This window comes from Corynebacterium sp. sy039, from assembly GCF_007904105.1.
Classification (GTDB): Bacteria; Actinomycetota; Actinomycetes; order Mycobacteriales; family Mycobacteriaceae; genus Corynebacterium.
Window position 1 is genome coordinate 230,685 of sequence record NZ_CP042325.1, and the last position, 115,343, is coordinate 346,027.

Consider the following 115,343-nt stretch of genomic DNA (forward strand, 5'->3'; position numbering starts at 1 on the left):
CGTGCTCGACGACGCCCAGATGGCGGCCATCTCTGCACTTGACAGGGTAACGAGGGAAAACGGTGCTGGAGCTGCTGGCGCGACTGATGATTCGGCTATAGCGGGACGCATTGGCCCAGATCCAAAGGACTTTAACCGGGGTACGCCGGTGGAGTGATTCCGTATTGGTGCTTGTTTTGCTGTGTATGGGACTGCTTTAAGGTCGCTGACTAGGTAATTTGCCTATTTGCTGCCTATCGGTGTAACTTTATAACTCGTTGCACAGCAACAAGCAATGCAGTGTCTGCAATGCGCGCCCGTGGCTCAACGGATAGAGCATCTGACTACGGATCAGAAGGTTGGGGGTTCGAATCCCTCCGGGCGCACTTTTGTGAAGTCTCGAGACATCGTTCCTAAAACGGTGGTTCGGGATTTTCTTTTTTGGGGGGTGCTTAGCAAAACGTCGAAGGCATAAAACGCTAGATTGTTTAGCCTTCTGGTTTTAGACCTTTGTCGATGGCTATACCTAATATGAGGTATGCGGGAAGGAAAAACGCGCTTGCTCCCGCAAGCAGCATGATAAGCCCAGCGCTTGCACCTAGTAGTGTGAATTTCATTTAGTATCTCCTTTCGGTATTGTTAAGAGGGGTGTACCCAGCTAGTTGGTGTAGCTGGGGGCTTTTCTTTCACCTTTTGCGAGTGCTTAGCCAGATGATAATCATCAGTGCGTACAATTGGCAATAGCATTTTCCCTGCTACAGCGTCATGAACCATCATATTACTACTGTTAGAGCGCTATTTTAGCGTCTCTGCTTTGTTTGCGTAGTTCTCTCAGCTCTGGAAATTTGGTTTCGTAGAGTTCTCACAAAACAGGGGGTATCCTGATAGATCTCCATATTTTACGCAGTAAGGTGTGATTGAGGTATCTGAGATCCTCCACTTTAAGCGCTTCCCTTAGGACAGTGCGATACATGGTATCAATCATTTCTTCTTCATCTAGATCAAAACCATCATCGGTATGCCAATCCAAATAGTTAGGCAGCTTAACGACGCCGTTCGTTGGCCCGTCCATATCCTCTAAAGAATCGGGCAGAACATAAGAGCGACCACACACATGACCAGGGTTTAAGGTTTTCTTGCTCATGTTCGCGATGATAAAATATCACTAGCTAAATGTCGTCTAGTATCAGTTTGGGTAGCGGATTGCAGAGCGACGTTTCGCTCAACAGCATTCTGCTACGTGAAGTGATTCTCGACACTTCACATACTTTGGGGCTGAGTATCCCCACCTACCACGACCGGGGCGCTGGGTGAGCCAGTTTTTATTTCTTCCACACGCTACAAATGTTGGCGTAAAATGACTAGCAGACTCAGGGGTACGCCCCTGTGATGGTAGGTTATCCACGATTTTCGCGTAACCCCCACATACTCTGCACACTGAAGGGAGTTAAAGAATATCTCCCGGTGTCACGTCAGTTACTGCTAACATGGCGCTCTACTCGCTTTCGTGTGTCGTATCCCAGACCAAAACAGAGGGGGATAGTAATAAGAACTACCAACCAAGGACTGAGGTGTAGAGCAATGATTGCCAGTATGCAGATTATTTCTGCTGCATAGGTAAAGATTTTCATCGTATTCTCCTATAGAATGTGGGGGTGTAATCTCCCCGAATAATTGGCGTATTTAGGGAGATTACCTGCTATCATCTGCGCTTTTCTTCAATATACTTGTAGATATTCAAGATGGTTTTCACGTTTTGTATTTGATCAGATACTCATATTGCTCGACGTGGCAGCCTAACCCTGACTGCGCCTTACCCCACGTCCAGGACGGGAGGCGTGCCATTCTTTGACTGCCTCTGCGTCCCACAGTCGCTCACGGTTAAAATGCCCCACAGGCTCAGGGGCTATACTGCGTGACACGTATGAGCTAAAGGTGCCATTGGAGCAACCGCAGTGTTCTGCGCATTGCGACGTAACCCACAACAATTTTCCGGTATCGGTATCGATTATTTGCGGATTCATTTCGCCGCCTCACTCTGAAGCACTATACCTGCGTTAATGCCAACTGCCAGTGCAAGCGTGGCGGTTAAAGATGGGTTAATGCCTTTGACTATCCCGTAGATGACGGTGGACAATCCTGCAATGATGGATAGGTATCGCATGGTGATTCCTTTCTGTGATGGTGCTAGAATTCTGGGAGGGAACCCAGCCCTGAGTAATTGGTCTATTCAGGGCTGGGTTTCTGACTACTTCCGCTTGCTCAGAAAGTGAAGTGCAATCTGAACTACTTGAAGTGCCAGTGTTGCGATCATGTAGAACATCTCCACAATCTCACTAGAGTTGTAGCCAGGATAGGATTGATTTTTTGTATATGTATTAACAATCATACAGTATGAGGTTAACTGTGAGGTAGTGCTTACGTCACATGAGTTCACTGGTTTCTTGTGAGAGAAGTTTTTAAGAATGCTCTGTTGAGTATTGTACTATAGCCTTTTTGTTAGTTGATGCATTTCATTTCTGTTTAGCATGATCATAAAAACGGCTGGAGGTCTATTCCCATTCCAGCTGATATACTTCCACCATCGTGACTAGGCACCTCGCCTCAGCTGGGGATCTATTCTCATTCCAGCTGATATACTTCACGAGATAGCTCGAAATCTTGTTGAGGTGCTGGGGATCTATTCTCATTCCAGCTGATATACTTCTCTTAATCATTCTCGCTCTTGACTTTCTGCTGGGGATCTATTCTCATTCCAGCTGATATACTTCTTTGTTCAATGTGCTAGACAACACCATAGCTGGGGATCTATTCTCATTCCAGCTGATATACTTCTTACCATGCGTTCCCCCGCCATCGACTGGCTGGGGATCTATTCTCATTCCAGCTGATATACTTCCGAGGCGGGAAATGCCGTCGGGATGCTTGCTGGGGATCTATTCTCATTCCAGCTGATATACTTCTCAAAGCAATTACGATGATTGGGGCAACGCTGGGGATCTATTCTCATTCCAGCTGATATACTTCCCTTCTTCTGCACCGTTTTCAGCATCCAGCTGGGGATCTATTCTCATTCCAGCTGATATACTTCACGACGATGACAACGAAGAGTTCGATGAGCTGGGGATCTATTCTCATTCCAGCTGATATACTTCGCAAGATTGATTTTGCAACCTTTGAGCGGCTGGGGATCTATTCTCATTCCAGCTGATATACTTCAAAATTATCAATTCCATCTACAGCCCATGCTGGGGATCTATTCTCATTCCAGCTGATATACTTCTACTGAAAAGCAGCATTACTTGGAATGAGCTGGGGATCTATTCTCATTCCAGCTGATATACTTCTCAAACGCGCGATTATTGATTCTGCCAGCGCTGGGGATCTATTCTCATTCCAGCTGATATACTTCTCTTGGAGCTCAGGTATTTCATCTTCCCGCTGGGGATCTATTCTCATTCCAGCTGATATACTTCTCACCAAGTTTCCTACACGGTAGAAGGTGCTGGGGATCTATTCTCATTCCAGCTGATATACTTCTGCCCTCGTGTCCGTCCCATTTAACTTCGCTGGGGATCTATTCTCATTCCAGCTGATATACTTCTGAGGTAGATGAGGGAACGGGGAAGTAAGCTGGGGATCTATTCTCATTCCAGCTGATATACTTCCTAGAGGGCTGAAAATGCCTCTCTAGGAGGTATTTTCTTCTTTCTGTAAGCTAAAAAATCTGCAGTTGTTCTGGGGTTTCTTCTGATTTTTCGACAGTCCCGTTAGAAAAACGAAAAGCCTCACTCCACTGTTTATCAGTGAGCGGAACAATCCGTACCTCGCCATGTACCGGAAGGCGACTCTTGAGATTACGCGCAATTTTAGAGAGGTTCACCCCTAAAGGGAGGTACTGAACATACACACTGTACTGAACCATACTGAACCCATCATCCAACAAACTATTACGGAACCTAGTAGCCTCTCTGCGTTCAACTGCTGTCTTCACAGGAAGATCAAACATCACCAAACACCACATACCATCCTCCCGCCTTGGCCTACCCATGAGTGACACGCCCAATCCACTTAGGTACAGAAAGACTAGAAACATCACCTTCCACATAAAGACCAAAATTACGTGAAAGATCATTCAGACAAGTATCAACGGCCGAACCATCATCAGAAAATTGCTGCTTAATACTATGCGCCACTGTGCGTTTAATATCAGAACCTGAAAAGTCTTCTCCCAGATCTAAATTCTTCACCACCAGATCTACGACAGGTCTGAATGGTTCGATAAGATCATCCACCAAGTTGAAAGCATTTGAACGGCCATGATGAAACACACCTAAAGCTGGCCATAATCCTGCACTATATACTGCCCGTATCCCAACACCACGTAGAATAGTGTACCCGTAATTAAGGGCTGAATTATATGGATCACTAGAAAGCTGCTCCCGTATAAAACCAGCAGATAATTCCAAATGTCTCCAATAGAATCTCGCAGCCTGCCCCTCAATATTGTCAGGATCACCAGAACGAACTTTTTTAGCTAAAACATCAAGAAAATCTGCTTCTTTTATGGAACCAGTTGCCCGCAGCGCAAGAGCCTGGTTTTGCACCTTTGCTCGGATAAGAGCAGACCACGCACTCTTCTTCTTAGGTAACGAAAGACCTGCCTGAGCAATTTGTCTGGCGCCAACTCGTGTATGCGATGACCAGCCAAAAGCACCAGACTGAGGAATATGCCTCCAATCTAGAAACATGAGTGGAATACCCAGTTCACCCAGTTTTAGCATCAGCCCACCACTGACTGAACAATGGATACCACCAAGAACCATCTGAATTTCAGCTAGAGGAATAGCAGTAGGTTCGCGCTCATCTGGGCACACCATAAGCTGTCCCCGTCTATAACTCAGCTTTCCTTTCAACTGTGATGCATCGATCACACGCCAAGACATAACTACTCCATGGGGTAAGTATGACTACTTCATACGGTAAGTAACTGGAAGACCTCTAGAAGAAGACACACGAACCCTACCGTGAACATCTCTACGGATAATCACTGGATCAGCTTCGCCAAATATTTTATTAATTGCAGATCTCCAACCATGTGTTTTTCCCCCGTCAGGGGATCCAATAATTTCTTTCAAATCTGGAAGTGCATCTTTAGAAAGTCCCTCTGCGGAGAGCTGTGCAGGTCTAAGGCATAGTTGAGTAGCTGATTCAAAACCTCGAATACGCCATCGGCGTATATCGCCAAATTTATCCAAGAGCGTGATTACCTTTTCCGTAGCAATCTTAGCTGTATCGAGCATAAGTTCATCGTCAACAACAAACCATGTTAGGTATTCTGCTTTACCCTCACGAAGTGCTTTACGCAGTTTCGGTTCTGCTTGTCTTACAGAAATTGTTTGAGGAGGGAGCTCTACCTGGAAAAGATCCTGGTTTTTATAACGTGCCAGATCAACGGTATACACACGCAGCATGGCGTAGACATCTTTCTTGCCTCCTGTGATGCGGTACAGACGTGCATGATGGAAAGAAGAACCTAGCTCAACAAAACCACCATTAAGAGCGAGTGCCCCTGCTTTTTTACTGAAGAGTTTGATCTCATCTTGAGCGCTATAGTGTGTGCCATTTACTTGGATCTGACGTTCGAGATTCTCAGGAAGTCCTTCTTTCCAATCAAAATCAGGGCAACGCGTTAATGCAGTCCATAATGCAGGAGAGAAAGCACGGTCAATTTGATCCATCGAGATAGCTGAACCCAGGGTAACAGTATTCAGAGGTTGGATAGTTTCCTTGTGGGCCTGCCCATTACCTAAACGTAAACGCAAGTTTTCCGAAACAGGAATACGGTCTTCATCAAGAGCTATTTGGAGTTGAGGCACTAGTACGTTCATACGCTTCAACCAGGTTTTGAACACGGTTTTATCCGCGATGGTTTTACCGGTATATTCTCGCCAATCACCATAAGTAGTGTCTGGGCGTTTCGTGAGCTTTTGCTCCGACCTCAGACTATCTCGCTCCGTTAAAATTTGCGCAACCGTCGCCTGCATAAGGGCAATAACAGCAGCATCAATGGCATGGTGACGTCGATCCAATCGATTTTTCCCAGAACGTCCACCGATAAGACGAATTTTATCCTCAACGCCGGAAGCCCTACGCGCTGCAGCGGTAACAGAACCACGAAATACTCGTACAGTCACTTCTGATCCGAAATGATGAGATACACGGTGACGCAGTTCGTTGGCCATCCAAGAAACAGATTCTTTACTCCGTGCGTCAATCTCCTCATCCTCAGAGACACGCTTCAAACGGAAGATAACCTGTTGCTTAAAATCATTCATTTCGCGAGTATTGAGACCAGCGTCCGTAGGCCACTGCTTCACCCGATCAATGGCACTTTCTACGCTCACACCGGTTTTGTCAGTTTTCTTTGCCCACACGGCAAAAGGCAGTTTCCCTTTAGAACGGTTACAGTTAGCACACGCTGCAAGGAGGTTGATACGCGAGTTGGTGGAACCGACACCTGCCCGTGGAACAATATGATCTAATTCTGCGTTTTGCATGGTAATTGTGGAACCACAATAAGCACATTGCCCATTTTGACGCTGGATGGCCTGATATTTCATGACAGTATGACGATCAGGGCGTCCTTCTATATTCAGAGTAGTCATCATGGATTGGATGACATCTTTGTTCCTCTTTGCCCTATTTTCTTGACCACGGGATATCTCTCGAGCGGATTTCTCACTCTTGAACCCATCGCGCATACTTTCCACATTGATGGATACAGGGGTACCCCAACGATGTTCAGCCATCATCAGCCAACGGTTTGTTGCCTTGAGCACACGGTCAACTGCAGGGTTACCGGTTGGCTGCCCAATGGGGGCGGCAGCGGGCGCCCAGTCATCATCCACACCAAATTCTGCCCTACGCGCTGCATGAAGATCAGCGACATTATTAAGCATATAAGTACTAAGCCTCTGCAAGGTCTTTTCTGAATAAGCGGAACGTCCATCTGGAAGATGTAAACTTTCCAACTTTTCTAAAGATTCCGGTGGCATGGAACGAATTAGCGAGGAAGCTGCGATTGCTTCCGGACTATCTTCTGACGGAGCCTCTACATTAGAGAGTTCACGGATGAGTGCATCCTTAGAAGCATTATTAGCTGACTTCCAGAAAGTTTTAAATTCTTTAATGGAAGTATTGCTCATTGTTTGTTCAACATTATTGATCGGTGGAGCAGAAGTAACACGTTCACCGTCGTCGTTCGATGATGCTGTTCCACGGAGATCGCCACGATCAATTCCCAGTAATTCTGATACGTCAGCCCAGGTGGGAAAGTTTTGCTTTGTCCAGGTGTTAAGAAAATGAAAGGCTTTTTGGCGTTCTGCCACACTCAGAGGACGTTTTTCTCCTAGAGATGTGCCATTACGTTCTTGGATACGGATATTCGCTAGTAAGGAGATAATGCGATATTCCTGGAATGCTCGGGTAGCACGCCAGGCTTTGTATTGAGATGGATCCAGTTCGTCCTTGCCAACACGTCCTTCTGCGGATCCCTTGGGGCTTTTGGCGTAAAAAACTTTCTCGATCAGATCATTGAGGAAAGTCTTCTCAAGTTCCTGGGTACGGCCGATAAGTAGTAGTTCCTGAACAAAATCTTTCTGCTGCAGGCGTTCAGAAAATAAACCGTCTTCACCGCGAAGCTTAATTGTTCCTTGTGGCAATCCCATCACCATAAGAGCCAATGTTTCTGGAGTTTCTTGGTTTTCCTTTAGACCAACAATTTCTCTGAATTTCTTTTCAATGGCGGCATATCCATCGGAATGGGAGCTGGTTTCGCTCATCATGCTTTTCACGCTGGTGTATGGGTTTCGCCAACCACGGTGCCTTGCAATGTGGCGTGCCGCGTGGGATAAAGCAAGCTTTAGTTCATCTGTGTCGGTAATTTTTGCTTCTGCAAGTGCTGCACGTGCTTTCCAACCAATTTTTTCTGGCGATGAATCCAGATCTGGCACTGGGTAGCCATTCTGAAGTAAAAATTCGTCAAGTTCTTTGAGGCGGCGTTTACGTTGTCGGTAAAGTCTTCTCGTTCGGCGTGCAACACCAGATACCATTCGACGTGTTTGAGCTGTTTTCTGAGAATCAGGATCCAAGCCTGCGTCATGAATCAGAGACATGGCATTGAGGATGCTGATGGGCATATCATGCTCGTCAATTTCGATTGCTGCGAATCCAATGGAGTGTAGACCGACGTCGATTCCAACGCGGTAGCGTTTGTGGGATGGGGAAGGAAGTGTAGATAACATAGTGACTCCAAAATAAAATCGACCACCCATTGGATGGTCGAAAACTATGTTATATAAATCGCAAGTTGCGATGGAGCATTCCAATGATCGCTATCGAGGCGATCCTTACTGAGGATCTATTCTCACCTACACATTTTAGTAGAGATATTTTCCTTGTGCAACTTTTGATTTGTATAATCGTGTTTTAACCATCCTGCTGGGAAAACTCTTTAAGTATATAGCCTTCATCTGGGAAAATCTATCACATTAAAGATATCTATTTGGATTGAGGGTAAATTCTTTACTGAGAAAAAGCTAGGAGTGTTGATATATTGATTTCTATACATTAGCAGAATAGTTTTGAGGTGATTTCTCATGAAAATCGTTGGGAAATATAAAGCTTATCTTGAGGAAGTTCCATACACTGTTGAGGGTCTGCAATCTCTTAAGGATGGTACCTTACTGAAATCGAAATTATTTTCAGATTACCCCACCGTCTATATAATCTATCGAAATTTAGGAACAGAAGAGAAGCCAATGTATAAGGTGTACATTGGGGAAACGAACAGTATCTACGATAGGACAAAGCAACATATCAAAGATGACTCTCGTCTGCCACAACAGAGTAATGGTAAAGATATCGGTGAAGCTCTATTCTTCGTCGGCATCAAATCTGGATTGGGTTTCAAGACGGAGAAACTTTGATGTTGGTGATCGCACACGATCTATTCAATAAATCTTTAACTCTGGATATTGAAAATAAATTAATACACTACCTATCGAGTGTTGGTAAGGATAATTTTTCTATAGTTCAAAATGGCAGAGGAAACCCCCAGAAGCTTTACTTTACACAGTAGGAGTTTGATACGGTCTTTTCTCAAATTTGGGGAAAGCTGCGCGAACATAACAAAAGGCTGTTTCCTGATGAAGCAATTATTCGAGAATCTGCACTTTTAAAGCATCACCTTTTCATAAACTAACTGATGAGCAGATCGAAGCTAAAGAAAAATATATGATATCATTCGATCTGATGGTATGAATAAAGATGCTCAACAACTTATTCTGGTGCAAGGAGCTGCAGGAACAGGAAAAACTGTCCTCTTGAGTAGTCTCTTTTACGATCTTTTTCAAGGGGGCTCTGATAGGGAAACTGATGTGTTTGACTATCAGAATCTAAATTCATACTTGTTGGTTAACCATGATGAACAATTGCAGGTTTATCAGACCATTGCTCGTAGGCTCTTAATAGAAGATGCTAAGAACCCACGCGTAATGAAACCAACAAAATTCATTAATGAGCATGATCCACATGATGAACCCGTCGATGTCGTATTGATCGATGAAGCGCATCTCCTTTGGACTCAAGGAAAACAATCCTACCGTGGCGAAAACCAACTGAAGGATATTATGCAACGCGCCCGTATCGTCGTTGCGATTTTTGATCCAGCGCAAGCATTAGCTGGTAACCAGTATTGGGATGAACAGAATAAAGCTTGGCTTGATAAGCATGAGACTATTACACTTAAGGGGCAGATGCGCATTGACTCTGACGGTCCGGCTTGCCAATGGATAGAGGATTTCGGTCGTCGCGGTGTTATCGGGAATATTCCATCTGATGACAAATATCAAATTAAGATTTTCTCAAGTCCAAACGACTTGCACGAGGCGATTCGTTTAAAGGCTACCGATAACTCTGAAGTGGAAAATGGTATTTCTCGGCTTTTAGCAACCTACGATTGGCCATATAACGCAAATAAGAAAAAAGAAGACGATGGTTCAGGTTCGAAAACCTGGGACGTTGTTATCGGAGACTGGGCTATGCCATGGAACTACCAAGTTGAGTTTTCATATAAAGAGAAAGTTGAAAATAGAGGTCGTTCCTGGGCAGAAAAGAAGAAAACCATCAATGAAGTGGGATCAATCTTCACTATTCAGGGATTTGACCTGAACTACGCAGGCGTCATCATTGGACCCTCCGTGAAATTTCGAGATGGAAAAGTAGTTTTTGACAGGGACGCGAGCCATAACCAAAACGTTACGAAGAAACGTACTATTTCTGATGGTTCAAAGGTAGAGCTGCACGATGAACTGCTGCAAAACCAGCTCAACGTTCTTCTGACACGTGGCGTACATGGGTTGTACATATACGCGGTTGATGAGGAGTTACAAGCTGAACTGCTGCGCGCTCAAAACCGCCTCTTATAACCCCTCCACCCCACCCAAAACTCTGCGTTCTTGATCCCTAGTTTCTTGGGGTGGAATTGTGGGTCGAGTCCTTGGGCGCGTTGGAGTCGATAGTCTTTGAGGGCGGTGATAACTACCCTGTGTAGTGCAACAATGATGATGAGGTTGAACCAGGCGAGACTGCCCATGCCGATGTCGCCTAGTAGCCAGGCGGCGCCGGGTGTGCTGGTGGCTCCGATGAACATGGCGGCGATAATCGTGCCTTGGGCTATGCGTCGGGAGAACGATATGCGTTGGGAGAACGGGGCAGCGACCCGAGGAAGCTGAGTGCCATAACCTCGCCGCTTAACCCCACTTCGCAGCAAGAATGACAGGTTTGTTTCGGCAAGGTAGTAGCAGGCAACGGCACTGGTGAATCCGAAGAAACAGATGGCGATGGCGACGAATGCAGGTCCTGTGCCGGCGATGAAGGTGTCGAGCCCGGCTTGGACGTAGTTTGGTCCTGCGGGGGTGTTGTCGCCGAGTGCGCCGTGGTAGAGCAGTGGGGTGTTGCCGGATGCGTCGGTGGAGCTGTATACGTTGAACATATCGGTGGAGATGATGATGAAGGCTGTGGCGGAGCATACGAGTAGCGTGTCGACGTAAACTGATACGGCTTGGACAAAGCCTTGTTTGACGGGGTGGCTGACTTCGGCGGAGCCTGCGAACATGGCGCCGTTTCCTTGTCCGGCTTCGTTGGAATATACGCCGCGTCGGATTCCCCAGGCAAAGGCGGAGCCTGTGATGCCGGCGAAGATTTCTTCTTTGCCGAAGGCGGACTTGAAAATGAGCTCACATACTTCTGGTATGCGTGTGGCGTGGCTGAGCATGATGATGAGTGCGATGATGATGTAGGTGCTTGCCATGAAGGGGACGATGAAACTGGCGAATTGGGCGATGCGTTGTATACCGCCGACGACAATCACTGCCAGTAGTAGTGCGAGGATTAACCCGATCAGGCGGGCGTCGAGGTGCCAGACGGTGGTGACTGCATTGGCGATGCCATTGGCTTGCATGGATGGGAGGAAGAATATGGTGGCTATGGCGTGGATTGCTGCCACGACGAGGGCAAGGATCTTGAGGATGGGTGCGGCTTTGGTGTGGGCGTAGGCTTTTTCGATGTAGAAGGCAGGTCCGCCTCGGTATTGCCCTGTTTCGGGGTCGCGTTCTTTGTAGATTTGTGCGAGGGTGCATTCGATAAAGGAGGTGGCGGCGCCAAGGAATCCCATGACCCACATCCAGAATACTGCACCTGGTCCGCCGAAGGCGATGGCGGTGGCGACTCCGGCTATGTTGCCAATCCCGACGCGAGCTGCCATGGATACCATAAGTGTTTGGAATGGGGAGAGTCCGTCTTGTGATGCTTTTTCGCGTCGGATTTGTCGGAAGAAGTCGGGTAAGCCGAGTACCTGTATGAGTCCGGTTCTTAGGGTGAAGAATATCCCGGCGGCAAGGAAGAGCATAACGAGTGGGGTTGACCAGATGGTGTCGTTGATGGTGGTGAGTAGCTCGGCCATATGGGTTCCTTTTCTTGCAGGGTGTTTGCGCGGCTGTCTGTACTTGTTGGTATGTGCCAGCATTTGCTGTTTTAGTGCTGGTGGGTGTTGTAGTGTTGTGCTTGCTATAGTGTTTACATCATAACTATTTAATGACAGATATCTTAGTCTTGTTTTAGCTTTGGGAGTAAAAATGATCACAGTCATGCAACCGGATCCGAAAGTCACCCTCGACAGATTCCAGACTTGGTTGCAGGAGGCTGGGCAGGAAATACAACTCATTGCGCTCTATGAACAGCCAGTTCCACAATTAGGAGAATGTGGTGAGGCGCTCCTTATCCTTGGTGGCACTATGGATGCTCTCGACGCTCAGCAGTCCCCGTGGTTGCCTGATCTTCATCGCCTGCTGCGCCAGGCTTTGGCTCAGAATGTCCCGGTCATGGGCATTTGTTTAGGGCACCAAATCATTGCTGACTGCTTTGGTGGTGAAGTGGTGGTGAATAGTCGCACTCATGCCGAAGAGGGCGTGCGCGAAATTGTTTTGACCTCAGCTGGTCAGGCAGATCCTATTTTGGGTGCCCTCGACGCTAAAGCCCACCTGCCACTCTCGCACCACGATGCGGTAACTGTGTTGCCTGCAGGTGCCACGCTCTTAGCATCTAGTGCTGCTTGTCCGCTGCAAAGTTTCCGACTCGGTTCTATCACTGCAGTGCAATTCCACCCTGAGGCTTCACCACGTACTGCTGGTTATTGGGCATCGCTTTCCGGAGGTGATGAAACCTGGTATCGCGAGGAACAAGAAAAATATGACGCTGATATTCAGCGCAATGGCAAAGCTCTAGCAGCGGCCTTTGCTGCGAGTGTGACTGTAGCGGATAATAAAAATTCATGATTGCGCGCAATGTAAAAATATCGGGAAAAGCAATGGTCCTGGCTGTTGCTCTTTTATTGAGTAGCCTGGTGGATGAGATATTCGCTACTGCTGTGCTGCTAAAAATCTCTGCAATAGATGCCCGAATGTCGGTAACTCTATTTCTCGTAGTAACTATCGGCGCTCTCATGGCAGGTCCATTAAGTTCTCGACTCCTTGTTCGCATAGCACATCGTCGTGCAATTATTTTCGCAGTGTTTCTCTGTGAAGGCAGTGTCATGGCGTTATCAGCTACGCTTTTCGACGCTCCGCATATGCTCATTTTCAGCTCAGGATTAATGGGATTGTTGGGGGCACTCTTGTGGGCTGTCATTATGGTGATCATCGCGGATTCTTTCGAGGGAAAGCGTTTTGACCAGGTCAATAGTGTGATAACCACAATGAGAAATCTAGGCTTTGTGACCGGTCCCGCCTGTACTGGGTTCCTATTTCATGTGGGATTTTCCGCAGTGGTGGCATTGGTGGCTGCTATCGCTTTCCTTAGCGCTGCACTATGTGCAATACGCTGGTCGGATATTTTTCCTGGAGTGACGGCTAATAAAACTGAAACACAACAGCAGAAGAAGCATAATTTTCTTTCCGGTCTTGTGGAACTACTTGGTGACACACGCCTGAGGAATCGCCTGATAACACCATTGTGCACTGTATTTTTCGGTTCAGTCGTGAATGTGGGAGTAGTGCTTTATGTTCTCAATATGCGTGACATGGGGACAATGGTGTTTGGTGCAATTGGTACCGCAATAAGTACCGGACTGGTACTTGGACCACTTGCGCTTGAATTGTGCTCAATTAGACTACGAACCCAATCAGGTTTGGCTTTAGGTGCGCTACTGACTGCTTTAGGAATCGGCGGTATCTTTTTGCCCTGGTCGTGGCTCGGATTATGCCTTGGTGGATTATTGCTAGGCATTGGTAATGGGGTGCAGAATGTGTATTTCAATCGCTTCATGAAAATAACCACTACGGAAGATAACCGTGAAATACGCATTCCGGCATATATTTTCCTCATTTATTGTTTCTCATTGGCGTCTTATTTCTTCGGGTATGTTTTCGACGCTGAAAATGTGGTGTTCATTATGCACACAGGAAGTATCGTTACTGCCGTCCTGGCTGTTTTCGCTTTCCTGCTCAAGGATATACAGCCTGCACCAAAACCCACAGTAGCGTAATCGGCGTGTAATCAGCTATTGCGTGGCATCACCAGGAACGAATCTGCCTACTGTTTCTCCGCCGGGCTGCTGGACGACGCTATGCATAATGGTGTCGGGATAAACATGAACAAAATGCATTCCTTGTCCTGCATCTCGTCCACGCGTGCCACGCTTTGGCGTGAGTAAATCCTGGGTATAGCAGGTTCCCATAGAAACAGATACCGGAATATCGGCAAAAGTAGCAAAAGTTGAATAGTGGACATGACCAGCTAAAATACTGCGAATATCACTACCGTAAATCACTTCTTTCAGCCTATGCTGTCCTCGGAGTTCCACTGACCGAGCTTGTGCTTGGATACATGGAATTGGTGGGTGATGCATGGCCAAAATAGTGCCTTCTGGTGCTGTGCTACGAAGCTCGGTGGCTAACCACTCTAGTTGCGCGTCGCTAAGCTCGCCATAGTGCTGACCAGGGACTGAAGTGTCGAGTGCAATAATGCGTAACCCGCCAAGCCAGTGCACACTATCGCAGGGCGCTAGTGGATTGCTGGGTTGTTCGTCGAGAAGCATATGACGGAAGTTTGTCCGGTCATCATGATTGCCCATAATCCAAATAACGCGCGCGCCCATTCGTTGCGCCACAGGCTCGACCAGTGCACGCAGTGAGGCATAAGCATGCTCCTCGCCATGATCAGTCAAATCGCCAGAGAAAATGAGAGCCTCAGGCGCAATGGCATATTCCGCCACACTCTCCAACAGCTGTGCGAGGTGATCATAATAGCGTGCGACACCATGCAATGTTGTGGTGTGTGGTGCCAGAAAGTGAGTGTCACTGAAATGGACCAGGAAATGTTCTGGCGCTGGGTGTTCTGCAGAGGTAAAAGACATGAAAATCCTTAAGCGTGATTGGTCAGTAGTGGCTGTGCGACGGTATGCCCAGGTATGAGTGTGCCTGGTAGGGTTTCATTGATGATGGTGGCAGGTGGCGCCTGCGCTGAGATTAGGTTAGTAATGTGTTCGATTACTCTCGTGGCAACTCCTGCAACATCAATGCGGTAGGTGGAGATTCCTAACAAGTCAATCCCCGGCATAATACCATCGCAACCGGTTATGGAGAGGTCGTCGGGAATGGCGAAACCGCGTGCCTTGGCCCAACGGATGACCTCGAGTTGGCGGACATCAGAGGGACACATAATTGCAGTAATGGGTGTGTCATTGCGTGGAGTGTCAAGACATTGTGCCAGGTGATTATGCCCATTATCATCGTGATCGGCGTGGATTTGGGTGACCTGAACATTATGTTCCGCTAAGGCGGTTATCATGCTGCTGGCTCGTACCCACTCAGGATAAGACGCTGTTGGTGCTGTGCATATCACCGCAACATGACGATGTCCGTGGTGTGCAACATGATGTGCTAGGCGAGTACCAGCATCAACTTCATCATAGGAAACTGCGTGTATTTTTCCTGTCGGCTCTGGGCGACCAGCACGAATAATGGGGAGTCGATTATGAAACGGCACCAATTTCTCACTGGGAACACTACCTGTGGCAACAATAAGACCAGCGACTTGCATACCTAATAAATGATTCAGACTAGCAATATGCTGCTGCTCATGGCGATCAATAGAAATAGTCATCGAAACCACATTGATCCCTGCAGCTTGAGCTTGTCGCTGTAGTTCGGTAAAAAGCAGCCCATAGGCAGGATTGGCAGCATCGCGCAGGAGCAAACCGACGGTACGAGATTGATGAGAGGCTAATTCACTAGCAATAACATTAGGAACATAACCCAGGCGCTCGGCAACTTCCAGCACTTTCCGACGATTTTCTGCAGACACTTTTTTCTGTCCCAAAAACACACGCGAAACCGAAGAACGAGATACCCCTGCCTCACGAGCAACATCAGCCATAGTAATGCGATTATGTGGTGGAATCATCGTGTGTACCTTTCCGAATGTGCACGTCCATACACTACATACATGGTGACAGTAGAAATGATCATGAGCAAGACCGAGTAAACAAGAGTATTGGCATGAGCTTCAGGACCTACGGCACCAGTGGTATTGGCTTGGATGATAAGCCCTAAGGGCTGATAGCGTGGGTGAGCCAAAAAGACTGCCATATCGTAATCATCAAGCAAACTCGTGATATTTAATGCGGTAACAGCTGCAGTCGCCGGAAAGATTGCGGGCAATGTAATACGTCGGAATATATACAACGGATTCGCGCCCAGCAGAGTGGCAGCTTCTTCGCATGAGGAATTGAGCGAGCTGAATGCCGCCTTGAGCAGGCGTAGCGTGAATGGGATTTTCACGATTACATAGGCAATGAGCAATATGATTGGGGTTCCAGTAAGCACCATGCCACCTAATTGTGCAGTGGGGTGATCGTAACTCATAATCAAACCTAATGCGAGCATTGTCGCTGGTAATAGCCAAGGGATATGTAGTGCATACTCCAGTATTTTTGCAAGTGCGGTGTGATATTTGCTCACTATATGCGCAACAAAAAGCATGAGCACGGTAGCGATGAGGGCAGCCAATACACCATAGCCAACACTGACGACGAAAGGCCGTAGCGCATTGTCGTGAGTAAAGACGCGTATGTAATTCTCTAAGCTCAGGGCGCTGAAATTGAGTTTCCCGTCGGCAATGGCTGCTGGTGACATAAAGGAGAATATGACGATTAGCGCAATGGGAAGGATGTAGAGGAGCCACAGGAAGTAAGCGAGTAGATGAATTAAATTGTTTGCAATGGGATTGTCGATTTTCTGTTTTTGTAGTCGCATGGATACCTTAGAAACAGAGAAATACATTCCCGACTTTTCCAGGTGATTAAACACAACCAGGAGCCCAATGGTGATCAGTCCGAGACTCAATGCTAAAAGTGCAGCCAGTTGTCTAGAGGATTGACTCATGGAAAACGCGAGAACCAGGGGCGTTATCGTCTGAAATTCGCGTCCACCCAGGATTTGTGGCGCGGACAGTGCTCCAAGACCGGTGAGGAAAGTAAGGATAGTGACCGCAAAAAGGGTGGGGGCGAGCGTCGGTAAGACAATGCGACGCAGAATGAGCAAATGCGACGCTCCCATATTCCGAGCCGCCTCAATGGTTTGATTATCTATTTTTCTTAATGCTGCCGAGACAAAGAGGAGGTGATTGGTGGTAGTGGCGAGTGTCATCGTAAAAGCGACAGCCCAGAATCCTTGGAACCAATGCGGGTCTAGTCCCGGAATAAAACTGGATAAGAGTTGTGTGGCAATGCCCTTGGCGCCATAAATGAACTTGTATCCAGCAGCGAGCACTACACCGCCATAGATGAATGTCGTGGCGAAACCTAGCCATAATAATTGTGCACCATAGATACGAAAATACCTGGTGACAAGCACAATGAAAATACCTACGAGATTGTTGCTGACTGAAAGGAAGAGCGCAAGCAACACACTATTTATCAAGGATCTAGTAGCGCGTTGTGATTTTATGAGCTTTTCCACCGCGTCGAAAGAAAAATGCCCATCGGGGAAGAATATGGAAAACAGCAGATTAGCTTGCGGCCAGATAAGGAAAGTGAGAATTGCCCATGCCAAGACAAGGGCAATGAGGCACAGACTGAGTTTTTTCTTCATCTATGCCACCTCAGTATCTGTTTCCGCACTGGCGACGGAGTCAAATTGCAAAACATCAGCCGGATTGATGAACACCGTACATTCCTGACCAACCTGAGGGTAACTCTGCTGGTCATTAGCATAAATAACGCTGAGCTGGCATTGCGGATCCTCGTGCATACTAACAATGGCGGTAGAGGTTATCCCTTGATAGTGCTGTGCGACGACCCTCCCGCGCAAGGGGAGCGCGTGGTGGAAGGGAACAAATGCGATTTTCTCCCCTCTAATATAGCTGCTTGCTTGGGGGCGAAGTGCTGCTCCTTGGTTATTGAGGGCAGTCAGTATGACCTCTGTTAGGGCAGAAGACGCGCCAACAAAATTGCACACAAACTCGGTGGCTGAGCGTTCATAGATTTCTGTAGGGGTTCCGATCTGTTCTATTTTCCCATGATTAAACACCGCGATACGATCGGACATACTGAGTGCTTCTTCTTGGTCATGCGTGACATAAATAGTGGTAATGCCAAATTCGGCTTGTAGCTTTTTAAGTTCTAAGCGCAATTGTTGCCGTAGCGCTGCGTCGAGATTAGACAAAGGCTCGTCGAGGAGAAGAATCTTTGGGCGCATAACAAGGGCACGCGCAATAGCCACTCGTTGCTGCTGACCGCCGGATAGTTCATCGAGATTTTTATCGAGCTCTGTACTGTGCAGTTTCACTTTCTCCGCAATTTCATGTACCCGTTGCGCTATTTCCTTGCGTGGCAGTGAGGCAACTTTTAACCCGAAAGCAATGTTTTCCCGCACACTCATCGACGGAAAGAGTGCATAATTCTGGAAAACCATACCTATATTGCGCTTATTAGGCGCCAGATGCGTAACATCTGTGCCGTCGACGAGTATTTTTCCAGAACGTGGTTCCACAAAACCTGCCAAAGTACGTAGTGTGGTCGATTTACCGCACCCCGATGGACCGAGGAACGTGAAAAATTCACCCTCATTAATGTGTAGGTTGAGATCTTTCACTGCCGTAAAATCTTGAAAAGCGACGTCTATGTTTTGGTAAGTAATCACTGGGGCAATCTTTCCGCTCTGATCTATGCACGTTGATGCTATGCGACGTATGGGGCTGCTGGGTTGCTGCCCTTATAAGTATTCAAGCTCGATTTTTTCGATCCAGGAGTTTATGTTTTCGCGCACAAAATCCCAATCAATATCTTGTTGGGTTAATTCATTGTGAAAATTAACAATGGCTGGGTCAGCTTGCGCAATAGCATCTTTATTGGCGGGCATAGAGTTGAATTGTGCCGACCATGCTATCTGCGTTTGGGCGCTACCAAACCAGTCGATAAACTTTTGTGCTTGTTCTGTGCGGTCACTGCCATTGACAATCCCAATTTGTTCAACGGCATAAGGTACTCCTACCTTTGGTTTTACAATTCCAGTTGTGATTTTGTACTCTTGCTCAAAAGCTGGAATACCCGAAGACCACATTTGCCCCATATCGACCTCCCCGTCTTTCATTCGGGCGTAGAGGTCAGTATCTGGAACAGAAGGGGAGCCATTGGCAAAGAATGATTCAATCTGCTTCCATCCTTTGTCTGATACCCCAAGCTCACCACTATCATCTCTAAAACGTGACAGGATTCCGGCAACTACAAGTGCTGTGGTCGCACCCCCAAGACCCGACTCAGTTTGGTAGCGACCATGGAATTTTTCTTTTGTGCCTAGATCAGTCCAATCCTGTGGTGCTTCTTCTGGGCTGAGTTTATCGGCATTATAGGCTAACACGATACCTTGTTGAACCAGTGGCCAATATGAATGTTCGCTATCGTTATCGCCAAGTTTTTCATCAACCTTATCTGACCATTGCGGCGTGTAATCAAGCAAAATATCTTCGGATTCGAGCTGCTCAAAGTACATATTGTTAAGACCGAAAACAATATCTGCGACAGGATTTCCTTGCTCGGCAATGAGCTTATTTGTGGTATCGCTGCCTCCCTGACCAACAATCTGGATATCAAATCCAGCTTTTTTGGCTTCTTCGGTGAGCCACTGGGCACGACCATCGGCATTAGAATTGGTATATACCACGAGGGCATTATCGGATGAATGAGCAGTTTCAGTGTCAGATGATTGTGCACAAGCGGTGAGTGAGAACACTAACGTTGCAGCTGAAAACGTGGCGAGAACTTTCTTTTTCACAGTTATCCCTTAAATTCTTTGCATATTCCTTGAGTGATGTTGTGGCTGGTGCGTCATATATCGATACGACACACCAAGGGGGGAGCGCTCTCCCCAAGGTCCATCACTAAGGTTGATGGTCTGTGGTTTCTTGCGGGAAAAGTGATGGAAAATTTTGCGTGAACTTATTGCAGATAGTTTGCAGATAATAAAAAACCGCAGTGCAATGCTGCACTGCGGTGGTGAGATGATTAAAAATGTGATTATTGCATTATTGTTCTGCGGTATGCGCTACCTTAGGATCCTTGGACTTTGAGCGTCGGAAGATCTGGTCGATACCGAATGTGCCAGAACCAGCTGCTGCTAGTGCTAGCGCGGCTACACCAATTGCGCCAACAAGCTCCCAGCCGCCATCGGCTGCCATAATGCCATTTTCTAGGTGTACCAGGATGGCTGCGCCGAGCATAACCAGGAATACTAGGACGCCGGCAATTGGGGTAAGGAGTCCGAGGATAAGCAAAATTCCGCCGCCAAGTTCGATGCTAGCTGCAGCTAGTGCGCTCAGATTTGGCATTGGTGCGCCAACTTGGGTGAACATGGCTGTTACCCCATCAAGGTTTTGGAATTTATCCCAGCCGTGGGCAACGAGAATAACACCAAGGATGACACGAGAGATTAAAAGTGCAATATCTTTAATAATTGACATATCAACAAACTAACATTTTTGTGGAAGTAAAGCAACACTCACCTAATACTTGCCGAATGCTTACCGAAATATCCGCGCGGCTTGCAGGCTAAAAAACCTCTATCCGCGCACCTAAATTTTCCGCTTGAATCAATGTACCTACCCACCCCGGAGCCCCTGGATGCACCCGAAACACTGGCCGATGTGATATTTTCGCCGGGCTTACAGAGTCGGTATCCCTGGCACCAGAGCGCGCCTCATAGCGAATCCTAGACCGGTACCCGGCGTCGGCAAGCTCATGGATAGAGGGCGAATCCTTGAGTAGCTGCTGCCTGGTATCTGATAAAAGAGACAGGGCTTCGTCGAGCGCGGTTAAGAGGGCGGGGGCATTAGTTTCGCACATTGCCTGAACCAAAGAGGGTTCCGTGCCAGCAACCCGTGTGCCATCGCGGAAACTACCCGCAGCCAAGGAAAGGGACAACGCGCCGCCATTGTCGCCAATAATTGCCAGAGTTTCTGCAAGTAAATGCGGCAAATGCGAAATGCGCGCCACCGCAGCATCATGCTGGGCAACCCGAGCAGGAATCACCTCAGCCCCCACAGCAAGCGCCATTGCCGCAACATCATTCCATAGCGAAATCCACGCCTTGCTAGGTTTGTCCTGCGCATCGACAGCATGGTCAAAAGTAATAACCCATGCCGCACCGCGGAAGAGATCATCAACAGAAGCCGACCAACCGGAGTTGGCCGTTCCTGCCATAGGATGACCACCAACGTATTTATCTTGCATATTATGCTTGCACACGAGGTTATACACCTCAGTTTTCACGCTCACGACGTCGGTAAAGCCACAAGAAGGCGCATAAGTGGCAATATCAGCCAAGAGGGAATCAATCGCCGGCATGGGAGTCGCCAATACGATGAGCGCATTATCTTTTTCGGCACGCTCTAGTGTCTCAATGAGATGGGAACTAGCGTCGAACCCATCTTTGCGCGCAGCCTTTGCGCCTGAGGGGGAACGATTAAAGCCATAAGCTGGGATATTCTGCTGTGTTAAGGATCTGAGCAAGGAGCCACCAATAAGACCTAAACCAATAATGCACACTGGGCGAGAAATAATAAGAGAAGTCACCTGACAAGTGTGACACATTCCCACTATGGTTAGCTGTATGAAGCACGATTTTGCAGTGACAGTTGCACGAGTAGATGCGCAATGGCAGGTACGCACCTTTGCCGATGATTTCCGCAGCATTACTACCGCTATCCAGGCAGTACGCGATTTGCGGGCACAAGAAGCGGCATTTGCTCTGCTCAGCGTTGATGATGATTATTTCGTTATCGTGCGCCCCACACCAAAAGGGGTGCGGCTTTTGCTTTCCGACGCCACCGCAGCGATCGACGACGACTACGCAGCAGCCATACTCGAGGAGTTAGCCGTCGAGATGCCCGACATTGATTCGGCAGAACGCGACGCAATGGAACCGTGGGCAGAAGGCGACTTCGCAATCCTTGCTGACCTCGGTTTAAGCGAGCAAGTCATGAATGTGATCTGCGATGAAACTGACTGGTGGGCAAGCGAACAGCTCCAAAGAATCGCCGAAGAATTAGGTTTTGAGGAAGAGTTCAACAAAGTAGTGGGACTCTAGTGAGAATGGCAAAGCAGGAAGGATGCGTGCGCGCCGAGGAATATATGCGCAAAGCCTTAGCACTGGCACGCACCACCAACCCACGTGATGTCCCCGTCGGAGCACATATTTACGCTCCCGACGGCACTCTCATAGGACAAGGGGTCAATAGGCGCGAGATTGACTCCGACCCACTTGCTCACGCAGAAATGCTGGCTATCCGACAAGCCGTTGTAGCTCATAATGATGGTTGGCGTTTGAGTGACTGCACCTTAGTGGTGACCCTAGAGCCATGCACAATGTGTGCCGGCGCATTAGTCGGGGCAAGGATTGGCAGCATTATTTTTGGTGCTTATGAACCTAAAACGGGAGCCGTTGGATCTGTGTTCGACGTGGTGCGTGATAGGAAAGTGCTGCACCATACTCATGTGCGTGGCGGTGTGCTCGAGCAGGAATGCCAAGAGCTGCTACAGGAATTTTTCCGTGATAAGCGTGAAGTATAGTGGTGGAAACTGGCGTGGGGTATGGCTGTTTGAGGGATGAGAACGGGGCATAGCTGCGGGAACTAGCGTGGGGCATAAGGGGCATAAAGGTGGGAGAGTTTCGTCTTTGTTTCATGTTGGTTGCGATTTGGTTGCAATCTGGGGAATTCCTGGATTATCGCGGTATTGATGCGCAAAAGTGGCTACACTCGGGAGAGTACGTTATATCAACTAATTCTTTTAGGAGAACATTATGAGTGATTTCGAGAACAAAGTAGAGGATACTCTCGGTAAGGCAAAAGAAGGTCTTGGCGACGTTACTGGTAACGATGATCTTGCTAACGAAGGCAAGGCGGACCAGGTTAAGGCTGACGCTAAAGAAGCACTATCTAACGCCGGTGAAGCTGTAAAAGATGCAGCAAACAAGGTTCTTGGTGCTTTTAAGAAAGACTAATTTTTAGCCTTCGAGATACAACCTATGAATATGCCTCGCATTATGCGGGGCATATTCTTTTTCTTTTTGGTGGTTTGGTGGTGAAGGTTTTTGGTGGTGAGGGGTGGTTTGGGTAGGTTCTAGTGGTGGGTTTGATACGAGGGAATTTGGTGCTTAAGCATAGTTTTGGCTAGGCTGTTCTGCGGTAGCGTGTCCGAGCGGCCGAAGGTGCTCGCCTCGAAAGCGAGTGTTGGGTAACCCCCAACCGCGGGTTCAAATCCCGCCGTTACCGCCATTGTTCATAGTTGGAACATTGTTAGCATAACCACCGCAACAATAGAACGTGTCCTATTGTTGCGGTGGTTGATTTTTGTCTCCATCTTTGTTTCTGGGGGTTAGACGTGCTCTGTCTGCAAGTAGACGCCGATCGGCTTCTACTAAAGCCTCGTATAGATAAAGCCTCGTATAGATCCTGTTCTATTTGTTCATATTCTTTTTCTTTCTGCCTTGATTGAATAACTCATAGCGCTGGATTGCTAGTTCATTGGCAGCTCTACGACTAATACGTCCGTGGTCATGTAGTGTTCATAGGAGTTGAACTCGATGAATTGGTCAGCTTTGAGTATCCAATCGTTCATTTTGATGACAATCCTGCGTTCTGCTTGATCTTGGGCATAGTTCAAGAAACCAGTTACGAGGAAATTAAGTCTCCGCAGTTCGTCTTCGGTGAGATAGTTTTTGCTGTGATAACGTCGCCTTTTCTTACTTTTGTTCCTTTCCAGTTGGTAAGACCTAGATTATTGTCTTTTGGGTTGCAGCGAGTAGCGATGATTTCAGATGCAGTGAGCCCTGTGATTGCGTAGTGAAGTTTGTCTTGGATAGTGGCAAATAGTTGGTGGGTGTGGGAAGATTCCATATTGTAATCATCAGCAAGTCGATGATGTTTCTAAGTTCAAGGTAGAGTCGTGCTTCAGCGGATCGTATGTCGCGGATTCGTTCGAGTAGTTGGTCAAAATAGTTTATACCTCTTGGATCTTTGAGTTTGTTGTCATTGAGGGCGAATCCCTTGATGAGGACTTCTGTTGCCCACTTTCGGAATTTCCGAACAACTTCTTTGCGGGTCAGTTCATCACTGTTGAATATCGTTTTATGTGTTCGCTGACGCTTGATCGTGAGACGTTGAATAGTTCTGCTATTTCTTTTTGTGTCATCCAGACCGTATTGTCAACGAGACGGAGGTGTATTTCTGTTTTATTATCTTCGCTGGTGTAGATGATGAATTCACTGTTGTTTGTGATGATATGTGTTGGTTTGGAGCATAATGCCTTAGTTCCTTTCGGTTTATGCTTCATTATGCCAGTTACTATAACTTGGTTCTGTTGATGTGCTGAAGAATCAGTTACCATGCGACTGTACTCCGTAGGAGCGGCACTACCCCCACGGCAATAGAGGAAATATGGTAATGGTTATGCTGTTTATAGTTATAAAATATGCAACACATAGTCAATTACGGATATGTGCAGATAACGAGTGATGAGTCTCTGCGCTGCGCCTTCCTTGCTATTTCCGCAGCTTAAATACCGCTTTCCCCAGGCAATACTGCGCAGCAAAACCCAAGCCCACACCGAGTAGCACTGCAGTAGGAATAGCTCTTATCAGTCGTGCAGAGGTATCCGCAATCTCAACCCACGCTGGCATGGCTGCCATCCACAGAGCAGAGTGTGCCAAGACATCCCCACCAAGCGTGAGAGACACTATGGCTAACACCACCGTCAGTACCAACGCCGCAGCATATGACACAAACACCGCAATGAGCAGAGAAGCAACGCAGATGATGAAGCCAACAATGCTGGATAGTAGCCAACGCCGACATTCATCACCACGCGTTCCACCAGCGCATACACCAGCCAGTGATGCCACAGTGCTCATCACACCAATACATAGTCCAAGCCACATGAGCAGCGCGCTCGCGCACCGCGGGTTCTCCATATACATCAACGCCCAGGCTTTCGATAAGGACTGCCACGCTAACACCGGTAACACGCCGCAACCAATTGGCAGCAGCGTAAAAGTCCATAAGCCATGAACATAACTAGCGGGATAAACCACAGCAACAGTAGCCAGCAGCAGGATGCTTAACCCCAGGCAAGAGGCTATGGCTGGTTTGAATAACGCCCTGTTCAGTGCGATGACAGCTGCATGGAAATGGGCTGGGCGTCGGCGATTAAAAGATACGGGACGATACACACCAGCAGGAACTGTCGCACTCTCATCTATCGGAGAAAGAGCAGGTGGTGTGCCGTGTTTCGTGCGTCGGGCTGCTCGCCCGGGAGATTTCTCCGGCGTGATAATCGCCATAATGACCCCCAGAACAGCCAATACTATACACAGAGATACAGCAACCCAGGGGCTTTCTACCGTAAGCGGATCGTCAGGGCTTAACGCCACGCCATTGTAATGCACACCCAAAATCGGCAAGACTGCGCGCACAGACCACGCCATAGGCGAAAACACCCAACCATTGCCAAGCTGCTCAGCAGTGACAGTGCCAATAATCTGCCACGCAATAAACACCACCACAGTCATAACCAGATGGGTACGCCGCGCCACCGCCGACGCCACACCAAGCACCCCAAGCGATGCCAGAAAAGCCACACACCCAAGGAACGCAATCCGCTCTGCATGAGCACGCTGGGCAAAAACACAAATAAGGTAGCTGCCACCAAAATTAAAAACATGAAATGCGAATACGCTACTTGCCGCCACGCAGAACCGGGCGCAACGCTGTGCAGGTTGGCTGATAGGCAACCACGCGGTGCCGCCCTGGCGTGCGTGTGCCTCCCGTTGCTCTGCACTCAAGGCAAAAATCGCCATGAGTGGGGCTGCTATGCCGGTGAGGTACATTGTTTGCCACATCAGCACGCCAGTGGCATCGGTAGTGGGGGCAGTATAACCAGAAAGAAAATAGGTCAGCGTAACCAACGGGAAAGCGGCACATGGTAGCCACATCACAGCGCTGCCACGGGCGCGTAAAAACTCAGCCTGGATATAGCGAGGTTTGTGTGGCGCCGGAAATGATTTAGACATTCTGACCTCCGGAGCTGGTCAAACGGAAAAACTCTGCCTCAAGATCACGAAGATTGCCCTCAGGAACCAAACCATGCAGCGTTCCTGAATACATGACCTTGCCGTCGGCAAGCACTGTGACATCATCGGCTAGGTGTGCCACTTCACCTAACTGATGCGAACTAACCAGCACAGTGCCACCGCTAGCCGCCCATGCGCGCAACAATTCCCGAAGCTGCGCAATTGCCTGCGGATCAAGACCATTTTGTGGCTCATCCAAAACCAAAATTTCCGGGTCGCCAAGAATCGCCTGGGCTAAAGCCAAACGTGCTTTCATGCCAGTGGAAAAGGCAGCTGCTTTCTTCTTCCCAACTGACCCCAAGCCAACTGTTTCTAAAGCTCGGTCTGCTTCGCTGGGGTCTAAGCCCAGAAGGCTTGTGTGCACGCGTAGATTATTCCGCGCAGACAAATGACCATAAAACGCAGGACCGTTGATAGAGGCGCCAATGGTGCGCAGTTTTTCTCTGCTTAACTCCTCACCATGAATAGTGACACTGCCGGAATCTGCAGATAGTAGGCCTAACAGAATGGATAGCAATGTAGATTTTCCGGCACCATTGCGGCCAAGCAAGGCGTGGACGCGACCGGGGGTGATGTGGAAGTTTATGTCTTTCAGAACAGGGTTCTTACTGAATTGCTTAGAAATATGGGTGAATGTGATTGCGGGGGTAGGAATAGGAGAACTCATATGGGGTATTTTTGTCGGTGAGCTGGGAAAAGTACTCGGACGAAAGTAGGGTTTTAGTGAGAAGATTCTCATACCAGGGTATGAGCGTATGGAGTGGATAGTGGCAAACGGAAAGCTAGGGGGAGTTTTTGCTATGGGTAGCGTCGATAGCTATCGGGGGGATGATGGTGACAAGTGGAGCGGATGACAGATTATGATAAACGCTATGAATAAAGCACTGAAGCGTTCTGCATACGCTGCTGTTATATCTGCATCCTTGCTGTTGGCAGGCTGTGGAGCTGAGGATAAAAATGATAAGAATTCTGCATCCGAAGCTGGTGTAGTAAAGGTTAATAACTGTGGTTATGACATGGAGTTTCCACAGGCTCCAGAGAAAGTACTCATTATGAATGGTGCTTCCGTGGGGGAAGCGGAAAGCATGATTAGTTTGGGGTTGGGGGACAAAATTATTGCTAATGCCCAGGGGTGGAGCGTTTCAGATATTCCGGGGATGGCGGAAAAAGTAGCTGCGTTGCCGAAGGATAATCTGGAGATGAATGCGGCATTTGATATTCCTGCGGAGCAGGTGCTTAGCCGCAAACCAGATTTGGTGCTATCTACGTATTCTGGTGGCTTTAATGAACGTCAAGGTTTTGCTTCCCGTGAGACTTTGCAGCAAGTGGGTATAAAAAGCCTTGTCACCCCAGCTAACTGTGCTCTAGGGAAAACGGAAAAATGTGACAGACCAGGAACAAGAGCAATATCTTAAGGCTGGCGTGGAAGATTCTGCCCAATATCTAAAACTGTTGGGAAAGATTTTCCGGGTGGAAGATAGGGCAGAAGATCTGGTGACCCAGATGAATCAACGTATTGCTGCGGTGGAGGAAAAATTAGCGGCTACGTCCAGCAGCACCAGCCCAAAGAAAATGTTGATTGTTTTCCCAGAAATGGCGGCCATGAATGCCCAGGGATTACCTGCGGTGATGAGTGGTGGAATCTACGATAATGTGATTGAAAAAGCTGGTGGTAGCCCAACATTCGCGGGAAATCCTGACATCACCATGACACTCAGCCCAGAGCAATTAGCCTCAGCAGATGTAGATGTGTTGATTATTGGCACCACGGGGGCTCAGGGAACAACGGCGGAGGAAGAAGCCCAGAAACTATTTGAGGCATATCCACAGTGGAAAGCTTCCCGCACACATACTTTTGTGGGTGCTTCCGACGGCTTGTACTTGGGGCCTGCTCATGCTGATGCAATAGAAAAAATTGCCAAGGTTGCTTACCCAGAGGCTTTCTCTGAATGAGTGCTTGGATAAGCACTGAATGAGTGCTGAATCATTGAGCTGCACGGCTTGATGAGGAGGCGCATGGCTTAATTACAGGGCTTTGAGCACACAGCTTATGACCGAGGTTATGGTGGAAAGAAAAACTAGGGGCACTTGTGCATAAACGTGTTTTCCAAAGAGTGCCTTTTGCTTTGTTATGCGCGATAATCCTGTGCATCCTGCTGGTTTTTATGCTGGCTGGTGTGCTGTGGGGTTCTGTTGGACTGAGTGTAGATCAGGTAGTTCAAGCTCTAAGCCATCGTCTGTTGGGGCGCAGCGGAATACCTGAGGATCCTTTGGCCTATACCATCGTGTGGCAGCTGCGCTTGCCACGTGTGCTGGCTGCAGCACTGGTTGGGGCGGGTTTAGCAGTATCTGGTGCGGTTTTGCAGGCGATGGTGCGCAACCCCTTGGCAGACCCCTACACATTGGGTGTGTCTCACAGTGCCGCTCTTGCAGCGGTACTTACGATGACCTCCAGCAGTGCAGTGTGGTTACGTAATCTTGGTATGCCGCTGGCTGCTCTGTTAGGCGCGGGAGTTAGTTTATGCCTAGTTTTATATCTGGCGCAGCAGCATGGGAAATTCACCAGTGCCCGCATTGTTTTAGCCGGTGTAGGGGTGGGGCAGATTGCTCTGGCTGGAACCACGCTTGTTCAATTAACCGCGCAGCCGGGTGAAATTCATGGCATTTTATTTTGGCTACTCGGTAGCGTGGCGGGAGTACAAAAATTAAGCGCATTAACATTGCCTACGCTGTGCATGGGATTGTGCATTGCATATCTCTTTACCCAGGCAAAGAAAATCAATGTGCTGTCCATGGGTGATGAAGACGCTCATGCTTTAGGCATTAACATCCATGTTCTGCGAGTACAGCTGATTATTGTGGTGGCAATTCTCACGGGCATGGCAGTAACACTAGCTGGCTGTGTGGGGTTCATTGGGCTGATCGTGCCACATTGCGTGCGTTTTATTGTTGGTTCTGATTACCGCAAAGTTCTTCCACTATCCCTGCTGATAGGAGCGATAGTTTTAGTTCTTATTGATATTGTGGCTCGTCTGATTGATATTCCAAATGAATACCCACTGACCATTTTCAGCGCAGCGCTGGGCGGACCATTTTTCCTATGGCTACTGAAAAGAAGCAACGCAGGAGGAAATGTATGAGTGGGGAACAGGCTAACCACGCCGCACAGATGCGCGTCGATAAACTTACAATTACAGTCAATGACCACCGCATTATCGACAACATCAGTGCCTGCTTGAAACCTGGGAAAATTACCGCCATTATTGGCCCGAATGGGTGCGGTAAAACCACTTTTCTACGGGCGTTGTATCGCAGCCTGAAACCCACTACAGGGGCGGTGTATAGCGGTGATGTGAATATTTGGGATATCACTGCTGCGGAATCCGCGGCACAGCGCGCTGTTGTGACTCAATATCACGGTGAAGGGGTTGGTTTTAATGGTTATGAGATTGTGGAAATGGGGCGGTATTTCGCGCGAACAACAAACGTGAAAACCAATCTGAAAACCGCTCGGAGAGCACAGTATTCATGCGAAGAAAACGAGGTCACACATGGCGAGCATGGGAATGTAGATAAACATGCGCGCTCGCGGCGAGATGCCGCAATTATCCGCCAGGCACTGCTGGACGTGGCGGGAACAGAAGAAAAAGCCCAGGAATTAGCACAGAAATCTTTTGCTGATATGTCCGGTGGGGAACAGCAACGGGTACTTATTGCTCGTGCTCTGGCCCAACGGGCACCGGTCATCATTCTGGATGAGCCTACAAACCATCTGGATATTCATGCGGAATTATCCATCATGGCGCTTATTCGCCGGCATCAATGCACAACAATTCTTGTGGTGCATGACATTAACCATGCACTTGCTTATGCCGATGACGTTATGGTCCTAAACCAAGGGAAAATCTACGCTAGTGGGGAACCGCACGCGGTGCTCACACCGGAGCTTATCCGTGAAGTATTTGGGGTATCCGCCTGTTTCACCACAGATCCGCATACCGGAAAGCCCTTCGCCATCCTGGGTTTGCCGGGGTAGCTTAAGGAGCCTACTCTAACCTCCTCACCCCTCAGACCGCGTCCCATCAATGTCGCTAGGCTGGTATCGTTACTATGAATCTAAGAACCGAATATCACAAAATAAGAAAATTAAGAAATACAGAATAGAGAAAAGCGACACTTGCATGACCACAGAAAACTCAGAAAACACAGAAAACTCAGAGAACATAAAAAACACAGAAACCCCTGAGATTACAAAGCCTGACACTACTTTCACGCTAGAAACAGAGCTTTTCGACGCCCCCGGCAAGCATGGGCGCACTGGAGTTATTCACACTCCGCATGGTGACATTGCCACGCCTGCGTTTATCCCTGTCGGCACTAAAGCTACGGTAAAGACGCTTACTCCTGAGCAGATTCGTCAGACTGGTGCTCAGGCAGTATTGTCCAATGCCTATCACCTCTATTTGCAGCCTGGCCCGGATGTGGTCGATGAGGCAGGTGGGGTGGCTGCGTTTGAGAATTGGCATGGCCCAACTTATACCGACTCTGGCGGGTTCCAAGTGATGAGCTTGGGTGTGGGGTTCAAGAAGGTTTTGGCTATGGATACCGTCGGGCTGCATGAGAGTGAGATTCGGGCTAGGCATAAGGATCGTTATGCTCATGTTGATGAGGATGGTGTGAATTTCCGTTCTGTGATTGATGGTTCTCGGCATCGGTTTACTCCTGAGAAGAGTATGCAGATTCAGCATCAGTTGGGTGCGGATATTATGTTTGCGTTTGATGAGCTGACCACGCTTTTGGATACGCGTTTGTATCAGGAGCAGTCGGTGGAGCGTACTCGTCGGTGGGCTCAGCGTTGTCTTGATGAGCATGATCGTTTGACTCGGCAGCGCGTGGATAAGCCGTTGCAGTCTTTATGGGGCGTGGTGCAGGGGGCGCAGTATGAGGATTTGCGTCGACAAGCAGTGCGTGGGTTATTGGAGCTGTCTGATCGTGCTGAGCAGGCGGGACGACGCGGTTTCGGTGGTTTTGGTATCGGTGGTGCCTTGGAGAAAGAGAATTTGGGCACTATCGTGGGTTGGGTTTGCGATGAGCTCCCTAAGGAAAAGCCACGTCATTTGTTGGGTATTTCTGAGCCTGATGACTTATTCACTGCCATTGAGGCAGGTGCGGATACTTTTGATTGTGTGGCTCCCACTCGCCTAGGCAGGCGCGGTGGTGTATATACTCTCGACGGTCGCCTTAACATCACTGCCTCTAGGTTTAAGCGAGACTTTAGTCCGGTGGATGCGGAGTTTGGTGGCTATGTGTCGGAGAATTACACTCGTGCGTATTTGCACCACCTGTTCAAGGCGAAAGAAAACTTGGGGCAGACTCTATGCACATTGCACAATGTGAGCTTTATGATTGCGTTGGTTAATAATATCCGCAATGCAATCAACAATGGCACGTATGCAGAGTATAAGGAGGAGTTCATGGGGCGTTATTATGCTCATGCTAAGCCAAAGACTGGCCCCATGATTACCCCACGTGGCTCAAAGAAGCATCACCACTAAACCAATGGTAGTGGTCGCTTAGTAGTTCTCGCGGTTTTTCACCCAACGGATTACCAAGTATGTAATTGGCATAATCACCACTTCGATGAGGGTTTTCCATAAAAAGCCCACCAGAATGTAATTGACGGTATCGCCAATGGTGGTGATGCCAATTACTGGTGCTGCGATAAGACAGAAAATGAGGGTGTCGCCGAACTCGCCCACAATAGTGGAGCCGATGAGACGCTGCCACAGCGATTTTTCTCCGGTGCGTTTCTTGATTGCTGTGAGTGTCCATGCGTTGAGTAGCTGACCGACGGCATAGCCGCATAGGGAGGCGAGCACGATTTGAGGCACGAGTGCGAGCACTGCCTCGAATGATTCTTGTCCTTCGTAGAAGTCTGCCCCTGGGAGCCAGATGGCGATGTAGAAGGAGAACACTGCCAGGATTGTGGTGAAGAAACCAGTCCAGATTGCTCGTCTGGCTGCACGGAATCCATAGCATTCAGCGAGGACGTCGCCGAGAATATAGGCGGCGGGGAACAGGAAGAAAGCGCCGTCGGTAACCAGTGGTCCAATGGCAACGCCTTTGGTGGCGGTGATATTGGAGATGAGGAAAATTGCCACAAAGAGTGCTAGGAATACTGGGTAGAATGAGCGTTGTACTGGGATATAGCGCGGTGCGGAGTCGTTGCGCGTAGCGTTATTGATGTTGTTATCTGTCACGCGTCAAAGTTTAGGGTAAATACCTTGCGGAAGCTATATTTGTCGCATAAATGCGTAGCATGGGTGCTATGAGTTCTTTGCATGGTGCAGCTACGGGTGGAAGTGCAGGTGCTGGTCGGTATGCGCCTAGTCCTAGTGGTGATTTGCACTTTGGTAATCTGCGCACTGCGGTTGTGGCGTGGCTTTTTGCCCGTTGGTCGTCGCGGGAGTTTTTGCTGCGTGTGGAGGATATTGATACGCAGCGTTCTTCGATGGAGTCGGCGCGTCGGCAGTTGGAAGATTTAGCTGCCATTGGGCTGGATTGGGATGGGGATGTGGTGTATCAGTCCCAGCGTCACGACGCTTATGCGCAGGCATTGAGTGCTTTGCCGGTATATGAGTGCTATTGTTCGCGCAAGGAGATTAGTCAGGCGGCGAGTGCTCCTCATGTGATTCCGGGGCATTATCCTGGTACGTGCCGGCAGTTGAGTGAGCAGCAGCGTGCGGATAAGCGCGCTGAGTTGGCGGCGGTGGGGCGGGTGCCTGCGTTACGTTTGCGTGCTGAGGTTACCCAGTGGACTGTGCAGGATTTTTATGCAGGTGCTGTCACGGGTGATGTGGATGACATGATTTTGCGACGTGGTGGGCAGCAACCTGATTGGGCATATAATTTGGCGGTTGTGGTTGATGACGCTGCCAGCGGTGTGGATCAGGTGGTGCGTGGTGATGATTTGCTTAGTTCGGCGCCGCGCCAAGCGTATGTGGCGCATTTGTTGGGGGTGCAGGTGCCGGAGTATGTGCATGTGCCGTTGGTGCTCAATGATGGTGGTGTGCGGTTGGCTAAGCGTGATGGTGCGGTGACTTTGAGGCAGTTAGGTGATCCTGCTGCCGTGGTGCGCGAAATAGCGTTTTCCTTAGGCAGTTCTGCGACTTCTTTGCAGGAATTATTGGCAGATTTTAATCCTCGATCGATGCCAAGAACTCCTTATATTTGGCGCCATTAAGCGCTTTTCGACGCTCATGCTAGGGTGAGTTTGCGTGCTGTGTTCTACCAAAATTGACATCGAACATAACAACGAACACCCCGTTCTTCATGTCGGGGGAGGTTTTTACAATTTAAGACATGACAACCACAGACATCATTAACCAAGTCAAAGAGATAATTTCCACAGTCACACCAGAAGAACGACAACACTTGATTGAACAGCTGGAGCAGTTGTTTCACGAGCCAGAGTATGGTGAGATTCTGTCACAATGTCCACGCTGCGAGTGTGATTCCGTTGTGCGCAAAGGCACATCAAAGGGCGGGCAACGCTATTTGTGTAAAGGGTGCCAGCGCACCTTTGGACACTCCACAAACAAAGTTCTCAAAACCTCCAAACTGTCTTTAGAGACATGGAGGAAGTTCGCTGAATGTTTTATCGACGGTGTAAGTGTTCGTCGTAGTGCCGAACGCTGCGGGGTTGCTGTTGCCACTGCTTTCTTTATGCGGCACCGTGTTCTTGAGCTGGTTGAGAAAAATGCTAAAAAAGTTACGGTGAACAGGGGAAACTTAGCTTATATCGATGAAACGTTTTTCCCTATTAACTATAAGGGGGCAGCTGTGCCTGATGGTGTTAAAGCTAAAAAGCGCGGCGGGTTAAGGAAGGGGAAAAGTCAGTCAAGGTTGTTGGTTTGTGTGATTATGGGCGTGACATCTACGGGAAGTATTTTCCATCAAATTGCTGGATACAGTAGTATTTCTAAAAATACCGCCCGCCTAGCCCTTGGTGACATTGTTACGTCTGGTTGCACTGTTATCACGGACAAAGGTTCAGGCTATGTTTCAGCGCTAGAAGAACTTGGTGCTACCCACAGGGCTTATCATTCTAAAGATGACCGCGGCAAACTTGCGCCAATCAACGCACTGCACTCTAAAACCAAACGGTTTATGAGGCGTTTTAGCAGTGTCGCCTCCAAGAACCTACACCGCTATCTATCATGGATGGAATGGATCGACAACAACACAGAACGTGAAACGCTGGATATTCTACGCCAATCCACATACACAGTTCATCGTTGCTCTATGAATAGTGAGCATATCCCACCAATGGATGATCTAACACGACGAACCATTACAGGCATGATGTAGCACGTAAAACGCCATAAACAAAGCTGGTTAATGTGCAGGAATCCTTGCTGGGATAAATGGTTGTGATACGTGGTAACTACACAACGTTATAGAAGCAATCATAGGTATGCGAAAAAAGGGAATGCCTAAAGCATTGAGTATCAATACAGTGCCTGCGCCAACCCACCGTTGGGGTTTAATGCCCTCCTTTTAGCACCAATCATATTATTAGGTTTCGGCAACTCTTGGGCAGTTGCGGTAATTGTTTCTCGTTCAATCACTGTTCGTGCAGGTGAGGGGGTTTATTGTTAGTCTATGTCAATTTTGGTAGAACACAGCAGAGTTTGCGGGGGTGATTGCGCGTTTTTGGTGTGTTTTTCGGCTGGACATTTTTATGGGGGGGGGGGGGCTACTCTTTAGGTGTTTTATATTCTCTTAAGGTTTTTCTAAGGAGTGTTCATGGGGAAGAAACACTGGTTGCTGCGCCGGGTAGGTGCAGTGATGATGACTACTGGATTACTATCCAGTGGTATCTGGGGAGGTGCTGGCTCTGGCTTGAGTGCGCCTGTGGTGTGGGCTCAAGAAGAGACAACAGCACCAGCGGCGGATACTGCTAGACCGAAGCAGTTGCCTGGTAAACCTGGTGAGCCTGGTTCAGCTATTAAAAGCCTGACAGTGACAGCTGATCCTGATAACAAAGATAAAGTCGTGTTGAATGTTGACTTCGCGTTCCCTGATGACGCAAAACCAGGGGACTATGTTGATATCGATATCTCCCGAAAAATAGAGGGCGGTTTGAGTCTTAGCGGGGGTATTTTTCCTCTCGGTGATGATAATCGTTTGATTGATCCTGAAATAGGTAAAGCTATTGCTGTAATTAAAAACTCACCTCATGGTTATCGTGTGGCGTTGTTGCCTGAAGCGGATGGGTTGGTCAATCGTACTGCGAAATTCAAGCGTACAACGCAGATTCCTCAAGCTCAGTGTGGGCGTGATCCTGCTTCGGTAAAATACACTGCAACAACAATTGACTCACAGGGCAATAAGCATGTGTGGGATTTGCATACTACAGTCGAACGCGATGCTGGCGAGTGTGAAACGAACACGAATCCTGATCCTCGTGGCACGGTTGTGGGTATGCCCATCCCTGTGATGAAGTGTAGCGCTTATATGTCGAGCCTGAAATATAGTACTGGTGACAGCGTTTATAATCAGGGTGCTGGCGTGTATGGTACGGCGAATGGTGATGTGTATGTGACTCCGCCGATTGGTGATGCTGGTGCTGCGAACGAAACCTTCCAAGACATCTATGTGCGTGTACGTGTGGATGAGGCACAAACACCCATGAAAATGTGGAAGATTAGAGAAGGATTGGGAAACCTGAAACTGGAGCTAAATGGTGAATCTGCTAGGGACGGAGTCGCATCGTCGCACCCTGGTTTCGCTAATGCGAATGGTGGTTGGAAGCCTGGTGACATTGCTACGAAGTATCCTGAGGGTACTCCTGTTCCTCCACAAGCCTATGTGTATCCACCTGACTTTGATGTTGCTGGTGTGAAGGCAAAAGCGCAACCAGGTACTAATGGGTTGAGTGAGTCTTTTGATTGGAACAGTAAAACTATCACCCAAGAAGACGCTACTGCTTTAGGTAAATTGTTTGCGGAAGCGTTTAAGGCGTGGCAAGAAGCTCATAAGCCTGAGGTGATTGGGTCCAACACCGATCCAGCAAACGGTACTGTATATGTGGATTATAAGATCCCTGGGTTGTATAAGCCTGTGATCATGCAAAATGCCTGGGGTGAAGAAGTCACATCACTGGAAACAAAGATAACTCTTAGCAAGCGCTTTCTTGATGAGAATGGTAACGTGAGGGAAGATGCCGCGAAGTCTTGGCTGGAAGACAGTAAGCTGTACAGAATCGGTAATCTTGGTTCTGGTGTGTTTGCTCCGTATTCTGGTGCTGCGAAGTACAACACTATTGTGACGTATTCTACTGATCCTGAGAGTTTTAAGTCTGGTCAGGGGCATACGGGTACTGGTGCGCACTATGGTTCCTGTGGTGAAGGTAAAGCTACACCGTTTGCTGCTCAGGAGGGTATTGCTGCGGGTGATCCGTTGCCATCAAAGCCTGATGTCACACCAACATCGTCTGTGACACCATCCACGTCGTCGTCTGCACCGTCGACTACTTCTAGTTCTGCGGCACCGTCGACCACTTCTTCATCGGTGACGCCATCATCCACGACTTCTTCTACGCCGTCGACTACTTCTTCGTCGTCTGTGGAGCCTACACCATCAACCTCGTCGTCTGTTGTTCCTACGTCTTCGTCGTCTGTTCCGGTGGTTCCTGTTGAGCCGGTGAAGATCCCTGGTGTTCGGGTGGTGAAGTTGATTAATGGTGATGATGCGAATCGTGAGCCTGGTGTTGCTGTGAAACCTGGTGAGTCGTTGAACATTTCGTTTGAGGTGTCGAACACGGGTGAAACACCACTCAAAGACGTGACAGTGTCTGACGATCAGATTAAGAATGCTCAGGATATTGTGTGTGAGAATAAACCAGATGTTCTTGCACCGGGTGAGTCGTTTACGTGTACGGCCACGTTGCCGGCACCAAGCTCTGGTGTCACACATAAGGATACTGCGACAGTAACTGGTGTTCCGGTTGATGAGGAGGGTCATCCTGTGGGTGATACTCCTGTCACTGATGATGATTCGGCGTTTGCGTGGTTGGATGAGCCAGCGAAAGTAGCCAAAATCCCATCGATTAAAGTGATTAAGAAGATTGATGGTGATGATGCGAATGTGGCACCGGGTGTGAGGGTAGCCCCTGGTGCGGATATGAAGGTGTCGTTTGAGGTGACTAATGATGGTTCGGCAGCACTAGAGAACATTAATCTCACGGATAATGTGATCCCTGCGAAAGATATCACCTGTGCGAACAAACCGGAAACCCTCAATCCTGGCGAGTCGTTTACGTGTTCTGCGACATTGAAGGCTCCTGTGTCTGGTGATCATGTGAATATCGCAACAGTAGAGGGTACCCCGGTGTATGGTGATGGTGAGTTTGGTCCAACGAGCCCTGTGTTGGATGTTGATCCTGCGCGTGCGTGGGTGGATGAACCAGTAAAAGTAGCCAAGGTTCCTTCTGTGAAAGTCATCAAGAGTATTAATGGTGATGATGCGAATGCGTATCCTGGTGTGGGTGTAGCCCCTGGTAGTGATATGAGCATCTCGTTTGAGGTGACTAATGATGGTGATGTGGCACTGGAAAACATTAATCTCACGGATAATGTGATCCCAGCAGACCACATCACCTGTGCGAATAAACCAGAGTCACTTAAGCCTGGTCAGTCGTTTACGTGTTCTGCTACGTTGAAGGCTCCTGTGTCTGGTAAGCATGTGAATATCGCGGCAGTAGAGGGCACACCTGTTTATGGTGAGGGTGAGTCTGGTCCCACAAGCCCTGTGTCGGATGTTGATCCTGCGCGTGCGTGGGTGGATGAGCCAGCTTCGGTGGTGAAGACTCCTGCTATTAGTGTGATCAAAAAGATTAATGGTGATGATGCGAATGTGTATCCTGGTGTGAAAGTTGGGCCAGGTAGTGACATGGACATTGTGTTTGAGGTGACCAATACTGGTTCGGCAACACTGGAAAAGATTGATCTCACGGATAATGTGATCCCAGCGAAAGACATCACCTGTGAGAATAAACCAGAGTCACTCAAGCCTGGCCAGTCGTTTACGTGTTCTGCGACATTGAAGGCTCCTGCTACGGGTGAGCATGTGAATATCGCAACCGCCCAGGCAACACCTGTGTATGGTGAGGGTGAGTCTGGTCCCACAAGCCCTGTGTCTGATGATGATCCTGCGCGTGCGTGGGTGGATGAACCACAAAAAGAAGTGAAGAAGCCTTCTATTACTGTGGTGAAGAAGATTAATGACGAGGATGCGAACACGAAGCCTGGTGTGAAGGTTCAACCAGGTGAGGATATGGACATCGTGTTTGAGGTGACCAATACTGGTTCGGCAACACTCGACAACATCACGCTATCCGATAATGTGATTCCAGCAGACCAGATCACCTGTGCGGATAAACCTGAAACACTCAAGCCTGGTGAGTCGTTCACCTGCCATGCGACATTGGCGGCACCAGCGTCTGGTGATCATGTGAATATCGCAACGGTTGAAGGCACACCAGTGTATGGTGAGGGTGAGACTGGCCCTGATTCTCCTGTGCGGGATTCTGATGAGGCGAATGCGTGGGTGGATGAACCACAGAAAGAAGTCAAGAAGCCTTCCATTACAGTGGTGAAGAAGATTAACGACGATGATGCCAATTCTAAGCCTGGTGTGAAAGTACAACCGGGTGAGGATATGAATATCGTGTTTGAGGTGACCAATACTGGTACCGCAACACTCGGTGACATTACTGTGTCGGATAATGTGATTCCAGCAGACCAGATTACGTGTGAGAACAAGCCTGAAACACTCAACCCTGGCCAGTCGTTCACCTGCCATGCGACACTCAAGGCACCAAGTACGGGTGATCACGTGAATATCGCAACGGTTGAAGGCACACCGGTGTACGCCGATGGTGAGACTGGTTCTGATGGGCCGGTTAAGGATGTTGATGAGGCGAATGCGTGGGTGGATGTTCCTGATGCACCTGTGATGAATCCGTCTATTACAGTTGTGAAGAAGATTAACGACGAGGATGCCAATGCGAAGCCTGGTGTGAAGGTTCAACCTGGTGAGGATATGAGCATCGTGTTTGAGGTATCGAATGATGGTGATGTGGCGTTAGAGGACGTTGCATTGTCGGATAATGTGGTTGATGCGAAAGATATTATGTGTGAGGATAAGCCTGACACGTTGAATCCTGGTGAGAGTTTCACGTGTTCTGCGACACTCAAGGCACCATTGTCTGGTGATCATGTGAATATCGCAACGGTTGAAGGCACACCAGTCTACGGTGAGGGTGAGTCTGGTCCGACTGATCCTGTTATGGATTCTGATGTTGCTCGTGCGTGGGTGGATGAGCCTGAGAAGGTGGTGAAGGTTCCTTCCATTACAGTGGTGAAGAAGATTAATGGTGATGATGCCAATAGTAAGCCTGGTGTGAAAGTACAACCAGGTGAAGACATGAACATCGTGTTTGAGGTGACTAATACTGGTTCGGCAGTACTGGAAGACATTGATCTTGCGGATAATGTGATTCCATCGGATCAGATCACGTGTGAGGATAAACCAGAGTCACTCAAGCCTGGTGAGTCGTTCACCTGCCATGCGACACTCAAGGCACCATCGTCTGGTGATCATGTGAATATCGCAACCGCCCAGGCAACTCCTGTGTATGGTGATGGTGAGACTGGTTCTGATCAGCCTGTGTTGGATGTTGATGTGGCTCGTGCTGTGGTGGTGGAGCCTGACCAACCAGAACAACCAGAGCAGCCTGAGGAAGGCAAGCCTTCTAAACCTGCTAAGCCTGCTAAGCCTTCCAAGCCTGAGGCGGACAAGCCTGCTGGGTCGTGTGGTGAGTCTGTGGGTGTTAAGCCTGCGTGTGGCACACCAAGCGAACCTGAGTCCAGCAAACCTGGGTCTGAGCCTGGCCAGTCTGGTGGTGTGATTGCTGGTGAGGTTGTGAAGCATTGCCAGAAACCAACCAACCCTGGTGATAGTCCTGCCCAGTCTGGCACCAATCCTGCCGAGTCCGGCGATCCTGTGAAAGCACAGACTGGTGGATCCACCAAGGCCACGGCTAAGGCTGGTGCTAAGACTAATACTGGTGGCAAGACTCAGAAGTCTGGTGCGCGAGTAACCACGGGTGGTCATCTAGCAGCGTAGTTGGAGCCTGCTCTTAGACGGGATGGTATGTCCTGCACACGTATAGCACGTATAGTGCGGGTGCAGATGTGGGGTGGTGTGACAAAGCACCACCCCACTTTTCACATTCAACACAACGTCGAAAAGCTAAAATGTGGGTTCACAAGCTAAAAGAGCGTGCCAAAACTGAACAGAACGTATAAACCGACTACGCTGGTAGAGCGGAACTGTATGTTACCGCTACTCACAAGAACTGAAAGGTTACAGCATAAATGGGTGTTGAAGAGAAACTGCAACGATTTGTACTTCCACGGGCGGGCGAGCCACGTGATGTGCGGATGTTGTATTTGATTGAGAGTTCGCATAACACTGAGCGTGCAACGTGGTCTGATCGCAATTCAGTCACCATTTCTGCTGGTAACGAACTTAGTTTCTTAACATATTTTAATGCTTTTCCCGCCAGCTACTGGCGACGTTGGTCCCAACTCGACACTGTAATTCTCAAAGTGGAAATCTCTGGCACTGCGCGCGTTGATGTGTACCGCTCTAAAATTGACGGCGCGCGTATTGCTGTGGAGGGGCAGGTCGTTAGCGACGGCACCGCCAAATTTGAGCTTTCTCTGGCACCTTTCGAGGATGGCGGTTGGTTGTGGTTTGATCTGACCGCTGAGACTGATGCCACCATTGTAGAAGCTGGCTGGTATGCGCCTCATGCACCTAAAGCACAGATTTTGCCTGATGGTACCCAGGTTGGCCCATTTGAGCCGCGAGTAACTGTGGGTATCCCGACGTTCAACCGCCCGACAGATGCGGTTGCTGCTTTGGAAGCATTGGCCAGCGATCCTGAGGTAGATGCAGTGATCGATACAGTCATTATGCCTGACCAGGGCAATAAGCACCCTGCCGATGAGCCAGGTTATGCTGCGGCAACGGCTCATTTTGGCAAGCGATTCTTTGAGTTCCGTCAGGGCAACCTCGGCGGGTCTGGTGGTTACTCGCGCATTATGTATGAGGCACTGGGTGGCAGTGATGGTACTGGTGCAGCGGGGGCGAAGAAGAGTCCTTATATTCTCTACATGGATGATGACATTGCCATTGAGCCGGACTCTATTTTGCGTGCGTTGCAAATTGCGCGTTATGCAAAGACGCCAATTCTTGTGGGTGGTCAAATGCTTAATTTGCAAGAGCGTAGCCACTTGCACACTATGGGCGAGGTCATTAACCGCGCTGATTTCATGTGGACTTCAGCGCCACACGTTCACTATGACCACGACTTTGCCGAGTTCCCGCTATCGGAGCGTAATCCTTGGCATGAAAAGAGCTCAGTTGATCTGCATCGCCGTATCGACGCTGAGTTTAATGGTTGGTGGATGTGTATGATTCCACGAGTTGTAGCAGAAGAAATTGGACAACCTTTGCCACTGTTCATTAAATGGGACGACGCGGAATATGGTTTGCGTGCTGGTAAGCATGGTTATCGCACTGCGACCTGGCCGGGCGTGGCAATCTGGCACATGGCGTGGAGTGATAAAGACGACGCTATCGACTGGCAGGCTTATTTCCACTTGCGTAATCGACTTATCGTGGCAGCAATGCACCATGAGGGGGGCGTCGAGGGCATTATCCTCAGTATGCGAAAAGCAACGATCAAGCATCTTATTTGTCAAGAGTATTCCACTGTTGCTATCCAAAATGAGGCAATGAAAGACTTCCTCGCAGGTCCTGACCAGCTCTTTGATATTCTAGAAAGCTCTTTGCCTCGTATCGCAGCCATTCGGAAGAATTACTCGGATGCGGTTGTGCTTCCTACTGCTGCCGAGCTGCCAAAACCAAGCGGTTTGCCACAGGGAGTGCCTATTAAGTTCGTGGGCGGTAGGTTTATGCAGGCGCGCAAGGCTGCCTGGATGGCCAAGGGATTGTTGCACTCATTGCGTAAAGAAGATAAGCAGCACCATGAAGTACCTCAGGCGAATTTGGCTCCTATCGAGGCGCGCTGGTTTAGCCTTTCGCGTCTAGATGGTGCCACAGTTACTACTGCCGACGGTCGTGGCGTAGTGTATCGCAAGCGTGACCTGGCGAAAGCGAAGGAATTGCTTGCTGAGTCTTGGCGTCTGCAAAAGGAAGTCGCCGAGAAATTTGCTGATTTGCAGCACCAGTACCGTAACGCAATTCCGAATCTGACGACTAAACAAGCGTGGTCACAGATTTTTGATGCAGACGCAGCTGCAGATACTCACAAGTAAGGCTAGAGGTAGATGGCTAAGCAACAACTCGAAGCAGACATTCTTGTCGAAATACAAAAGCGGTGCGTCGATAAGCCCGGGGCGCTGCAGATAGCGCGTGGTATGTCGCACTTTGGCGAACACGCTCTTGGTTGGATGGGCATAGGTGCTCTTGGGGCGCTTATCGACCGCAAGCGACGGGCTCCTTGGCTTAAGGTAATTGCCTCTGCTTTTATTTCTCATGCAGCTAGTGTGGTTATCAAGCGCATTGTGCGTCGAAAGCGTCCACATGATTCTCGAATAAAAATCGGAGTAGCAACACCAAGCAAGTTGAGTTTTCCAAGTTCGCACGCCACGTCGACCACTGCGGCATTGGTGAGTATTTCCTTATTGGCCAAGAGTTCTTTGCCGCTTATCGGCGTGCCAGCAATGATGTTGTCGCGTATGGTTCTTGGCGTGCACTATCCAACTGATGTGCTCGCCGGTGCAGCATTGGGTGCTGTGACCGCTACATCCGTCGAACGATTGGGGAGAGGTAAATAAATGGCAGAAGAAACCGCCATTATTGGTTCTGAGCCACATACCGAAGGACTCGACAATAATAAAAAACGCAAGCCACCAAAAAATCTTATCGACGGTATCTATAAGGCATTGCGCCCAAAGCAGTGGGTAAAAAACGTGTTGGTGCTTGCTGCACCAATGGCGGCGGGTACCGATGTGCTCTTGGATAAGAGAACACTGCTTGATGTGCTTATTGCTTTCATCGTATTTTGTATGGCAGCATCATCAATCTATTTGATTAACGATGCTCGGGACGTGGAAGCTGATCGAGCACACCCAACTAAGCGTTTTAGACCTATTGCTGCTGGTGTTTTGCCTATTAGCCTGGCGTATATCATGGCAGTGGGGCTGATTGTGGCTGCTATTGGGGTGAGTTTTCTCGCTAGCTCTAGCTATGGCTTAGCAATAGTTATCTCTGTGTATATTGCCTTGCAGTTGGGCTACTGCTTCGGCTGGAAACATCAACCAGTGATCGACATTGCCCTGGTGAGCTCTGGGTTTATGCTTCGCGCTATGGGTGGCGGTGTTGCGGCTGGCATTGACCTTAGCCAGTGGTTCCTGTTGGTTGCTGCCTTTGGTTCCTTGTTCATGGCATCAGGCAAGCGCTATGCAGAGATTTTGCTCGCGGAGAAATCTGGCGCAAAAATTAGAAAAGCTCTCGAAGGCTACACACCAACATATTTGCGTTTTGTCTGGACGCTTTCTGCTACAGCTGTGGTGATGTCCTACTCGCTTTGGGGCTTTGAGATGGCTGCTCACAGTGACAATTCGGCTGCTTCTGTTTGGTATCAAGTGTCTATGGTGCCGTTTACCGTGGCGATTTTGCGCTATGCTGCCGACGTCGACCGTGGCAATGGTGGTGCTCCAGATGAGTTGGCGCTGTCTGACCGCCCGCTCCAAATCCTTGCACTAGCGTGGGTGGCGTGTATTGCTACTGCTGTATATATCATCCCTACTTTTGCTTGATTGGTTGATTGCGTGATGGCGTGATTGCCTGCGCCGACTGTGCGCATATTCCTCTCGTGGTGAGCTGCTAGCTAGTCTGGTAGATCCCCACGAGATTTTTTGTTGTGTGCAGCTTCAATAGAGTTTTTATGTGGCGTAGTGCATGACGGTTGATTAGCCCTAAAAGGTGAGTTATAGTGGGAAAGTCGTATAGCATCGCTGTTACTGATTTTTCTGTTCAAGTTTTCTTTTTCTAAAAAATAGAAAATTGTGTAACGAATTGAATCATAATGCAGATATGAGAAAAGACGAGGGGATAGTTTCTATACCTAATTATGGGTGTGAGCTGCTTCAAGGTTTTATTTTCTAGGAGAATTATGAGTTTTGTATCTCGGCTGCGTAATGCAGGGAAAAAGGCTACTGCTGCCCTAGCTGTAGTGGCAACAGCTGCCAGTGTTATGGTTGCTGGTACTGGAGTTGCTTCAGCTAATCCACGTGAGGCATTGCGTGCAGATGCTACTGGTACTTGTGAATGGGATGCTGTTCAGTATTGGGTGCAGCGTTGCGATGTATTTTCTCCATCTATGGGGCGCAATATCCCGGTACAGATTCAGCCAGCTGCTCGTGGCGGTAATGCAGCTCTTTACCTTCTTGATGGTATGCGTGCTACAGATACCGAAAACGCATGGACTCACTTCTCTAATGCACCAGCAAAATTCGTAGATAATAACATCACTCTTGTTATGCCTGTTGGTGGTGCAGGTTCTTTCTATATTGACTGGAACTCACCAGCAACATTTTTACCAGGTGGGGTTGTTTATCGCTGGGAAACATTCCTAGCTAATGAATTGCCTACCTATCTTGAGCAGAACTTTGGTGTAGCGCGTAATAACAACTCCGTTGCTGGTCTGTCTATGGGTGGTACTGCTGCTCTTAACCTTGCTGCAAAGCATACGGATCAATTCCGTCAGGCACTGTCCTACTCTGGTGTGCTAACTATGAATTCACCAGGTATGTATCCACTTCTGGCTATTGCGTTGCTTCAAGTAGGTGGTTTTAACATCAACTCAATGTATGGTGGCTATATTTCTCCTGCACGTTTTGAGAACGACCCATTCTGGAACATGGACGGACTACGCGGTAAAGATGTTTATGTTTCTGCAGCAAGTGGTATTCCTGATTTGCCAGATCTTTCTGCACCACAATACTTTGCTGATGGTGCTGCATTAGAACTTCTCAGCCGCGAAAGCACTCTTGTATGGGAAGCAAAAGCACGCCTTACCGGCATCAATGTTACTTCTGATTACCCAATCCTTGGTATCCACAGCTGGGCACAGTTTGATTCTCAGCTTTCTAAGACGCATGACCGCATCTTGAATGTTATGAATGCTTGGTAATTTTTAAGTCTTTATTTTCGCATGAAACCCGTGCCCTATTGGGCGCGGGTTTTGTATCTCAAGGTTTGCGGAATCCGTGCGGTGTGTCTTAGCCGAAACCTTCAAGTTGAACTTAAACTTAAGGTTAATAAAGTTCATAAAGTTCGGTCTACATAATTTTAGAAAAAGGATTCCGCCATGCGTGAGACTGTGTTGAAGATGAAACGGCATACGCCCGTGCTGATGAAAGCACTGGCAGTACCAACAATCATTGCTACTGGTGCAATGATTGTGCCTGCTCATGTTCATGCGCAAGAAGTAGTTGATAAAATAGCAACACAAGTTTCACAAATTGCACAACCGCAAGATGCTGGACAAGCACCAAATCGAACTGAGCATCCAGTGCTTACCGGTTTACCTGATGGGGTCAGCATTGACCGAGTAGAGTGGTTGAGTGATCGTCGTATAGCTATTTTCATTCGCTCTGCTGTCATGCCTGAGCAACCAATACAGGTACAGATGTTGTTGGCACGTGATTGGTTTGCCGCTCCGGATCGTTCCTTCCCAGCTGTGTGGGCACTAGACGGATTGCGAGCTTCTGACACTGAAAACGGTTGGACTGCCCATACCAATATCGCACAGTATTTCGCTGATAAAAATGTCAATGTCATCTTGCCTGTGGGCGGCGAGTCCTCGTTCTATGCAGATTGGCAAACCCCAAATAACGGCAAAAACTACAAGTGGGAATCCTTCCTCATCAATGAGCTTATTCCAGTGTTGCGCGAGGGCTTTAGAACTAACGACGACCGTGCAATCACAGGTATCTCTATGGGGGCTACAGCAGCAGTCAACATTGCTGAGCACCATCCTGAACTCTTTAAGTTTGTTGGTTCTTTCTCTGGCTATCTCGACGTCACTTCCAAAGGAATGCCTGAAGCAATACGTGGTGCTCAAGCAGAGGTGGGTGGCTATGATTCCACTGCAATGTGGGGTGAGCCTGGCTCACAGGGCTGGAAAGACCATGATCCAAAATTGGGGGTAGAAAAACTCAGAGGTATTACCACCTATGTTTCTGCTGGTACCGGGCGTGATGACTTTGGTCAGCCAGGATCTGTAGCAACAGATCGTGCAAACTATGCTGGTCGTGGTTTAGAGGTTGTGTCGCGCATGACAACCCAAACTTTTGTCGATACCGCTAAGCGTCAAGGCGTGGAGGTTGTGCAGAAATTCCGCCCAGCTGGAGTGCATAGCTGGCCATATTGGCAATTTGAGATTGCTCAAGCATGGCCGTATATCGCCGATTCCCTTGGGCTTGGCGACGCTGACCGTGGTTCTTCTTGCGCTGCTGTGGGCGTTATTGCTGAGGCGGTAAAAGATGGTCGATTAGGGGCGTGTACCAATAATGAATATCCTCTTGGCGCAGGAAAAGCTGAGGATTTCGTCGGCGGGCGAGTGTATTGGTCGGAAAATACCGGAGCAAAGGCGCTCACAGGAAAAATCAATGCGTACTACTCTAAGATCGGTGGTCCAACCTCATGGCTAGGATTCCCGGTTTCTGAAGAAAATCGCCTCGATAATGGCGGCTTTGCTGTGTTCGAGCGCGGCGCAGTGTATTGGTCTGAAGAAACTGGTGCCCATGCGGTACCTCGTGATTTTGTGGATACGTGGGGCACAGTGGGCTGGGAAAAGGGCGAGCTTGGTCTGCCAGTTGCCGAGCCTGTGATGAAAGACGACATTTTGACTCAGCAATTCCAGGGCGGCTTCATCTTACGCAATAAAGAAAATAAGACCTTCCTATTCAAGGGAGAGTTTGCTAAGCGCTATGGCGAGCTTGCGGAGACTCTCGGATTGCCCACCACCAACGAAATACCTGTGAAGGGTGGCAGCTATCAAGAGTTTGAGAAAGCCATAATGTACTGGTCAGAGCCTACAGGCGCTCATTTCATTAAACGTGGTGATATCTTCGACGCTTGGGCTAAGCAGGGCTTTGAGCAAGGCGAATATGGTTTCCCACGAGAAGATCAAGCAGCAATTCCAGCTGGTGGCGAAGAAATGAAGTTTGAGCGCGGTATTATCCGTCAAGTTAATGGTCGTATTGTGGAAGAGAAGAACTAATGCCTCTAATAATTCCGAAAAGCCTACGGACTAGCTTGGGTGGCCTTGTCGTCGTCAGTGCTGCTTGTGTGCTTAGTGCTTGTGGTAGCGCTACAGTGGAAACCGATAGTGATGCTACTTCTGTGCCACCTTTGACAAGAAGCGCAAGTGCAAGCAGCACTCCGACTACTACCAGCAGTAGTGGTAGCGCACCAGTGGCACAGGATAGTGCTGCGGTATCCGATCGTGCTGGTCAAGAGATTAGTGAGATCCCTGCTGGGGTATTGGCACTTTCGCCAGACGATCAGCGCTATATCAATGCACTCAAAGAGGCTGGCGTTGATGTGAACGGTATGGAAAACCAAATTATTACTGCAGGAACACTGGTGTGTAAAGCGCAAGATGATCAGATTGCTGCTGCCACAGCGAAGGTTGTCGCTGGGCAACTTATTGAACAAAACCGCTCTAAACTCGAGTATGCTGAATTAGTAGCACAGATTGATAAAACCGCTAGAGAGGCATACTGCTAGCTTATGAGAAAGCTCTTTACTGTTGTCGCAACCATTGTCGTACTAGGAATTATTCTCCTGGGGGTGGGAAAATGGTTCATTGACCGAGGAGCGCAACAGGGTAGTCAGGTGGCCGAACCGCAGCCACCTGCAGCAGAGCAACCACACCAAGAACAATCTCAACAATCAGATTCCTGTCCGGCAGTAGAGGTCATTGCTGCCCCTGGTACCTGGGAATCACGAGTCGGTGATGATCCCATACATCCCACTGCTAATCCTCGTTCCTATATGCTCAGCATTACCCAACCCTTGCAGGAGCGTTTCCCCGCGGAACAAGTCAAAGTATGGACTCTGCCATATCCTGCACAGTTTAGAAATATCAATGCGATGAATGAAATGTCCTATGACGATTCACGCACAGAGGGAACTCGCTTATTAGAAGAAGAACTCGCCAATATGTCAGCGCAATGCCCAACGACGGATTACATCATCACTGGTTTTTCCCAAGGCGCAGTCATAGCTGGTGACATTGCCAACAAAATCGGTACTGGTACCGGGGTGATCCCGGCAGAGCGGGTGCGCGGCATTGCTTTAGTGGCTGATGGTCGTCGCGAGAATGGTGTGGGACAAACCGTAGGTAATCCTGTTGGTGGTGTTGGAGCTGAACTTGCGTTGCAGCCTGTGGAACTACTGGTGCAACCTATTGTTCCTGGTGCAAGTATGCGTGGGCCGCGTCCGGGTGGTTTTGGCACCATTAGTGATCGAGTATTCCAAATATGTGCTGCAGGGGATGCCGTATGTGATGCTCCAGCTGCTATTAGCGACGCTGCTTCGGGGGCACAGTCACTTGTGCAAGGCAATGCTGTTCATGCGCAGTATGCGACCAACCCTAATGTTGTCCCTGGTTCTACCGCTAGTGAGTGGATTGTGTCCTGGATTAGTGACCTGGTTCAATAACCCTTATCAAGATACATTAAAGTTTCGTGCTAAAAAGTAATATAATAATAAACATTACGAAAGCAAGGAGAAATAATGGATCTACATTCTGCATTAGGGCAATTTTTTGATGAAAAGGGTGCCATCAAGCTCGCACCTCATATCACCCTAGCAGGGTTGGGGGAAATGCTTTACCAAGCCGATAGTGCTGCTGGGGGGCAAGAACGAACAGTGCTTGATTTTTGGGAGTTCGGTACTGCTCATGGGGGAGAGCATCAGCCCAGTTCATACACTCGCAAAGAAGTCAATACCCGGATTAAAGCCACTGCCTCACGCTTGCAACATATCGCATCGGTGGGGGATAAAATTGTCATTCTTGCTAATAATTCGCCAGAGTATTTATTTGGTTTCATTGGGGCGCTTTATGCCGGAATGGTCCCCATTCCACTCTACGATCCACGTGAACCTGGGCATGCTGATCATCTTTCCGCTGTACTGGGAGATTCTAAGCCAGCAGTAGTGCTGACCAATACCGCGTCTGCCGCGGCTGTGCGATCACTCTTTGCTCATACTCCTGCCCGACAGCGACCACGCATTATAGCTATCGACGCTTTGCCAGACACTCTCGCTGCCCAATACACCCCCGTCGAGAGCACAACAATTGCTGGTCAGCAGGCTCTTGCGCCTATTGATATGCCAGCCTTTTTGCAATACACCTCTGGATCTACCAGGGTACCTGCCGGAGTTATTCTCACTAACCGCTCTATTGTGACAAATGTGCTCCAAATTTTTACTGCCGCAAAGCTCAAGACCCCGTTGCGTATAGTTTCTTGGCTGCCATTACACCATGATATGGGCATTATTCTGGCAACTTTTGTGGTGCTTTTGGGAATAAAATTTGATCTCATGGCACCGCGTGATTTTGTGCAGCAACCACAGCGGTGGATACGTCAGCTGCATCGTCGTAAAGACGATGGTCATATCTATTCCGTGGTACCTAATTTTGCTTTGGAGATGTCTGCTCGTTACGGCTTGCCACAAGAAGGCGAGGAATTAGACCTTAGCGCTATCGACGGTCTTATCATTGGTTCTGAACCAGTGACTCAAAAAGCAGTAGAAAGTTTTGTGGCGGCCTTTAGTCCTTATGGTTTGGAAACGAATGTCCTACGTCCATCCTATGGATTGGCGGAAGCGTCTTTGCTGGTTACGACACCGCAGACTGATCGTCGTCCGCTGATTAGTCATTTTGATCGGGATGCCTTGGCGCAAGGTCGAGCAGTTTTGACCGCGGAAAGTGAGTCAAGTGTTGCCATTGCTTCCTGCGGGCAAGTGGTGCGCCCACAGTATCTGACCATTGTAGATCCTGAAACCAAGCAGGAGCTTGAGGATGGCATGATAGGTGAGCTATGGGCTCATGGTGAGAATATGGCCGCAGGCTACCTCGATCGCCCAGAAGATACTGCGGCAACCTTTGCCAATACTCTTTCTGCACGGTTAGCAGAGAACTCTCGTGTTCACGGGGCACCTCATGATGGGTGGATGGCATCAGGTGATTTAGCTGTGATTGTGGATAACGAAGTGTACATCACAGGCAGATTAAAAGATTTGATTATTATTGCTGGTCGTAATCACTATCCGCAGGATATTGAATACACCGTTGAACACTCTAGTGCGCATATCCGACCCGCTGCGACGGCCGCCTTTGCGATAGAGGGCGAGGACGTAGAACAGCTTATTATCTTGGCAGAGCGTGATGTCAACGCCCAAGCACATGATGATGCAGCAGCAATAGAGGCTATCCGCGCAGCAGTGAGCGACGCACATGGCATTGTGCCCGCCGATATTCGTATCATGGCACCCGATGCTATTGCTCGTTCCTCCTCAGGAAAAATTGCGCGGAGAGTGAATAAAAAGAACTATCTGCAACAATAATCACACCGTATGAAGTTAAATCCTTATAGGTTTTTCTCATCACCAGAGCAACTAGGTTTTGTTGAGCTAAATAGATAAAATATGTGCTGCTGACTACACATTTTTTTGCGCGTGTGCGTGAAACAAAAATGAGTAAGCAGTCGATAATAGACAGATAGGTATGCTGTCCGAATAATACGGATGGCACAGAGTTTTGTAGATAATAGATTGAGGTTTATCCTGCATGGGGCAAGAGCAGCGCACTTCCGAGACAGCAGCGGCACACGTTGCTGGAACAGATACTGCGGTAGCAATGACAACACAAGAACTACAGGCGTGGTTACGTGATTGGGTTGTTGCAACCACGGGATTAGCGTCGGAAGAAGTAAATAACGACAGCCCCATGCAAGCATTTGGCTTATCCTCGCGTGATGTTGTTGTGCTCTCAGGGGAATTAGAAAACCTCTTAGGTATTTCGCTCGACCCAACCATTGCTTATGAATACCCCACAATTACTGCACTAGCACGCTTTTTAACAGTGGGACAGCAAGAAGAACCGCAGGTGGCGAGCACGCAGCATAACTACCAGCATTTTGCCGGAAACAGTAGTGACCCTGCTGACCGCGATATTGCGATCGTTGGTATGGCAGCGCGTTATCCAGGTGCAGAGGACGTCGAGGCATTCTGGGAAATGCTTATTAATGGTCAAGATGCAATTACCCAACCGCCAGCTCAGCGCTGGGCAGCCTATGCTGATGACACTGAAATGCAACGTCGCATGGCTGCGCAAAACCTCAGCGGAGGTTATTTGGCAGATATTTCTTCTTTCGACGCAGAGTTTTTTGGGCTTTCCCCATTAGAAGCAGTCAATATCGACCCGCAACAGCGCATTATGCTAGAGCTAACATGGCGTGCTCTAGAACACGCGCATATTCCACCAAGTGCCCTCCGCGGCGAATCCGTCGGTGTTTTTATTGGCTCAACCAATAATGACTACGGAATGCTCATCGCCGCAGATACAGCCGAAGCACACCCTTATGCCCTCACGGGTACCGCTTCATCTATCATCGCCAATCGCATCTCCTATGCCTTTGACTTCCGGGGACCGTCGATCAACGTCGATACTGCGTGCTCATCATCGTTGGTTTCTACACACCATGCCATCAAAGCACTACGTGGCGGGGAAGTAGACCTTGCCGTTGCTGGTGGGGTAAATATCCTGGCATCGCCTTTTGTCTCTACGGCTTTCGGCGAGCTGGGTGTATTTAGTCCAACCAGTAAAATTCATGCCTTTTCCGACGATGCTGATGGTTTTGTGCGCTCCGACGGAGCAGGTGTGGTGATCCTTAAGCGAGTGCGAGATGCGCTTGCCGACGGCGACCACATTCTGGCAGTGCTCAAAGGCTCCGCAGTCAATTCTGACGGACATTCCAATGGGCTTACGGCACCAAATCCAGACGCACAAGTAGATGTGCTGCGTCGCGCCTATGCTGATGCTGATGTAGATCCGCAGGAAATTGACTATGTGGAAGCACATGGCACTGGCACGATTCTTGGTGATCCAATAGAGGCGAATGCCATTGGCAGCGTATTAGGCACGGGGCGCAGCGTCGAGAAGCCAACATTGCTTGGATCAGTAAAAACAAATATCGGACACACAGAATCGGCAGCAGGTGTTGCTGGTCTGCTCAAGACTGTCCTGGCTATGCAGCATAATGTCCTGCCATCCTCACTGAACTATACCGAGCCTAATCGTTATGTTGATTTCGACGCTCATCACCTCGAAGTAGTAGTGGATCCTCGTGAATGGCCAGAATACTCTGGCAAAAAACTTGCGGGTGTTTCTGCATTTGGCTTTGGTGGCACAAATGCACACGTGGTGGTCAGCGAGTTTGATCATGCCGACTACGCAGCAGAATCAGCCCAAGATAGCAGCACGGATACCGCACTCTATCACGATCATCAGGTCGTATCTTTGCCGATATCTGGGTTGTTGCCTTCGCGCCGCGCTCGTGCTGCACAAGAACTAGCGACTTTCCTCGATACCTGCACTGATAGTGATCTTGTGGGCTTAGCGCGTTCCTTGGCGCGGAGGAATCATGGGCGTTCGCGCGCAGTGGTGCTTGCTGATTCTGTAGCACAAGCCCAACAGCGTTTGCGCACCATTGCTGATGGAAAAATCAGTACCGGTATGTATAGCGCAGATGCACCAAGCACTATTGGGCCAGTATTCGTGTACTCAGGTTTTGGGTCACAGCACCGTAAAATGGTCAAAGAACTCGTTGAATACGCACCGCAATTCCGTGCGCGTTTAGCGCAGCTCGATGAAATTGTTGAGTTTGAGTCCGGTTGGTCTATTCTCGACATCGTCGCCGACGACGAACAAACCTACAACACAGAAACTGCCCAGGTAGCAATTACCGCAATCCAAATTGCCCTGACTGACTATCTTGGGCAACTAGGGGTGAAACCAGCAGCTGTCATGGGAATGTCAATGGGCGAGATTGCCGCTGCCTACGCAGCTGGTGGTCTTAATGCTCACGACGCAATGCGCATTGCTTGCCACCGAGCTCGTCTCATGGGTGAGGGAGAACAATCACTTCCTGAAGATCAGCTTGGCGCAATGGCAGTGGTAGAGCTATCTGCCGAAGATCTAGATTCCTATGCCGATATTGAGCCAGCGGTCTATGCCGCACCAGGAATGACTACAGTGGGCGGACCACGCGCCGCGGTGGTGGCGCTGGTAGAAGCACTAGAAGCAGAAGGAAAATTTGCGCGCCTGCTTAATGTAAAAGGCGCTGGTCATACCAGTGCTGTAGAACCGCTGCTTGGGGAACTTGCTGCAGAGATCGCTGATATTACCCCTCAGCCTGTGCACACTACTCTCTTTAGCTCCGTCGATCGCGGGGTAGTCTATGCGCCAGGTGCTACTGTGCACACCAGTGATTATTGGCTCAAGTGTACTCGGGAAGCTGTGTGGTTCCAGGATGCTACCGAACAAGCCTTTGGGGCAGGGCATACCACTCTGATAGAAATTTCACCGCACCCTGTTGCTTTGATGGGAATGATGAGCACTGCGTTTAGCGTCGGAAAGCCAGATGCGCAGTTATTGTATGTGCTCAAGCGTAAAGAATCAGTAGCGCAATCCTTGCATGATGTACTGGCCAAACTTTATGTTGCAGGTCAGCCAGTAGATTATGCGGCATTGTATGGTAGAGGAGACATGGTTTCTGCGCCATATATGTCATGGAAGAAAAACCACTATTGGACTGCTGCTCGTCCACGTTCGGGTGGGGACAGTGCCTTCCCAGGTAAGAAAATCGTGTTGCCTGATGGGACGAAAATTTTTGCTACCCATGCAGATCAGGTGCCAACGAGTGCTCAATTGCTCCAAGCAGTGAGTCAAGAAATTGCCCCAGGGGCTCGGCTGATTGCAGAAAAAGACTATGCGGCACTGCCAAGCTCAGGGGAATTGACCACTGTTGCTAGTCAGAATATCGCAGGGTGGAGTATCAAAATCTATCATGTGCTTGCCGACGACACGACCACACTACTGAGCGAAGGTTTTTGTCTAAACGCCACTGCCGATATTGTGGCTGAGCACGCCCCACGTCCTGTGCTCAATAATCAGGAACCTACAGAAAAGCCAGCAGAACACCATGCTGAGTCAGAGCAGAATTTTGTGTGGGACCGGGCAAGTGGACAAAGCATTGAAGAAAGAATGCGCATTATCGTATCCGAGGCTATGGGATATGACGTAGAGGACCTGCCAGGAAAATTGCCACTTATTGATCTTGGTCTTGATTCTCTCATGGGAATGCGCATTAAGAACCGCATTGAACATGACTTTGCCATTCCGGAATTGAATGTGCAGGCATTAAGAGATGCCTCAGTAGCAGACGCAGTGGCATTAGTGGAAACAATGGTGGCAGCAAAAGAATCAGCGCAGCCGGAGTCTGGGCAACAACTGCAACAACACAGCCCTGCGCAGGAGCATACTCAGCAAGTAGACTCTGCTGCGCCAGCACCTGCCCCACACGCTACCGGCGTAGGTACCGGAGTAGGTGTTGCCCCACGAGATGCTTCTGAGCGATTAGTTTTTGCTACCTGGGCAGGAATAACAGGAGCCGCTGCTGCTGGCGTGACTAGTCCATTGCCTGACATTACCCAAGAAATAGCTGAAGACATTGCACAGCGTCTGACCCAACGCAGTGGTGCTGATATTAGTCCAGCTCATGTGTTGGAGGCGCGTACGTTAGAGCCTTTGGCTAACCGAGTGCGTGAGGCTTTAGAAACTGAGGTGGAAGGCAACATTCGCGTGTTGCGCCCTCGCCAAGAAGGCTCTACAGCACCTGCATTGTTTATGTTCCACCCGGCTGGTGGCTCGTCGGTAGTATATCAGCCGCTTATGCGACGGTTACCAGTGGAAATACCTGTGTATGGCGTCGAGAGGCTCGAAGGGTCTTTAGAGGAACGTGCTGCGGCATATCTCGATGAGATCAAAGAATACAGCCAAGGTTATCCTGTGGTTCTTGGCGGTTGGAGTTTTGGTGGTGCCCTAGCTTATGAGGTAGCGCATCAGCTCCGCGATAGTGATGTGGAGATTATCACCATTGCTCTTTTGGATACTGTGTCGCCAAAGAATCCAATCCCCGACACACCAGAAGAAACCAAGCGACGCTGGGAACGCTATAGTGCCTTTGCCAAGAAAACCTATGGTCTTGAGATACCAGTTCCTTATGAGCTGCTCGAAACTCAAGGTGAAGATGCCCTTCTGGCTATGATGGCTGAGTTTCTTGCTACTACCGACGCCTCTGAGCACGGATTATCTGCAGGGGTGCTAGAGCATCAGCGAGCATCCTTCGTAGACAATCGGATTTTAGATCGCATGGATATGAACAAGTGGGCTGACGTGCACATTCCAGTTATGCTGTTTAGGGCAGAGAGAATGCACGATGGGGCTATTGAACTTGAACCAGCATATGCAGAAATTGCCGAAGACGGCGGTTGGCGGAGTATCGTAAAAGATTTGGAGATTATTCATCTCAAAGGCGATCACTTGGCTGTGGTGGATGAACCAGAAATTGCAAAAGTTGGACGAGCATTGAGTGAACGCATTGCCACACTACAGGGGCAGCAAGCAGAAAATGCGCATACAGAGACAAAAGGTGAGTTATAGGTGAGTCTTACTACCACGGCGGAAAAACTGGCAGATTTACGTGCGCGCCTAGCACAAGCACAAGATCCTGGCAGTGAAAGAGCACGTGCTAAACGCGATGCAGCTGGGCGTACCAGTCCACGCCAACGTATTAACAGATTGTTGGATCCAGGTTCCTTTGTGGAAATCGGTGCTCTAGGACGCACCCCTGATGAACCTGACGCGCCATACTCTGATGGTGTGGTCACCGGTTATGGGCGTATCGACGGTCGACCAGTGGCAGTATATGCACACGACAAGACCGTATATGGTGGCTCAGTGGGTGTTACCTTCGGTAAAAAAGTCTGCGAAGTTATGGATATGGCCATCAAAATTGGGTGCCCGGTTATTGGCATTCAAGATTCTGGTGGGGCACGTATCCAAGACGCAGTGACCTCATTAGCCATGTATTCCGAAATTGCTCGACGCCAACTTCCATTATCTGGTCGCAGCCCACAAATATCTATCATGATGGGTAAATCTGCTGGTGGTGCAGTATATGCGCCAGTGACTACAGATTTTGTTATCGCCGTCGACGGCGAAGCAGAAATGTATGTGACCGGTCCTGCGGTCATTAAAGAAGTAACAGGTGAAGAAATCACCTCAGCACAACTTGGTGGGGCGCGTCAGCAAGAACTCAACGGCAATGTTTCCTACGTAGCCAGTGATGAAAAAGACGCCTTTAACTATGTGCATGACCTACTCGAACGACTCCCACTGACCTGCAATGACCCCGCACCAGTATTTGTCGCCCCAACAGACAGTGAAGTAGCACATACATCAGCGCTCGATGTGTTCATGCCAGATGACACAAACGCTGGCTATGATATGCATGATTTACTTACCCAGCTTTTCGACGATGACGACATCCAAGAAATACAACCTAATTTTGCCCCTAATCTGATTACCGCCTTTGCTCGCGTCGATGGGCGTAGCGTAGGAGTATTAGCGAATCAACCACTAGAGTTTGCCGGGTGCATTGATGCGGATGCCGCGGATAAAGGGGCACGCTTTATCCGCATTTGCGACGCCTACAATATCCCATTGATCTTTATCGTAGATACTCCAGGTTATCTTCCAGGCGTACAGCAAGAAGAAGTTGGTCTTATTCACCGTGGGGCAAAGTTGGCATTCGCGTTGGTGGAGGCCACTGTGCCGAAGGTATCTCTGATTGTGCGCAAAGCCTATGGTGGTGCCTATGCTGTCATGGGTTCCAAAAACCTCACCGGTGATATCAACCTTGCTTGGCCAACGGCACAAATTGCAGTTATGGGTGCCGCTGCTGCAGTGGTCATGATCCAAGGCAAACAACTAGCAGCTATTGAAGATCCTGCGCAGCGCGCCTACATGAAAAAAGTGTTCATGGACTTCTATGACGAGAACATGACTAGCCCTTATGTTGCTGCTGAGCGCGGGTACCTTGACGCAATTATTGAGCCGAGTGCAACACGGCTGGTTTTGCGTCAAGCATTGCGACAGCTAGCTGATAAGAGCGAACTGACCACTGAGAAAAAACACACCATTGCGCCTATGTAGTCTCTGGTTGAGTACGTTGCTGACAATGCAACTGCCGACGCACCTGATCATCACACTCCGCGAGTATTCTACCGAGCGCACTAGGCACCTTTGCAGTGGCAAGATAGTTGCGGTAGAGTTCCCGAGCCCGAGGAATATGAGGATATAGTCCTCGGATGATGAGATTAGCAATCTCAATGGGGTGCTCTTGCCAGACAGTACTGAGCTGAGCAAAAAACTCATCTGCATAAGACTCTGGCATAGGCACCTGGTGCGGAGCATTAAACGCACGCAGCAAGGCTTTGATCTGATCATTCGACCATGCGCCAGGTTGACCAACCATATGCACAATTTTTTCCTTCATCGCCCACTCAGGCGCACAGTGCTGCGCCTCTAAAAACGCAAGCTCAGTATCAAGCGTTGTGTCTTGCGCACGATGTGCTTCAAGCTCCTGGTCACGTAGCGCGTCGATTGCCGCTAAAGCCTTAAGTAAAGACCACTCCACATCATGGGTAATCTCTAACCCAGGGACCTCACCACCAAGTAGGGCACGCAATCGTGGTGCGGCACGATCAGCCGTGAGCGCACTGAGCGCAAGAATAAGCCCACGGGCATACACCAGCTGCTGATCGCTTGCTGGAGGTGCGCTGTGCACTAAATCCCATAGTGTGTCACTCCAACTCTCTAGAACAGACAGTTGTTGCGTGGGGGAGGTATAGTAGCGAGCTGCATGAAAAGCATGCTGCACAATATGGGTGAGCACGCTGGTATTACTTTCGCCATAGCTATGTGCTGCAGCAATATCCACAAATTCGCGTGTACTCAGCTCGCCGTCGCGAGTGAGATTCCATAGAGCTGTCCAAATAACAGCACGGCTTAATTCAGAATCAATACTGCTCAGGGCAGATTTAATGCTCGCTAAGGAACGCTGATCAAAACTGATTTTGGCATAGGTGTGGTCATCATCATTGACCACAATGAGGTCGGGAGCTGCCATGCCATGTACAGGAACGGGTGTGGCAGGGGCGTCGAGAAGCACATCATGGGTGCTCGTGCGAATGAGCTGCGTGCCAGAAAAATGATAAAACCCAACATTGACGCGGTGCGGGCGAATGGGAGTATCCGGCAAAAAGGAGCGCTGGTGGATGGTGAGGTCAGCAATGTGCTCGCCAGAGAGTTGGAGTTCGGGACGCAATTCATCCGGTCCGCTGGTACGCAACCATCGTGTTGCCCAATCCTGGAGGTCATGTTCGGTGTATTGCGAAAGTACCGTGAGGAAATCGTCGAATGTGGCGCTGGAAAAAGCATACGAGCGGAAATAATCCCTGGCTGCGGCATAGAAATTCTCTTTGCCCACAAAGTGCACTAATTGTTTGAGCACGGCAGCGCCCTTGGCATATGTAATACCGTCGAAGTTTTGCCGCGCAGCATCAACATCAGGAATATCTGCTTTAATGGGGTGCGTCGTAGGCAATTGATCTTGCACATATGCCCAATTCTTGCGATTACCTGCAAAAATTGCCCATGCCTGTGTGAATGTAGTGGCAGCGACACTAGCGTCAGCACCCATATATTCAGCAAAGGACTCTTTGAGCCAAAGGTCATCCCACCAGCGAGGAGTGACCAAATCACCAAACCACATATGGCTCATCTCGTGCAAAATAGTGTTTGCGCGTGCCGCGTGCTGACTCTGGGTCGGACGAGAACGGAAAATATAGGACTCGGTAAAAGTGACCAAGCCTGGGTTTTCCATCGCGCCAAGGTTATATTCAGGCACGAAGATACTGTCATACTTGCCCCACGGGTAGGCAAAACCAAAGTTTTCGTGGAAAAAACTCAACCCCTGTGCGGTGATTTCACTGATTTCTGCGTCGGCGTAGCGTGCCATTGACGCACGAGTCCACACACCAATCTCTACTTCCTGCCCCTGTGGACTCGTCCACGTATCAGCAAAGGCACAAACATAAGGGCCGGCAGCAAAAGCAACAAGATAGCTTGATAGTGCTGGGGTAGGGGCAAAAGTATATGTGGTTGTTGTGTCCTGCTCGTGCTTATCGACGGATTGCGCTACGGATTTTTGATTAGATAATCCCACCCAACCTGCTGGAACGGTAAGAGAAGTATGGAATATGGTTTTCAGATCAGGTTGGTCAAAGCAGGGGAAGATACGTCGTGCGTCGGAAGGCTCAGAATGAGAATACACATAGGTGGTGTTGTCATGTGGGTCGTGGAACCGATGTAATCCCTGACCAGTGCGCGAATACTGGGAATGTGCCCAAATATCGAGTTGGATCATGTGGCGAGCTGGTACTCTAAGCCGTATCTTTGCGTCTGCGAACTCAAAGGCACACTCGGTGCCGGATAATGTTACGCGATCGACCTGCTGGCCAAGATAATCCAGCTCAATGTCGCCAGTAGTGCTGGTGAGGGTGAGCGTGGTGTGTACAGGGAAAGTATCTGCTTGTGGTGCTTGGCTCAGGTCGAGGTGAACCGCTTGGCTGTGGAGGGTAATCTCAGCACTGCGCTTGCGTGCTGTATCTAGGCTAACGTTTGATGAAGCCATAGATTACTCTCCAACCAATAATGAACAAACCAGAAAAGAACGAGGCTACAAGTACAAAAGACCAGTGTGGAATGGCGTTGTCATTGATCAATGACCAGATGAATAGTCCGCCGATAACAGTAGCTAGCCATACTTGAATACCAAAGCGCACACTAGATGAGTGTGGTGCTTTTGCTCGTGATTCTGGCGAGGCGAGACGGCGTATCTGGTTAGCCCACGCAAGTGAGGTACCCATAGCGAAGGTAAAAAAGGTAAAGAGGATTTCTAATACATTCAAGCCACCGTGTGCGATTCTTGCCAGAATTGCAAAAACTGCGATTGCTGCATAGTCGAAATGGAAGTAGGGCATGACATATGCTTCTAGCCCTTGCTTATCAGAATTCATGAGGCAAGCCTTTCTTATACAATTTTCTACTTTGCTATAAAAACTAGCTCTTAGTTTAGCGCTTTTAAGTGGCAGAATTTAATTTTTTTCGCTCGCAAGTGCGCCTACTTGCACTCCACTGCCTCGAATAGCGGAATAAGCGTAGAGAAGCCAGCCAATGGCAGTGATAATCACAAATGACAAAATCCGATACGCAAAGACTGCGCCAAAAGCATCAGCAACGGTCATGCCGGTAGCCACCAGAGCACTGGTCATTGAGGCTTCAACTGGACCCAGCCCAGCAGGGGTAACTTGGGCAGTACCGGCGATTTTAGAGGTCACAAAGGCGAGGGTGACTCCAAGAATCGTGGTGTTATTTTCGATATGGATGACACCTGGTAGCACATCAGTCACTGCTCCCACGCACAACCATAACGCAAGAATATCAAGCACCCAATTGGTCAAAGACAGTAGGGAAATCCAACTAAACTTCCAGAAAGACAAGCGCACATTCCCAAGCTGATCGACGTGTTCTTCTAGCTTTTCGACGCCATCCAATACTGGGCGGCGTCGAAGGCGATTCCAAAAGCGCAATACCTTGACCGCTATCTTCTTAGTGTGCTGAGGATGATTGGTAGCAGCATAGACTACCAGAGCAAGGGCACTCATGAATAGGGCGGAACATACCAGCGGTGTGAGCGAAAAGCTGGCATTGAGGAAGAAAATCGCAATCAGGCCAAGGGCAATGAGCCACATCGTCGACAGTGCTCCTGACACAATAATGAACCAGGAACTAATGAGCACGCTGACCTGCCATTTACGCATGGTATGGAATTGATACACCGTAGAGATAGCAGCGCCCCCGGGGAAAGTCGACGACCAGGAGTTTGATACGAGAGTCAGATGTAAAGTATGGCGCAAAGGGATATGACTGCCGCCTGCTTTAAGGAGTAATCGCATAACCTCTGCCATAGCCACAATGGAGATAAAGATGGAAAGGAATGCGACAATGAGCAGGAGTGGATTGGCGTGCACCACATTGTCATAGCCCTGGGCAAGGAAAGGCATTTTATCGCGAAGCAAAAAAGCAACAAAACACAAGATGACAAGTGGGCTGAGAAACCTCACCCACTTGTTGTGCATAAAACGCCCAATGGCGCCGGGAGTCTTATTGTTTTTCTTCACGGATTCTTTGGATCAACTCAGAGAAGGGAACAAGTTCATTATTATCAGTTGCTGCCCGCCCACTACGACTTGCAGTGTTATGGACTGGCTGCACAGCGTCAATACTAAGCTCAGTATCCTCACTTGGCGTAGGCGGAGCTGGTGGCGTAGGGCTTGGCGTAGGCGGCGTTGGCGGAGGAGCAACAGGCACTGTTGCTGTTTTGGGCACCGCAATGCCACCGCGATTACCATGCCCAATCTTCGCGCTGAGTTTTTTGACAAACTGTGGTGCCCACCAGTTATCAGTGCGCAGTAGATGCATCACTGCTGGAACAAGGAGCATACGAATCACAGTGGCGTCGAAAAGCAAGGCAAAGATCATGCCAAAAGCAATGTATTTCATCATGACGATTTCTGAGAAGCCGAAAGCGCCACACACCACAATCATGATCAGTGCCGCAGCGGTAATAATGCCGCCGGTATGGGCGGTTCCCGCTATGATGGAGCGGTCTGTGGTATTGCCCTTGGTGCGTGCCTCTACCATGCGAGAAACGAGAAAAACCTCATAGTCGGTGGAAAGCCCATACACAATGGCAATGATGAGCATGAGCACTGGACTCATCAATGGTCCAGCGGTGAAGTTAAAGATACCGGAGCCAATACCATGCACAAACATCAGGGTGAGCAGACCAAGTGTGGAACCAAGCCCGAGTACGGTCATAATGATGGCTTTAAGCGGCAGCACCATAGAACCAAATACCAAAGACATCAGGAGGAAAGTGGCCAGAATAATATAGAGCGCCATAAAAGGAGCGCGATCAACAAGCGCTTCGATAGATTCCACGCCAAGAGCGGGTGTGCCGCCGATGAGTAGCTCCACTCCTGCAGGTGCTTCAATCGCACGCAGCTGCTCAATAACGTGCTCATTGTCGTCTCTATCTGTAATGCCGGCAGATAGTACTGTCACTCCGTTAACAGTTGCAGAATAACTAAAACGGCTCGTTAAGCCCTCGATTTTATTCGCTTGAGCGTATATCGGAATGAGCTGATCATTCGAGGCATTTTTGACGATAAGTTTTACTGGATCAGTTCGGAAATTAGGGAACTGTTCATCAAATTTTTGCTGGGCGACGCGCACCTGATGATCTGGCGGCAAGTAGGTTTCATTCAGTCCACCAAACTTAATTCCGGTCAGTGGAACTGCCAAGGCAATAAGACCAGTAACGATAACAACAGTAACTACTTTGGCGTGTTTAATTGCCCACTGTGGAATTTTATACCACCACGTATCTTCAATACGCTTACCTACTCGTGAGGTTTTCCGAATGGTGAAAGCATCAATTTTGGTGCCAAGAACACCGAAAAGAGCTGGCAGAACCGTAATGGATAGTAGTGCTGCCAAGGCAACTGCGCTAATTGCGCCATAAGCAACTGATTTGAGGAATGCTTGTGGAAAAATCAAGAGTGCCGATAGGGCGACTGCAACCATGGCTGCAGAAAAAGCCACTGTTTGTCCAGCGGTAGCCGTCGTAGTGCGTACTGCGGTTTCTACGTCGTTGCCTTTATCTAGTTCTTCGCGGAAACGAGACACCATGAACAGGCCGTAGTCGATGGCTAGACCAAGACCTAGGAGCGTGATAACAGATTGCGCAAACACGTTGACCTGTGTGGATTGTGCTAAAAGTGCTAGTACCCCCATAGAACCTAAGATGGACAAACCACCAACAATAAGGGGCATGAATGCGGCAATGACAGAGCCAAAAACAATGAGCAGGAGCACACCGACCAATGGCAGCGCATAGAGTTCAGCACGACGAATATCTCGAGTCATGCCCTCATCGAGTGCGTCTGCAACTGCAGTTGCCCCTGCAACACTGACAGATACTCCTGGAAAGTGAGGTGCCAGCTGTGACTCAATCGCACGGAAATCCTTGAGGGTTTGTTCGTCATCGCCTTTGAGCGCAATGGCAGCAAAAGCAGTGGTGCCATCGGCAGAGACAAGCGACTTATTGCGTGGGCGCTTTTGATCGAAATAGCTATTGATACTGGCAATGCGATCAGGATTATTGCGTTGTAGCTCGCTTAAGTAAGTAGATATAGCCTCAAATTGTGCAGAAGAACTAATGCCTGAGGGATCGTCGAAGAGCATGATGACATCACCAGAGCTATCTCTACCGAATGTTTCTTCCTCGATAGCAGCAGCTTGTGTGGAAGCCGAATGCGGATCTTCCCAGCCTTCTTGGCTCATGCGATCATTGAGTTTTGTGCCGCATAGCGCAAAGAGCACCAAGATAAGCAAGGTGACCACGATGGGGATGATACGACGATGGCGATAGGAAAAGCCACCCCAGAGAGAAAACATATACCACTAATCCTGTTTGTTAGAAATAAGTGCAGAAAGAGGACGGAATGGTTGTAACCAAGCACCTTCATCAGGAAGGCTATCAAGATTGACTCGTGGCAAAGGTTCACGAAAAGCGCCAGGGATGTCTTCTAAATCGACGAACGTGAGCCGTTCATCATTGACAGCCCACGGACAGAGTTCGTGGAATCCGAGGATAGTTACGGATACTGATTGCTCTAGTAGCTGCTCGATAACCTCACCAAAGTTCTGCCCATCAGCACTGGCAATGACCACCCCACGCAATGCGCTTTGATTATTGGAGTTGTCGCTAGAGCGGGCAAGGTGATCCCTAATATGGGCAACCATGTCTGGATCCACATCAGTTTCTTCTGTGCGCTTGGGTTTGGCAAAGACTGCGAAACCAACATTGCGTAGTGCCTCTACCCAAGGGCGCACTACTTCAGCTCCTCCAGGGGTGACATTAACAAAGATACTGCCTTGCGCCTCTACACGAGTACCACAGCGATGACTCAACGTGCCTGCTTGTGCCAGTAGCCAACGACCAATAGCGTCAAAGCGCGGGCGATGTGCTGCGGCAGGACGCCCACCAACGATTTCACCAAGTCCCATATCTAGGTTTGGAGCATCCCATACAAAGAGCAGCGTATCGCGTGTATCTTGGTGCTGCTGTGAGTGTTCGCTCATACTCGCCTCCATAAAAACTCGGTAATAACGTGATCTTTGTCTAGACCTTTGCCCTCAAACTTGGTAATGACTTGGCGATCAACCAGTTGGGGGCACTGCGGCCAAGGAAAGCCCATATACTCTAATGATGGCTCCACATCGACTAATTCGCTAATCCACTCGGCATAATCGGCATGGTCAGTCGCTACGTGCAATACCCCACCAGGTCTTAGCCTAGTCGCAATGAGATTCAGTACGCCAGACTGAATGATACGGCGTTTATGATGGCGCGCTTTAGGCCAAGGATCAGGGAAGAAGATACGCACTCCGTCGAGAGAATTTGGCTCTATCATACGCGTGAGCACTTCGACACCATCACCGCGTATCATACGGATATTATCAATCTCATTTCGTACAACTGCGCCTAGTAACTTGGCCAGACCCGGTTTGTATAGTTCTACCGCAATGATATTGGTATCTGCTTCAAGGGGCGCCATTGCTGCGGTAGACGTGCCGGTGCCAGAGCCGATTTCGACGATGGTCTTTGCGTTTTCTCGCCCAAACCACTCAGCGATATCAATTTTTTCATCACTGAGCACTGTGCCTAGGCGAGGCCAATGTTGTTCCCATAGTGCCTCTTGATTTTCCGTCAAGGTGCCGCGTCGAAAGCTGACGGTGCCAAGCCTAGGATAATCAAGGTCATTATCAAAAACTGTATTGAAATCAGTTTGTGGTGGTCTACCTGAACCACGCTGAGTAGTAGAGCTGTGATCGTGACCATTGTGGGAGTTTGGAGCAATATCAGACATCTCAACTATTGTGCCTGTTTACGAGAATTAGAGCAATATGCTAGATTCTTTCTAGCTAAAATCTTCTAGGGGGCGGGGTATATGGCTGATGTTTTTAGGCAAGTTTTGCGCTGGTTAGATGAGCAGCCTATTGGTTGTCCGCTGGCTGGGGAGTTGGGGCGTATTATCGAAGAGCTCACTGGAAAAATCCGTTTTACAGTGTGTTTTGTGGGTGCTGATTCTTTATGTGTTGGCTCTCGTGATGCAGAAGCTACCGGTTATTGTTATGTGCGTAGTGCTTGGCCGGTGTTGTCACAGCGCGTAGAAATAGTCATTGCTATTTATGATGAGGAACACATTATTTATGCGCAGCATCGGGCACGGATGCGCGCTGGTCCTAGTTATTTTCATGTGGTGTCTCGGCAGGAGTTTGAGCACGAGGAGTTGGCACATATTGCGGCTCAGATACCGCAGGAAGAGATCACGCGGGTGCGTCGTAGAATGCTGCATGGTGAGTTAGCTGCATTGGCGCGGAAATATCCCGATCGTTTTCCAGTTGCCTTATCGGCAGTGTTATCTGAGTTGTCGGCGGAATCTTTGGCGATGCCTGCTGCACGCGTGGCGGTATTAGGTCCAGATGAGCGCCAAAGCCGGAGTGTTGCCGATCAGCTTGGCCACCAATGGACGCTGGTGAATATCGCCCGTGGCGCAGATCTTGCCATTGTCGTCGCGCCGCAGGGTGGGTGGCTACCGGATCACGTTTCATTACTGGATCATGCTTTTCGACGCACCGGCAGGCTAATAAGCACTGCTCCTCTTCCTTATGGCTGTCATATTCCGGCAGTGATTGTGTCCCAATGTGATATGTACCAGTGGGATCAACTTATTCATAAGCAGTTGGCGCATGAAATCTTCTTAGCGAATCATCAGTGGGAACGTGGTTCTGGAGCGCATCTGGTGCAACAAAAACGGATAAATAAAATAAGGCGGCACTTAAGAGAGCTGGATTATAAGCAGCTAAAAGCCCGTGCTCGTCAGCATGGTTTGGCGCTTGCGCGTATTGAAATTTTTGCTTGGTGTGAGATTGTATTGCTGAGCATTATGATGTGTTGTGGTTTGGCGAGGTTGGGACTGCCGTGGCATATCAGTGGGGTGTGTTGTGTGGTGGTTACGAGTATGCGTGTTTATGGGGCTTGGCGGTTAGCAAAGAAAACATGGATGCGTTCTGTTGTAGAGAAAATAGGGGAGCGGTATGTTGTTTGATGAGTTATTACCTGGAACATATCCCGGTGAGACGGGGATGGTCATTTTGCATGATGATGATTTGGATGGTGTTGCTGATCGGATGACGGCAATGGAATATACAGGCAACTATGAAGTTTATGTGTCACCCGGACATCTCTATCATCAGGGGGACTCTTTAACGGAAGTTACCCCCAAAAGTAGTGATTTTGGGAAAGGAAATAAAGGACATTTTAGTGATTGGATCTGTATTGAGCGGGGGTGAACTGCAGGTAAACACTTTATTTATCGTGATTCATCGTGCCTGCTGTGTCGCATTTCTATTTTCAGTGCGATAAAGCGCTAGTGTGGAAGTTACGAACTGCTTATATTTAGATACAGATAACAATGTCAGGAGAATTGATGTCATCTGTAGCCATTAAAGGGTTAGAAGGGCACCCCCCCACTGAAAATGAAGCGCTTTTGCGCTGGATTGCGGAAAATGTTGAACTTTTCCAACCAGAAAAAGTTGTTTTTGCCGACGGAACACAGCAAGAGTGGGATCAACTAACCACTGAATTAGTTGAGGCTGGAACTTTAATTCGCCTCAATGAGCAAAAACGCCCCAATAGTTTTTTGGCGCGTTCTGAGCCACATGATGTTGCTCGCGTCGAATCACGCACTTTCATTTGCTCCGAGTCTGAAGAAGATGCAGGTCCTACTAATAACTGGGTGCATCCAGAGGCTATGAAGCAAGAAATGACTGAGCATTATCGCGGTGCTATGCGTGGTCGTACCATGTATGTGGTGCCATTTTGTATGGGACCATTGGATGCTGAGGATCCCAAAATCGGTGTGCAATTAACTGATTCTGCGTATGTTGTGCTTTCTATGCGCATTATGACTCGCATGGGACAAAAAGCCCTTGATCGCCTAGGTAATGGTGATTTTGTCCGTTGTCTTCATTCAGTAGGCGCGCCACTGGCTCCAGGGGAACAGGATGTCGCGTGGCCATGTAATGACACCAAATACATCACCCATTTTCCTGATACCAAAGAAATCTGGTCTTTTGGTTCTGGTTATGGCGGTAATGCCATTTTGGCAAAGAAGTGTTTTGCCTTGCGCATTGCATCGGTGATGGCTAAAGAAGAGGGCTGGATGGCAGAGCATATGCTCATCTTGAAGCTCACCTCACCAGAAAACAAGGTGTACCACATTGCTGCAGCATTCCCTTCTGCTTGTGGTAAAACAAATCTCGCTATGATTCAGCCAACAATTCCTGGTTGGAAGGCTGAAGTAATTGGTGATGATATTTCTTGGATCCGCTTTGGTAAAGATGGACACCTCTACGCATTTAACCCAGAAAATGGTTTCTTCGGTGTGGCTCCTGGAACAAACTACAAGTCTAACCCTATGGCTATGCAGTCAATGGAACCAGGTAATACCTTGTTCACTAACGTCGCGCTTACCGACGACGGCGACGTGTGGTGGGAAGACCTTGAGGGAGATCCGCAGCACCTTATCGACTGGCAGGGCAATGATTGGACTCCAGATTCAGGTCGTCCAGCTGCACACCCTAACTCACGTTATGCAGTACCTATTGAGCAATGCCCTATTACCGCCCCAGAGTTTAACGATCCGCAGGGTGTAAAACTCGATGCTATTCTCTTTGGCGGGCGTCGCCCAGACACTGTGCCGTTGGTGACTCAAACCTTTAGCTGGAATCATGGAACACTGGTGGGCGCATTGCTTTCTTCCGGGCAAACTGCAGCTGCAGAGGGCAAAGTGGGCGCTTTGCGTCACGACCCAATGGCGATGTTGCCTTTTATTGGCTATAACGCTGGTGACTACCTCCAACATTGGGTCACTATGGGAGAAAAAGGCGGAGCGAAAATGCCTGCGATTTTCCTCGTAAATTGGTTCCGTCGTGGAGATGATAAACGTTTCCTCTGGCCAGGGTTTGGGGAGAACTCTCGTGTCTTGAAGTGGATCGTCGATCGCCTTGAAGGGCGAGTGGCAGCACAAGAGACTATTGCTGGATACACTGCTCGGGTAGAAGATCTAGACCTAGAAGGTTTAGACACCCCACTCGCAGATGTCGAAGAAGCGCTTAGTGCTCCGGTATCAGCATGGGAACAAGAGCTAGAAGATAATGAAAAATATCTCGAGTTCCTTGGTCCAAAGGTACCGCAGGAGATTCATGCAGAGTTTGCTGCGCTCAAAGAGCGTATCGCTCAGGCATAGTCCACTCTCATTCTCATATAAGCACTGAATAATTACGCAACACTCACTGAATAATTACTACGTAATTATTCAGTGAGTGTTGCGCTTAACTCTTTCTGTATAACCGCCATAGTCCATAGCCCAAGAGGATAAAGCCAAGAATACGTGCGCTAAATGTTAATACTTTGAGCACTTCTAGCTTATGGAGTGTGGGGTTAGCTTGTTGCCATGCACGATCTTTGGTTTGTTGATCCCAGGATAACGTCGTACGCAGCAAAGTACGGTAATTATCATGTCCGACATGGGCTGTCATGTTGGCTTCTTCTTGATTGCGGGCAAGGAAGAGAAAAATATCTTCTTTTTGATCGACAATGGTGCCGCTTTGTGGTTCTACCCAGAGGGTTCTGGTGGCACTGTAGAAGGGGTCGAGTACCACAGCGCCAGTTGGTGCAGCCTCATCAGAGTTGGGATAGAAGAAAGAAGCGTCCGCGCTTACCTGTGATTGGTAAATATCAGCGAGTTCTTCTTTATTGAGATCTGTGTGGGCGGCATTATCTGGACGGTCGTCGGAAATATCTTCTGGTTGGCGCATAGACCGCGCTAAGGATTGTCGAATGTTAGTAGCGGGTATTTTTTGCGTAAACACGTAAAGCCCATCGCTACTGTCGACGTAGTCGAGTGGGATTGTATCCTGGGCAAAGATATCGAAAAAGTCATAGGAGCGGCGCTCTGGCTCAAAGGGATAGAAGTATTGCACACCATCTCTGGCAAAAGTATCGGTATCAATGTGGATATTAAAATCAGGGGCAGTTAATTGCAGCTGCGAAACTTTATCTGCGACGGGGTAAGTAGAGCGCCGAGTAAGGCGGAGGGAATCGTCGAGAGTGAAGATGGTATGCCGGTTATCTGTCCGAGTGAGTTTTTCTTGCACAGATACTGCGGTTTCTTTTTTGTCGTCAGTTTTATGTGTCTCCAGGACACGCGTGAGCTGCGACTGCGTTTCGATGACATAACAATCGCGTTGTGCAGCCTGAGCACAAGGCGCCTTGGGGTCATACACCTGCGTATAAGCAGGAGTAGTGCTGACAGTAAAACGAGTATCGAGGGGAATGAGCCTAGACTTGCTAATGATTAATTGCGGTACTACAGCAGCAAGAAGAAAAAGAATAGCTGATAACCCCAGTGCGAGTCGAGGAATATGCCAAGCCAAGCTACGACGCGAGGCACCCATAGTAAAGCCCTTCCTGCTGCGGTAGCAACCCTGTAGTAACCAGTAACCTAACGAACCAATAATTCAAGCTCTACAAGATACTAGCGCAATTTTTGCGGTACCTGTTCTTCACCCAAACTCAACATAAGCCTATTAGCCCAGTTAAAGAAAGCAGCTGAGTTGATAAGATCCACTATTGCAGCGGTATCACACCCAACAGTGCGCAAGAGCTCTACATGAGAATCATCAAAGTTCAGCACAGTTATTGCGCGAGCTGCCTCAGATAAAGCATTCCATCGTGGATCGCTAAGATCAGCATGAGCATCAGCCAGGAGTGCATCGATTCGAGCGGTATGCTCAGGTGCTTCGTCGAGAGTGCGCGCAGCATGAACAGAAGTGCAGTAGACGCACCCATTGAGTCTTGAGGTCACTGTTGCTGCTAATTCTCGTTCGGCGCGAGTAAGCCCGCCGTCGACGTTGTAGAAAATATCTAAATCGGTCAGAGTACGTGCCTGGAGGGCAGCGGGATCTCTGGCAAGAAGTCGGAAATAAGGTTGATGGATACGCTCTGGCTTAATCAAACTTTCCCGTTGCTCGTTAGTCATCTCGTGGGCGGCAAGTGGGGTGATCCACGGTTTCCAACCCAGAGTATGCCGAACAAAGGTTGCAGCTACGCTGGGTAATTCGGGTTCTAGTGGTGCAAATTTTTTATTGTTCTCATGCCCGCCGAGTATGCGTAGCCCATGAATGAGCCGTAGTTGATAGGCAAGGAAGGCAATGAGCTGCGCTAAGCTGACAAGTTCATCTTTGCTAAAGTGCTGCTCTAATTCTTGTAACTGTTGCTGCGTAGCCAATGCCGGGGCAGTGATGAGCTGCTGGGCAAAATTGCGGGCATGGGCAATGCGGGGGCTGGGTTCTTCTTCGGCACTGAGGTCGGCATAGAACTCACGAGCAGTTGCCACTGGATTAAGCTGAGCCACATAGGCTGCTATGTGGTAGCGCTCAGCCAGAGTGAAGGAGGACTCAGTTTCTAGGAGGGCGTGAAAACTGAGCTGGGTATTGTGCACAGCATCAGGGCGTTGCCGCCTGATTGCTGCTAGTTCGGCTGAACTTTGGGCGAGCAGATCAATAATATCTGGTTGATTATCGGTCATGGTGTGTTCTTTCTGCGGTGTGGTTAGAGTCCTAAATTGTAGAAACCTTCGCGGAGTTTCGCGCCAGGAATAGCATGAATGAGCTTATGCGTTAGTTCATGCTGGGGATTGTGGAATACCTCGTAGGTGCTGCCATATTCTACTTGTTTGCCGTGGCTCATTACGGACACTGTATCGGAAATTTGCTGGACGACGGATAAATCATGCGAAATGAAAATATAGGTCAGTTGCAATTCTTTTTGCAGCCTGCTCAGCAATTGCAAAATTTGTGCCTGAACACTTACATCCAATGCAGATACTGCTTCATCAAAGACGATCACTTCTGGTTCGGCAATGAGTGCCCTGGCAATTGCCACGCGTTGGCGTTGTCCACCGGATAGTTCTGCTGGTCGTCGGGTAGCAAGGGCTGGGTCGAGGGAAACTAATTCAAGATATTTTTTGACCTTATCTACCGTGGTTCCTGACTTGTCGGTGATGGTATTGTCAAGTCTAAAATTGCGCAGTGGTTGGCGTAGTGTCGCACCAATGCTCAAGCGGGGATCGAGCGAGGAATAAGGATTTTGATACACCAACTGAATGCGTTTGTGTATCGACCGAGCTCGCTTAGTGATTTCGGTGTCGCCTAGGAGAACACGCCCGGAGCTAGGTGCGTCGAGAGCGGCGATGATTCTACCCGTGGTGGTTTTTCCTGAGCCGGATTCGCCCACGATGGCATGAGTGGTGCCGGCATAAACTGGAAAGCTCACCTCGGAAACTGCATGGTGTCCTGAAAATTTACGGCTGAGCTTTTCGACGCGCACCACAGGCGTTTCTTGCGCTGCTTTTTCTAGCGAGAACTGCTTGTGGTAGGCGGTGTCGATGTTGAGGGAGGGGGCGTCGGCAAGCAATTGTTTGGTGTAGTGGTCTGTGGGTGAGGACAGAATCTGTGCTGAGTGACCTGCTTCTTTTACTAAACCGTGGTGCATGACGACCAGATCATCAGCGCGATCGCCTGCAACTGCAAGATCGTGGGTAATCAGTAGTACACCCAGTCCAAGTTCGGTGCGCATGGAGTCGATCAGATCCAAAATGACTTTTTGCACTGTGACATCAAGTGCTGAGGTGGGCTCGTCGGCGATAATGAACTCTGGTTCTAAGGCCAGGGCAGTGGCGATCAAGCAGCGTTGTTTCATGCCGCCTGATAGTTCATGGGGGTATTGGTGATAGCGGCGTTGGGGATCATCAATGCCGACTTTTGCTAATAGCTCAAGCACAATGTTTTTGCGCTGCGTCGTGGAGTAGGAGTGATGAATACGTAATCCTTCTGCCACGCTGTCGCCAATTTTTTTGAGTGGATTAAGCGAGTTATGTGGGTCTTGTGGGACAAGAGCAATGCGTTTGCCACGAATACTGCGCCATTGTTTTTCGCTCAAGGTGCTCAGTTCGGTATCGCCTAGGCGGATGCTGCCGGAGGTGATATCGGCATTATCGGCGAGTAAGCCCATGATGGCGTTGGCGGTTGTGGATTTTCCAGAGCCGGATTCACCCACAATGGCTGTGATTCTTCCGGGGAGCACTGTAAAGGAAACGTCTTGTACTGCCTGGATAACACCATTTTTGGTGGTGTAGGTGACTGCGAGGTCTTTGACTTCTAGTGCTGTATGTGTCGTGCTCATTAGTTACGCTCCTTTGCAACTAAATTACTGAGGTAGTTAGCTGCTACCACAACAGAAATAATGACCACACCAGGTAGTACGGTAAGCCACCATGAGGTTGCGAGATAATCTCGCGCGTCGGAGATAATCAATCCCCATTCTGGTGTTGGTGGTGGTGCGCCATAGCCGAGGAATCCCAGCACTGAAAGCTGTAGGATAGCTGAGCCAAATTGCACAGCAGCTAGGGCGAGGACTGGGGAAAGTGAATTAGGCAGAATATGGCGGATAATCACCTGTGCTTTGGTTGCGCCTGAACCATAAGCAGCCTCGACGAACTCCCGCTGCGCTACGCTGAGCACCTGAGAACGTGCTAGACGAGCAAAGGCGGCAACGCTGGTCAATCCCACTGCAATAGCGGCATTGATAGTGCCATAACCCAACAACACAATAATTGATAGTGATAACAGCAGTGATGGAATGGCGAGCAACACATCGATTGCTCGCATGAGTAGCGTGTCGACGAACTTTCCGCCAACACCGGCAATCAGACCGATAAAAGTACCAAAAGTTGCGCCTACTAATACAGCGATAAGACCACCTAGTAGAGATTGTCGAGTGCCATATACAACGCGGGTGTAGAGGTCGCGTCCAATGGAGTCGGTGCCAAACCAATGTTCTAGGCTGGGGGAAAGCAGTGGCTCAAACTCTCCAGATAAGGGATTGCCGTGGGCGAATATCCCAGGAAATAGAGCTGCGATAATCGCAATGAGTACGATAATTTGACTCACTAATGCCCAGGGGTGTGTGAGCTTTTTCATGGGCGAGCCTTTCTACGCAAACGTGGATCAATGAGTGGATAGCTCAGATCAACAATGAGGTTGATGAGGATATAGGTGCTGGCGCTGATGAGCACAATTGCTAGTAGTACGGGCATATCGCGGTGGGAAACTGCAGAAAGAGTAAGCTGCCCGATACCAGTTCTGCCAAAGACAGCTTCGGTAACGACTGCGCCGCCGACGAGTTCCCCAAATAGTACGCCTGCCATAGTGGATACTGGCAGTAGAGCATTACGCAGTACGTCGCGGAAGAAGATCCATGTGGTACTTGCTCCTCGTGCTTTGGACACTGTGATAAAAGGTTGTTCGTTAATGTCGTCGATGGTGCGAATGAGCACTTGTGCCAGTGGTGCTGCAATGGGGATTGAGAGGGTGATGACCGGAAAAATCAATGCCTGAATGGGGTTAGCGTTGATTACTGGGATAAGGGCGAGTCGGAAAGAAAGCAGCTGAATCAAAATGATGCCGATCCAGAAGCTGGGGACGGAAATCATCAGTGGTGGCAAGCCGCGGAAAAATCCACGCAGGGTGCTGGAAATGTTTGCTAGGGTCGCAATGCCGAGGGCAAGGATAAGAGCGAGCAGGAAAGCGCAGACCGCGAGGGCAAGGGTAGAGGGTAATGCGGTTGCTAGCAAACTTGAGACGGAGGTTCCCGTTTGGATTGAATAGCCGAAGTTGCCGGTGAGATAACCACCCAGTGCCAGGATATATTGCTGAATGAGGGGCTTATCTGCGCCATATTCGCTTCTGATTTCTGCTATTTCTTTTTCGCTTAGTCCTAAGTCTGGGCTGGCGTAGCGCGCCAGAATGGCGTCGGAAGGCAGTGCTTGGAGGAGGACAAAAGCCACAGTATAGGTGATGAGCAACACGACGATAGCTTGGGCTATGCGTGCCAGAATTTTCTTGCCAGTTATTCCAATCATTGTGCTAGCTCCTTGTGGTCGATCCATGTTTCATAGAAAACGGGGCGCCCAATGGCATCTTGATGAAAACCTTTAACATAGTTGTGCAGTCCATATACTTGTGGTTCCTCAAAGAGAGGGAGCACATAGGCTTTGTCGTAGAGCAGTTGTTGGACTTTGGCTGATGCCGCGGCACGGTCTTGTTCTTTGGGGCTAGAGGCGACTTGGTTGAGTAATTCTTCGAGTTCAGGGTCGCCAAGGCTATCTGTTTTTTCGTCGTAGTTGAGTAATTGATTGCGGTTGGTGGAGTAATACTGTGATTTGATGACGTCGTAATCTGCCCGACCGACCATTGTGTGTCTGATTTGCACTTTGGTGATGTCTTTAGAGTCTGCATCTTGGACGGCAATATCGCCGGGGAGTAGGTGAATCTCAATGCCAATTTTGGCCAGTTGTTCTTGCACTTTGGTGATTACTTCCCTGGATCGTGGTTGGGGGAGGGCTTCGTTGACGGTGAAAGATAGGCGTTGTCCGTCTTTTACTCTGATTCCATCTGGTCCTGGTACCCAGCCAGCTTCGTCGAGTAAGGAGCGTGCTTTGTTAGGGTCGTAGATGTAGTCTGCTTGGCGTGCATATCCCAGTCCGTGTGAGTCCATTGCGCTGGTGGCTAGTGCGTATCGTGGGGAAAAGAGTGTGCGCAGAATTTCTTTGCGGTCAATGCCGGCAAAAATTGCTTGACGTACGCGAATATCTTGCAGGAATGGGTGCCTAAACCGTAGTGCTAGTTGGTTGCTCATGCCACCTGTGGAGTGAGCCTGCACGGTTAGTCCTGCTTGGGTGAGGTGCTTTTCGACGGGGGCTTCAATTTGTCTAGCGATATCTGCTTGTCCGGCAAGGAGCCCGCCTATGCGTACTGAGTCTTCTGCTGCTAGCACATAGCGAATGCCGTCGATTTGCGCTCTGCCTTGGTGTTTTAGTACAGGTGGTGCCCAGTTGTAGTCTTTGCGGGTGCTCAGCATGAGTGAGGTGTCTAGTTTTTCTTCGGTAATGCTAAATGGTCCTGAGCCGATGATGCTGGTGGCTTGTCCTGGGGCAAATCCTTCGGTGGTTTTGTCGAGAGTGGCGTCGGAGAGCAAACCGGCATTAAAGGAGCTGGTGGCTTGGGCGAAACCAGGTGCGGGTGCGCTGAAATGAAAGCGTACTGTGTGGTCGTCGATGACTTCACCGCGTTCGTAGTTATTGATTTGTTCTGAGGCGGTGAGTTTTCTGGCTTTGTCGCCACGCGCGTAGAGGTCGAAGTTTTTCACCACATTTTCTGGGGTGAGTTTTGTGCCGTCGGAATAGGTGACGTCTGTGCGGATGTGGAAAGTGTACTGTGTGGCGTCGGCATTGACTTCGGGGAGTTCTGTGGCAATCCAGGGTGATAGTTCCAGGGTGTCTGGGTCTTGATAGAGCAGTCGGTCGGTGATCTGATTGATGATTCCGCCGTTGGGGTAGTAACCAGCTGAAGGTGGGTAGAGCGTCTTGAAGGTATTGGGTTCTAAGTAGGTCAGGATATTATTGTGTGCTTGGCTCAGGTTCGCACTTTGGGTGCAGGCGCTGAGGGTGCTCATGCTGATGATGGTGGCACCGATGATGCCGATGAGTTTGCTAAGGGTTGTTAGTCTGTTCATGGTGTGTGAATTTACCACAAAAATAGACAGACCTGTATTCTATAAATAGACCATGAAGTTTAGGAGTGAAATGAGCGCAACAATAGCCATTGTTGGACTGGGACCTCGAGGAATTTCCGTCATAGAAAGAATTGGCGCCCAACACACCACCACACCACTTCACCTCGCGCTTATCGACGACTCCCCACCCGGTCACGGCGGCAGAATATGGGACACCGACCAAAGCTCCATTCTGTGCATGAACACCCTGGCCGCGGCAGTGACCCTCTTTACTGAACCCGGCGCTAGTGTCCAAGCACCAGTGCGAGTCGGCCCCACCATGTATGAGTGGCTCCAAGTGCTGCGCGGAGAAACCTTGACCCCTGAGGTAGATCCTGATGAGCACAAAGCCCGCCTTATTGCCCAACATCCCATCACCTGGGACATCAGTGCCTATGAACATGAGATTGCCCATACCCGTCCGGAATCCAATCCCTCACGAGCACTCTATGGGCACTATTTGCGTTGGGTATATCAGGTGGTATGCGCCTGGTTGCCAGAGCATATCAGTGTCAGCGAACACCACTCCCGCTGTATAAAAATTAGTGCTGGGCAAGGCGCCGGGCAAGGATATGATGAACTAACTCTCGCAGATGGCACGCGTATTCACGCGCATTCTACTGTGCTTGCCCCCGGTTGGCATACCCCGGCTCTCAACGAAACGGAACAACAGCTAGCGCAGTCAGCTGGGTTATGGATCGCGCCCGGTAGCCCAATCGAACAGCACATTGAGCGTATTCCAGATAACGCACACGTATTGGTGCGCGGATTAGGCATGGGATTTTTTGACCTCATGGCATTGTTGAGCATTGGTCGTGGTGGACGCTTTATACCTGATGATAATGCGCGCAGTGGATTGCGCTATCAAGCCTCCGGGCGAGAACCACAATTAGTAGTAGCTTCCGGTCGCGGCTACCCCTACCTGCCTAAAAGCGATTATGGTGGACTACCACCTAAAGCAGCGCTAACCAGATTGAAAGCAGTGATTGCTCGCCATAAAGACACCACCAGGCAGATTGATTTTGAGCATGAAGTGCTACCAGAAATTATTGCTGACGCTCATGAGGCTTATTACCAAGTGCTCGCCAAGGAAAACCCCGCGGCTTTCTCCGGAACCTTAGCGCAAGTAATAGAAGCTATTGACGCAGAGGATGACACCGCATTACATGGACTTATTCCCAACCCGGCTCATCGCTTCGACCTCGACCGATGGCATCACCCCTTGGCACAGATCCCAGTGCAATCCCCTCAAGAACTCACTGAGCATATCGCCCACGCCATGACCAATGACATCGCCCACGCCCAACTTGGAGCAGCAAGTGCCCTTAAAGCTGGGTTGTGGTCTATAAGTGCCTCACGCAAACCTGCCTCCATTCTCGGCGCCCAAGGACGCTATACCTGGGCGTCGCGTAGCGGAGCATATCGGTCATTCATGGCACTCGGGCAAATGCTCGGTTCCGGACCGCCACTATTTCGCTCCCAGCAACTCCTAGCGCTTATCGACGCAGGTCTGGTCACTTTCCTTGGCGAAAAACCACAGGTAAGCGTGGTAGCAGACGGCTTTGAGATGACAAGCCCTAGCACGCACACCCCAGTGCGAGCAGCAGTTTTGGTCGATGCATGGATGCATAGTCCAGATGTGCGTCGACAAGCAGAGCCAATGATGCTATCCCTAGGGCAGCGGGTGCGACCCTGGCAGGAGAAGAATGAGGGGCACACCATTGCCACTGGTTCGCCTGAGGTAGACGAACAAACACGGTTGCTCATTGGAGAATCAGGCGAGCGTGATCCGCGCGTGCACTTGATTGGTATTCCCACCTATGCGCAATATCCGGACACGACAATCTCGCCTATGCCTGGCACAGATCCATTGTTATTGCAGGAAACTGATAAGGCTGCTCGTAGCGCTGTGGCTTGTGCTCAAGCTGTATTATAAAAAGCCCATGTGCTACGCTGTGGTTTTGGTAAAAGTATGAGCAATTCTTAGAAGTAGGTTAAAGATGATGAAGAAAACTCGTGCCACTCTTGCGGCACTGCTGTGCACAAGCGCATTAATGCTAGGTGCCTGCTCTAACGACAACGACGGTGACACCAAAGCGCAGGAAACCACAACCGTAAAATACGATTCCGCCGACGACAAGAGCCTTGTGCGTGACATGAACGGTCAAGAAGTAGACCGCAGCGACGCAGCCAACGCAAATGTGAGCCCAGAAGACATGAACCAAATCTCTGACGCTGGTGAATCCTTCATCATCGACTCCGTAGGGCTAAACGTACCACTAGGCACCCTGACCTCATACAATGGTGTGATCGAGCCAGTGAATTACACCAGCGCATTCGTGGTTGCAGACTACTCACCAGGCTACCGCAATAGCGAAGACGGTTCTGTGATCGTTGTAGCTCACGCCCTCGACGGCGCAGGCAAAGCACCAGGAAACTACGTGGTTGACCCTAACACCGGTGCGTCACTAGCCAATATCGGTGACCGTATCGTGGTGGGCTCAAAAACCTACGAGATTACCGACCAGCGATCCATCTTAAAAGATGAAATCCCTAACTCTGACCTCGTGTGGGCAGAAGAGCCAGGTGTTATGCACTTTATCACCTGCGTGCCACACCGCAATGAAAATCTTGTCATCACTGCGAAAGAAGTAGTGGAGTAATTCGGCATAACTGTTCGGTTCTAAACCCCCAAGCCATATTTGTGGTTTGGGGGTTTTGCGTTAGAAACGTGAGGCACATTTCCGGGGGTAGTCGTGTGTTTTTGGTATGTTTTTCGGCTGGACATTTTTATGGGGGGGGGGGCTACTCTTTAGGTGTTTTATGTTTTCTTAAGGTTTTCTAAGGAGTGTTCATGGGGAAGAAACACTGGTTGCTGCGCCGGGTAGGTGCAGTGATGATGACTACTGGATTACTATCCAGTGGTATCTGGGGAGGTGCTGGCTCTGGCTTGAGTGCGCCTGTGGTGTGGGCTCAAGAAGAGACAACAGCACCAGCGGCGGATACTGCTAGACCGAAGCAGTTGCCTGGTAAACCTGGTGAGCCTGGTTCAGCTATTAAAAGCCTGACAGTGACAGCTGATCCTGATAACAAAGATAAAGTCGTGTTGAATGTTGACTTCGCGTTCCCTGATGACGCAAAACCAGGGGACTATGTTGATGTCATAGTGGAAACGAAAGGTAGTAAAACTCAGTCTGCTTTTCTTATATTTGATGGTGATGTGCTGCTGAAGGATCGTAAGATAGGGAAGACCATAGCTGTTGTAAGTTCTACAAGTTCTGGTTATCGTGTGACGTTGCAGCCAGAGGCTGAGGGGTTGGTCAACCGTACGGCACAGTTCACACGCACAGAGATAATTCCCACAGTCAAGTGCGATCGTGACCCGGCGTCATTGAAATACACTGCAACAACAATTGATTCGCAGGGTAATGAGCATGTGTGGGATTTGTATACTACGACTGAGAGATGTAAAACGAATACGAATCCTGAGCCTCGTGGCACGGGTACGATCGCGGCTATGCCTATTCCAATGATGGAATGTGGAAGGTATGGTATGGGACTGGAGTATTTTTCTGTTGCCAATGAGAAAGCTACCCAGGGTGCGGGTGTGTATGGTTTGGCGGAGGGTCGTGTGTATGTGACTCCGCCGATTGGTGATGCTGGTGCTGCGAACGAAACCTTCCAAGACATTTATGTGCGTGTGCGTGTGGATGATGCACAAACACCCATGAAAATGACAGAACTCTCCCAGCTTCTAGAAGCTAAACTAAATGGTGATCCTCGGCTGGAGTATGAGCAGATTCAGGGTTTCGCTAATAAGAATGGTGGTTGGGAGCCTGGTGACCTAGACACGAAGTACCCTAAGGGTACTCCTGTTCCTCCACAAGCCTATGTGTATCCACCTGATTTTGATATCGAGGGTGTGAAAGCGAAAGCACAACCAGGAACCAACGGACTAAGCGAGTCCTTTGATTGGAACAGCAAAGCAATCACCCAAAAAGACGCTATTGTTTTAGGAAAATTATTTGCGGAAGTCTATAAGGCGTGGGAGGAGTCCCATAAGCCTGAGGTAATTGGATCCAACACTGATCCTGCTAATGGCACTGTGTACGTGGATTATAAGATCCCTGGGTTGTATAAACCTGTAATCATGAAAAACGCCTGGGGAGAGCCTGTTGCATCATTGCGAACCAATGGCAGGGTTGACTTTGATGAAGATGGTAATGCAGATTCTACTTCTGTAGGGAAAATGCTGAGTAAAAGTGCTTTATATCGGATCCGAACCTTGGGCTTTGATGTGTTTGCACCGTATTCTGGTGCTGCCAACTACAACACTATTCTGACGTATTCCACTGATCCTGAAAGCTATAAGTCTGGTCAAGGACATATCGAAAATAGTGCGCATTATGGTTCCTGTGGCGAAGCAGATGTTGCATCGTTTGCTGCGCAGGAGGGTATCGCTGCTGGTGATCCGTTGCCATCAAAGCCTGATACCACACCAACATCATCGTCTGCGGCACCAACCTCGTCGTCTAGTTCTTCTGTGCCATCGACTACCTCGTCTTCTACGTCGAAGTCTGCTCCGAGTACAACTTCAATAGAACCCTCATCGACGACCTCGGCCAAGACAACAACGTCTGCTGTTGTGTCAACAACATCGCGGGAACCTAGCACATCGGTGGTACCTGCTCCTGTGACTTCTTCTGCGGCACCTTCTCCGACAAACTCTGCAGAGAATCCATCATCAACCACGCCTGTTGACTCAACAACACCGGAGGAAACCACGACTTCTGAGAAGCCTGTGGAGTCTGAGCCGTCGTCGACATTGTCTACGCCTGTGGAATCTACTACTGCTGACAAGCCTGAGGAATCAACACCTGTGGAGCCCACCCCGGTGGTTCCTGATGTTCCTGAGGAGTCTGTGGAGCCACAGCGTCCACAGCGTCTTGAGCCTGGTATTGCGGTGGTGAAGAAGATTAATGGTCGCATTGCTCGTGAGGGTGAAGGTGTGGAGACCCAGGCGGGTACGGATATGGCTATTACCTTTGAGGTGACAAATACCGGTAACACTACGCTTAAGGATGTGGTTGTTGGGGATGATGTGATTACTGACAGTGATGCAATTGTGTGTGATGATGCTGATCGTGTGTTGGCTGCTGGTGAGGTTATGACGTGTTCTGCATCGTATCCTGCTCCTGAGGCTGGTGGTAAGCATATTAACACTGTGACGGTGACTGGTGTTCCTGTTGATGAGGATGGTCATGAGCTTGAGTCTGGTGAGGTGATGGCTAAGGATGTTGCTAAAGCGCATACTCCGCCTGAGGTTCATGATGATTCTGAGGGTGTGGTGAAGACTCCTGGTATTTCTGTGACGAAGTTGGTCAATGGCGAGGATGCTGATGTTGCTCCTGGTGTGATGGTTGCTTCTGGTTCTGGGATGGAGTTTGTGTTTGATGTTGCTAATACTGGTGATGTTGCGTTGACTGGTATTGAGCTTGGTGATGATGTGATTGCTTCTGAGGATATTGTGTGTGCGGATAAGCCAGAGATTCTTGCTCCTGGTGAGCATTTTGTGTGTAGGGCTTCGTTGGTAGCTCCGGAGTCTGGTGGTCATGTCAATATCGCTACTGTGGAGGCAATCCCTGTGTATGCGGATGGTGAGTTTGGTTCGGATGCTCTTGTGCGGGATTGTGATGTGGCGCACGCGAAGGTAGTTCCTAGTGAGTCGGAGTCGCGGTCTGAGGAGTTAGTGGATGTAGATGAGCCTGAGGTGGATGAGTCTGTGCAGCATGATGGTGGTGTGTCGTCTGAACCGGAGGGGTCACAAGAGCATGGGGCTAGTGTGATTGTTCAGCAGGTTGTTCAGCATGGTGGTTTTGTGGATAAGAAAGCTGCAAGCACGACTGTCAAGAAGTCTGGTGTGCGAGTGACGACGGGTGGTCATTTGCGTGCTGCTTAGATAGTCCGAGTCACATACGTAGTTGGATACGAGACTATGTGTGTGACTGTGGCTGCTAGAAGCAGGAGTGCTACAAGGGATTACTTAGAGTAGCTGTTCTTGCTGCTTAGCCCAGAGTGCAGAAGTGGGGTGGTGTAACAAAGCACCACCCCACTTTTCATATTCAATGCCATTTATAATTTCTTAGCCACAACGTCGAAAAGCTGAACAAGTGCACTACCGATAAGCACTAATCCAATGCCCAAAAAGATGTTTAGCGAAAATATCCCCAATAAAAAAGACAAACTGCTCGGTAAGCACAGCCCAATGCTGGTTTGGAGCAAACTGTCTGTGGCTTCATACATTCTCGTTGTTTCTTGGTGTCGTATTCTGTAGCTGTATTCCCATTGCACGCTCATGACCACCACATTGCAAAAGGTGAGAGCTATGATTGCACTTGCAGATAACAAGAGAGAGATTGCTGTGTCGGTACGCAATGAGTAATAGAGTGCGCCGAAGGCTATTCCTGCACCCAAGAGGCAATACGTGACTGCTTTTCTTCCTTTATGCAGCGCGAGATTCCGCACTGTTTTATTGCGATGTAGAATCCCCGCGAATATGGTCATTGTGCCCAAAAGTATGGGGTAGAGCTTGTCACCTGTGATTGAGAACTTTGCAGCGATCAGTGGCAACAGAAAAGTGAAACTGCCGCACAGTGACGATATGAGGAATAAACAGATTGTGATGAAAATATAGCCAGTTGATACCTTATTTCTTGTTTCTGTCAAGCTCTTTGGATTATCAATTGCAGAGCCATCTTTGCCGACGGGGGCTCGGGCGCTCATACCTTGAGGACTAATACCTCTGCTGTCAATAGCAGGGAGCCTGGCGATTAGTGCGGCGCAGATGAGTCTGGCTGCTATCGCTGAACATAGTGCCCATAGTTGGACGTAACCAGCACAGAAAGAAATAATCAGTACCGCAAGAATTGAAGCTGCCCCAGTCGCAGCATAGGACAACAATCTTAGGGTACCTCTGTACTTAGCGACCTCACCCTGAGTTTCTTTTTCTCCCAAGAAGAAAATATATTCTGAACGTGCAGGCAGATAGAGCGAATTGAAGAGGAAAGAAATAAGCAAAGGCTAATTGCTGCACAATTGCCTGGAAAAACAATGATTGGGCTTAGAGATACGGTAAAACCTGTGTGGGCAATGAGCATGAGGGCTTTGGAGCTAAAGCGAGCTGTTCTCGGGACAAGCACTCTGTTGCCTGTTAGTAGTCCCAATGGTCCTGCTAACAAAATAATGGACACCGCATTGAGCGAGAAATTCCGCTCTGTAATCAAGGAGAAGCTGAAAAGAAACGGCATGAGGCTTCCTCCCAGACTCCCAAGAAAAGTGGCAGTGGATAATACCCTCTTGATTCTCTCTGGCATCAGTTCAATGGGTGTGGGCACCTGTCACCTCCTTGTGTCATTAGAGTACAAGCGTATATCGCAATACCAAGATCTGCTCACCCCTTTTTGCGTTATACCGCTATACACCACCGCTATGCACCATTGTTATCCATCAACCGCTGCGCATTGGACAAGTAACAGGCAGGTATCAGTTAAGTATCAGACAAATGCTATCTTCGCCGCTAAGATAAAAGCGAGAAAGTGAGGTAGGCACACGCTCGTGAACAGCACGAACAGCACCAATAATACGAATCACGCGAATACTGTGGACAATGAGCACAGGGTTGTGCACGCAACTGCGCACACGGCACAGTGCAATAATGAGCATAATGCGCATTACACTGCCATTGCCCATGCGCTGAGTAAAAAAGTGATGCGGGCATATTCCACCAGCTTTTCTTTGGCAAGTATGCTCTTTAGCCCACGGGTTCGCAGTGATATCACGCACCTTTATGCTGTGGTGCGTATTGCAGATGAGATCGTCGACGGTGCTGCCGAGGGCAATATCGAACAGCAATTATCTGCTTATGAGCACAGTATTCTTCATGCACCTCAGCAGCCTTTTCATCCCGATCCAATCATTCACGCTTATGCGGATACTGCGCGTAGGTGCCAGTTTCCTGCGGAATATCTCCGTGCCTTTTTTACTTCTATGCGTAGCGACCTCACGCACACGAGTTACACTCAGCAAGAATATGAGCACTATATTTATGGTTCCGCTGAGGTAATCGGATTATTATGCTTGCGCATTTTCCTTGCCGAGCAGCCAGGGGAACACCCACACCGTACTGAACTTGAAGCAGGCGCTCGACGCCTCGGCGCAGCTTTTCAGAAAATCAATTTTCTCCGCGATATCCGCGAAGATATTTATGAGCGTGGTCGCCATTATTTCCCTGATACTAATACCACCCAAGGTGGGAGTATGCTCAGCGAGGCGTCGAAGGCGAAAATTATTGCAGAGATTCAGGCTGATTTAGCAGCTGCACAGCCTATGATTGCTCTTCTGCCTTATTCCTCCCGCTTCGGGGTACAAGCCAGTGCGGATCTTTTTAGCGAGCTTGCGCAATTGCTCGCGGATACTACTGTGGCGCAGTTGCGCACAACACGCGTGCGGCTAGGTTCAGTGCGTAAAGTGCTCATCATTGCTCGGTCGGTGGTGGGTACAGCAATGCGTCGGGGAAGCAGGCAGGCATGACGAAGGCACGTCAGGAGCATCAGAAACATCAGGCAAGGGCAGTCGTCATTGGTGCAGGATACGCAGGGCTTGCTAGTGCTATTTTGCTGGCACAAGATGGTTATGCGGTGCGGGTCGTCGAGAAGCTGGCGCAGCCTGGTGGGCGAGCAGAAAGTATCAGTGAGCAAGGGTTTCGGTGGGATACCGGGCCATCGTGGTATCTCATGCCCGAGGCCTATGAGCATTTTTTCCGACTGTGCGGCACTGATATTGCCAACGAATGTGAGCTTGTGGAATTATCCCCAGCGTATCGAGTGTTTTCCGGGACTGAGCGCAGCTGTGATGTCCATGCTGGGGTGGATAATGTTGCCGAGCTTTTCGAGAATATAGAACCTGGTGCTGGGGCAAAAATACGCGCTTATTTGGCTCAGGCAACTCAGGTATATCAGCTTGCGCTCGAGACTTTCCTCTACACCACTTTCAGCAGCATAGCGCCACTATTGCGTCTCAAAATCCTTAGCAGGGTGCATTGGTTGGTAGCGGGGATCAGTCGCAGTATCGAGCACAAAACAAACCGCATTGTCGCCCACCCGCTGCTTCGGCAAATCCTGCAATATCCAGCAGTATTTCTTTCCTCGCAGCCAGCCCAGACACCTGCACTATATGCTTTGATGAGCCATACCGATCTGGTGGAAGGACCTCGCTATCCTCAAGGCGGATTCGCTGCTATTAGTGCGGCACTGTGGCGGATTGCCCAAGAAAACGGCGTGGAGTTTTCTTTTAATACCGAGGTTACTGCCATCGAAACCGTGCACAAACAGGTGCGTGGTGTTCGTAGCATTCGTGGTGAGCTTTTCGACGCCGATCTAGTGGTACACGCCGGTGATATTCGGCACTGCGAACTAGAACTGTTGCAACCTGAGCAGCGCAGCTATCCGGAACGCTATTGGCAACGCGCACACCCTGGGGTTTCTGCGGTGATCATTATGCTTGGGGTGCGTGGTGAGTTACCCCAACTTGTGCACCATAATTTATTATTTTCCCCTGATTGGGAACCTGATTTCCACGCAATTTACACTGGGGCACATCCTGAGCGTCCAGATCGCATCTCAGAATCATTGTATGTGTGTAAACCTTCCCACACTGATCCAACGGTAGCGCCAGCAGGACATGAAAATCTCTTCATCCTCGTGCCTGCACCAGCCGAGGAATGTTATGGACACGGCAGTGCTTTTGGTGGGCAAGAATCTGAGTGGGTATCTCATGTTGTGCGTAACACTATTGCGCGTTTGGCGCATTGGGCGAATATCCCAGATCTTGCCCAGCGCATTGTGGTGCAAAAAACTATTGGTCCAGCTGATTATGCTCAGCGCTATCATTCTTGGTCGGCTGGCGCGATTGGGCGGGCGCATACTCCAAGGCAGTCGGCATTTTTAAGAGGGAAGAATGTGTCTGCAAAAGTGGACGGGCTGTACTATGCGGGGGCGTCGACGGTGCCTGGAGTAGGGGTGCCGTTGTGTTTGATTTCGGCAGAAAACGTGCTCAAACGTATTCATGGTGACAGCTCATCTCGTCCTTTTTCATACTGAAAAATTCATGGCACAATGGTAAGGCGAGAACGCGATAGTAGAACGAGCAAAAGAATACAAGAATACAAAAAAGGGGATGACTCATACTGTGTTACCAGCACAATTGGGTAGTAGACATAGTGCGTTACGCAGTACATTGCTGAGTGTAACTGTTGTATTGTGTGCACCTTTCTTGTTGAGTTCTTGTAGTTCAGATTCAGCAGAGTCGCCTCGGCATACTTCTACTTCCACTTCTTCTGTAGCTCCTGCGTATTCTTTGCCCTCAGAAGCTAAGCCAGTCGACGAAACTCCTGCGCAGTTGCGTCAGCGTGTCGCTCGATTGATGATGGTAGGAGTTCGCGGTTTCGACGACGCACTGTGGGCACTAGAGCAGGGGGTCGGTGGCATATTCATCTCCTCGAATACTGACCCAACTTTGCTTACCCAACCCGGTCGGGATATTGCTGCACTACGTGAAAAAATACACCGCCCATTTGATGTGAGTATTGATTTTGAGGGAGGCAGAGTGCTTCGGCACGGGCAGATCCTCGGTTATTATCAAGCACCTCAAGTAATGGCGGAAACAATGTCGCCTGAGCAAGTACGCGGACTTGCCTATGACATGGGAAAATCCCTTGCATCACATGGTATTACCGTCAATTTTGCCCCAGTGGTTGATTTAGATGGTGCCGGACTAGACATTATCGGTGACCGCGCCTTTTCCGATGATGATCCAGCAGTAGCAGTGAAATACGCTACTGCCTTTGCCACGGGCATGAAGGACGCTGGTGTTATGCCTGTGTTTAAGCATTTTCCCGGGCATGGTCGGGCAAGCGGGGATACGCATACTGGTGCAGTGCAGAGTCCACCATTGGTGCAGTTAGAAGAATTGGATCTGTTGCCTTATGGCAAAGTTCTTGCTGATTCTGATTGCGGTGTGATGATCGGGCATATGATTGTTCCAGAGCTGAGTGATAATGCGCCAGCGTCGCAGAGTGCTGCTGTGTATGAGTTATTGCGTTCTGGGCGTTATCCAGGTGGTGTGCCGTTCGACGGAATTATCTATACTGATGACCTCTCTGGGATGAAAGCGATCACCAATTATTATCCGATTGAACAAGCTGTTCTTGGTGCGCTACAAGCAGGGGCGAACCAAGCATTGTGGATTAGCACCCAAGGTTTAGACTCCGCTATTGAGCAAGTGGCGGCGGCTATTGAATCACAGCGCTATCCACGCACAATGTTTGAGAAGCAATTTGCGCAGGTTGAGCGACATTTAGCGAAAAATTCCTAATTCTTTAGTTGTGAACTCATGGGGAAAATCAACTAGATTTATAAAGGTGACTAGCTCGGATACAGAAACAAATACTCAAGGCAAGAAGAAAAAGCGTTCTGCTTTGCGCTTTGTGCTCGGTGCTGCCCTTGGGTTAGTAGTCATTTGTGGTGGTGCCTATACTGCTGATTGTCTGATAAATAAAGACAAAGTACCTCGCGGGGTGACCGTCGGTGGCGTGGAAATTGGTGGTATGGAGCATGCGGCTGCCGTCGAAAAGCTACAGCAAGAACTTGGTGATGTCACCCAAAAACCGGTGATTATTCATGCGGGCGAGCTAGAAAGCAATCTTATTCCTGCCGAGTCGGGGCTGAACATTGATTGGGATGCCACCGTTGATGGTGCGGGTAAGCAATCAATGAACCCATTGACACGCTTGGGTAGTTTCTTCCACACGCACGAGATCGAAACCGCCTCAAGTGTGGATGAAGCCCAGCTAGAGTCGGTAGTGTCCCGGATTAGTGAGGAACTTTCCCCGGCACCTGTCGACGCTGGCATAAACCTCAATGGTGGAAAAGTTAATGTTGACCCGCAACCACACAATGGTCAGATTGTGGAAGGCGAGGTACTCAAGGAGGCAATTGCCGCTAATTGGCTCAACCCTGAGGGGGTGACTGTCGAGGCTGCTGTTACCGAGCCTGAGATTGGTCAGGAAGCAGTAGATAAAGTGCTTGCTGGTGATGCCACTGCTGCGGTAGCGGGAGATATTGTGGTGCATGGGCAAGATGGTATCGATGGCATTATTCCTACTTCTCGTATGGGTGAGGTCGTCAGTTTTAAGCCTGAGGGGCATACATTCCTAACTGAGATCAATGCGGCTGCTGCACAAAATATCTTGAAAGAAAACCTTGAGCAAACAGAAGTTGCCAAGAAAAATGCGCGGATTGCCTTTGATGGGGATAGTCGTACCATTACTCCGCATACTGACGGAATTAGCATCGACTGGGAAAAAACCATGGATGGTTTTGCTGGGCGGGTAGTTGGTTCCGCAGAGCGCACTTTCGACGCAGTGTATGTGCCTCAACCAGCTACTTTCACTACAGAAATGGCAAAGACCGCTACTTTCGACGACGTGATTGGCGAGTTTACCACCAGCGGATACTCCCAAGCCTCGGGTGTGAATATCGCAACTGTGGCACAAACAGTCAATGATGCAGTAGTAGCACCAGGTGATATTTTCTCTCTTAACAATTACACCGGCGCTAGAGGTAGTGCCCAAGGCTATGTGGAGTCTGGAATTATTCTCAATGGCCGTGCCGATACTGCCGTCGGTGGTGGTATTTCACAATTTGCTACTACCTTGTATAACGCGGCGTATTTCGCTGGTATGGAAGATGTGGCGCATACACCACATTCTTATTACATTTCCCGTTATCCAGCTGGTCGAGAGGCAACTGTATTTGAAGGCGCAATTGATTTGCAATTCAGAAATACCTCGCCTTTCCCAGTGCGCATTGTGACCTCTGTAGGTGGAGGCAGTGTCACCGTAAAGCTCATGGGGGTAAAGACCGTAGAAGTAGAGTCGATCAATGGTGGGCGCTGGGCTTATACCGATCCACAGACAATGAATGTATCTGATGAAAAATGCTCACCTTCCTCAGGGGCACAAGGGTTTACCACCTCAGATACTCGCATTATTCGCGATTTGGGTGGTCAGGAATTATCCCGAGAAACCCAAACCACCGTGTACGATCCACAGCCGATTGTGCGTTGTTCTTAGTGGGGTCTTGCTGGGGTTCTTAGCGAGGCTGGGGCTTAACGCAACAGATAAGGGTGCAGATTAGCACCCTTTTTGTTTTTGTTGCACAGTTACTATTCATTTTGTAAAAAAGTTGTGGAAAACCCTCTGATAAGAGCAGATATCCACAGAAAATAATAATTTCGCTATAAGTCCTATGCCTTGCTAGTCGAAAAACATACAATGCATATATCACTTGGTTTATGAAGTATATGAGTCATTTTTAGGGACTTATGAACCTATAAACATACTTTTGTATCCTACCCCACCAACGATAGAGAGGAATTATGTGGAGCTAATGGGGAAAATGAAACTCCAAAAAGAAAGACTTGCTAACAATACAAAGCACATGACAGTCATTGACAGAAGACGGCACAGCGATATACTGAACGCAATATCGACAGAAGCGATACATACCACGATGGGAGATGGCACCAATGACATACAGCCCAACAATGATCGCAAATAACATACTCAGCCGTACCTTCGCCGAGAAAAACTACATCACCCCAATGAAGCTACAAAAAATCCTGTACTTTGTAGCCAGTGAATACCAAAAAATGACAGGTAAACCACTGCTTGAAGAACCATTCTCGACCTGGGCATACGGACCAGTTCTTTATTCCGTCTACAATGAGTTTCGCAGTTTCAGTAGAAAAGACATTAAACGCTATGCACGCGACGCAGAAGGCAACACTCTGGTCATCAGCGAAGACGAAGACATACGTCTGAAAATGGCAATCGACTTAGTGTGGAACAAAACAAAGAATAAAACAGCAGTTCAGCTATCCGAGATTACTCATATAGAAGATTCCGCATGGGATAAGGCATACCAACAAGATTTTCCTACTCTTCAACCAGAGGACATTCTTTCAGATAAGACATACCGTGAAGCTTTATCTTTTTAAGGTCATGTAGATAATGGTGGAAAAGCAACACGGCAGGAAAGTCCCCCAAGCAATCACTGATGAGGATGACATCCCTCCAGGAAATCCTGATGTATCTTTTGAGAACACCCCCTCTTCTGTGTATCTAGAAGATACAAAAGATAAACAATCATCTAAACCCGCTCATTCACATAACGCGAATCAATCTGAACCACTAGTAAGACCTAAGAGCTTCACTGAATACCTTGACTACTCCAAGCTTCAATTCGGACAGAAACTCATTGCCTGGTGTATCTTCCTCATATGCTTACTAAGTGTCATCAGTCATTTCTGGAACTCTGGGGAAATCAGTGCGGCTATTGAACTACTGAAACTCGTAACAACAACCGCCTTAGGGTTCGTGTTCGCTAAAACTCAAGACCAACCGAAAGAAAATTCCCCACGCCAAGAAAACGTGGGAGAAAAACTAAGTATCGGTTAGTTTGTGGGATTGCTGTAGCGGCACGTGCTCTGCTAAGCACTGCTTTTACGCAACAATGCCGCAGCAGCAATACCAATCAGAAATACTGCCGCAGATAAATAGATAGATTCACCAAAAGCACGCGCTGAGTTATGCACAATAATTGCCATATCAGGTGCTATGTCCGGTGGCGTGCCCTGAGGTGTGTCAGCCACATGGGCAAGCCTATTTTGCATGAGAGCACCAGTGGCGGCTGACCCTATAACGGCACCTAGCTGTCGGAAGGTGTTATATACTCCAGAGCCAATGCCCGCATCTTCCTGTGGCACATTGCGTAGCGCTACTGCCGAGGTAGGAGCCCACACAAAGGCATTACCAATCCCCAGTACTACGAGCACCCCGATGAGCAATACCAGTGAAGTATCAATATCTAGTAGGGCACCAAGCGCAAAGGATCCAAGAGACATTGCGCTGTATCCGATAAGCGTGATCAGAGCTGGGTGGTGTGCGTCGATTAGCTTTCCGACGACCGGCGCTAGAATTGCCGCAGCAAGAGCCATAGGGAGTAACAGCAATCCTGATTCTATGGGTGACCAGTGGCGTATGGATTGGGCGTAGAGCATAAAGGGGACGGCAAATCCGGTAATACCAAAGCCCATGGTGGTGATGGCAATGGCGGTTTTGCCAAAGTTTTTATATCTGAACAGACGTAGAGGCAGTAGTGGGTGAGAAACTTTGGTTTCCGCGTAGATGAATAGACCAAGGATTGCAATACCACTAGCAATGATTAGGGCAGTGGTGCTGTCCCAATCTCGAACTTCACCTTCCTGTAGACCGTAAACGGTCAGCCCTAATCCGAGGATAGATAGTAGGGAACCTGGTATGTCCATAGCTTGAGATGAGTGTGTGGGGTCGGGGGTCAATGCGGGAACCCATCTGGCTGTGAGAATAACGGCAATAATACCGACGGGAACATTAACCAGGAAAATCCAGTGCCAGGAGGTCCACTCTAGAATGGCACCACCTGCTAAAGGGCCAATCAAAGAACCGACACCGGCGACGGCGCCCCAGATTCCCATCGCTTTTCCGCGTTGGTGAGCTGGGAATACGTGTGCGATGATGGTCATGGATTGGGGGAGGATCAATGCCGCGCCTAGTCCTTGGATTGCTCGGGCAAGAATGAGTTGTAGGGGAGTATGGGAAAGGGCGCAGAGTAGTGACCCTAGGGTGAATATGCTGACTCCGCTGATAAAGAGTTTTCTTAGCCCTAGATATGAGCCGAGTCTGCCGGAGAGTAGCAGTGGCGCGCAGAAGGTGAGTAGGTATGCGCTGGTGAACCAGATTGTTTGGTTGTAGTCGGCGTCGAGGGCGGTTTTTATATCGGGAGTGGCAACGGCAACGATGGTTTGATCCACCATGACGAGGAAAAATCCTATGCAGAGTGCGCTGAGTATTCGCCAGGGGTTGTAGTTTTTAGTCATGGCTGGGTCCTTTCAAGTCCTTCCAATTGTTGGTGGAGTTCTGTGGTGAGTTGGTTAATCTGGATATGTGTGGTGTCCCAGCCTAATCCGTGGAGGACTTGGACTATGGTGTGGGCGGTTTGTTGATTGGTTATGCCTTCATGCCACGGTGAGGTGGTGATGTTGTTACTGAATAATCCGAGGCCAGTCAGCATTGCGCGCATGGCGTTGATGGAATCTGCGATATGCTTTTCGTCGCTTCCGCTAGTTGTATGAGCGAGTTGAAAAACAAGGTGCGCTAATTCCGCTTCGGTATCTGATAGGCGTTGTTTGATGTCTGGGCTGCATGCGGATAGATTTTCTTCTGCGCGGCCGATAAGGCTGAGGTTGAATAGGGTGGGGTTGTGCTGTATGTACCACAAATATGCAAGACAGAAAATGACGAGGACTGATACCGGGTCTTTATGTTCCCAGGCTGGGAGTATGTGACGGTACATTGTTAGTTGTTTTTCTATGCTGCGGATTGTGCAAGCTGCGAGGACATCTTCGCGTGAGGACCATATTTTATAGATGGTTGCGCGTGAGTATTCTGCATTTTTGGCTATCTCCCCAGGGGATACTTTATGTAATCCTTCTGTTTTGGCGATAGTGAGTGCTATGTCAAGCAGCAGTTCTTCCCGTTGGGATTGTTCTCTTTGACGACGGTTGCTATAGCGATCATCCATGATGACTCTTTTCTTGGTGGTTGTGTTCTTCCATGCCTCAATTATAGACACCTGTCTATTCTGTAGACAAGTGTCTATTTTTCTGTGTAGGGTTAGTCCAGGGATCTATTCAGAAACGAAGAAAGAAGGTAAGAATATGCACCTATACAACCCAGCAAATAATTACCACAAAGCACAGGTGATAAGCCCCTGCACCAAGAAAGAATTGCAACAAGCACTCAAGAAATACAAGAAGATACCAGTGTGCAATACCGGACATGGGTTCCACCCTGACGCAGCTCATGCACCTCATGTGCTTGATCTATCTCACCTGCGCTCTCACACGTGGCAGGAAAACTTAGTAAAAGTATCAGCAGCAACGAGATGGAAAGATATAGCCAGCAGCATACCCGCAGGCAGACGCTGTGTGACAGGTTCTTTTAGTGGTGTTGGTATCTGCGGCTTTCTCTCAGATGCAGGTATTGGTCCTGATGTGCGTTTGGTTGGGCCTGCTACAAACTATGTGCAAGAACTAGAACTTGTTGATCGTACAGGGCAGTGTCTGTCCTGCTCACCTACACATAACGTGGAGCTATGGGAACAAGCATTAACAACAAAAGCTACGCACACAGTCATTGCCCAGGCAGTAATAGCAACCATTCCTGATGAAACCTTTATTGCCATCAAGTGCCCAGTACACACCCCTGACCTCGTTCAATGGATCATGCGCTGGGCACAACTATGCCCACAGTTTCCCGAGATCGGTTCCAGCATACAAATCATGTTTATGCAGAAAGAAAGTACAGTGGCGTTGCGGATTGTGGCTAGAAAACAATCACGGGTTCGCGTCGTAGAGTTTTTAACAACTTTGGGAGTTCATGCTGAGATAACTACTTTAGCCGGTAGCGAATTAGCGCAATTACATCAAGAACCTGAGCACTCACCAGCTAGTTTTATGGATGGTCTGGGCATTACCAACACCGTTAATGAAGAGCAATTAGGCGCTGCTGTAGCTCAACTGTGTCATATAGGAGAGCGCAGTCCTTTCTTTGGTTTTGAGTTGCGTCATTGTGAACTTGACCCAGCCCTACTGGACACTTCGTTACCGTCGCAAGTGTGGGCAGGGATAAAGTTTGTGCTCCAACATGGTAGCCTGGCACATATAGCTCACGACGTTAACCATGAGATTACTGAACTGCTAGGCAAAGCAAACACCAGGCTATTGCCCAATTTTTCACGGTTGTATGCCACTGCGTGTTAATCTTGGTGGAAAATGGGTCTTACCGAAATAACCACGAAAGGTAAGGGGAAAGCAATGACTGTAAAGAACAATACGCTGACCACAATCACCGAAAAGGTTTACTGTTGATTTAATTGACAGTTTCCCTCGTGTAATTTGTGCTTTTCGGGCTATGATTCGTAATCAGAGTAGGGAAATCAGCATTGCGTCGCTTGTGCTGCTGGACGGTATCCAAACAACTGTTTTGATTATCGTTCTTCCCTTTGTCATATTCGGTAGCACTCACAGTCTGGAACTGTGGTTTCTTGGGGTAACTCCTATTAGTGCTGGATTTGCGTTGGGAATACTTGGCGCCCTCCTCGTCGGCAGACAAGTTGATAGGCGATCTGCACTGACCGTTCTTCAGGTTCTGCAAGTATTTCAAGCACTTTTCTTAGTAGGAACTATCGTCAGTGCACTTGCTGGACATTTTTTCGCACTTGCTCTTTTTGGAATGCTTGCACTGGCGTTTTCTCGTTCGGTTGGTCCAGCAAAAGACAAGATTCGATCCGAGTACATCAGTTCTGGGCGGCGGACTTTATTTAATGGTCAGATTCGTCGCTACTTTTTAGTTGCAAACGAAATTGCAGGTGCGCTGTGCACAATTACGATGACCATTATCCCATCACACTACTGGCCACTGCTGTTTCTCGTGTCTTTCGTTTGTACAGTCACGTCGATATCGGTTGCGGTATCTCTCAAGACGAAGTCGACTCAGCAAGTGATGGCGAGGTCATCCATGCCACAAAAGATCGGCAAAAATGTGCGGTTACCATTAGTAATGGGTCTGGTAGTGGTGGGTATTCTTGGGCTTTCGTCTGCTTTGCCTACGATAGGTCTTTCAGCATGGATCTCGACGAGGGATGTATTTGGCCCGTGGCTGGTCACCGTGGTTGGACTCATCGATCTTACAGTCGATTTCTTCTTCATTCGACTTTTGAGCACCACCCTTGAAAAGCGCCCAGAACTGTGGAAAATTATCCACCGAGTCGGTGGAACATTGATGATTTTCGCTATCCTGGGAACCACAGTAGCTGTCAATACAAAAGAACACATCTTACAGCTGGCGATATTATTATTCTCTATGGTTTGTGCAACACTCGTCTTTTCCATCTCAGCAATGTTGGCTATGGAGATACAATTTGGATTCGGTGCTCAAGAAAACCGTGGTCGGATTGCGTCTTACACGCGACTCAGTTCCGCAGTAGCGATGACCATAGCTGCATGGTTAACGCCCGGGGTTTTCCTTGGAAACTGGATGACCGTTACCATCTTGACATTAACGGGGGTGGTGCTTTTCCTGCTTCCCAGTAAGCTGATTACCGCATGGACATCCCTTTCTGATTCGTCACACTAGGAGTTCTTCTTTGATTGTGGTTTGATATGTTGCGCTTTGCGCTGTTGAAAAAATATCTGAATGAAAGCAAAAGCAAGCAGTGCAAAGAAAACCCAATTGGAGTATTTGTTTATCTGGTCGATTACCTCAAGCACAGCTTCGCCATGCTGATAACCAAAAAACGCCATCGCAGAATTGGTGATGAGCTTGCCGACGAATATCGCTGTCAGTACCAGTAAAAAAGGTACATGGAATACGCCAAGTAGCATGAGCAAAAGAGTAATCGGAATAGGGAGAACCGGTACAAAGGCAATAAGACACAGTCCCAACATAATGACGATAGACCGGGTACGTTTTTCTTCAGAACTGAGCACCGCTAAGAATTTCTTTGCGATCATTGACCCAGAGGCAGACTGTTTGATGAAATTCATTCCCCAACGTTTGCCGGCAAAAAACCATACAGGCAAAAATTTAATACCAAACACTGAGCTCAGCACAATGGGAAACAGAAGGGAAGTGTGATTTTTTCCAGCCTCTGCACCAAGAATCGTTGCCGAAATATAACCGCCATGCGTCATAGCATAAATCCACGGGTGATTGATGAGCCAGACTTTTGCTGGTAAAAGCGCCAAACTATAGATGAGTGTGAAAGCCATAACACCTAGCAAAATGGCATCATATTTACTGAAGTTTTCCCATATTTGCTCTGGGCTATTAGCATTCTTGGACTCGTGTGGTGCCTCGTGTCCCTCGGTCATGGGCGATTCCTTTGCAGGTTATAGGGGCTTTGCGGTGCCATGTTTAGACACTAATCGTGCCCTTGATTCTAACAAACATCATTTGAGGCATGACACCAAAGCGCAAGAGCAGTCTTTATACTTCTTTATATTTGGCTGAAATATAAAGAAGTATAAATGGTATAAAGATAGTTATGCAGACGAGTCCTTATACCCCTGGAACCATTGCTCACGATATTATCGGTCGCGATTCACAGATTGAACAGATCCAACAACAGTTGGCTTTACTGGCTACATTTCCTCGTTTCATGGGACGCATCGAGGTATATGTTGGTTCTCGTGGAGTGGGGAAGACATCACTTCTGCGTCGCGCGCAGCACTACGCAGAAGAATTAGGATTTCACACTGTATGGGTAACAGCAGGTGATAGCCCATTTATTGCAGAGGTGATTGCCTCATTGCAGAAATATATGCACGGATGGACGTCGCAAGCGGCAAAAGCTCTGAAAGTAATGTTGCAGTCTTTATCCGTTTCTATCGCAGGTATATCTTTTCACGGGGCTGGGGTAGGCGAGGAGACAAAGTCAGCTCATAATGTTGATGGCATTGCAACTGGTGGCTTGGGGAGGCAGCTGCAGGAGGTTTTAGAAAAAGCCTCAGAAGCAGCTAAAGCCCAGAAGAAAAAAGGATTAGCAATTTTTATCGACGAGATCCAGGCGGCTGATACTCAAGGGCTGCGTGCTTTTGCTTATGCCTGGCAGCATATGCAGTCTGAAGCCAAAGAGTTACCGATGATCGCTATGACTGCTGGTTTGTCGCACACACAAGATGTAATTACTGATGCAGTGAGTTTTGCAGAGCGATTCCGATACGTTCATTTAGATAATCTTTCCGCGGAAGATTCTAGGGAAGTGATTGAACGCCTAGCGATGAACAAAAATGTGCGTTGGGAAGAGCAAGCTGTGGCGAAAGCACTTAGCCATGCAGGCGGCTACCCCTATTTTCTCCAGCTTATCGGTGATTTAGCGTGGGAATATGCTGGAAATCCTGATCCAGGCGCAATGGTGCTTGAGACTCATGTCGATAAAGCACTCGTTGATTTTCAGACTTCTCGTGACGCATTTTTCCGAGCACGATGGATGAAAGCATCGGAAAAAGAAATAGAGCTTATGATCGCCATTGCCTCTCATAAACAGCAGCCAGTAAAGCGCTCCGACGTGGCTGCACAACTTGGCGTGCCAACGTCTGCAATTAGTATGGCTAGGCGTTCGCTCATGGATAAAGGTCTTATTGAATCCACAGCTCATGGGTATATGGAGTTTACTGCGCCTGGTTTTGCCCAGTACATCAGAACGATGGCAGGCACAGAGTAACACTCTTTATACTTCTTTATATTTGGCTGAAATATAAAGAAGTATAAAAGCCATTCAGTCGCAAAAATCCACCTACTGCATATTGTGGTGCGCACAGCACACAGCGCATAGTAGGTGGATTAGTGCTTTATGAGATTAAAACTCGGTTTAGGTTAAGCCTGGTAACGCTCAATAGCCTCAGCATGGATTTTTTCTGCTTCTGCTTTATCACCCCAGCCAGAACCAGTCACTTCCTTATTAGGCTCAAGATCCTTGTAGTGCACAAAGAAGTGCTCGATCTCATCTTTAAGGAATTGGCTGACATCGGAAATATCCTGGAGGTGCTCCCAGCGAGGATCGTCGATAACGCATAGGAGTTTATCGTCGCCACCTGCTTCATCAGTCATCTTGAATACGCCAAGTGGTCGAGCCTTAACGATAACACCTGGGAAAACTGGTTCCGGAAGAATGACCAGTGCGTCGAGTGGATCGCCATCTTCACCGAGAGTGTGATCAATGAACCCATAGTCGAGTGGGTATGCCATAGGGGTAAAGAGATAACGGTCGAGGTACACTTTTCCGCTCTCGTGGTCTACTTCGTATTTATTGCGAGATCCCTTTGGAATCTCAACAGTGATCTCAAGGCTCATGCGAACTCCTTCAATAACTTTTAATGAATACCACCAAAGATAATAGTCTATCTAGTTTGTCGTTTCATGCCCCAGTTTTGTGCAGAACACGTTACTCTTGTGATGATGAGCGGGATCAAAAGCACAAAGAAATGGTGGATGGCGACAGGTCTAACAACCGTATTGGTAGCCGGAGGGCTTGGCGCCGGTGCGCTCTATAATCACAATCTCCGCTTATATCATGACCCTGCTCCCACAGCGGCACCACCTGCCCGTGCTGCTACTACCTGGGATAATAACGCGCAAATAGTAGTGGATAACGCAGCTTTGACTGCCAAAGTAGAACAATTATTAGCAGATCCAGCGCTAGGGATTTCTGGGGCGTATATCGTCGATACTGCAACTAATGAGTCGCTTATCAATAAAGATGCTGGTACCGCATTGCGTCCTGCATCCTCCACAAAAGTGCTCACTGCTGCAGCAAGTTTATTAGAGAAAAACATCACAGATACACTTACGACGAACGTCTATCGCATTGATAATGCAACCGTTGTTATCAAAGCAAGTGGTGACGTCTGGTTTAACGCCCAGCGCGTCGACCAGCTAGCTGCAGATATTGTTGCTGCTGTGCCAGAGGTAGATACGGTGCTGGTGGATACATCGGTATGGCAAGCACCGGCTTTTGCTCAGAGTTGGGATCCGGTAGATATAGACGCTGGCTATATCGCCCCAATGGAACCAATAATGCTGTATGGTGCCAGGATTGATGCCACCGAGGGAGACGTACCGCGAAGCCATAGCCCCGCACTCGACGTAGCTGCTGCCATTGCTCAACGTGTCGGGGCGACGCATTATGACATTGCTGGTGACTATAGCGTGGCAGCCGAGCAGCCCATAGCAAGCAGTCAATCGCCGACACTGGAGTGGCGGCTTACCCAGATGATGACCAACTCAGACAATGTGATGGCGGAGGCAATCGCTCGAGAATTAGATCCGCAGAACCCGGCACAACATACTCTTGATGTGCTAAAAAACGCTGGTTTTAACACTGAAGAAGTAGCACTATTTGATAATTCTGGGTTATCTGACCGCAATCGGATTACACCACAATTATTGGGTGAGATTATGGCTGCCGCAGTACACGCAGACCAATCAGCTAATACAGCGCAGTTGAGTGCGTTAATTAGCACTCTGCCAGTTGCCGGTGGCACAGGTACATTAGCTACACGGTATAACGAACAAGCAGGTCGGGGCTGGGTGCGCGCCAAAACTGGTACGCTGAGTGCTACTTCTGCTTTAGCTGGTGTAGTACCCAGTGATAATGGACATATTTATGCTTTTGGGATTATCTCAAATGATTCAGATATTCAAGCTGCTAGGGGAGCGCTAGACCTGGTGGCCTCAGCATTAAAGCAAGGGTAACACCGCGTATGGTTACTCCATTTTGGCCACGCAAGTCTCCACATTTCCTTCGATTACGTCGTGCTGTACGTGCAGTTGCTGGGGATCCTGTGATCGGTTTATCTGGGGGTGCAGATTCTTTAGCACTTGTTGCCGCTGCTATTGCCGAGAATCGATGCGTTCATGCAGTCATTATTGATCACGCTTTGCAGCCTGGTTCTGCCGAAATCGCTCGACGCAGTGCCGAACGCGCAGCACATCTTGGTGCTACAACACAGATCATCACGGTAACAGTACCGCAGGGAAATATCGAGGCAATGGCACGGAAAGTGCGTTATGCAGCTTTGCACGAGATAGCACGCCAGTACGGCAGAGCGCTATGGGTAGGGCACACGATGGATGATCAGGCAGAAACTTTCTTATTATCTGCATTGCGTGGTCATGCAACTGGCATGGTGATTGATAAAGAAAATGAGAATCTTAAGCGTCCATTCTTACAGGTAAGGCGCCAAGATACTCGCATGGCCTGCCAAGAACTCGGACTTGAGTATTGGGATGATCCAATGAATGACGATACTCGATTCCTACGCGTTGCTCTGCGCACAGAAATTTTGCCTCATATCGCCCAGTACACCCATAGTGATCCGGTGATTGCTTTTGCTCAAGCTGCTGAGAATATAGCAGCTCAGCAGCATTATATTGATAGCGCTGCTGGTGCAGCAGATGGCCTAAAGAGTCTTGCTATTGCTGAATTGGCAGCATTGGATCAGGCAGTGCGTCGACAGCGAATTATTGCATTTTTGCATGAGCATGAGACAAAGGTTACGGCTGCTGCTACCACGGCGATTGAGCAGCTTATTATCAATTGGCATGGACAAGGTGGGGTAGCAGTTGGTGGAAATAAGCAGTACAGGTTGGAAGTCGTGCGCAAAAATGGCAAACTTTTGATAGAACAAAAATTTAATGGAACGAAAAGCCAACAATAGGGCAACAATAGGGAAGGCGCAGTAGCTCATGCATGACAAGAAGAACTTTGATGTTCCAGCACATCGCTATGGTGATGACGTGGAAGCAGTGCTCATTACTGAAGAAGAACTGCAAACACGTATCCAACAACTTGCTGATAAAGTTTCCGAAAAATATAAGGACGCTGAAGACGATCTAGTCTTAGTATGTATCCTCAAAGGTGCTGTGTTTTTCATTACTGACTTTGCACGTGCATTGTCTATCCCCTCACAGTGCGAGTTCATGGCAGTAAGTTCCTATGGAAACTCTGTTTCTTCCTCTGGCGTCGTGCGTATTCTCAAAGATCTCGATCGTGATATTGAAGGGCGCGATGTGCTCATCGTCGAAGATATTATCGACTCTGGTCTTACCCTGTCATGGCTGATTCGCAATCTGAAGAACCGCAAACCAAAGTCGCTAGAAATTGTGAGTTTGTTGCGTAAACCAGAGGCGGTAACTGCCAAAGTAGATTTGCTCGATGTGGGCTTTGACATTCCTAATGAGTTCGTGATCGGCTATGGTCTTGACTTCGCAGAGCGCTACCGTGACCTGCCATTCGTGGGTACCCTGCACCCACGACTCTACCCAGAGGCATAATACTCATAAACCAGCTTATCGACGCCCGGAGAGAAAATTTTTTCTTCGGGAACGTTTTTCTATTGTCGATACGTTAGAGATACATAAGCCTTTGCGCCTTTTGCGCTTGGGTGCCTAATAAACTTTAAGTCTAAGAGCCAAAACTGAGAAAGGACGCCTCGCGTTAGTCGCGCTGGTGCAATACTGCATGAAAAAAAATAAGATAATTCGATTTGGTGCAATCGCAGCTCTTATCCTGGTTGGTCTTTATCTCATTACCCTATTTAGCAGTGACACTAGAGGGTACAAAGAGGTAGACACCTCGGTGGCGATTACCCAATTAGACAAAAACAATGTTGCTCAGGCTGAGATCGACGATCGCGAACAGCGACTAAAGCTCACTCTTAAAGAAGGCATCTCGTATGAGGGCGCAGATGATCTCAAAGAGATCATGGCAAAGTATCCAGCGCGCAGCTCGGCAGATATTTTCCAAAAAGTGGAATCTGCGCAGGCAGATAAATACACGACCAATGTCACCCAAGACAGTTTCTTGATGTCCATGCTGGGCTATATTTTGCCAGTGGTTATTGTCTTTGGGCTCATCATGTTCATGTTCTCTCGGATGCAGGGCGGCGGAATGTTTGGGTTTGCTGCTAGTCGCGCCAAGGAACTAACCAAAGATATGCCAACCAATACCTTTGCTGACGTTGCTGGTGCAGATGAAGCCGTCGACGAGCTGCATGAAATCAAAGACTTTTTGCAAGATCCTACGCGCTATGAAGAATTAGGCGCAAAAATACCTCGCGGTGTTTTGCTCTATGGTCCACCGGGTACTGGTAAAACGCTATTAGCACGTGCAGTTGCTGGTGAAGCAGGGGTGCCATTCTACTCCATTTCTGGTTCAGATTTTGTGGAGATGTTTGTTGGTGTGGGTGCTTCTCGTGTTCGTGATTTGTTCAAGCAAGCACGCGAAAACAGCCCTTGTATCATTTTCGTCGACGAGATTGATGCCGTGGGTCGTCAGCGTGGTTCTGGAATGGGCGGCGGTCATGATGAGCGCGAACAAACCTTGAACCAATTGCTCGTGGAAATGGATGGTTTTGGCGACCGCGAGGGCGTTATTCTTATGGCGGCAACGAACCGCCCAGATATTCTTGACCCTGCGCTCTTGCGTCCAGGTCGTTTTGATCGACAAATACCTGTAGGAAACCCAGACCTTAAAGGTAGAGAACAGATTTTGCAGGTTCATGCCAAAGGTAAACCTTTTGCTCAAGATGCTGACCTCAAAGCACTTGCCCGACGCACCCCTGGTATGTCAGGTGCGGATTTGGCGAATGTTCTCAATGAAGCAGCACTGCTTACTGCACGTATCGGCGGCAATGTGATTACTGCTGATGCTTTAGAAGAAGCAACTGACCGCGTTATCGGTGGCCCTCGACGCTCATCCAAAGTCATTTCTGAAAAAGAAAAGAAAATCACTGCCTACCATGAAGGTGGACATACTCTGGCTGCGTGGGCGCTGGCTAATATCGAGCGCGTCTATAAGGTAACCATTCTGGCTCGAGGTCGCACAGGTGGTCATGCCATGACTGCTCCAGAAGACGATAAAGGTATGTATAACCGCGATGAACTCTATGCTCGTTTAGTATTTGCAATGGGTGGTCGCGCTGCAGAGGAACTCGTCTTTGGCGAACCAACCACAGGGGCGTCGGCAGATATTGAGATGGCGACGAAAACTGCCAAAGCAATGCTCACTGAGTATGGCATGAGTCCTACCTTGGGAATGGTGAAGTATGGTGAAGAACAAGGTGACCCATTCAGTGGTCGTGGTGGTCAAGGTACCTTAGAGTATTCACCAGCAACAGCGGCACAAATCGACCAAGAGATGAAGTATCTCATGGATAAAGCTCATGAGCACGCTTATCAGATTTTGGCGGAACATCGTGATTATCTTGATAAACTTGCTGAAAAACTCTTGGAGAAAGAAACCCTGCGCCGTCCTGACTTAGAAGCGCTCTTTGAGGGTATTACTCCGCGTGAAGTAGGAGATGTATTCCCAGATGAGGATGCTCGTTTCCCACGCCAAGCAGGTCGGGAGCCAGTACAAACTCCTACCGAGCGCGCATTAGAACGTGGCGAGGAACCACCAAAACCTTTTAGTTTGCTAGAAGCCTCAAAGGCAGCCCGTGCAAAGCGCGCCGCAGAGTTGGAAGCTCAACAAAAAAACACGCAACAGAATCCTCCTGCACCAGGTGGGTCTGCTGCACAACAGGTAGCTCCACCACAGTCACCACAGTATGGGGGAACACCACCGCCACAAGGATGGGTAGTTCCTGGTAACGCTCAGCAACCGCAACAACCACAGGCGCAGCAAGCACCAGCTCCAGCACGCCCTCTTGGTGCAGCTAATAATGAGCAGCCCGCGCAGGAACAACAAGCTCAGACCCCAGTGCCACCGGAAAAAGAAATTGGTTTCCGGTTGCCAGAAAATGAGCGCACTGAACACTCATGGGATAGCGTCGAAAAGCATGATGATTCTGCAGATGCTAAGCCACAGGGCGACAACTAAGGACTATTGATGACTGTTGAGGCACAAGGTACCCAAGGGTTTGACCGCGCACGAGCAGAAGCCGCTATTAGAGAACTGCTCATTGCCGTTGGGGAAAATCCTGACCGTGATGGTTTGCAAGAAACTCCTGCGCGAGTGGCACGCGCCTACGAGGAGGTTTTTGCTGGTCTAAGAGTTGATCCGACCACAGTTTTAGAGAAAACTTTTGCAGAGGATCATCGAGAATTAGTCTTGGTGCGCGACATTCCCATTTACTCCACCTGCGAACACCATTTAGTTCCATTTTTTGGCAAGGCGCATATCGGATACATCCCAGGTGAATCTGGCAAAGTTACTGGGTTGAGTAAATTAGCGCGTTTAGTGGATCTCTATGCTAAACGCCCGCAGGTACAAGAACGCCTCACCACACAAGTAGCAGACGCATTAGTCGAAAAATTACAGGCACATTCAGTAATCGTTGTGATTGAATGTGAACATCTGTGCATGGCTATGCGCGGTATTCGTAAGCCAGGTGCACGTACAACCACCTCGGCGGTAAGAGGCGGGTTCCAAAAAAATGCAGCTTCTCGTGCAGAAGCATTGAGTTTGTTAAAAAACTAATTGTTTATCATTTAAGGAATACACCGTGCCTGATACGCAGCCAGATATGCATGATCCGATCTTTGGCATTGCGACGACTCCCGCACAGCGCTGCTTAGTGATGGGGATCGTTAACGTGACCAAGGATTCCTTTTCAGATGGCGGAAAATATCTCGATATTGACGCAGCTATCAAACATGCACATGAATTAGTTGCTGCTGGGGCAGACATTATCGACGTGGGGGGCGAATCAACCCGACCAGGTGCTACACGAGTAGACGCACAAGAAGAACAACAACGAGTAGTGCCAGTAATCCAAGCCCTTGCACAAGAAGGCATCATTACTTCAGTAGACACCATGCGCGCACAGGTAGCTGCAGCTGCGGCAGAGGCTGGGGTACACATGATTAACGATGTATCTGGTGGTTTAGCAGACACGCATATGTACCGCGTTATGGCAGATACTGGATTGCCCGTGTGCCTAATGCACTGGAAAACAGTACGATTTGGTGATGCAGCTGGGCGTGCCATACATGAGGGCGGAGTGGTAGCAGACGTACATACTACCTTGCGCAGATTGGTTGATAATGCACTAGCTGCTGGTGTCAAAGCCGACGCAATTACTCTTGATCCTGGTCTGGGCTTTGCAAAAACAGCGGAGGATAATTGGCAGTTACTTCATGCTCTGCCTGAGTTTATCGCTGGCGATTATCCGATTCTTGTGGGCGCTTCTCGAAAAAGGTTTTTGGCACAGATTCGTGCTGAACGTGGCGTCGGGGGCGAGGCGCAGCAAGATATTGCAAGTACCACTGATCCTGCCACAGCTGCTGTGACTGCTATTGCCGCACAGATGGGGGCATGGTGTGTTCGTGTTCATGATGTGGCACCTTCACGTGACGCAGTTGATGTTGCCGCGCGATGGCGTCAGGCAGATACCTCTTAATATGCGTAATATGCGATAGAGCAGCGACAATAAGGAGAAACTTAAGTGGATCGAATCGAATTACGCGGATTGCAGGCACAAGGCTTTCACGGGGTCTTTGAGCATGAAAAACGCGAAGGTCAAACCTTTGTAGTGGATGTGGTGTGCTGGGTAGATTTAGCACGTGCTGCTCATAGTGATGACCTTGCAGATACCATAAACTACGCGCGGATTGCTTCGATTGCTCACGAGGTTATTACCGGTCAAGCATATGATTTGATTGAAAAAGTAGCCGGCACTATTGCAGATAATCTCATGGGTGAGTTTCTCATTTTAGATAAGGTAGAAGTAAGCGTGCATAAACCCCAAGCACCAATTCCACTCGATTTTGCCGATGTGGCAGTTGTGATACAACGAGAACGGAATACCCACTCATGATTCGAGCAGTGCTATCCCTTGGCTCCAATATGGAAGACCGCTATGGGCATCTCGAGAGTGTTTATCAGCACTTTCGCCAGGAGCTGGTATGTGCCTCGCGCATTTATAGCACACCCGCGTGGGGAGTGACGGATCAGAGTGATTTTCTCAATGCAATTATGATTGTTGAAGTTGCACAGACAGCACGAGAGCTTTTACATCGTTGTCAAGAACTTGAGCAGCACGCTAAACGACGACGTACCCAACATTGGGGACCACGTACTCTCGATATTGATCTGATTCAAGTTACCGATGTAGACACACGGCACTATGTCTATAGTGACGATGAAGAATTAGTATTGCCTCATCCTTGGGCAGCCCAGCGCGCATTTGTGATTGTGCCCTGGTATGAACTTGATCCCGAAGCTCATCTTGCGCAGCGCCCTTTGCGTGAGATCATCGCACAATTACGTAGCAGCGCACCAGAGGATATGGCTGCCATAACACCATGCGCGTATTTCGCCAGTGAAGAACCTCAGAAAGAATCTAGGGAATCTAGGGAGTCGGACAGATGAAAAGAACGCCCATTGCTAATCTGATTGCAACAGCAGTATTTTGTGCTTTGGCTTCTTTTATCGTCGTTATGCGCTTTTATGGCGTGATGAGTAATATCCCCGTGTCAGTGGCACTTATGCTATGGACGATGGCGACCCTATGCGCATTATTAGCTCTTAAAGTTCGCAAAAAAATTCAGCAGCAAGAAATAGGGCTCGATCGTAGTCAATTAAATCCACTCAATGTAGCGCAATGCATGGTCGTCGGGAAGGCTTCTGCTTGGACAGGGGCAATTTTCTCCGGGTTCTATGCTGGGATTAGTGCATATGCATTATTGCGCTATACCCAATTGGCTGCGGCGCAAGAAGATATGCCTCGCGCAATTATTACCATGTGTGGTGCCCTGGCGATGGCAGTAGCAGGGGTATTTTTGGAGAAAAGCTGCTCAGTGCCGCCACCGCATGATGCAGAACCTGCATAAAAGAACAATGAAGAATAATAAAGCGCAATGACGTAGCCGCGACTGGTCGAAGGCAGTGAGGCTTTTTGCCGTGGCAGCTTACCTTGATTCTCGTAGTGGGGTATTTTGGTTTTTATGAGTGAGCACAATGCTGAACAAAATAAGGGTACAGGTAGCATCGTCACTGACATGGAATCGGGTAATTCTCTCGCCAATACGTCGGTTGATCGTGGTCAATTCCTGCTGAGTATCCTTGTTGTTTTGGCATTGATCGCCAGTGTTATCATGCTTTTTACTGGCGACGCTGGCGCCTTAAAATTAGCGCTCTTAGCCGCATTATGGTCTGCTGTGATCGGGTTCTTTCTCACAATTCGTTATCGTGGGCAAGTAGAACGCTCTCGCCTAGAATTAGAGCGTCAACGCGTGGAGCATGATAAGCAGCTAGAACAAGCGCAGAAAAATCTGGAAGTTACGCAGGCTCACATGGAGCGTGACATTGAGAAGAAGCTGCACGATCAAGAGACAGCTGCCCTGGCGCAGATTAAACAGCAGCTTGCGGAACTAAAACAACAGCTCGAGTACCTTACCGGGCATAGTATTGTAGAGCCAACGATGTTGCGTGCCAAAGCACAGCGGATTCGAGAGATTGAAAAACCAGAGGGCGCAATAGCCGCCGAATCCACCGATTCTGCCGAATCTCCAGAAGCGACGCAACAAGGCGTAGCCACACCGATCCATGCTGCTACATCGCATAATGCGCCGCTAGCGTCGCAGCAGGAAAGAAAGAATGTTGTTTCTGCGGTAACTGCTGAGAATAAAAAGCAGAATAATGCGCTCGACGAGACACTCGTGCTTGGTGTCGTTAAGGATACGGATGCGCATACAACCTCAGGAAGTGAACCACAGAGCCAGCGCACAAACCTGAAAGCCACCACAAAGGCTCATATTGCTATTGAGGGGCGTCGAGAGCCAAAGAATCCTTATGCGTTCGATAAGACTCGTCCTGCTTTTGATACTGGTTCTTTTGCGCAGGTACCGTGGACGCCACCTCAGCGCCCTGCGGCTTCTGAGACAGTACCCAGTGCATCTGCTACGCCTAGTGCGCCAAGTACACAATCGGGCAGTGCCCGAGTAGCTGAGCCTGGGGTGCAAGAATCGGGTTATCAGGGTCGGCATGGTAAACGGCGACAGGATGAGCATAGTCAGGCTATTTCTGTTGCTGATTTACTCAAGCGAAAAGCTCAAGAAAATTCTAAGGATAATTCATGAGCGAACAGCGCCCGCCGCAGATGAATGTCGCCATCCTTGGCGCACCTGATATTCATATGGCAGGTCTAGAACTGGGTGAATTCTTCGCTAGCGAAGGTCACCACATTGACTATCATCCAACACTGACCGACCACAGTAATTTTGACTTGATAATTCTCAGTCCCAGCGACCCAGGGCAGCTACCAGATCTCGTAGCTCAGTGCACAGAATGTATCAGGTTTGGCACTATTGTTATGCACACCAGTGTGTGCCATGATCGGGATATCTTAGCGCCACTACAAAATTATGGCGCTGTGATTATGTCAGTTACACCAGTGTTTTTTCATTGGATTGTGCATACAGTTGATGATGAGTTATGTACGGCAATAGGTGAATTATTATTTCCCAACATCGTCGAGTACATACGTCCTGACATTGGTACTAGCCCCCGCGAAGTTGCAGAACATATTGCGCTAGCAACGCTATATGGCTTTTTAGAAGTGACCGTATCTCCCTTGAGTCTAGCGGGTATGGATACGTCGTGGCTGGGGTCAACACCATTATGGCGAATTGAGCAATTCCTGTACCCGGAAATTTTGGATTCCCTCCTGGAACTTTTACCTGACACATATCATCAAAAGATATTGCGCATGGCTGTTGCCCGTTATGTGGAGCAAAATAACCAGAATATGTATGGAGAAAGGTTGTCGCGTCTTCAATTGTGGGTTAAGGAGTGGGAATAACAATGGCTTTTGTATTTGGTGCGGCACAAACTTTTAGCGACCCACAGCATATTTCCATGTGCGCCCGAGTGTTTGCCAAACAAGGACGTCCTGTGGTGTTTGTCCCCCTAGGTAAAGCACTTCATGCTGGTCATCGTGCACTTATTCGTGCAGCTAAAACCATTCCTGGCGCTGTAGTCTTTGTCAGTATCACAAGTGATGATACTCAAGATCATGAGCTATTGAGAGAAGAAAAAGTTGATGTAGTGTTTCGCTTTTCGACGGATACTCTCTGGGAAAATGGACTGCGCACAATGATACGCGTTACTCATGATTGCTTAGAGCCTCGCGTCGAGTTAGAAACTGGGCTTACTAGCATAGTGACGTTGCTGAACATTATTCGCCCTAGCGATATTTTTTTGGGAGAAAAAGACTATGAATTGCTGTTGCTGGTTCAACGCATGATTAGTGATTTTCATCTCGGGGTAAAGGTTCATTCAATTCCCATTGTGCGTACTCATGAGGGAGTTGCGATGTCTTTGCGTAATGCTGCTGTTGCAGAATCGGAGCGAGCTAAAGTTTTGGCGCTTTCTGCCGCGCTTACTGCGGGTGCTCATGTTGCAGAGCAAGGCAAGGAAGCGATTATTCGTGCGTGCGAAGATGTACTTGCTGCAGCAGGGGTAACACCAGAGTATGTGCAGTTGCGTTCAGTTTCTTTTGGGGATGCACCAGACACTGGCGACGGCAGACTCCTAGTTGCAGCTGTCGTCGCCGGGGTGCGTCTGTTAGATAATGTAGGGGTGCCCATTGGGATTGGGTTTAGAAACCTCGACCAATAGGCACATTTTTAGTGCTTGGCTAGCCAGTCAATAACCTTGTCCATTGCTTCATGCTTGGCAGGTTCATTGAATACCTCGTGCATTTGGTTTTCCCAGTACACCAATTCCTTATCGGTAGAGGCAATGCTGTTGTACCAGTCTTTTGCAAAGTAGCTAGGCACAATGCCATCTTTGGTGCCGTGGGTAATCAAGGTTGGGGTGGTGAAGTTCTGCGCATTAACGCCGTCGTATAGTGCAGCAAAAACCATTTGCTGTGCCATACCTATGGATAGTTTTTTATTGACCAAAGGATCGGTTTGATATTGTGCAGTCACAGCTGGGTCACTTGCGACGCCGTCGGTAAATGCGTTAGGTACTTGCAGTTGATCGGTCAATGGTGCAGATGCCCAGTGGAAATTGATTGCACCTGGAATAAGCCCAGTCAGTGCTTGAGTATTAACTGGGGTAGTGGTCAAAAGGTCAAGGGGGAGGCGCTCGGAAAGAGTGGGACCGAGTGCTTTTTGAGCTTCGGACATATCGCGCGGAGTGATGGTATTGCCGGAGTCTTTGCGACCGGAGAAATTAAGCGGAGTGCCACCACCATTGCTGATGATTCCTGCTACTTCACCGTTGTATTTGATGCCATAGAATTGCGCTGCCAGCGCTCCCATAGAGTGCCCAAGCATATATGTTTTTACTTCTGGGTGCTGTGCCTTTGCTTTTTGCACTACTTGGTTGATGTCATCGACGAGGAAGTGGAAATCGTCGATGTGGCCGCGTACTACTTGGTTGCCAAGCTCTGGTAGGGCAGATTTGCCGTGTCCACGGTGGTCGAGACGATACACATTGTAGCCAGCTGCAAGCAAGCGATCGGCAACGTAGTCATAGCGACCAGAGTGTTCAGCTGCACCATGAACGACGACGACATTACCTTTGGCACCTGGGATGGTTTGTGACTTCCAGTAGATGCGGGTGCCTTTATTGTCGGTACTGGTGAGGTAGCCTTCTTCTGTGCGTGCGTTAATGGCTACTGCGGTGCTGCCAGTAATATCTGCTGCTTGAGCGGGAATATCTGCATATGCCATGCTGCCAGTTGTGGCGGCGGCGAGGGCTATGCTTAGGATCTTCTTGCGAATATGCATATTTCCTCCAAAACACTATTTCTGGTTTTCTGTCCAGATGTTTGTCAGGATAGCCTTATATGCGGAGAGTATGCAAGATCGCTTAATGGTGGGTGTAGTGCGCTGGGTCACATAGGCATGATTATCTTTCCATGAACTCTAAGACTTCCTGGCGGGTTGGCGGTTGTGCGCCAGTACGGGAACAAGTAATTGCAGCAGCATATGCCGCATATGAGGCGATTTCGGTCCATACATTGATGTCAAAGATGTCAAGAATGTCACAGGTACCCCGTGGTGATCCTGCTGGGATTCTACGATCCAGTTCTGCTAACAATGCCCCCATGACAGTATCGCCGGCACCAATCGTATCTGAAACGGTAATTGTCGGTGCAGGCACCGTCACTGCTGTAGCCTCTAGGTCTGCCGATGTTTGGTTGATAATAACTTCAAGCCCACCTGCACCATGTGTGATTACAGTGATGGGCGTGCGCGGATGTCCAAGGAATTCATCTTCCTCAGCAGATAATTTGAGTAGGGTAACGTCGTCAAGCAATGATAATAAAAACTCACGGTGCTCTGGGGTGGCATAAAAAGAACGGATATTAGGGTCGAGCGCTATGAAAGTACCCTGTGCAGCTAGGTTTTTAAGTAACTTACTATAGCGGCTAGCACCTGGTTCTAAAGCAAGCGATACAGTACCGAAACAAGCAATGTCAGTGTCAAGGTGTGTGGGAGGGGTAACAAAACGATCCGCTGTCTGCTCTAAGTAAAAGGAATACTGCGCGCTACCATCTGCGCCAATGCTGCTCAACGCCAAGGATGTGGGAAGGTCACTGCGTGTTACATAGTGGGTATTTACGCCCTCTTTGTTGAGAGTATCTACCAAGGCTTGTCCAAAAGGGTCGGTAGATAGTTGCGATAAGAATTGAGTGCGTGCCCCCATGCGGCTAGCGGCTATGGCTACATTAAACGGGCCGCCTCCTGGAACTGGTTGTAAAGCGGCTAAACTTCCACCGCTATCCTGGCTCATAGTGTGCTCAGATTTTTGTGTTTTATCTGTATGTTGAGGTACGAGATCAATAAGGCCTTCGCCGCAAACAGTAATCATGGCATCCTATTCTAGCTATGTCAGTTATGTCGGCTGTGTCGGCCAGGTCAGAGAACGGCCATAGCGCAGGTGAATTCCTACTTTCGTGCCTATTTCATGCCAAAATGAGTCTTCTTTTTGCAGAAAATAAACCTGTGGTTATACGCGAAAAGAGTTCTTCGACTACCCTTGAAAGACGTGACTGATGTAAAAAAGACTCCACAGGCAGCTGAGCAACCAGAACAGGTAAGAATTAGGAAGCAAAAGCGGCAAACGCTTATCGACGCAGGCCATGATCCCTACCCAGTTGAGGTCGATCGCACTACGTCGATTAAGGAGCTACGTCAGCGTTTCATTGTGCTAGGTGAAGACGAGCAACCAGGCACTGATCCTGGGGTAACTTACCTCAATATCGGGGAAGAAACAGACCAAGAAGTAGCAATTGCTGGTCGTGTCCTTTTTGTGCGCAATACCGGAAAACTCTGTTTCGCGGCGCTCCAGGAAGGCGATGGCACCCATATTCAAGCCATGATTTCGCTCAATGGGGTAGGTGAGCAGTCGTTGGCGGATTGGAAAGCTAATGTAGACCTTGGCGATATAGTCTCGGTGCGCGGTAAGGTTATTTCCTCCAAGCGTGGTGAGCTTTCCGTATTGGCAAGCAGCTGGCACATGGCGTCGAAAGCACTCCGACCATTGCCAGTGGCGTTCGTGGATATGAATGAAGACACGCGTGTTCGTCAGCGCTATACCGATCTCATTATGCGTGAACAGGCGCGCACCAATGCTCTTACTCGCATTAAAGTCATGCGTGCTTTGCGACGTTATCTCGAAGACCAAGGGTTCTTAGAGGTAGAAACCCCCATGTTGCAGACTTTGCATGGTGGAGCTGCTGCGCGCCCCTTTATTACACACTCAAATGCGCTTGATATGGACTTATACCTGCGTATCGCGCCAGAGCTTTACCTCAAGCGTTGTGTGGTTGGTGGGCTTGAACGTGTTTTTGAGGTGAATCGTAATTTCCGCAATGAGGGAGTGGATTCTTCCCATAGTCCAGAATTTGCCATGCTCGAAACATATCAAGCATGGGGTACTTATGACGATTGCGCTGCAATGATCCAAAACCTCATTCAATCTGTTGCGCAGGAAGTTTTTGGCAGCACTACAGTAACGCTTGCCGACGGCACTACCTATGATTTTGGTGGGCAGTGGAAAACAATTGAAATGTATCCTTCGCTCAATGAGGCGCTTGCCCGCAAATACCCAGGGCAACCGGAGGTAACTATTGACTCTACTGTGGAAGAACTCAAAGAGATTGCAGCGGTTATCGGATTAAAAGTGCCTGCTGATGGTGGTTGGGGGCATGGAAAGCTCGTCGAAGAAATTTGGGAAGTATTGTGCGAGGATCAACTTTATGGTCCGATTTTCGTGCGCAATTTCCCTGTGGAGACATCTCCACTGACTCGCCAGCATAGGCAACAAGCAGGTGTTACTGAGAAGTGGGATCTGTATGTTCGTGGTTTTGAGCTGGCAACTGGTTATTCTGAGCTGGTAGACCCAGTTGTACAGCGTGAACGGTTTGAGGATCAGGCGCGTCTTGCTGCTGGTGGTGATGATGAGGCAATGGTGCTTGATGAGGACTTCCTGGCCGCAATGGAACAGGGTATGCCACCGACAGCCGGAACAGGTATGGGTATTGATCGCCTGCTTATGGCACTGACTGGATTAGGAATTAGAGAAACAGTGCTTTTCCCAATCGTAAAACCGGAAAAGACCTCGTAAGGAGATAACATATGTTGCTTGCTGAAGCACTTGCAGATCGAGCAGAATCTCAGAACCATCTTAAAAAATTGGCAGAACGCCTTGTGGTAGTTGCTCGTGTTCAAGATGGTGATGTGCCCGAGGAAGATCCACGGAAGCTGCTGGAAGATGCGCAACGACTTTTCGAGCATATTGAGGATTTAGTGCGTCGCATCAATGCGACTAATGCAGCTACGCCTTTCGACGAAAATCTCACGCTTACTGATGCCATTGCCAAGCGTGACTCTGCTTTGCAGCAGCGTCGTTTCTACACGCAATTGGCAGATGCGGCAACGCGTCGTCAAGATCGCTATAGCCGTTCTGAGATTAAGTTTATTGCGACGATGGACGTCGCGTGGTTGCGTACACAGGCTGATCAAGCCTCTAAGGAATATCGTTTGTTGGACACTAAAATCCAACAGCTCAATTGGAATACAGAGCTAATCGAGCTATAACGCAAGAACAAGTTGGTAGTTCTTATGTGGCTTGTGGGTTCTTTTTGGTGTGTATTGGCCGGACCTTCACGGTAGACAGAAGGATCATGGCGCCTTCTAGCGAGTGTTGAAGGCCGTAAGGTTCGAATCCTTACCTGCACAGAAATTCGCTATATGGTGCACATGTTATTGCCGAAAGGCGTCACTGTTATAGTTCACCACCGCAATACAAGAAAAAGTAATCCATGTGGTCGCTAGGGATGAGGGTTGGGTCAGGGGATCTTGTTCTTTTCTGAGAATCATCGGCGGCACGAATTCTCGTGCGCACGGAAGCACCTGCCATGAGTCAGGTGGCTTTCATGACGCAATAGTGGCACCACACCAAGTGGGGTTTAGTATTGGCGATTTTTGCATTTTTCTCGAGTGTTCGCTACTGGCGTACAATCAGATATATGCCTCTCTAGCTGCTATTATTCCTTCATTTTTTCTCTGTTCGGGCAAATACTTCTCCTTAGTGCAATGAATTAGTCCCCAAGGGCGTTAGAGTAGGTGCATTAACGTTATATGAATAAAAATTGTATTAGCTACATTCAAGGGGAAGTAGATAATGTTTGAGAGATTTACCGACCGTGCTCGTCGCGTTATTGTGTTGGCACAGGAAGAAGCTCGTGGCTTAAACCATAATTACATCGGTACAGAGCATATTTTGCTTGGGCTCATTCACGAGGGTGAAGGTGTCGCTGCTAAAGCATTAGAGTCAATGGGTATTTCCCTTGAAGCAGTCCGTCAGGAAGTAGAAGAGATTATTGGTCATGGTGCTGAACCACCAGTTGGGCATATTCCTTTTACCACCCGAGCTAAGAAGGTATTGGAGCTTTCTTTGCGCGAAGGGCTACAGATGGGGCATAAGTACATCGGTACTGAGTTCCTTTTGCTTGGGCTTATCCGTGAGGGGGAGGGTGTTGCTGCCCAGGTTTTGGTCAAGCTCGGTGCTGATTTGCCGCGTGTGCGCCAGCAAGTTATTCAGTTGCTTTCTGGTTATGAAGGGGGGCAAAGCAGTCCAGAAAATCGCGATAATGGCGAAGCAGTCGGTGCCGGTGCGGGCGCTGGTCGAGGTGGGCG

General features: G+C 48.9%; 95 protein-coding genes, 2 tRNA genes, 1 pseudogene and 1 CRISPR repeat array (2 of these 99 cut by a window edge). Of the genes and pseudogenes, 58 read left to right on the plus strand and 40 right to left on the minus strand.

The features are described 5' to 3' along the window. A protein-coding gene (locus FQV43_RS01030; protein WP_146338234.1) for an aldo/keto reductase crosses the window boundary here: on the plus strand, positions 1-157 show its 3' end. Its footprint begins 797 nt before the window's first position; the window shows 157 of its 954 coding nt (coding positions 798-954); the start codon falls outside the window, past its left edge; its stop codon occupies positions 155-157. 135 nt (positions 158-292) lie between these two features. Continuing rightward, a tRNA-Arg gene (locus FQV43_RS01035) sits at positions 293-365 on the plus strand. Between the two features lie 102 nt (positions 366-467). Here FQV43_RS01035 and FQV43_RS10240 read toward each other — a convergent pair. The 8 genes from FQV43_RS10240 to cas9 form a co-directional block, all read right to left on the minus strand. Beyond that, on the minus strand, positions 468-596 hold the full coding sequence (locus FQV43_RS10240) for a hypothetical protein (protein WP_256371492.1): 129 nt from the start codon (positions 594-596) through the stop codon (positions 468-470). Positions 597-841: 245 nt separating this feature from the next. Beyond that, positions 842-1,123: a hypothetical protein gene (locus FQV43_RS01040; protein WP_146338236.1), complete on the minus strand. Its 282-nt coding sequence runs from the start codon at positions 1,121-1,123 to the stop codon at positions 842-844. A gap of 328 nt (positions 1,124-1,451) precedes the next feature. Next, positions 1,452-1,610, minus strand: a complete 159-nt coding sequence (locus FQV43_RS10095; RefSeq protein ID WP_168195010.1) for a hypothetical protein — start codon at positions 1,608-1,610, stop codon at positions 1,452-1,454. 165 nt (positions 1,611-1,775) lie between these two features. After that, the gene (locus tag FQV43_RS01045) at positions 1,776-2,003 is read right to left on the minus strand and encodes a hypothetical protein (protein ID WP_146338238.1); all 228 of its coding nucleotides are present in this window, start codon (positions 2,001-2,003) and stop codon (positions 1,776-1,778) included. After that, the gene (locus FQV43_RS10100; RefSeq protein WP_168195011.1) at positions 2,000-2,143 is read right to left on the minus strand and encodes a hypothetical protein; all 144 of its coding nucleotides are present in this window, start codon (positions 2,141-2,143) and stop codon (positions 2,000-2,002) included. The genes FQV43_RS01045 and FQV43_RS10100 overlap by 4 nt, the downstream gene beginning before the upstream one ends. A 379-nt stretch (positions 2,144-2,522) precedes the next feature. Continuing rightward, positions 2,523-3,647: a CRISPR direct-repeat array (repeat unit 36 nt; unit sequence GCTGGGGATCTATTCTCATTCCAGCTGATATACTTC). Positions 3,648-3,697: 50 nt separating this feature from the next. Next, positions 3,698-4,030: a CRISPR-associated endonuclease Cas2 gene (gene cas2, locus FQV43_RS01050; protein ID WP_371710902.1), complete on the minus strand. Its 333-nt coding sequence runs from the start codon at positions 4,028-4,030 to the stop codon at positions 3,698-3,700. Beyond that, positions 4,023-4,925 (minus strand): type II CRISPR-associated endonuclease Cas1, encoded by a 903-nt coding sequence (cas1, locus tag FQV43_RS01055; protein ID WP_146338240.1) that lies wholly within the window; start codon positions 4,923-4,925, stop codon positions 4,023-4,025. Before cas1 ends, cas2 begins: the two co-directional genes overlap by 8 nt. Positions 4,926-4,949: 24 nt before the next feature. Next, positions 4,950-8,285, minus strand: a complete 3,336-nt coding sequence (cas9, locus tag FQV43_RS01060; protein ID WP_146338242.1) for a type II CRISPR RNA-guided endonuclease Cas9 — start codon at positions 8,283-8,285, stop codon at positions 4,950-4,952. Positions 8,286-8,639: 354 nt separating this feature from the next. On the opposite strand from cas9, the gene FQV43_RS10155 reads away from it, so the two are divergent. Together FQV43_RS10155 and FQV43_RS10160 are read left to right on the plus strand one after the other, a co-directional pair. After that, positions 8,640-8,969: a hypothetical protein gene (locus FQV43_RS10155; RefSeq protein ID WP_210415249.1), complete on the plus strand. Its 330-nt coding sequence runs from the start codon at positions 8,640-8,642 to the stop codon at positions 8,967-8,969. Positions 8,970-9,299: 330 nt separating this feature from the next. Further along, positions 9,300-10,469 (plus strand): DUF2075 domain-containing protein, encoded by a 1,170-nt coding sequence (locus tag FQV43_RS10160; RefSeq protein WP_210415250.1) that lies wholly within the window; start codon positions 9,300-9,302, stop codon positions 10,467-10,469. Here the strand turns inward: FQV43_RS10160 and FQV43_RS01070 are convergent. Continuing rightward, positions 10,451-12,004, minus strand: a complete 1,554-nt coding sequence (locus FQV43_RS01070; RefSeq protein ID WP_146338244.1) for a sodium:alanine symporter family protein — start codon at positions 12,002-12,004, stop codon at positions 10,451-10,453. The two genes, FQV43_RS10160 and FQV43_RS01070, sit on opposite strands and share 19 nt — an antisense overlap. A gap of 172 nt (positions 12,005-12,176) precedes the next feature. On the opposite strand from FQV43_RS01070, the gene FQV43_RS01075 reads away from it, so the two are divergent. Both FQV43_RS01075 and FQV43_RS01080 read left to right on the plus strand, forming a co-directional pair. Next, positions 12,177-12,875, plus strand: coding sequence for a type 1 glutamine amidotransferase (locus tag FQV43_RS01075; protein ID WP_146338246.1), 699 nt, complete (start codon positions 12,177-12,179; stop codon positions 12,873-12,875). Beyond that, positions 12,872-14,083, plus strand: coding sequence for an MFS transporter (locus FQV43_RS01080; RefSeq protein WP_146338248.1), 1,212 nt, complete (start codon positions 12,872-12,874; stop codon positions 14,081-14,083). The genes FQV43_RS01075 and FQV43_RS01080 overlap by 4 nt, the downstream gene beginning before the upstream one ends. A 15-nt stretch (positions 14,084-14,098) precedes the next feature. Here the strand turns inward: FQV43_RS01080 and FQV43_RS01085 are convergent, their stop codons facing one another. From FQV43_RS01085 to FQV43_RS01115, 7 genes are all read right to left on the minus strand, one after another. Next, on the minus strand, positions 14,099-14,953 hold the full coding sequence (locus FQV43_RS01085; protein WP_144273751.1) for a metallophosphoesterase: 855 nt from the start codon (positions 14,951-14,953) through the stop codon (positions 14,099-14,101). A gap of 8 nt (positions 14,954-14,961) precedes the next feature. Next, complete coding sequence (locus tag FQV43_RS01090; protein WP_146338250.1) at positions 14,962-16,002, minus strand: LacI family DNA-binding transcriptional regulator; 1,041 nt, start codon at positions 16,000-16,002, stop codon at positions 14,962-14,964. Then, a complete protein-coding gene (locus tag FQV43_RS01095) occupies positions 15,999-17,690 on the minus strand; it encodes an iron ABC transporter permease (RefSeq protein ID WP_146338252.1) in 1,692 nt (563 codons plus the stop codon). Before FQV43_RS01095 ends, FQV43_RS01090 begins: the two co-directional genes overlap by 4 nt. Continuing rightward, positions 17,691-18,740, minus strand: coding sequence for an ABC transporter ATP-binding protein (locus FQV43_RS01100; RefSeq protein ID WP_144273754.1), 1,050 nt, complete (start codon positions 18,738-18,740; stop codon positions 17,691-17,693). It abuts the gene before it with no gap. 72 nt (positions 18,741-18,812) lie between these two features. Next, the gene (locus FQV43_RS01105) at positions 18,813-19,871 is read right to left on the minus strand and encodes an extracellular solute-binding protein (protein ID WP_210415251.1); all 1,059 of its coding nucleotides are present in this window, start codon (positions 19,869-19,871) and stop codon (positions 18,813-18,815) included. A 250-nt stretch (positions 19,872-20,121) separates the two neighbouring features. Continuing rightward, positions 20,122-20,556 (minus strand): DoxX family protein, encoded by a 435-nt coding sequence (locus tag FQV43_RS01110; RefSeq protein ID WP_144273756.1) that lies wholly within the window; start codon positions 20,554-20,556, stop codon positions 20,122-20,124. Positions 20,557-20,644: 88 nt separating this feature from the next. Further along, positions 20,645-21,685, minus strand: coding sequence for a prephenate dehydrogenase (locus tag FQV43_RS01115; RefSeq protein WP_371710927.1), 1,041 nt, complete (start codon positions 21,683-21,685; stop codon positions 20,645-20,647). 19 nt (positions 21,686-21,704) lie between these two features. On the opposite strand from FQV43_RS01115, the gene FQV43_RS01120 reads away from it, so the two are divergent. The 4 genes from FQV43_RS01120 (at position 21,705) to FQV43_RS01135 (ending at position 23,370) form a co-directional block, all read left to right on the plus strand. After that, positions 21,705-22,181, plus strand: a complete 477-nt coding sequence (locus FQV43_RS01120) for a tRNA adenosine deaminase-associated protein (RefSeq protein WP_146338258.1) — start codon at positions 21,705-21,707, stop codon at positions 22,179-22,181. A gap of 5 nt (positions 22,182-22,186) precedes the next feature. Continuing rightward, the gene (locus FQV43_RS01125) at positions 22,187-22,663 is read left to right on the plus strand and encodes a nucleoside deaminase (RefSeq protein ID WP_144273759.1); all 477 of its coding nucleotides are present in this window, start codon (positions 22,187-22,189) and stop codon (positions 22,661-22,663) included. A 232-nt stretch (positions 22,664-22,895) separates the two neighbouring features. Next, entirely contained in the window at positions 22,896-23,096 is a 201-nt protein-coding gene (locus FQV43_RS01130; RefSeq protein WP_144273760.1) for a CsbD family protein, read from the plus strand. Between the two features lie 183 nt (positions 23,097-23,279). Beyond that, positions 23,280-23,370: transfer RNA gene (locus FQV43_RS01135), tRNA-Ser, on the plus strand. A 241-nt stretch (positions 23,371-23,611) separates the two neighbouring features. Here the strand turns inward: FQV43_RS01135 and rhuM (FQV43_RS10265) are convergent. From rhuM (FQV43_RS10265) to FQV43_RS01150, 4 genes and pseudogenes are all read right to left on the minus strand, one after another. Further along, positions 23,612-23,955: pseudogene (rhuM, locus tag FQV43_RS10265) on the minus strand (RhuM family protein). After that, positions 23,868-24,290, minus strand: a complete 423-nt coding sequence (rhuM, locus tag FQV43_RS10180; protein ID WP_371710928.1) for a RhuM family protein — start codon at positions 24,288-24,290, stop codon at positions 23,868-23,870. Before rhuM (FQV43_RS10180) ends, rhuM (FQV43_RS10265) begins: the two are co-directional and overlap by 88 nt. A 345-nt stretch (positions 24,291-24,635) precedes the next feature. Then, the gene (locus tag FQV43_RS01145; protein ID WP_146338260.1) at positions 24,636-26,162 is read right to left on the minus strand and encodes a hypothetical protein; all 1,527 of its coding nucleotides are present in this window, start codon (positions 26,160-26,162) and stop codon (positions 24,636-24,638) included. Continuing rightward, positions 26,155-26,889, minus strand: a complete 735-nt coding sequence (locus tag FQV43_RS01150) for an ATP-binding cassette domain-containing protein (RefSeq protein WP_146338262.1) — start codon at positions 26,887-26,889, stop codon at positions 26,155-26,157. The genes FQV43_RS01145 and FQV43_RS01150 overlap by 8 nt, the downstream gene beginning before the upstream one ends. Positions 26,890-27,094: 205 nt before the next feature. On the opposite strand from FQV43_RS01150, the gene FQV43_RS01155 reads away from it, so the two are divergent. The 5 genes from FQV43_RS01155 (at position 27,095) to tgt (ending at position 31,777) form a co-directional block, all read left to right on the plus strand. Next, complete coding sequence (locus tag FQV43_RS01155) at positions 27,095-27,637, plus strand: hypothetical protein (RefSeq protein ID WP_146338263.1); 543 nt, start codon at positions 27,095-27,097, stop codon at positions 27,635-27,637. Next, positions 27,606-28,175 (plus strand): ABC transporter substrate-binding protein, encoded by a 570-nt coding sequence (locus tag FQV43_RS01160; protein WP_146338265.1) that lies wholly within the window; start codon positions 27,606-27,608, stop codon positions 28,173-28,175. The genes FQV43_RS01155 and FQV43_RS01160 overlap by 32 nt, the downstream gene beginning before the upstream one ends. Before the next feature lie 137 nt (positions 28,176-28,312). Then, a complete protein-coding gene (locus tag FQV43_RS01165; protein WP_146338268.1) occupies positions 28,313-29,362 on the plus strand; it encodes an iron ABC transporter permease in 1,050 nt (349 codons plus the stop codon). Continuing rightward, positions 29,359-30,258, plus strand: a complete 900-nt coding sequence (locus FQV43_RS01170; protein ID WP_168195012.1) for an ABC transporter ATP-binding protein — start codon at positions 29,359-29,361, stop codon at positions 30,256-30,258. The genes FQV43_RS01165 and FQV43_RS01170 overlap by 4 nt, the downstream gene beginning before the upstream one ends. 145 nt (positions 30,259-30,403) lie before the next feature. Further along, positions 30,404-31,777 (plus strand): tRNA guanosine(34) transglycosylase Tgt, encoded by a 1,374-nt coding sequence (tgt, locus tag FQV43_RS01175; RefSeq protein ID WP_146338272.1) that lies wholly within the window; start codon positions 30,404-30,406, stop codon positions 31,775-31,777. 18 nt (positions 31,778-31,795) lie between these two features. Here tgt and FQV43_RS01180 read toward each other — a convergent pair whose 3' ends face one another. Beyond that, entirely contained in the window at positions 31,796-32,482 is a 687-nt protein-coding gene (locus FQV43_RS01180; protein WP_146338274.1) for a queuosine precursor transporter, read from the minus strand. A 68-nt stretch (positions 32,483-32,550) separates the two neighbouring features. Here FQV43_RS01180 and gluQRS point away from each other — a divergent pair, with 68 nt between their 5' ends. From gluQRS to FQV43_RS01245, 13 genes are all read left to right on the plus strand, one after another. Continuing rightward, on the plus strand, positions 32,551-33,465 hold the full coding sequence (gene gluQRS / locus FQV43_RS01185) for a tRNA glutamyl-Q(34) synthetase GluQRS (protein WP_146338276.1): 915 nt from the start codon (positions 32,551-32,553) through the stop codon (positions 33,463-33,465). Positions 33,466-33,584: 119 nt separating this feature from the next. After that, positions 33,585-34,592 (plus strand): IS1595 family transposase, encoded by a 1,008-nt coding sequence (locus FQV43_RS01190; protein ID WP_146338278.1) that lies wholly within the window; start codon positions 33,585-33,587, stop codon positions 34,590-34,592. A gap of 438 nt (positions 34,593-35,030) precedes the next feature. Next, positions 35,031-40,415, plus strand: coding sequence for a hypothetical protein (locus tag FQV43_RS01195; RefSeq protein WP_146338280.1), 5,385 nt, complete (start codon positions 35,031-35,033; stop codon positions 40,413-40,415). 251 nt (positions 40,416-40,666) lie between these two features. Beyond that, entirely contained in the window at positions 40,667-42,637 is a 1,971-nt protein-coding gene (locus FQV43_RS01200) for a glycosyltransferase (RefSeq protein ID WP_146338282.1), read from the plus strand. Positions 42,638-42,649: 12 nt separating this feature from the next. After that, positions 42,650-43,159, plus strand: coding sequence for a phosphatase PAP2 family protein (locus FQV43_RS01205; RefSeq protein WP_146338284.1), 510 nt, complete (start codon positions 42,650-42,652; stop codon positions 43,157-43,159). Continuing rightward, complete coding sequence (locus tag FQV43_RS01210; RefSeq protein ID WP_144273775.1) at positions 43,160-44,143, plus strand: decaprenyl-phosphate phosphoribosyltransferase; 984 nt, start codon at positions 43,160-43,162, stop codon at positions 44,141-44,143. It abuts the gene before it with no gap. 356 nt (positions 44,144-44,499) lie between these two features. Next, the gene (locus FQV43_RS01215) at positions 44,500-45,519 is read left to right on the plus strand and encodes an alpha/beta hydrolase family protein (RefSeq protein ID WP_146338285.1); all 1,020 of its coding nucleotides are present in this window, start codon (positions 44,500-44,502) and stop codon (positions 45,517-45,519) included. A 177-nt stretch (positions 45,520-45,696) separates the two neighbouring features. After that, on the plus strand, positions 45,697-47,613 hold the full coding sequence (locus FQV43_RS01220; protein WP_146338287.1) for an alpha/beta hydrolase-fold protein: 1,917 nt from the start codon (positions 45,697-45,699) through the stop codon (positions 47,611-47,613). Continuing rightward, positions 47,613-48,122, plus strand: coding sequence for a DUF732 domain-containing protein (locus FQV43_RS01225; protein ID WP_146338288.1), 510 nt, complete (start codon positions 47,613-47,615; stop codon positions 48,120-48,122). The genes FQV43_RS01220 and FQV43_RS01225 overlap by 1 nt, the downstream gene beginning before the upstream one ends. 3 nt (positions 48,123-48,125) lie before the next feature. Beyond that, positions 48,126-49,058 (plus strand): cutinase family protein, encoded by a 933-nt coding sequence (locus tag FQV43_RS01230; RefSeq protein WP_146338290.1) that lies wholly within the window; start codon positions 48,126-48,128, stop codon positions 49,056-49,058. Between the two features lie 75 nt (positions 49,059-49,133). Beyond that, positions 49,134-50,969, plus strand: a complete 1,836-nt coding sequence (locus FQV43_RS01235; protein ID WP_146338292.1) for a FadD32-like long-chain-fatty-acid--AMP ligase — start codon at positions 49,134-49,136, stop codon at positions 50,967-50,969. A 292-nt stretch (positions 50,970-51,261) separates the two neighbouring features. After that, positions 51,262-56,127 (plus strand): polyketide synthase Pks13, encoded by a 4,866-nt coding sequence (gene pks13, locus FQV43_RS01240; RefSeq protein WP_146340324.1) that lies wholly within the window; start codon positions 51,262-51,264, stop codon positions 56,125-56,127. Further along, a complete protein-coding gene (locus FQV43_RS01245) occupies positions 56,128-57,681 on the plus strand; it encodes an acyl-CoA carboxylase subunit beta (RefSeq protein ID WP_146338294.1) in 1,554 nt (517 codons plus the stop codon). It abuts the gene before it with no gap. Here FQV43_RS01245 and pepN read toward each other — a convergent pair. From pepN to trmB, 6 genes are all read right to left on the minus strand, one after another. Then, positions 57,674-60,223: an aminopeptidase N gene (gene pepN / locus FQV43_RS01250; RefSeq protein WP_146338296.1), complete on the minus strand. Its 2,550-nt coding sequence runs from the start codon at positions 60,221-60,223 to the stop codon at positions 57,674-57,676. The genes FQV43_RS01245 and pepN overlap by 8 nt on opposite strands. Next, positions 60,204-60,608, minus strand: a complete 405-nt coding sequence (locus FQV43_RS01255) for a DUF3054 domain-containing protein (protein WP_246846933.1) — start codon at positions 60,606-60,608, stop codon at positions 60,204-60,206. The genes pepN and FQV43_RS01255 overlap by 20 nt, the downstream gene beginning before the upstream one ends. Before the next feature lie 78 nt (positions 60,609-60,686). Then, positions 60,687-61,772, minus strand: a complete 1,086-nt coding sequence (locus tag FQV43_RS01260; RefSeq protein ID WP_246846934.1) for a YbhN family protein — start codon at positions 61,770-61,772, stop codon at positions 60,687-60,689. Then, positions 61,756-64,113, minus strand: coding sequence for an MMPL family transporter (locus tag FQV43_RS01265; RefSeq protein WP_146338298.1), 2,358 nt, complete (start codon positions 64,111-64,113; stop codon positions 61,756-61,758). Before FQV43_RS01265 ends, FQV43_RS01260 begins: the two co-directional genes overlap by 17 nt. A gap of 6 nt (positions 64,114-64,119) precedes the next feature. Further along, positions 64,120-64,800 carry an NYN domain-containing protein gene (locus tag FQV43_RS01270; protein WP_146338300.1) on the minus strand — a complete coding sequence of 227 codons (681 nt, stop codon included), beginning with the start codon at positions 64,798-64,800 and terminating at the stop codon, positions 64,120-64,122. Next, on the minus strand, positions 64,797-65,588 hold the full coding sequence (trmB, locus tag FQV43_RS01275) for a tRNA (guanosine(46)-N7)-methyltransferase TrmB (RefSeq protein ID WP_146338302.1): 792 nt from the start codon (positions 65,586-65,588) through the stop codon (positions 64,797-64,799). The genes FQV43_RS01270 and trmB overlap by 4 nt, the downstream gene beginning before the upstream one ends. An 81-nt stretch (positions 65,589-65,669) precedes the next feature. Between trmB and FQV43_RS01280 the strand changes: the two genes are divergently transcribed. The 3 genes from FQV43_RS01280 (at position 65,670) to FQV43_RS01290 (ending at position 69,032) form a co-directional block, all read left to right on the plus strand. Next, positions 65,670-66,830: a hypothetical protein gene (locus FQV43_RS01280; protein ID WP_146338304.1), complete on the plus strand. Its 1,161-nt coding sequence runs from the start codon at positions 65,670-65,672 to the stop codon at positions 66,828-66,830. Then, positions 66,820-67,074 carry a hypothetical protein gene (locus FQV43_RS01285; RefSeq protein ID WP_144273787.1) on the plus strand — a complete coding sequence of 85 codons (255 nt, stop codon included), beginning with the start codon at positions 66,820-66,822 and terminating at the stop codon, positions 67,072-67,074. Before FQV43_RS01280 ends, FQV43_RS01285 begins: the two co-directional genes overlap by 11 nt. Before the next feature lie 137 nt (positions 67,075-67,211). Beyond that, a complete protein-coding gene (locus FQV43_RS01290; protein ID WP_144273788.1) occupies positions 67,212-69,032 on the plus strand; it encodes a phosphoenolpyruvate carboxykinase (GTP) in 1,821 nt (606 codons plus the stop codon). Between the two features lie 85 nt (positions 69,033-69,117). Here the strand turns inward: FQV43_RS01290 and FQV43_RS01295 are convergent, their stop codons facing one another. The 6 genes from FQV43_RS01295 to FQV43_RS01320 form a co-directional block, all read right to left on the minus strand. Beyond that, positions 69,118-70,242: a DUF3068 domain-containing protein gene (locus FQV43_RS01295; RefSeq protein ID WP_146338306.1), complete on the minus strand. Its 1,125-nt coding sequence runs from the start codon at positions 70,240-70,242 to the stop codon at positions 69,118-69,120. An 80-nt stretch (positions 70,243-70,322) separates the two neighbouring features. Then, positions 70,323-71,375, minus strand: a complete 1,053-nt coding sequence (locus FQV43_RS01300; RefSeq protein ID WP_146338308.1) for an alkylhydroperoxidase domain protein — start codon at positions 71,373-71,375, stop codon at positions 70,323-70,325. Positions 71,376-71,398: 23 nt separating this feature from the next. Then, complete coding sequence (locus tag FQV43_RS01305; RefSeq protein ID WP_146338310.1) at positions 71,399-73,030, minus strand: ABC transporter ATP-binding protein; 1,632 nt, start codon at positions 73,028-73,030, stop codon at positions 71,399-71,401. Continuing rightward, on the minus strand, positions 73,030-73,827 hold the full coding sequence (locus FQV43_RS01310) for an ABC transporter permease (protein WP_144273792.1): 798 nt from the start codon (positions 73,825-73,827) through the stop codon (positions 73,030-73,032). Before FQV43_RS01310 ends, FQV43_RS01305 begins: the two co-directional genes overlap by 1 nt. Further along, the gene (locus FQV43_RS01315) at positions 73,824-74,759 is read right to left on the minus strand and encodes an ABC transporter permease (protein WP_146340329.1); all 936 of its coding nucleotides are present in this window, start codon (positions 74,757-74,759) and stop codon (positions 73,824-73,826) included. Before FQV43_RS01315 ends, FQV43_RS01310 begins: the two co-directional genes overlap by 4 nt. A gap of 5 nt (positions 74,760-74,764) precedes the next feature. Then, positions 74,765-76,420, minus strand: a complete 1,656-nt coding sequence (locus FQV43_RS01320) for a TIGR04028 family ABC transporter substrate-binding protein (RefSeq protein WP_146338312.1) — start codon at positions 76,418-76,420, stop codon at positions 74,765-74,767. 70 nt (positions 76,421-76,490) lie between these two features. Between FQV43_RS01320 and FQV43_RS01325 the strand changes: the two genes are divergently transcribed. The 3 genes from FQV43_RS01325 to FQV43_RS01335 all read left to right on the plus strand — a co-directional run bounded on the left by FQV43_RS01325 (position 76,491) and on the right by FQV43_RS01335 (position 82,418). Beyond that, the gene (locus FQV43_RS01325) at positions 76,491-78,395 is read left to right on the plus strand and encodes an FAD/NAD(P)-binding domain-containing protein (protein ID WP_146338314.1); all 1,905 of its coding nucleotides are present in this window, start codon (positions 76,491-76,493) and stop codon (positions 78,393-78,395) included. A gap of 64 nt (positions 78,396-78,459) precedes the next feature. Then, positions 78,460-79,122: a hypothetical protein gene (locus FQV43_RS01330; RefSeq protein WP_146338316.1), complete on the plus strand. Its 663-nt coding sequence runs from the start codon at positions 78,460-78,462 to the stop codon at positions 79,120-79,122. 191 nt (positions 79,123-79,313) lie between these two features. Further along, positions 79,314-82,418, plus strand: coding sequence for a hypothetical protein (locus tag FQV43_RS01335; RefSeq protein WP_146338318.1), 3,105 nt, complete (start codon positions 79,314-79,316; stop codon positions 82,416-82,418). A gap of 173 nt (positions 82,419-82,591) precedes the next feature. On the opposite strand, the gene FQV43_RS01340 is transcribed toward FQV43_RS01335, so the two are convergent. Continuing rightward, complete coding sequence (locus FQV43_RS01340; protein ID WP_146338320.1) at positions 82,592-83,536, minus strand: hypothetical protein; 945 nt, start codon at positions 83,534-83,536, stop codon at positions 82,592-82,594. Positions 83,537-84,226: 690 nt separating this feature from the next. Here FQV43_RS01340 and FQV43_RS01345 point away from each other — a divergent pair. The 6 genes from FQV43_RS01345 (at position 84,227) to FQV43_RS01370 (ending at position 91,034) form a co-directional block, all read left to right on the plus strand. Further along, a complete protein-coding gene (locus FQV43_RS01345) occupies positions 84,227-85,048 on the plus strand; it encodes a phytoene/squalene synthase family protein (RefSeq protein ID WP_146340331.1) in 822 nt (273 codons plus the stop codon). Next, positions 85,045-86,616, plus strand: coding sequence for a phytoene desaturase family protein (gene crtI, locus FQV43_RS01350; RefSeq protein WP_146338322.1), 1,572 nt, complete (start codon positions 85,045-85,047; stop codon positions 86,614-86,616). Before FQV43_RS01345 ends, crtI begins: the two co-directional genes overlap by 4 nt. Before the next feature lie 76 nt (positions 86,617-86,692). Next, positions 86,693-87,889 carry a glycoside hydrolase family 3 N-terminal domain-containing protein gene (locus FQV43_RS01355; RefSeq protein WP_146338324.1) on the plus strand — a complete coding sequence of 399 codons (1,197 nt, stop codon included), beginning with the start codon at positions 86,693-86,695 and terminating at the stop codon, positions 87,887-87,889. A gap of 46 nt (positions 87,890-87,935) precedes the next feature. After that, positions 87,936-89,648 carry a VanW family protein gene (locus FQV43_RS01360; RefSeq protein ID WP_370511215.1) on the plus strand — a complete coding sequence of 571 codons (1,713 nt, stop codon included), beginning with the start codon at positions 87,936-87,938 and terminating at the stop codon, positions 89,646-89,648. A 455-nt stretch (positions 89,649-90,103) separates the two neighbouring features. Next, positions 90,104-90,574, plus strand: coding sequence for a Panacea domain-containing protein (locus tag FQV43_RS01365; RefSeq protein WP_146338326.1), 471 nt, complete (start codon positions 90,104-90,106; stop codon positions 90,572-90,574). Positions 90,575-90,587: 13 nt separating this feature from the next. Next, positions 90,588-91,034, plus strand: coding sequence for a hypothetical protein (locus FQV43_RS01370; protein ID WP_146338328.1), 447 nt, complete (start codon positions 90,588-90,590; stop codon positions 91,032-91,034). A gap of 32 nt (positions 91,035-91,066) precedes the next feature. Here the strand turns inward: FQV43_RS01370 and FQV43_RS01375 are convergent, their stop codons facing one another. Both FQV43_RS01375 and FQV43_RS01380 read right to left on the minus strand, forming a co-directional pair. Then, a complete protein-coding gene (locus FQV43_RS01375) occupies positions 91,067-92,494 on the minus strand; it encodes an MFS transporter (protein WP_146338330.1) in 1,428 nt (475 codons plus the stop codon). Beyond that, the gene (locus FQV43_RS01380) at positions 92,491-93,249 is read right to left on the minus strand and encodes a TetR/AcrR family transcriptional regulator (protein WP_168195013.1); all 759 of its coding nucleotides are present in this window, start codon (positions 93,247-93,249) and stop codon (positions 92,491-92,493) included. The genes FQV43_RS01375 and FQV43_RS01380 overlap by 4 nt, the downstream gene beginning before the upstream one ends. An 85-nt stretch (positions 93,250-93,334) precedes the next feature. Here FQV43_RS01380 and FQV43_RS01385 point away from each other — a divergent pair, with 85 nt between their 5' ends. Both FQV43_RS01385 and FQV43_RS01390 read left to right on the plus strand, forming a co-directional pair. Next, positions 93,335-94,438, plus strand: coding sequence for an FAD-binding protein (locus FQV43_RS01385; protein ID WP_168195014.1), 1,104 nt, complete (start codon positions 93,335-93,337; stop codon positions 94,436-94,438). A 151-nt stretch (positions 94,439-94,589) separates the two neighbouring features. Further along, positions 94,590-95,813, plus strand: coding sequence for a hypothetical protein (locus tag FQV43_RS01390; protein WP_146338335.1), 1,224 nt, complete (start codon positions 94,590-94,592; stop codon positions 95,811-95,813). Here FQV43_RS01390 and FQV43_RS01395 read toward each other — a convergent pair. After that, a complete protein-coding gene (locus tag FQV43_RS01395; RefSeq protein ID WP_146338337.1) occupies positions 95,810-96,550 on the minus strand; it encodes a hypothetical protein in 741 nt (246 codons plus the stop codon). The genes FQV43_RS01390 and FQV43_RS01395 overlap by 4 nt on opposite strands. Before the next feature lie 173 nt (positions 96,551-96,723). Here FQV43_RS01395 and FQV43_RS01400 point away from each other — a divergent pair, with 173 nt between their 5' ends. Then, positions 96,724-97,902 (plus strand): ATP-binding protein, encoded by a 1,179-nt coding sequence (locus FQV43_RS01400; protein WP_146338339.1) that lies wholly within the window; start codon positions 96,724-96,726, stop codon positions 97,900-97,902. Between the two features lie 152 nt (positions 97,903-98,054). On the opposite strand, the gene FQV43_RS01405 is transcribed toward FQV43_RS01400, so the two are convergent. Continuing rightward, positions 98,055-98,531 carry an inorganic diphosphatase gene (locus FQV43_RS01405; protein WP_144273809.1) on the minus strand — a complete coding sequence of 159 codons (477 nt, stop codon included), beginning with the start codon at positions 98,529-98,531 and terminating at the stop codon, positions 98,055-98,057. Between the two features lie 66 nt (positions 98,532-98,597). Between FQV43_RS01405 and dacB the strand changes: the two genes are divergently transcribed. The 12 genes from dacB to FQV43_RS01465 all read left to right on the plus strand — a co-directional run bounded on the left by dacB (position 98,598) and on the right by FQV43_RS01465 (position 109,803). Next, positions 98,598-99,932: a D-alanyl-D-alanine carboxypeptidase/D-alanyl-D-alanine-endopeptidase gene (dacB, locus tag FQV43_RS01410; RefSeq protein ID WP_371710904.1), complete on the plus strand. Its 1,335-nt coding sequence runs from the start codon at positions 98,598-98,600 to the stop codon at positions 99,930-99,932. 8 nt (positions 99,933-99,940) lie between these two features. Further along, positions 99,941-100,897, plus strand: a complete 957-nt coding sequence (tilS, locus tag FQV43_RS01415) for a tRNA lysidine(34) synthetase TilS (RefSeq protein WP_146338341.1) — start codon at positions 99,941-99,943, stop codon at positions 100,895-100,897. Between the two features lie 28 nt (positions 100,898-100,925). Beyond that, positions 100,926-101,513, plus strand: coding sequence for a hypoxanthine phosphoribosyltransferase (gene hpt / locus FQV43_RS01420; RefSeq protein ID WP_144273811.1), 588 nt, complete (start codon positions 100,926-100,928; stop codon positions 101,511-101,513). Between the two features lie 187 nt (positions 101,514-101,700). Further along, positions 101,701-104,061, plus strand: a complete 2,361-nt coding sequence (ftsH, locus tag FQV43_RS01425; RefSeq protein ID WP_146338343.1) for an ATP-dependent zinc metalloprotease FtsH — start codon at positions 101,701-101,703, stop codon at positions 104,059-104,061. Positions 104,062-104,070: 9 nt separating this feature from the next. Beyond that, a complete protein-coding gene (gene folE / locus FQV43_RS01430) occupies positions 104,071-104,661 on the plus strand; it encodes a GTP cyclohydrolase I FolE (protein ID WP_146338345.1) in 591 nt (196 codons plus the stop codon). A 46-nt stretch (positions 104,662-104,707) separates the two neighbouring features. Further along, positions 104,708-105,583 carry a dihydropteroate synthase gene (gene folP, locus FQV43_RS01435; protein WP_144274152.1) on the plus strand — a complete coding sequence of 292 codons (876 nt, stop codon included), beginning with the start codon at positions 104,708-104,710 and terminating at the stop codon, positions 105,581-105,583. Positions 105,584-105,628: 45 nt separating this feature from the next. Continuing rightward, the gene (gene folB / locus FQV43_RS01440; RefSeq protein ID WP_144273814.1) at positions 105,629-106,000 is read left to right on the plus strand and encodes a dihydroneopterin aldolase; all 372 of its coding nucleotides are present in this window, start codon (positions 105,629-105,631) and stop codon (positions 105,998-106,000) included. Further along, the gene (gene folK, locus FQV43_RS01445; RefSeq protein ID WP_185967199.1) at positions 106,000-106,554 is read left to right on the plus strand and encodes a 2-amino-4-hydroxy-6-hydroxymethyldihydropteridine diphosphokinase; all 555 of its coding nucleotides are present in this window, start codon (positions 106,000-106,002) and stop codon (positions 106,552-106,554) included. Before folB ends, folK begins: the two co-directional genes overlap by 1 nt. Further along, positions 106,551-107,015 carry a DUF3180 domain-containing protein gene (locus FQV43_RS01450; RefSeq protein WP_146338347.1) on the plus strand — a complete coding sequence of 155 codons (465 nt, stop codon included), beginning with the start codon at positions 106,551-106,553 and terminating at the stop codon, positions 107,013-107,015. The genes folK and FQV43_RS01450 overlap by 4 nt, the downstream gene beginning before the upstream one ends. Before the next feature lie 168 nt (positions 107,016-107,183). After that, positions 107,184-108,263 carry a DUF6779 domain-containing protein gene (locus tag FQV43_RS01455; protein ID WP_371710929.1) on the plus strand — a complete coding sequence of 360 codons (1,080 nt, stop codon included), beginning with the start codon at positions 107,184-107,186 and terminating at the stop codon, positions 108,261-108,263. Beyond that, entirely contained in the window at positions 108,260-108,985 is a 726-nt protein-coding gene (locus FQV43_RS01460; RefSeq protein WP_146338351.1) for a hypothetical protein, read from the plus strand. Before FQV43_RS01455 ends, FQV43_RS01460 begins: the two co-directional genes overlap by 4 nt. A gap of 2 nt (positions 108,986-108,987) precedes the next feature. Continuing rightward, positions 108,988-109,803, plus strand: a complete 816-nt coding sequence (locus tag FQV43_RS01465; RefSeq protein WP_146338353.1) for a pantoate--beta-alanine ligase — start codon at positions 108,988-108,990, stop codon at positions 109,801-109,803. Between the two features lie 8 nt (positions 109,804-109,811). On the opposite strand, the gene FQV43_RS01470 is transcribed toward FQV43_RS01465, so the two are convergent. Both FQV43_RS01470 and FQV43_RS01475 read right to left on the minus strand, forming a co-directional pair. Continuing rightward, positions 109,812-110,924 carry an alpha/beta hydrolase gene (locus FQV43_RS01470; RefSeq protein WP_144273820.1) on the minus strand — a complete coding sequence of 371 codons (1,113 nt, stop codon included), beginning with the start codon at positions 110,922-110,924 and terminating at the stop codon, positions 109,812-109,814. A 121-nt stretch (positions 110,925-111,045) separates the two neighbouring features. Continuing rightward, on the minus strand, positions 111,046-112,011 hold the full coding sequence (locus tag FQV43_RS01475; protein ID WP_144273821.1) for a carbohydrate kinase: 966 nt from the start codon (positions 112,009-112,011) through the stop codon (positions 111,046-111,048). A 177-nt stretch (positions 112,012-112,188) separates the two neighbouring features. Here FQV43_RS01475 and lysS point away from each other — a divergent pair, with 177 nt between their 5' ends. From lysS to FQV43_RS01490, 3 genes are all read left to right on the plus strand, one after another. Next, on the plus strand, positions 112,189-113,769 hold the full coding sequence (gene lysS, locus FQV43_RS01480) for a lysine--tRNA ligase (protein ID WP_144273822.1): 1,581 nt from the start codon (positions 112,189-112,191) through the stop codon (positions 113,767-113,769). A gap of 11 nt (positions 113,770-113,780) precedes the next feature. Continuing rightward, positions 113,781-114,242 (plus strand): DIP1984 family protein, encoded by a 462-nt coding sequence (locus FQV43_RS01485; protein WP_144273823.1) that lies wholly within the window; start codon positions 113,781-113,783, stop codon positions 114,240-114,242. 586 nt (positions 114,243-114,828) lie between these two features. Continuing rightward, positions 114,829-115,343 carry the 5' portion of an ATP-dependent Clp protease ATP-binding subunit gene (locus FQV43_RS01490; protein ID WP_146338355.1) on the plus strand. 2,137 nt of this gene lie beyond the right edge of the window, so 515 of the gene's 2,652 nt are visible here — the first part of the coding sequence; its start codon is at positions 114,829-114,831; the stop codon falls past the right edge of the window.

Coding starts and splice junctions, on each gene's coding strand:
- FQV43_RS10240 (WP_256371492.1), bottom strand. CDS start 596: ATGAAATTCACACTACTAGGTGCAAGCGCTGGGCTTATCATGCTGCTT.
- FQV43_RS01040 (WP_146338236.1), bottom strand. CDS start 1,123: ATGAGCAAGAAAACCTTAAACCCTGGTCATGTGTGTGGTCGCTCTTAT.
- FQV43_RS10095 (WP_168195010.1), bottom strand. CDS start 1,610: ATGAAAATCTTTACCTATGCAGCAGAAATAATCTGCATACTGGCAATC.
- FQV43_RS01045 (WP_146338238.1), bottom strand. CDS start 2,003: ATGAATCCGCAAATAATCGATACCGATACCGGAAAATTGTTGTGGGTT.
- FQV43_RS10100 (WP_168195011.1), bottom strand. CDS start 2,143: ATGCGATACCTATCCATCATTGCAGGATTGTCCACCGTCATCTACGGG.
- cas2 (WP_371710902.1), bottom strand. CDS start 4,030: ATGGGTAGGCCAAGGCGGGAGGATGGTATGTGGTGTTTGGTGATGTTT.
- cas1 (WP_146338240.1), bottom strand. CDS start 4,925: ATGTCTTGGCGTGTGATCGATGCATCACAGTTGAAAGGAAAGCTGAGT.
- cas9 (WP_146338242.1), bottom strand. CDS start 8,285: ATGTTATCTACACTTCCTTCCCCATCCCACAAACGCTACCGCGTTGGA.
- FQV43_RS10155 (WP_210415249.1), top strand. CDS start 8,640: ATGAAAATCGTTGGGAAATATAAAGCTTATCTTGAGGAAGTTCCATAC.
- FQV43_RS10160 (WP_210415250.1), top strand. CDS start 9,300: ATGAATAAAGATGCTCAACAACTTATTCTGGTGCAAGGAGCTGCAGGA.
- FQV43_RS01070 (WP_146338244.1), bottom strand. CDS start 12,004: ATGGCCGAGCTACTCACCACCATCAACGACACCATCTGGTCAACCCCA.
- FQV43_RS01075 (WP_146338246.1), top strand. CDS start 12,177: ATGATCACAGTCATGCAACCGGATCCGAAAGTCACCCTCGACAGATTC.
- FQV43_RS01080 (WP_146338248.1), top strand. CDS start 12,872: ATGATTGCGCGCAATGTAAAAATATCGGGAAAAGCAATGGTCCTGGCT.
- FQV43_RS01085 (WP_144273751.1), bottom strand. CDS start 14,953: ATGTCTTTTACCTCTGCAGAACACCCAGCGCCAGAACATTTCCTGGTC.
- FQV43_RS01090 (WP_146338250.1), bottom strand. CDS start 16,002: ATGATTCCACCACATAATCGCATTACTATGGCTGATGTTGCTCGTGAG.
- FQV43_RS01095 (WP_146338252.1), bottom strand. CDS start 17,690: ATGAAGAAAAAACTCAGTCTGTGCCTCATTGCCCTTGTCTTGGCATGG.
- FQV43_RS01110 (WP_144273756.1), bottom strand. CDS start 20,556: ATGTCAATTATTAAAGATATTGCACTTTTAATCTCTCGTGTCATCCTT.
- FQV43_RS01115 (WP_371710927.1), bottom strand. CDS start 21,685: ATGTGTCACACTTGTCAGGTGACTTCTCTTATTATTTCTCGCCCAGTG.
- FQV43_RS01120 (WP_146338258.1), top strand. CDS start 21,705: ATGAAGCACGATTTTGCAGTGACAGTTGCACGAGTAGATGCGCAATGG.
- FQV43_RS01125 (WP_144273759.1), top strand. CDS start 22,187: ATGGCAAAGCAGGAAGGATGCGTGCGCGCCGAGGAATATATGCGCAAA.
- FQV43_RS01130 (WP_144273760.1), top strand. CDS start 22,896: ATGAGTGATTTCGAGAACAAAGTAGAGGATACTCTCGGTAAGGCAAAA.
- FQV43_RS01145 (WP_146338260.1), bottom strand. CDS start 26,162: ATGTCTAAATCATTTCCGGCGCCACACAAACCTCGCTATATCCAGGCT.
- FQV43_RS01150 (WP_146338262.1), bottom strand. CDS start 26,889: ATGAGTTCTCCTATTCCTACCCCCGCAATCACATTCACCCATATTTCT.
- FQV43_RS01155 (WP_146338263.1), top strand. CDS start 27,095: ATGAATAAAGCACTGAAGCGTTCTGCATACGCTGCTGTTATATCTGCA.
- FQV43_RS01170 (WP_168195012.1), top strand. CDS start 29,359: ATGAGTGGGGAACAGGCTAACCACGCCGCACAGATGCGCGTCGATAAA.
- tgt (WP_146338272.1), top strand. CDS start 30,404: ATGACCACAGAAAACTCAGAAAACACAGAAAACTCAGAGAACATAAAA.
- gluQRS (WP_146338276.1), top strand. CDS start 32,551: ATGAGTTCTTTGCATGGTGCAGCTACGGGTGGAAGTGCAGGTGCTGGT.
- FQV43_RS01190 (WP_146338278.1), top strand. CDS start 33,585: ATGACAACCACAGACATCATTAACCAAGTCAAAGAGATAATTTCCACA.
- FQV43_RS01195 (WP_146338280.1), top strand. CDS start 35,031: ATGGGGAAGAAACACTGGTTGCTGCGCCGGGTAGGTGCAGTGATGATG.
- FQV43_RS01200 (WP_146338282.1), top strand. CDS start 40,667: ATGGGTGTTGAAGAGAAACTGCAACGATTTGTACTTCCACGGGCGGGC.
- FQV43_RS01205 (WP_146338284.1), top strand. CDS start 42,650: ATGGCTAAGCAACAACTCGAAGCAGACATTCTTGTCGAAATACAAAAG.
- FQV43_RS01210 (WP_144273775.1), top strand. CDS start 43,160: ATGGCAGAAGAAACCGCCATTATTGGTTCTGAGCCACATACCGAAGGA.
- FQV43_RS01215 (WP_146338285.1), top strand. CDS start 44,500: ATGAGTTTTGTATCTCGGCTGCGTAATGCAGGGAAAAAGGCTACTGCT.
- FQV43_RS01220 (WP_146338287.1), top strand. CDS start 45,697: ATGCGTGAGACTGTGTTGAAGATGAAACGGCATACGCCCGTGCTGATG.
- FQV43_RS01225 (WP_146338288.1), top strand. CDS start 47,613: ATGCCTCTAATAATTCCGAAAAGCCTACGGACTAGCTTGGGTGGCCTT.
- FQV43_RS01230 (WP_146338290.1), top strand. CDS start 48,126: ATGAGAAAGCTCTTTACTGTTGTCGCAACCATTGTCGTACTAGGAATT.
- FQV43_RS01235 (WP_146338292.1), top strand. CDS start 49,134: ATGGATCTACATTCTGCATTAGGGCAATTTTTTGATGAAAAGGGTGCC.
- pks13 (WP_146340324.1), top strand. CDS start 51,262: ATGACAACACAAGAACTACAGGCGTGGTTACGTGATTGGGTTGTTGCA.
- pepN (WP_146338296.1), bottom strand. CDS start 60,223: ATGGCTTCATCAAACGTTAGCCTAGATACAGCACGCAAGCGCAGTGCT.
- FQV43_RS01255 (WP_246846933.1), bottom strand. CDS start 60,608: ATGAATTCTGATAAGCAAGGGCTAGAAGCATATGTCATGCCCTACTTC.
- FQV43_RS01265 (WP_146338298.1), bottom strand. CDS start 64,113: ATGTTTTCTCTCTGGGGTGGCTTTTCCTATCGCCATCGTCGTATCATC.
- FQV43_RS01270 (WP_146338300.1), bottom strand. CDS start 64,800: ATGAGCGAACACTCACAGCAGCACCAAGATACACGCGATACGCTGCTC.
- trmB (WP_146338302.1), bottom strand. CDS start 65,588: ATGTCTGATATTGCTCCAAACTCCCACAATGGTCACGATCACAGCTCT.
- FQV43_RS01280 (WP_146338304.1), top strand. CDS start 65,670: ATGGCTGATGTTTTTAGGCAAGTTTTGCGCTGGTTAGATGAGCAGCCT.
- FQV43_RS01285 (WP_144273787.1), top strand. CDS start 66,820: ATGTTGTTTGATGAGTTATTACCTGGAACATATCCCGGTGAGACGGGG.
- FQV43_RS01290 (WP_144273788.1), top strand. CDS start 67,212: ATGTCATCTGTAGCCATTAAAGGGTTAGAAGGGCACCCCCCCACTGAA.
- FQV43_RS01295 (WP_146338306.1), bottom strand. CDS start 70,242: ATGGGTGCCTCGCGTCGTAGCTTGGCTTGGCATATTCCTCGACTCGCA.
- FQV43_RS01300 (WP_146338308.1), bottom strand. CDS start 71,375: ATGACCGATAATCAACCAGATATTATTGATCTGCTCGCCCAAAGTTCA.
- FQV43_RS01305 (WP_146338310.1), bottom strand. CDS start 73,030: ATGAGCACGACACATACAGCACTAGAAGTCAAAGACCTCGCAGTCACC.
- FQV43_RS01310 (WP_144273792.1), bottom strand. CDS start 73,827: ATGAAAAAGCTCACACACCCCTGGGCATTAGTGAGTCAAATTATCGTA.
- FQV43_RS01320 (WP_146338312.1), bottom strand. CDS start 76,420: ATGAACAGACTAACAACCCTTAGCAAACTCATCGGCATCATCGGTGCC.
- FQV43_RS01325 (WP_146338314.1), top strand. CDS start 76,491: ATGAGCGCAACAATAGCCATTGTTGGACTGGGACCTCGAGGAATTTCC.
- FQV43_RS01330 (WP_146338316.1), top strand. CDS start 78,460: ATGATGAAGAAAACTCGTGCCACTCTTGCGGCACTGCTGTGCACAAGC.
- FQV43_RS01335 (WP_146338318.1), top strand. CDS start 79,314: ATGGGGAAGAAACACTGGTTGCTGCGCCGGGTAGGTGCAGTGATGATG.
- FQV43_RS01345 (WP_146340331.1), top strand. CDS start 84,227: ATGCGGGCATATTCCACCAGCTTTTCTTTGGCAAGTATGCTCTTTAGC.
- crtI (WP_146338322.1), top strand. CDS start 85,045: ATGACGAAGGCACGTCAGGAGCATCAGAAACATCAGGCAAGGGCAGTC.
- FQV43_RS01355 (WP_146338324.1), top strand. CDS start 86,693: ATGACTCATACTGTGTTACCAGCACAATTGGGTAGTAGACATAGTGCG.
- FQV43_RS01365 (WP_146338326.1), top strand. CDS start 90,104: ATGACATACAGCCCAACAATGATCGCAAATAACATACTCAGCCGTACC.
- FQV43_RS01370 (WP_146338328.1), top strand. CDS start 90,588: ATGGTGGAAAAGCAACACGGCAGGAAAGTCCCCCAAGCAATCACTGAT.
- FQV43_RS01375 (WP_146338330.1), bottom strand. CDS start 92,494: ATGACTAAAAACTACAACCCCTGGCGAATACTCAGCGCACTCTGCATA.
- FQV43_RS01385 (WP_168195014.1), top strand. CDS start 93,335: ATGCACCTATACAACCCAGCAAATAATTACCACAAAGCACAGGTGATA.
- FQV43_RS01390 (WP_146338335.1), top strand. CDS start 94,590: ATGATTCGTAATCAGAGTAGGGAAATCAGCATTGCGTCGCTTGTGCTG.
- FQV43_RS01395 (WP_146338337.1), bottom strand. CDS start 96,550: ATGACCGAGGGACACGAGGCACCACACGAGTCCAAGAATGCTAATAGC.
- FQV43_RS01400 (WP_146338339.1), top strand. CDS start 96,724: ATGCAGACGAGTCCTTATACCCCTGGAACCATTGCTCACGATATTATC.
- FQV43_RS01405 (WP_144273809.1), bottom strand. CDS start 98,531: ATGAGCCTTGAGATCACTGTTGAGATTCCAAAGGGATCTCGCAATAAA.
- dacB (WP_371710904.1), top strand. CDS start 98,598: ATGCCCCAGTTTTGTGCAGAACACGTTACTCTTGTGATGATGAGCGGG.
- tilS (WP_146338341.1), top strand. CDS start 99,941: ATGGTTACTCCATTTTGGCCACGCAAGTCTCCACATTTCCTTCGATTA.
- hpt (WP_144273811.1), top strand. CDS start 100,926: ATGCATGACAAGAAGAACTTTGATGTTCCAGCACATCGCTATGGTGAT.
- ftsH (WP_146338343.1), top strand. CDS start 101,701: ATGAAAAAAAATAAGATAATTCGATTTGGTGCAATCGCAGCTCTTATC.
- folE (WP_146338345.1), top strand. CDS start 104,071: ATGACTGTTGAGGCACAAGGTACCCAAGGGTTTGACCGCGCACGAGCA.
- folP (WP_144274152.1), top strand. CDS start 104,708: ATGCATGATCCGATCTTTGGCATTGCGACGACTCCCGCACAGCGCTGC.
- FQV43_RS01450 (WP_146338347.1), top strand. CDS start 106,551: ATGAAAAGAACGCCCATTGCTAATCTGATTGCAACAGCAGTATTTTGT.
- FQV43_RS01455 (WP_371710929.1), top strand. CDS start 107,184: ATGGAATCGGGTAATTCTCTCGCCAATACGTCGGTTGATCGTGGTCAA.
- FQV43_RS01460 (WP_146338351.1), top strand. CDS start 108,260: ATGAGCGAACAGCGCCCGCCGCAGATGAATGTCGCCATCCTTGGCGCA.
- FQV43_RS01465 (WP_146338353.1), top strand. CDS start 108,988: ATGGCTTTTGTATTTGGTGCGGCACAAACTTTTAGCGACCCACAGCAT.
- FQV43_RS01470 (WP_144273820.1), bottom strand. CDS start 110,924: ATGCATATTCGCAAGAAGATCCTAAGCATAGCCCTCGCCGCCGCCACA.
- FQV43_RS01475 (WP_144273821.1), bottom strand. CDS start 112,011: ATGATTACTGTTTGCGGCGAAGGCCTTATTGATCTCGTACCTCAACAT.
- FQV43_RS01485 (WP_144273823.1), top strand. CDS start 113,781: ATGTTGCTTGCTGAAGCACTTGCAGATCGAGCAGAATCTCAGAACCAT.